Source organism: Armatimonadota bacterium (assembly GCA_031459715.1).
In the GTDB taxonomy this organism is placed as follows: domain Bacteria; phylum Sysuimicrobiota; class Sysuimicrobiia; order Sysuimicrobiales; family Humicultoraceae; genus Humicultor; species Humicultor tengchongensis.
In genome coordinates this window covers 1-112,773 of sequence record JAVKIA010000005.1, presented here as the reverse complement: position 1 = coordinate 112,773, position 112,773 = coordinate 1, and the positions used below count along the sequence as shown (strand labels likewise).

Genomic DNA, 112,773 nt, shown 5'->3' with positions numbered 1-112,773 from the left:
ATGGCCAGGACCTCGGGGCTGGGGAGCGTATGGCCCCCGATGCTTCCGATATCCGCCTTGATTACGCTGAGGGTAGTACGCATGGCCTCCCCCTCCTTTCGTCACCGTACCGGTAGGCAGAGAGGCTTACTTCGATTGTACCCCACGGTCAGGGAGCGCGGCCACCGCGCCCGGGCGGCTTGGGCCGCCGCGGGTAGCAGCGGCGCAGCTGCAGGGGCGCAGAGGAAATCCCCCGGGGAGGTCGAACAGACCGAAAGATGGCTGGACGACTGCGGGTCAGCCGCCTCCAGGTGGAGCGGGAGGGGGGACGCGTCCGGGTGGCCGTGGAGCTGGCGCGTGATGGCCGGACAGCGCAGGGCTCCGCGGAGGCCGCGGAGGGCGAGCAGGCGGCGCTCTTTGCCGCGGCGGCAGCTACGGTCTCCGCCCTCAACCGGCTCCTCCCCGAGCGATGGCGCCTGCGCTGTGAGGCGGCGGTGCTGCAGCCGGTGGCGCAGCGCGAGGCGGTGATCGTCCAGCTCCAGCTGCGCTCCGAGGAGGTGGAAGAACGGCTCGTCGGGAGTGCCGTGACCGACCGCATTCCCGAGGAGGCGGCGGTGCGCGCTGTGCTCAACGCAGCAGAACGTCGGATGACACCCCTGCTGGGATGAGGGGTGTGTGCGGTCCGCCCGCCGGCGGGTGGGTGGCCGCCCACGGAGGCAACGGTTGCACTCACCGATGCAGACGCGCGTGATCGCCCTGGTGAACCAGAAGGGCGGCTGCGGCAAGACCACTACGGCGGTGAACCTCAGCGCCTCCCTGGCGCTCTCGGGGCGGAAGACCCTTCTGGTGGATCTGGATCCGCAGGCCAACGCCACCATCAGTGTGGGCGTCGATCCCACCCGGTTGAGCAAAACCATCTATCACGTGTTGGTGCAGGGGGAAACAGACAACGGCCCCGCCGTCCGCCTGGAGGACGTGGTGCTGCAGACCAAGGTTCCGCTCCTGGACCTGGCTCCCTCTTCCATTGATCTGGCGGCGGCGGAGCTGGAGCTGGCCGCCCGCATCGGTCGGGAGAATGCCCTGCGCAAGCGCCTCAGCCCTCTGGCCCCCGCCTACCACTACGTGATCATCGACACTCCGCCGTCGCTGGGGCTGCTCACCCTGAACGCGCTGGTGGCCTGCGACGGAGTGATCATCCCCATCCAGACCCACTACTACGCCCTGGTGGGCATGCGCCAGCTCCTGCAGACCTTGCGGATGGTGCGGGAGGAGGTCGGCCACCAGGTGGAAATCCTCGGCGTGCTGCCCACCATGTACGACTCGCGCACCAACATCAGCAACGAGATCCTCCAGGGCATCCGCGAGCGCTTCGGCGACGCGGTCTTCCAGTCCACCATCAACTTCAACATCAAGCTGGTGGAGTCGTCGATGCAGGGTGTGCCGCTCTTCGTGACGCAGCCTGCCTCCCGCGGTGCCCAGGACTACATGAACCTGGCCAAGGAGGTCATGGCCCATGAAGAGCGAGCGCGAGGAGCTGCGGCGCGGCGTTAGGGAGATCCTGGACGGTGCCTCACAGGACCTGGAGTCGTTACTCTCCATCCCGGCGGCACCGCCGGCGGACCGGCCACGTACCCCCTCGACGGAGGCCCGCCCCGTGCTGCGGCTGGTACGTGATCCCGCCCCGCCCGTCCCGGCGGCGTCGGTTCCCCCGCCAATTCCGGAGGCCGTCCTACCGGAGATGCCCACGGCCCTGCCGCGGAAAGGGGTTTGCCAGGCCTACTTCCTGAACAAGCGGTGCTGGGAGGTGGCGGAGGCCTTCTGCAACACCGCCCTGCACGTCTGCATGACCCGGGAGTGCCCCATCTACCACCTGTACAGGGAGGAGATGGAGCGGCGCTTCGCCGCCAAGTTCGCCCACTTCTGGTAAAGGCGCGTCCCCTCTGCTATTCCTGGTCTTGTGGCAAAGCGCGCTGTCCCTCGGCGGGTCTTCATTGAGGCTCTGCCCCAGCACGTAGGGGAGACCGTGGAGCTGCGTGGCTGGCTGTACAACCGCCGCAGCAGCGGGGGGATCCACTTCCTCCTGGTACGGGACGGGAGCGGCATCGTGCAGGCGGTGGTCAACGCCCGGGAGGTCGACGCCGCCACTTTCGCCCGCGCCGACCACCTCCCCCAGGAATCCAGCCTGATCCTCAGCGGGACGGTACGCGCGGACCGGCGCGCCCCGGGCGGCGTCGAGGTGAACGTCGCCACCCTTACCGTGCTGCAGGAGGCCGCCCCCTACCCCATCACTCCCAAGGAGCACGGTGTGGAGTTCCTGATGGATCACCGCCACCTCTGGCTGCGCAGCCCCCGGCAGGGGGCCATCATGCGGGTGCGGGCCGAGGTGATCCGGGCCGCCACGGGCTACCTGGACGCGCAGGGGTTCCTCCGGGTGGACGCCCCCATCCTCACGCCCGCCGCGGTGGAGGGGACGACCACGCTATTCGAGACCGGGTACTTCGAGCTGGGGAAGGCCTTCCTCACCCAGTCGGGGCAGCTGTACAACGAGGCCGCGGCCATGGCCTTCGGCCGGGTCTACTGCTACGGGCCCACTTTCCGGGCGGAGAAGAGCAAGACGCGTCGCCACCTCACGGAGTTCTGGATGCTGGAGCCGGAGGTCGCATACCTGGACCTGGAGGGGCTGATGGTGCTGGCGGAGGAGCTGGTCAGCGCCATCGTCCGGCAGGTCCTGCAGACCCGACAACGGGAGCTGGAGCTGCTGCAACGCGACCTGGAGCCACTGCGCCGCGTCCAGCCACCGTTCCCGCGGATCTCCTACGACGAGGCCATAGATATCCTGGAGCGAGCCGGCAAGCCCGTGGCCTGGGGGGAGGACTTCGGTGGGGATGAGGAGACGGTGCTCTCTTCCCAGTTCGACCGGCCCGTCTTCGTGCACCGCTATCCGGCGGCGTGCAAGGCCTTCTACATGCAGCCGGACCCGCAGCGGCCGGAGGTGGTGCTGGCCGCAGATCTGCTGGCGCCCGAGGGCTACGGGGAGATCATCGGCGGCGGACAGCGCATCCACGACCCGGGGCTGCTGGAGCGCCGCCTGGAGGAGCACCGTCTGCCGCGCGACGTCTACCGCTGGTACCTCGACCTGCGCCGCTACGGCACGGTGCCCCACGCGGGGTTCGGGCTGGGCATCGAGCGCACCGTGGCCTGGATCTGCGGGCTGGAGCACATCCGGGAGGCTATCCCCTTTCCCCGGATGCTCACCCGGCTCTACCCGTAGGCGGGAGGGGCGCCGTCATGCGCTTGCCAGCGGCCGGCGCTGCATGGTATAGTGCGGTCGGTGCAAGGGCCCGGAGCCTCTCCGGGCAGCTCGTCGGGGGAGTGGGTCACGGCCCGCTCTTTTTTTTGGCAGGGGACCACAGTGCAGCGGCGGTTGGTGGTGGCCCAGGTGGAGGAGATCGCGGAGCCCATCGCCCGGCGGTTCGGGCTGGTGGTGGCGGACGTGGAGTTGCTGGGAGAAGGCGCCCGCAGCGTCCTGCGGGTGGTGGTGGAGCCGCCGCAGGAGGGCGCGCCGGGCGTGACCGTGGATGAGCTGGCCCGCCTCTCCGAGATGCTCTCCCGCCAGCTGGACCTGCGGGACCCGATTCCGCACGCTTACACCCTCGAGGTCAGCTCGCCTGGCCTGGACCGGCCGCTGAAGAAGGACCAGGACTTCACCCGCTTCGCCGGTCGCCAGGTCGAGGTGTGGACCATCGTCCCCGTGGAGAACCAGCGGCACTTCAAAGGCCGGCTGCTGGGTCTGGAAGGCGGGGTGGTTCGGCTGGCGGTAGGTGAACGCGAGGTGGGCCTGCCGCGCCACCAGGTGAGCCGGGCGCGGCTGGTCGTGGACGAGGAGACCCTGAAACGCGATCTGGCTGGAGGAGGCACGGCCGGAACATGAATGCGGAGCTGATTCGCGCCCTGCAGCAGCTGGAGGAGGAGAAGGGCATTGGCAAGGATGTGATGTTCGAGGCCCTGGAAGCCGCGCTGCTGTCGGCCTACAAGAAGAACTTCGGCGGCGCCGCCCAAAACGTGCGTATCGAGATCGACCGCACCACGGGCGACATGCGTGTCTACCAGGTGCGTACCGTGGTGCAGGAAGTGGTGGACCCGGCCAACGAAATCGCCCTGGCCGAGGTCCAGCAGTACGACCCCACTGCCGTGCCGGGAGACATGGTGGAGCTGGAGGTGACGCCCCGGGACTTCGGGCGAATCGCTGCCCAGACGGCCAAGCAGGTCTGGGTGCAGCGGTTGCGGGAGGCGGAGCGGGAGCTGGTCTATAAGGAGTTCCGCGACCGGGAGGGCGACATCGTCACCGGAAACGTGCACCGCATCGAGCGCAAAAACGTCTACCTGGACCTGGGCCGGATCGAAGCGGTGCTGCCGCCGCCAGAGCAGATCCCCCGGGAGTCCTACCGCCAGGGGGAACGGGTCAAGGCCTACGTGGTTGAGGTGCGTCAGGGGACACGGGGACCGCAGATCGTGGTCTCACGGACCCACCCCGGCCTGCTCAAGCGGCTCTTCGAACTGGAGGTTCCGGAGATCTACGAAGGCATTGTGGAGATCAAGGCCATCGCCCGCGAGGCCGGGGCTCGCAGCAAGATCGCCGTGGCCTCGAGGGACAAGAATGTGGACCCGGTGGGGGCCTGCGTCGGCCCCAAGGGCTCGCGGGTGCAGGCCGTGGTGGATGAGCTGCGTGGCGAGAAGATCGACATCATTCCCTGGAACGCCGACGCCGCCCTCTTCGTGGCCGCAGCGCTCAGCCCGGCCAAGGTAGTGCGGGTGGACATCAACGAGGAGACCAAGACCGCGCAGGTAATCGTCCCCGACCACCAGCTCTCCCTGGCCATCGGTCGGGAGGGGCAGAACGCCCGCCTGGCCGCCAAGCTTACCGGATGGCGCATCGACATAAAGAGCGAGACCCAGTTGAAGGAGCTGGAGGCGCAGAAGCTCTTCATCGACCTGCCACCGGAGGAACTGGGCGGGGAGGCGGCGACGGGGAAGGCGGCTGCGGCTGGTGAGCCTGCGGCCTCTTCGGCCGTCCCGGCGGAGGTCTCTGCCACCGGCGGGGACGGTGGCGTCGATGGCTCGACGCAGGAGGTGACCAGGCGGGCCGCCGGGTAGCGGCGGAAGGGCCGATGCCTCGAGTGCGCCGGGTGCCCCAGCGGATGTGCGTGGCCTGTCGGGAGACGCGGCCAAAACGGGAGATGGTGCGGGTCGTGCGCACGCCCGCCGGCGAGGTGCGGCTGGATCCCACGGGCAAGGCGGCGGGGCGGGGTGCCTACGTCGACCCGCGCGAGGCCTGCGTGGAGCTGGCCCTGCGCGAGCGGCGCCTGCAGCAGGCCCTGGAGGTAGAACTCCCGGCGCACATCGGCGAGGAGCTGCGGGCGCTGCTGCAGCGGCCGGTGCCACCCGCGCCCAAGGTCATTCGCCTGCCCGCGGGCAGGGCGAGGGGATAGGGGATGCGCGTTTACGAGCTGGCCAAGGAACTGGGCCTGAGCACCAAGGAAATCATGGCGTTGCTGAGCCGGATGAAGGTTCCGGCCAAGAGCCACTCTTCCTCCCTGGACGAGGCCACGGTGCGCCGGGTGCGTGAGCAGGCGGCGGCCGCTCGGGAGGCCCCCCCGGCCACCCCTCTGCGGGCCGATGCAAAGACGCCGACGGGGGAGCGGATCATCTCCATCCGGAAGATTGCCCCCCCGCCGCCCGCCGAGGCTCCCGCCATGCCCCCCGCACCGGCTCAGGCAGTCCCCCCCGCGCAGGCCGCGGGGGAGGTGGTCGTGGAGCCGGCAGCACAGCCGGCCCAGGCGCCACCGGCGGCATCTGCGCCCTCGGCTCCTCCTGCTCCCGCGCTCCCGGCCTCTCCGCCGCCCGCTGCTCCGGTCCCGCCACCGCCGGCCGCTGCGGCCCCACCGTCTCCCACGGCACTACGGGCGCCGGTTAAACCGGCAGAGACCGCTCCGCCCATTCGCATCGCTCCGGTCAAGCCGCCGTCGCGCGAGGCGGTGCGGGAGGTGCGGGAGGCAGCTCCGCCCGAGGAGATTTCCCAGATCTTTGAGCCGACCGACCGCGAGGCACCGCCGGTCGTGCCTCCTCTACGGCCGGTCAAGCCACCAGAGCCCAAGCGCCCGGAGCGGCGCCTGCCACCCCCTCCGCCTCCGCGCCGCTTCCACGCCGAGCGGAGGACCCGTCGTGCTGAACCCAGGCCGGCGGAGGCGGCAGAGCCCACCGCAGTCCTCCCCACGGAGATCGCTCTGGCCGGCGCGGTGGCCGTGGGCGACCTGGCCTCCCGTCTGGGAGTGGGGGTGGGCGATGTGGTGCGCAAGCTGTTGGAGTTCGGCATCCTGGCTGGAGTGAACCAGGTGTTGAGCGAGGATGTGGCCCTCCGCATTGCGGAGGCGTTCGGCGTGGCCGTGCGCAAGCCGGACGTCGCCCAGGAGGTGGTGCCGCGCAGGGTGGCCCCGGCCAGGGAGGGAGCCATCCCCCGCGCTCCGGTCGTCACCGTGATGGGACACGTGGACCACGGCAAGACCACCTTGCTGGATGCCCTGCGAGCCACCGCGGTGGCGGCGCAGGAGATTGGCGGCATCACCCAGCACATCGGTGCGTCCACGGTGCAGGTGGACGGCCGGCGCATCGTCTTCATCGACACCCCCGGCCACGAGGCGTTCACCGCGCTTAGGGCCCGCGGCGCGCAGGTGACCGACATCACCGTGCTGGTGGTGGCCGCAGACGACGGGGTTATGCCGCAGACCGTCGAGGCGGTGAACCACGCGCGGGCCGCCGGCGTGCCCATCATCGTGGCCATCAACAAGGTGGACCTTCCCCAGGCGAACCCTGACCGGGTGAGACAGCAGCTTTCCGACCTGGGGCTGGTCCCCGAGCAGTGGGGTGGGGATACCGTCACGGTGGAGGTCTCCGCCCGCCAGGGAACGGGGTTGAAAGAGCTCCTGGAGATGATCCTCCTGGTGGCCGAGCTGCACGATCTGCGGGCGAACCCCGAGGGGCCAGCGCGCGGGGTGGTGCTGGAGACCCGGCTGGACCGGGGCCGTGGGCCGGTGGCCACCGTCCTGGTTCAGGAGGGCACCATGCGCATCGGCGACGTGGTGGTCGCAGGTGAGACCTGGGGGAGGGTGCGCGCGCTCCTGGACGAGCGCGGGCAGCGCGTGGGCAGCGCCGGGCCGGCGACGCCGGTGGAGGTCCTGGGGCTGGAGTCCCTGCCCGGCGCGGGCGACGTCCTGGAGGTGGTGCGCGACGAGAAGCTCGCCCGGGCCATGGTGACGGAGCGGCTGGAACGGCGGCGCGCCGCCGAGACCGGACCGCGCCCCGCCGCGCTGGAGGAACAGCCCGGGGAAGAGGTGCGCGAACTCCGCCTGATCCTCAAGGCGGACGTGCACGGCTCGGTGGAGGCGCTGCAGCAGGCGATCCGTCGCCTGGAGGCGCCCGGGGTCCGGCTGACCATCCTGCATGCCGCCGTGGGCCCCGTCACGGAGTCCGACGTGATGCTGGCGGCGGCCAGCCGGGCGCTGGTGGTGGGGTTCAACGTCCGCCCGGAGGCGGCGGTGCGGCGCATGGCCGAGCAGGAGCGCGTGGAGATTCGCCTCTACCGCGTCATCTACGACGTCCTGGACGATCTGGCTGCGGTGGTGCGCGGCCTGCGCCCTCCTCAGGCGTTGGAGGTGGTGCTGGGCCAGGCGGAGGTGCGGCAGACCTTCACCGTGCCCCGCGTTGGCACCGTGGCCGGGTGTTATGTGACCAGCGGCCGAATCCTGCGCGGAGCCGCCGCGCGCCTGCTACGGGAGGGGACGGTCATCTACCAGGGAGCGGTGGCCTCGCTGCGCCGCTTCAAGGAGGACGTCCGCGAGGTGGCGGAGGGATTCGAGTGCGGCATCGGCCTGGAGCGCTTCCAGGACATCAAGGTGGGCGACATTATCGAAGCCTACGAGATCCAGGAAGTCCCGGCGTGAGGCAGCCGGCCGGGCCGCCGGACTGGATGCGGTGATCGTCGGGGTGCTGCGCGTGGAGCTGCGCCTGGCGGATGCGCGCAGCCTGAAGGACAAGCGGCGCGTCGTCCAGAGCCTGCTGGAGCGGGCTCGCCGGGAGTACCGCGTGGCCGCCGCCGAGGTGGACCAGCAGGAGAGCTGGCGGCGGGCCACGCTGGGGTTTGCCTGTGTCAGTGATGCTGCGGAACACGCCTCCCGGATCCTCTCCCGGGTGACCGGTTTGATCGAGCGGGAGGCGAGGGTGGAACTGGTCGACTACGCTGTGGAGTTCCTCTGAGGGCCATGGGCCTGCGACGGGAGAAGCTCCAGGAGCTGCTCAAGGCGGAGGCGAGTGCCATCCTGCAACGGGAGCTGCGGGACCCGCGCATCGGCTTCGTCTCGGTCACCGAGGTGCAACTGTCTGCCGACCTGCGCCATGCCAAGATATTCGTCAGCGTCCTGGGCGACCAGGATGCAAAGCGACGGACCATGGAGGCGCTGGAGCGGGCGGCGGGCTACGTGCGGAGCGAGCTGGGGAGGCGCGTCTCCCTGCGGCACACGCCGGAGGTCCTCTTCCGGCTGGACGAGTCCATCGAGCGGGGGACTCGGGTGGTGGCCCTGCTGCGCCGGGTGGCCCGACAGGACGCGGCTGCAGGGCAGGCCCCGGGGGAGCCCGGTGGTTCCGCTGCGCCTGTCCAGGGGAAGCATGACCGGACCTCGCGCCCGGATCGCCGCGGCGCTCCATAGCAGCGCCCGGGTCCTCCTGGTCAGCCACGTCGCACCCGACGGGGATGCGCTGGGCTCGACCCTGGCCCTGGCGTTGGCCCTGGAAGCCCTGGGCAAGAGGGTGGTGGTGGCCAGCGAGGACGGCCTCCCGCCCGCCTTCGCCTTCCTCCCTGGGGCGGAGCGCATTGTCCACGAGCTCCCCCCGGATGCTGCCTTCGACGCGGCCGTCACCATCGAGTGCAGCACTCCACAGCGCTGCGGCCGGTTTGCGCCCGTGGTGCTGGCCACGCCACTGGTCATCGCCATCGATCATCACCAGAGCCATGTCTCCTACGGGCACCTCGAGGACTGGGACCCCGCCGCTGCCGCCGTTGCGGAGCAGGTTGCAGAGCTGATCGGGGAGCTGGGCGTGTCGCTGGATGTGGCCATGGCCACGGCCCTGCTGGCCGCCCTGGTCAGCGACACCGGTGCCTTCCGCTTCCCTACGGTGCACCCGGGGACGCTGCGTCTGGCGGCACGGTTGATGGACGCGGGGGCCCCGCTGGGGGAGATCGTCGCGGCGGTGTATGAGCGCCGCTCCCTGGCCTCCGCCCGCCTGCTGGGCTACGCGCTGCTGCGCACCGCTGTGGCGGCGGACGGAGCGCTGGCCTACAGCACCCTGAACGAGACGCTGATGCGCGCCGCGGGAGCAGGTCCAGACGACAGCGGGGGAATCGCGGGGACGTTGCGTACGCTGCAGGGGGTGCGGGTGGCCATTCTTTTTGAGGAGAGCGGGGGGGAAGTGCGGGTGAGCATCCGCGCGCGGGATGGCGCCCGGGCCCACGCCATCGCCGAGCGCTTTGGCGGGGGAGGCCACTGCGGGGCCGCCGGGTGCGTCCTGCCGGGCCCGCTGGCCGAGGCGGTTCCCAGGGTTCTGGCCGCCGCGGAAGCCGAGCTGCGGCGGGAGGGGGAGCCGGGGAGGCGTTAGCGTGGACGGGGTGCTCAACGTCCTGAAGCCCACGGGCATGACGTCGCACGATGTGGTCGACGCCGTCCGTCGACTGGTTGGACAGCGTCGTGTGGGGCATACCGGGACCCTCGACCCGGGAGCCGCCGGGGTTCTGGTGCTGGTGCTGGGGCGGGCCACGCGCATCGCCGAGTTCCTCACCGAGGCGGACAAGGCCTACCGCTTCGAGGTCACCTTCGGGGTGGCCACGGCAACAGGAGATGCCTTCGGCGAGGTGACCTCGACCGCGGATGCCTCCGGCCTGAGCGAGGAGGAGCTCGCCGACCTCCTGCCACAGTTCCTGGGGGAGATTGATCAGCTCCCTCCCATGACCTCCGCCGTTAAGGTGGGCGGCGTCCCCCTCTACCGACGTGCCCACCGCGGGGAGGCCGTGGCTGTCCGGCCGCGCCGGGTGCGCATCTCCCGTCTGCGACTGTTGCGGTTCTGGCCGGGGGCGCGTCCCCGGGCACTCCTGGAGGTGGAGTGCGGCAAGGGCACCTACGTGCGCGCCCTGGCACGGGACATCGGCGAGATGGCGGGGGTGGGGGCCTATGCCTCGTTCATGCTGCGCCTGCGGGTAGGGAGGTTCTCCCTGGGAGCCAGCCGCACACTGGAGGAGCTCTCCGGGCTGCAGGCGGAGGGTCGGCTGGAGGAGGCGCTCCTCTCCATGGACGACGCCCTGGCGGACTTGCCGGCGGTACAGCTCCTTCCGGCGCAGCGTCTCTCCGTGCTTGACGGGCTCCCCCTCCCGCTGTTCCGGGTGCCCAACTGGCAGCGCCTGCCGCGGGATGCGCCCATCAGGTTGCGGGATCAGAGCGGGTTGGTCGCCCTGGCCCGGGTGGAGGGCGGGAGCCTGCGGCCGTTCAAGGTGCTGCGCGGCCGCTAGTTTCGGATTCCCCATGGAGGTCTACCACGGACTGGACGCGGTTCCGCGCAGTGCCCGCCCCACCTACCTGGCGCTGGGGATGTTCGACGGAGTCCACCTGGGCCACCGGGCGGTCCTGGCCAGGACCCGAGAACTGGCTGCATCCGCAGGGGGGCGCCACCTGGCGCTGACCTTCGAACCGCATCCCCAGCGGGTCATCGCCCCGACGCCGGAGCCTGTCCTGCTCACGACCATCGAGGAGCGCCTGGAGCTGTTTGCCGCGGAGGGGATGGACGGCGCCGTGGTGGTCCGCTTCGACGAGGCCCTGCGCCAGACCCCGGCGGAGCGGTGGCTGGAGATGCTGGCCGGGATCGCTGCCGGAGGCGGGGTGGTCGTCAGTTCAAGCTATACCTTCGGGAGGGACCGCCAGGGGACCGTGGAACTGCTCTGGGCCCGGGGGGAGCGGCTGGGATTCGTTGTGGCTGTCGTGCCAGCGGTGCGCATCGGAGGGGTCCTGGTGAGCAGCACCCTGATCCGCCGCCTGGTGCGGGCGGGCAGGGCGGAGGAAGCCAGGGCGTTCCTGGGCCGGCCGTACGCGGTCCGCGGCCGGGTCGTGCGGGGAGGGGGACGGGGACGGGCACTTGGATTTCCCACGGCCAACCTGGCTGTCCACCCGGACAAGGTGCTACCGGGCAGGGGGATCTACGCCGCCCGGACGCGCGTAGGGAAGCAGGTGGTCCCTGCCGCTGTAAGCGTGGGCACCAGGCCCACTTTCGGCGAAGGAGACTTGGTGGTGGAGGCCTTTCTCCTGGATTTTGACGGCGACCTTTACGGGCGGGAGGTCGAACTCCTGTTCGAGAGACGCCTGCGGGACGAGGCGGCGTTCGGCGGCATCCCTGACCTGGTCCGTCAGATAGAAGCGGACGTGGCCCAGGTGCGCGCCTTTTTCCACACCCCGGACGCCTTGGGGCCGGAAGAGCCGGATCGCCTCGGATGACGGGGTTTTGCCGCGGCCGGGCGGCCTGTGCTACAATACGCGTGGCCCCGGCTGGGAGCGCCGACGCTCCGACGGCCTCTCGGCTGCGGGCGTTATGTATATTGCCGCCCCTGCCACCCCGCGGAGGCCAGGGACCCGGCGGGGGATCGGAGGAGCGCCCAGTGAGCCTCGACCGCGACAGGAAGCAGTCCATTCTCGCCGAGCACCGGCGTCACGAAGGGGACACCGGCTCCCCCGAGGTGCAGATCGCCCTGCTCACCCAGCGGATCACCCTGCTGAGCGAGCACCTGAAGGTGCACAAGAAGGACTTCCACTCCCGCCGCGGGCTCCTCAAGATGGTGGGCAAGCGCCGCAGGCTGCTCGCCTACCTGGAGCGCTCCGATCCGGAGCGCTACCGGCGTATCGTGGAGAAGCTGGGGCTGCGGGGATGAGGGTCCCCAGGCAAGAAATCGGACGCGCAGACGGTCGGGCGGGGGATCTCCCCGCTCCCGTCATGTCAGGGGCTATGCGCCCATCCGCAGGAGGTCATCGGTGAATGGTTGTGTCCATGCAACACCAGGTAGAGATTCAGGTCGGCGGCCGCAGCCTGTCCTTTGAAACCGGGCTGCTGGCCCGGCAGGCTGACGGCGCTGTGGTGATCCGCTACGGGGACAGCATGGTCCTGGTGACGGCCACCGCGTCGCCGCAACCTCGGGAGGGGATCGACTTCTTCCCCCTGACCTGCGACTACGAGGAGAAGATGTACGCGGCTGGCAAGATCCCCGGCGGCTTCTTCAAGCGCGAGGGGAGGCCCGGAGAGTCGGCGGTGCTCACCGCCCGGTTGATGGACCGTCCCATCCGGCCCCTCTTCCCCCAGGGCTTTCGCAACGACGTCCAGGTCATCGCCACCGTCCTGTCCACCGACCAGGAGAACGACCCGGCGATCCTGGCGGTCAACGGAGCCTCCGCTGCCCTCATGGTCGCCGGGCTGCCCTTCGAGGGGCCGGTGGGAGCGGTACGCGTGGGGCTGATCGACGGCCGGTTCGTGATCAACCCCACGCTGCGGCAGATCGAGGAGCAGAGCCGCCTGGACCTGGTGGTGGCGGGGACCGCGGACGCCATCATCATGGTGGAAGCCGGGGCCAAGGAGGTGCCCGAGGAACAGATCCTGGCTGCGTTCGACGTGGCCCATGCCGAGATCCGCCGCATTGTGGAGATCCAGCAGCGTCTGGTGGAGATGGTAGGCAAGCCGCGGCGCGAGGTCACCCTGGCTGCGGCGCCCGACCCAGCCCTGGAGGCGGCGGTGCGGGAGGCCGCTCTGCCGCTGATCGTCCAGGCTCTGGCCCACCCGGAGAAGCTGGCCCGGGAGGAGGCCCTGCGGGACGTACAGCAGACGGTGGCCGCCCAGCTCGCCGAGCGGTCACCGGAGTTGTTCGCGCAGCGGGCGGCGGAGGTGGGTGACCTGGTGTACGCCCTGACCAAGGCGGAGGTGCGGCGGCGGATCCTTGACGAGGGGCGGCGTCCCGACGGCCGGGGGCCCACCGACATCCGGCCCCTGACCATCCAGGTGGGCCTGCTGCCCCGGGCTCACGGGTCGGGGCTCTTCCAGCGGGGGCAGACCCAGGTGCTCACGGTGGCCACGCTGGGCACTGGTGAGGACGAGCAGCTGCTGGACAACCTGGGTATCATCGAGCGCAAACGCTTCATGCACCACTACTACTTCCCGCCCTTCTCCGTGGGCGAGGTCCGGCCGCTGCGCGGCCCGGGTCGGCGGGAAATCGGCCACGGCGCCCTGGCGGAGCGCGCGCTGGCCTGGGCCATCCCGCCGGAGGAGGCCTTCCCCTACACCATCCGCCTGGTCTCCGAGGTGCTGGAGTCCAACGGGTCCACCTCCATGGCCTCGGTCTGCGGCTCCACTCTGGCGCTGATGGACGCCGGGGTCCCCATCAAGGCCGCCGTTGCCGGGATCGCCATGGGGCTGGTCACCGATGCCTCCGGCCGTGCTGCCATCCTCACGGACATCCTGGGGATGGAGGACCAGATGGGCGACATGGATTTCAAGGTGGCCGGGACGCGGGACGGGGTGACGGCGCTGCAGATGGACATCAAGATCAAGGGGCTCTCCCGGGAGCTGCTGGCCCGGGCACTGGCGCAGGCGCGGCAGGCCCGCCTGTTCATCCTGGACCGGATGCTGGAGGTCATCCCCGCGCCGCGGACCACGCTCTCCCCCTACGCGCCGCGCATCCTGACCATCGAGATCAACCCGGAGAAGATCCGCGAGGTGATCGGCCCGGGCGGCAAGGTGATCAACCGGATCACTGCCGAAACCGGCGCCAAGATCGACATCGAGCAGGACGGCAAGGTGCACATCGCCTCGGTAGACGAGCAGGCGGCGCGCCGGGCGATGCAGATGATCGAGGAAATCGTGCGCGAGGTGCGCGTGGGCGAGATGTACCTGGGCCGGGTGACGCGGCTGATGAACTTCGGCGCCTTCGTGGAGGTCCTGCCCGGGAAGGAAGGCCTGGTGCACATCTCCGAGCTGGCCGACGGCCGGGTGGGTCGGGTGGAGGATGTGGTCAAGGTCGGAGACGAGCTGCTGGTCAAGGTCAAGGAGATCGACAACCTGGGGCGCATTAACCTGACCCGCCGGGGCGTGGGTAAGACCGCCGAGGGGGAACCCGCCGGCGAGCTGCAGCCGGCGGCGCCTCGGGGACGCGCGGGTGGGCCACGGCGCCGCCGGCGCGGGGACCGCAGCTCGGCCGGCGGCAGGCCACAAGGCTCTGGCGCCACGGGGAGACCGGGGGCACGGCCGGGCGGCGGGCGGGGGCCGGCTCCCGGCCGCAGCGATCAATCGGGCGGGGGCCCGCCCGGCGGCTAGGACGGAGGGCGCTCCCACGGCGGGGCTTCCCCGCGTGCAGGCCGCGCAGATGGGTGAGGCCATGGCTACGGTCGGCGAGGCGATCGAGCACACGGTGCTGTCCAACGGCATCCAGGTCCTCACGGAGCGGATGCCCCAGGTGCGCACGGCCGCCATGGGAATCTGGATCGGCGCCGGCTCCCGCTCCGAGGAGGACGCGGAGGCGGGCATCTCTCACTTCCTGGAGCACATGTTTTTCAAGGGTACGCACACCCGCACCGCGCTGGAGATCGCCCAGGCCGCCGACGCCATCGGGGCCCAACTGAACGCCTTCACCGACCGCGAGGCCACCGTGCTCTACGCCAAGGCGCTGGCGCCGCACCTGCCGCAGGTGTGTGAGCTGATGGCGGACATGCTGCTGCGTGCGGCGCTGGACCCGGAGGCGCTGGAGCGGGAGCGTCAGGTGATCCTGGAAGAGCTCAAGATGTACGAGGATTCGCCCGACGAGCTGGTGCAGGACCTCTTCGCCCAGACCATCTGGAACGGCCATCCCCTGGGGCGGCCGGTGATCGGCTACGTGGAGACGGTGCGCCGCCTGGCGCGGGAGGACTTCCTTTCCTACCGAGAGCGCCGCTACCGTCCTAACAACGTCCTGGTCGCCGTGGCCGGGGACGTCACCCACGCCCAGGTGGTGGAGATGGTGTCCGCCGCGCTGGGCGGGTGGGAGGGCGCGGCGCCGCCCCTGCCTCTGGAGCCGCCCGTGGCCCGGCCGGACATCGCCCTGCGCCCCAAGGAGACCGAGCAGGTGCACCTGACGCTGGGAGCGCGGGGCTTGCCGGCGGCCGACGACGGGCGGCACGTCCTGGCCATCCTGGACAACATTCTAGGCGGGGGAATGAGTAGCCGTCTCTTCCAGGAGATCCGGGAGAAGCGCGGCCTGGTCTACACCATCACCTCCTACCACACCGCCTACCGGGAGGGCGGCCTTCTGGTCATCTACGGGGCGATGAGCCCCTCCGCCGCGCCCGAGGTCACCACGCTCATCCTCCAGGAGATCGAGAAGATCAAAGACGGGATCTCTCCGGCGGAGCTCCAGAGGGCCAAGGAATCGTACAAGGGGGCGGTGATGCTCTCCCTGGAGTCGACCGGCAGCCGGATGTCCCGCCTGGCCCGCTCCCAGATCTACTACGGGCGGCAGATCTCCCTGGACGAGTTCCTGGCGCGTATCGACGCCGTCACAACCGAGCAGGTGCAGGCCATGGCCCAAGAGGTCCTGGTGCCCCAGCGCATGGCGATGGCGGCCATCGGCCCCTTCCGCAACGACGGCCGCCTGGCGGCCGCCCTGCAGGAGGCCTTCCGCGCTGAGAGCACCGCCACCACCTAAACCGTGGATCCGATCCGGGTGATTGTCAGCGGCGCGGCCGGCAGGATGGGCCGTGCGACGGTGCGCGCCCTGAGCGCACAGGCCGATCTGCGGGTGGTCGGCGCGCTGGGACGCTCTCGCGGCCTGGGTGAGGACGCCGGGGTGGTGGCGGGGATAGGAGCCCTGGGGGTAATCATCGGCGCCGACCCAGACCGCCTGCTGGCCGGAACGCCGGCGGACGTCCTGGTGGAGTTCGCGCCGGGAGAGAGTGCGGCCCTTCACGCCCGCGCCGCGGTGGCCCACGGTGTGCGGCCGGTGGTAGGGGCTACCGGGTTGCCACCGGAGGCCGTAGAGGACCTCACCGCCCTCTGCGCGCGCCACAGCCTGGGCGCGGTGATAGCGCCCAACTTCGCCCTGGGCGCCGTCCTGATGATGCATTTCAGCCAGAAGGCGGCCCGCCACTTCCCCCACGCGGAAGTGATCGAGCTGCATCACGACCGCAAGCGAGACGCCCCCTCGGGGACCGCCGCCAAGACCGCGCAGATGATCGCCCAGGCGCGCGGCGAGCCTCCCCCGCCCAAGGTGCAGGAGGAGGAGGCGGTGGTGGGATCCCGCGGAGGGACGGTGAGCGGGGTCCGGGTGCACAGCATCCGCCTTCCTGGCCTGATCGCCCACCAGGAGGTCATCTTCGGCGGAGCGGGACAACTCCTGACCATCCGCCACGACTCGTTCAGCGAGGAGTCCTTCATGCCCGGCCTGCTCCTGGCTGTCCGGCGGGTGATGGAGCTGCGCGGCCTGGTATACGGACTGGAGCACCTCCTCGACCTCTAGCCCTCCCGCGGATTCGCCAAGGAACGCGTCTGGGGCACAGCGAATCAATGCAGCTTGAGATCGGGAGAGAGACGGAGGCTTCGGAGATCGCACGGGCGCGCATCGTGGCAGCGGACGGGCTTCGCGTCGGGGTTGTCGGGGCCACGGGGATCGTCGGCCGGGAGATCATTCGGGTCCTGGGGCAGCGGAGGTTTCCGCTGGCGGGGCTGCGCCTCTTTGCCACAGCGCGCTCCGCCGGGCGGCGTCTGGTTGTCGGTGACACCGAGGTAGAGATCGAGGAGACCTCGGCGGAAGGGCTGTGCCAGCAGGACCTGGTGCTGTTCGCGGGAGGAGACGACGCCAGCCGGCATTTCGCCTGGACGGTGGCGGAGGCCGGGGGTGTGGTCGTCGACAACTCCTCCACCTGGCGCATGGACCCCCGGGTGCCGCTGGTCATCCCCGAGGTCAACGCACACACCCTGCGCACCCACCGGGGCGTGGTGGCTAATCCCAACTGCACCGCTACCGTGCTGGTGCTGGCCCTGCATCCCCTGCACCGGGCCGCGGGCGTGCGTCGCGCGGTGGTGGCCACCTACCAGTCGGCCTCGGGCGGAGGAGCGGACACAGTACGAGCGCTCCTGGAGCAGACACGGGCCCTCCTGGACGACCCGGAGGCGCTGGCAGCGGGCGACCTGGAGCGCATCGAGTCCCTGGCCGGCACGCGGAACCCACTGGCCTTCAACGTCACCCCGCAGTGGAAGTGGGGGCGGGACGGCTACACGGAGGAGGAGCTGAAGATCGTCGCCGAGACCCACAAGATCATGGAGGCGGACTTCCCCATTCTGCCCACCACGGTGCGCGTGCCCGTGCTGGTGGGCCACCTGGTGGCTGTGCACGTGGATCTGGAGCGCCCCCTGCCGCCGGAGGAGGCGCGCCGCATCCTGGCGGCGAGCCCGGGGGTGGTAGTGGTGGACGCTCCGCAGGAGGAGCGGTTCCCCACACCTCTGGCGACTGCCGGGGAGGATACCATCTCCGTGGGCCGGATCAGGCCCGACCCATTCAACCCCTCGGGACTGCTGCTGGTGGCGGCCGGGGATAACCTGCGCAAGGGGGCGGCGCTGAACGCGGTGCAAATCGCCGAGACGCTGCTGGAGCAGCGCCTCCTGCGGCGGGGCGCGGCAGCGTCGTAGCCCGCAGGGTACCAGTCCGATGGGCATCATCGTCCAGAAGTTCGGTGGGGTCCTGCTGGCCACGCCCGAGGGACGCCGCCAGGTGACCGCGGAGGTCATCGCCGCCCGCCAGGCGGGCCACCAGGTCGTGGTCGTCGCCTCGGCCATCGGACGGGAGGGCGACCCCTACTCCACCGACACCCTGCTCGGCCTGGTCCAGCGGGTAGATCCCGACGTCTCCCCCCGCACCCTGGACCTGCTTCTCTCCTGCGGGGAGATCATCTCCACGGCCCTGCTGGCCCACACCCTGGAACGGGCGGATGTCCCCGCGGTGGCCCTGACGGGATATCAGGCCGGCATCGAGACGACCGGCGAGTTCGGCGAGGCGCGCATCCTGAGGGTCAACCCGGCGGCGGTACGCCGCCACCTGGAGGCGGGGCGCACCGCGGTGGTTGCCGGCTTCCAGGGCATCACCGCAGATGGCGAGGTGACGACGCTGGGGCGGGGGGGCAGCGATACCACCGCGGTGGCCCTGGGAGCGGCGCTGGGCGCTGACCTGGTGGAGATCTACAAGGACGTGGACGGGGTGATGACCGCCGATCCCAAGGTGGTGCCCCAGGCCCGGGTGATCCGGGAGATCTCCTACGACGAGGTCTCCCAGATGGCGGCGCTCGGTGCCAGGATCATCCACCCGCGCGCTGCGGACATCGGCCGGGCGCACGGCGTACGCGTGGTGATCAAACAACTCGGCTCGACGACAGGAGGGACACTGTTGGTGCGCGGACCGGAACTGGGCGTTCCCATCAGCGACGGGCGCCCCGTCATCGCCCTGGCCCACCTCCCCGACGTGGTGCAGCTGCGGCTGCAGCGGCGGCCGGGGGAGACGCAGGATCAGCCGTTGCGCGCCCTGCAGCGGTTGGCCGCGGAGGGCATCAGCATCGACCTGATCACCCTGATGCCGGATGTCCTGGCCTTCACGGTGAAGGAGGAGGTGTACGAGCGCGCCGCCGGCCTGCTGCGCGGGGAAGGGTACGAGGTGACCATCACCCGGCCCTGCGCCAAGGTCTCCATCATCGGCGCGGGCATGCGGGGGGTGCCGGGGGTGATGGCCCGGGTGCTGCGGGCCCTGCAGCGGGCCGAGGCGGAGGTGCTGCAGACTGCGGACTCACACACCACCATCTCCTGCCTGGTGCGGCGGGAGCAGATGGAGCGGGCGCTGCGGGCGCTGCACGACGAGTTCGGGCTGGGCGAGCAGGTGACCTCCGAGCAGGAGGCGCCGGGCTGAGCCCGGGTGGGGAGGGAGAGAGATGGCGCAGTTCGGGCACGTGATCACGGCCATGGCCACTCCCTTTGACCGGGAGGGCCGGGTGGACTACGAGCGGGCCGCCGAGCTGGCCCGCCGCCTGACAGATCATGGGTCGGAGAGCCTGGTGGTGGCGGGAACCACGGGGGAGTCGCCGACTCTCTCCGACCAGGAGAAGGTGGAGCTGTTCCGCACGGTCAAACAGGCCGTGGGGGAACGGGCGAAGGTGATCGCCGGAACCGGCACCTACGACACCGCCCACTCCATCCACCTCTCCCGGGAGGCAGAGCGGGCCGGGGCAGATGGCCTGCTGCTGGTCAACCCCTACTATAACCGGCCCTCGCAAGAGGGGCTCTACGCCCACTTCCGCACGGTCGCCGAGTCCACGGCACTGCCGGTTATCCTCTACAACATCCCCGGGCGCACGGGGGTGAACTGCCTTCCGGAGACGGTGGCCCGTCTGGCCCAGGTCCCCAACATTGTGGCGATCAAGGAGGCCAGCGGCAGCCTGGACCAGGCCTCCGAGGTGCGCAAGCGCACCCCGCCCCACTTCCTCCTCTACTCGGGGGACGACAGCCTCACCCTGCCCATGCTGGCGGTGGGCGGGGTGGGGGTGGTCAGCGTGGCCAGCCACCTAGTGGGAGAGGAGATCGGCCAGATGATCCGCGCCTTCCTCGCCGGAGAAGTGCGCCGGGCACTGGAGATCCACCTGCGGCTGTGGCCGCTCTTTAAGGTACTCTTCATCACCACCAATCCCGTGCCGCTCAAGGCCGCGTTGCGCCTGGCCGGATTCGACGTGGGCGCCCCGCGGCTGCCTCTGGTGGAGGCAACGCCCAGGGAGCAGGAGCAGATCCGGGGCGTGCTGCAGGACCTGGCCCTGTTGCCGGTGGCTGCCTGAGCGTACCTGGGGCAGGCTGATGGGTGCGTCCGCAGCCCCCGGGGCCAGCAGGACCCGGGCGCGAGTGCAGGACCAGGCGCGGGCGCTGGCGGCCCTGCACCGGGAAATCCAGAACTGCGCCCGCTGTCCGCTGTGGCGCACCCGGACCAACGCCGTCCCCGGCGAGGGACCAGCAGGGGCCGAGGTCATGATCGTGGGCGAAGCCCCCGGGCGGCAGGAGGACGCGGAGGGCCGGCCCTTCGTCGGTGCCGCCGGGAGGGTGCTTGACGGCCTGCTGGAGGCAGCGGGCCTGCAGCGGGAGGAAGTTTACATCACCAACGTGGTCAAGTCGCACCCCACCGACCGCCGCGGCGGGCCCAACCGCGCGCCCCGGCGCAGCGAGGTCGCCGCTTGCCTCCCCTGGCTGCGGCAGCAGCTGGCCATCATCCGGCCGCGGCTGGTGGTAACGCTGGGGACGCATGCGCTGCAGGCCTTCCGGCCCGGGGAAAAGATCGCCCGGGTGCACGGCCGGCCGTTTCAGGCAGAAGGATTCACCATCCTGCCGCTGTACCATCCCGCGGTAGCGCTCTACGGGTTGCGGCCGGAAGTGCTGCGGCGGGACATCCGCCAGGTCCGCCGCCTCCTGGCTCTCAAGGCTGCGGAGGAGACAACGGCCAACAGGTAGGCTCCTGCGGTCTCCACCACCGCCGGGTGCAGGGAGTGGCTCAGGCCCGGCGAATGCCCTACAATCGAACGTGGTTTCGCCTGGAGCCGGACCCTCCGCCGGAGCAGCCGATGATGCAGATGATCATCCTCGGGATCGTCCAGGGCCTCACCGAGTTCCTGCCGGTCAGCAGTTCCGCCCACCTGGTCTTCACCGAGCACTTTCTGGGGATCCCGCGGCCCGGCGTGCTCCTGGAAGCGGTGCTGCACCTGGGCACGGCACTGGCGGCCGCCGTCCTCTTCTGGCCCGACCTGCAGCGGATCTGGCGGGCGTTCCTGGGGCGGGGTCCAGCGGGTGCCGCAGGCAGCGCCGCCGCGTCCCCGCAGGGACAGCCGCGGCACACAGGTGGGGCGGGCCCTGGGGCGGGCCGGCAGAGGGAGCGGGATCCGTACCTGCGGGTGGGCTGGCTGCTCCTCCTGGCCACGGCCATCACCGGGGTCATCGGCCTGGCCTTCGCCGGGCCGCTTGAGCGCATGTTCCACTCGGTCCGCGGCACGGCGATCCAGCTCCTTCTCACCGGGGTGATACTGGCGCTGGCCCGGGAGCGCGGCGGACTGGCGATGTCCCAGATGACGATCCGAACCGCGGCCGCCGTGGGCTTGGCCCAGGGGATCTCCATCGTGCCGGGGATCTCCCGCTCCGGAATCACCATCGCGGTTGCCATGTGGACGGGGCTGACCCGAGAGGAGGCGGCCCGCTTCTCCTTTCTGGCGGCCATCCCGGCGATCTCTGCTGCCGGCCTGTTCTCCCTGCGGGACTTCCCCGCCGCCGCCGGGCTGGGATACACCCCGGGCCAGCTGGTGGTGGGCTTTGCCGTCTCCGCCGTCTTTGGGGCTGCAGCCATACGCTGGCTGCTCCAGGTCGTCCGGCGTGGCCGTCTGGCGGCCTTCGCCGCTTACTGCTGGGCGGTGGGACTGGCCGTCCTCCTGAGCACCTTCCGCTGAGGCCGCAAATGGCGAAGCGTCGCAGAAGGGCTCCCCCTCGCCGCGCCGGCACCGGGCTGCTGCTGTTGGTTGGGGCTCTGATCCTTGCCCTCAGCTTCCTTCCCCGGGCCACCGGCGTCGCCCTCCTGCTGGGCCGGTGGCAGCGGCTCATTCTGGGGCAGGCCGCGGCAGCGCTGCCCGTCGCGCTGCTTCTGGGAGGGATGGCGCTTGTGGCCGCTCGCGGGCGGGTGCGCGTCACCCCTCGGGCGCAGGGGCTGCTGCTCGCCGGCTTGGCCGCCGCCGCCGCTGCTCACGGCCGGGTGCCCCCTGGCTCGGAGTTCGCAGCGGGGCGCGCGGGGCAGGGGACGGGGCTGCTGGGTGCGGCCCTGGTGTGGGCGGGGCGCGCCCTGGTGGGCGTTGCCGGGACCTGGGCGCTGGTCGTGCTGCTGGCCGGAGTTGCCCTCCTGCGGTTCTTCCAGGTGTCCCCGGCCCGGCTGGTTGAAGTGCTCTTCAGGGCGGCAGAGGGAGGGGCGCGCGCGCTGCGCCGCGGCGGACGGCGGGCCGTCCGAATGGGGTGGGCGACTATCCGCGACGCCGCCGCATCCGCCGCCTCCACAGGCCGCCGGGCGTTCACTAGGGCTGGCCACGGGCTGGTCCACGCCCGAAAGGGTGTCTCCCGCTGGCTACAGGCCTCCCGGCCGGCACTGAGGGAAGCAGCCCCTGCTCCTGCGTCTCCTCCTCTTCTGGAAGCCGGAGGTCCACCGGCTGCATCCACCGGACCGCTCCCGCAGGAGGCGCCCGTCGCCCCTGCGCCCGTGCCCGCCGGAGTGGCCGCCGGGGGCGGAGAGGAGGCGCAGACCCCGCCGACGGCGCGGCGGAGACGCGCCAGGGAACGGGTGGTCCAGGAGTCACTGCTGCCCGAGCCGGCGGCCAGCTACGAGCTGCCGCCACTGGCGCTGCTGGGCGAGCTGCCCAGGAGTGCCCGCGGCCAGCGCGCCGACCCCGCAGAGACGGCGCGGGCACTGGAGCAGACGCTGGCCAGTTTTCTCGTGGAGGCAAAGGTCGTGCACTGGGAGCAGGGGCCGGTGGTCACACGCTTCGAGGTGCAGCCGGCGCCGGGGGTGAAAGTGCAGCGCATCGCCAGCCTGACCAGCGACATCGCCCTGCACCTGGCGGCCCCCAGCGTGCGCATCGAGGCGCCCATCCCGGGCAAGTCTGCGGTGGGCATCGAGGTCCCCAACCAGAAGAGCAGCCTGGTGCACATCAAGGAGATCCTCTCCTCTCCGGTCTTCCAGACGGCCAAGGGATCGCTGGTCATGGCGCTGGGCAAGGACCTCGCCGGTCACCCCATCGTGGCCGACCTGACGGAGATGCCGCACCTGCTCATCGCCGGAGCGACCGGCTCGGGCAAGTCCGTGGCCCTCAACGCCATCATCGCCAGCTTCCTCTTTCGCTATACTCCGCACCACGTACGCTTTGTTATGATCGACCCCAAGCGGATCGAGATGACCAACTACAACGAGGTCCCGCACCTCCTGGTCCCCGTGGTAACCAACCCGCGGGCCGCCGCCGGGGCGCTGCGGGAGATGCTGCGGGTCATGGAGGAGCGGTTCACCCGCTTCGCCGAGGCCGGGGTGCGCAACATCCAGGCCTACAACGCCCTGGGCGACGTGGCCCCACTCCCCTTCATCGTTATCGTCATCGACGAGCTGGCCGATCTGATGATGGTAGCCCCGGCGGACTTTGAAGACGTGATCGTCCGCCTGGCGCAGATGACGCGGGCCACCGGCATCCACCTGGTGGTGGCCACGCAGCGTCCCTCCGTGGACGTGATCACCGGGCTGATCAAAGCCAACATCCCCTCGCGCATCGCCTTTGCGGTGAGCAGCCAGGTGGACAGCCGCACCATCATCGACGGCCCGGGGGCGGAGAAGCTGCTGGGCCGGGGAGACATGCTCTTCCTGCCCATGGGGGCGGCGCGTCCCGTGCGCGCCCAGGGCTCCTTCATCGCCGACGCCGAGATCCAGGCTCTGGTGGACTGGTGGCGCGGACAGGGCCGGCCCGTCTTCGACCAGACCCTGGTGACGGCGGGGCAGATGGGCGCGGCGGGGGAGGGGAGAGCGGATGATGCACGCCTGGCAGAGGCTGCGCGCCTCGTGGTCCGCGCAGGCTACGGCTCGGTCTCCCTGCTGCAGCGGAAGATGCGCATCGGCTACGTCACCGCGGCACGGCTGATCGACGAGCTGGAGACGCGCGGCATCGTAGGGCCGGCCCGGGGGAGCAGCCCGCGCGAGGTGCTGGTGGGCCTGGAGGCGCTGGAGCGCCTCCTGCGGGACCACTCCCCCGCCCCTGAACCTCCGTAGCGACGCGCCGGCGCGACATCGCCCCCCGGCATCTCGAATACCCCCGCAGCAGGCCGGGGGAGGCGGTCACTCCCGAACATAAGGTCGGCCGATGGTGCGGGGAAAGCGGCGCTGGCCGATGACCAGGGCAACCACCACCAGGGTGGTCACGTACGGCACCATGCTGACGAAGTAGAACGGGATCCGCTCCTTGACCCCGGGGGTGACGGCGACAGCGTAGGAGAACCCCTCGGCGAAGCCGAAGAGGAAGGCTGCGCCCAGGGCCAGGAGCGGCTCCAGGCCGGCAAAGACCACGCAGGCCAGGGCGATGAAGCCCCGGCCGGCGGAGATCTCTTTCACCACTCCTCCAAACCAGGCCAGGGGGAGGAAGGCCCCGCCCGCACCGCACAGCGCCCCGCCCAGCGTACTGGTGAGCAGCCGCAGCCGGTCCACCCGCAGGCCGGCCACATCCACCGCCTCCGGCTTCTCCCCCACGGCCAGGATGCGAAACCCAAGCACCGTGCGGTGCAGGAGGAGGTGGGCCAGGACAGCGACGGCCACGGCGGCGATGGTCACCGGGCTGATGCCGCCAATCGGCGTCCGCAGGCGGGGCACCATCAACTCCTCCGGAAAGAGGTGGATTCCGGGGAAGGCCCACAGGCTGATCAGCAAGAAGGGGCCGAAGCCCAGGGCGAAGATGTTGAGACCCATGCCAGCGATGATCTGGTCTGCCCGACCGTAGACGCTGACCAGCCCCAGAACCAGCCCAATGACCGCGCCGGTGACCAGCCCTCCCAGCAACCCAGCCGTGCCGCTGCCGAAGATCTCCGCCGCCCACACCCCGGTGATGGCGCTGATCAGGAGGATGCCCTCCAGTCCGATGTTCACCACCCCTGCCTTCTCGTTAAGGCATTCGCCGACGGCGGCCAGCGCCAGCGGGGTCATGGCCAGCAGGCCCGCCTCCAGCAGCGAGAGAGGGTTCAGCCCCAGGCGCTGCAGGGCGGAGGCAAAGAAGGCCACGGCACCCGCGCCCAGAAGCGTGGCAATCAGGCGCCCCCGCGCGCTCACCGTCCCAGCCTCCGCCGGACGATCGCCCAGAGCTCAGGGACGGCCAGGGTGAGGACGATCAGCCCGTTGATGGCGCGGACGAGCTCTGAGAGGACGCCGGCGTGGTACTCCATGAAGCGGCCCCCGTGCGCCAGCGCGCCGAAGAGGAAGGCGGCGAGGATGCCGCCCAGAGGGTGGCTGCGGCCGACCAGGGCGACGCCGATGCCGTCGAAACCCAGAGTGGTCACGTTGCCCAGCGTGGCGTAGAGAGACCAGGCGGGGGGCCGGCCGATGATCTGGCTGGCCCCGGCCAGCCCCGCGGCGAGGCCGCCCATGCCGAAGCTAAGAAGCATGGCCCGACCGGCGTGGACGCCGGCGTAGCGCGCGGCCTCCGGGTTCTCGCCGGCCAGACGGAGTTCGTAGCCGGCCCGCGTCCCCCAGAGGTACAGGTAGACCACCAGGCAAAAGGCCACCGCCACGAAGATGACGGCCGTCAGCGTGGACTCGGCGAAGAGAACTGGATAACGGGCGGTGGGGAGGGCGGGGCGTGTAGAGTCGGCGCGTCCCGCCCCGGTGAGAAAGTAGATGACCAGGTACGTGGACAGGTGGAAGGCGATCCAGTTGCACATGATGGTGGAGATAACCTCGTGGACGCCCCGCCAGATCTTGAGCAGGGCTGGGGGCAGCGCCCATAGCGCCCCGCACAGCATGGCCACCAGCGTAGCTGTGGCCACGTGCAGAAGCGGCGGCAGTGGGAAGGTCCCGGCGATAAAGGTGGCGCCCACCGCACCCAGGTACATCTGCCCTTCCGCCCCGATGTTGAAAAGCCCCGCCCGAACCCCCACCGCAAAGGTCAAGCCGGTGAGCATCAGCGGGGTGGCGAAGGCCAGCGTCTCCAGCACGTCCTCCAGACTGCCGAAGGCGCCCACGAACAGGGCCTGGTAAGCCCGCAGCGGGTTGTTGCCGAAGACGAGCATCAGCAGGCCACCAGCCACCAGGCCGACGGCAATGGTGGCCAGCGATTCCACCAGTGGTCGGGGAAGGCGGAGGCGGGCGCTCACTGGCGGCCCCGCGGGACGACGCCTCCCATCATCAGGCCGATCTCTTCCCGGCTGAACTCCTCCGCCGTCCCCGTGCCGATGAACGCCCCCTCGTACATGACGGCGATGCGGTCGCTGAGCTCCAGGATCTCGTCCAGGTCGGCCGAGACCAGGAGGACGCCCTTTCCCTGGTCCCGCATCTGCACCAGCAGCTCCCGGATGTACACGGTGGAGGCGATGTCCAGGCCGCGGGTGGGGTGCATGGCCACCACCAGCACCGGCTGCTTGCTAAGCTCACGGCCCACCAGCAGCCGCTGCTGGTTGCCTCCGCTCAGGCTGCGTACCGCGGCGCGGATCCCGGGGGCGATCACGTTGAACCGCTCCACCAGTTGCCGGGCGTAGGCCAGGATACGGGTCCAGTGCAGCCGGCCCATAGGGCGGAGGAAGACGGGTTCCGCCTGCCGGCTGAGGATGGCGTTCTCGGCCAGGTCGAAGTTGAGGGCAAGGCCGAAGCGGGCCTTGTCCTCCGGGATGTGGCAGACCCCCTGCCGGTAGAGGGCCAGGGGGTGGAGGTGCGCCACGCGGGTGCCGTTCAGCACCAGCTCGCCTCCGGCCGGCGGCCGCAGGCCGGTGAGGGCCTGCACCAGCTCGCTCTGTCCGTTGCCCTCCACCCCGGCGATGCCGAAGATCTCTCCCGCCCGCACCTCGAAGCCGAGCCCCCGCACCGCCACTCCTCCCTGGTCGTTGAGCACACGCAGGTCCCGCACGGCAAGCACCGGCTCCCCTGCGGGCCGGGCGGAGCGGCTGACCCGGGGGACGATCTTCCGGCCCACCATCAGCTCCGCCAGGTCCTCCGCGGACGCCCCCTCCGCCGGGACTTCCCCCGCTACCTGCCCGGCGCGCAGGACAACGATACGGTCGGAGATCTCCAGCACCTCCCGCAGCTTGTGCGTGATGAAGACGATGGTGGTGCCGCCGGCCTTCAGCCGCCCGAGAAAGTCGAAGAGATCGCCGACCTCGGTGGGCGTCAGGGCGGAGGTGGGTTCATCCAGGATCAGTACCGAGGTGCCGCGGTAGAGGACCTTGAGAATCTCCACGCGCTGCTGTACCCCGATGGGCAGAGATTCCACCGGGACGTCCAGGGGGACCGCAAGACCGGTCTGGGCCAGCAGCTGGGAGACCCGCTGCTGCGCCACCTGCACCCGCAGCGGGGCCAGGGGGGCGGCCTCCTCCTGTCCCAGGACGATGTTCTGCAGGGCCGTATACGGCGGGACCAGGGTGAAGGTCTGGTGCACCATGCCGATGCCGGCTCGCAGGGCGTCGTCGGGGTTGCGAAACTGCACGGTCCGCCCCTGGACCACCAGCTCCCCCCGCGTGGGCCGCAGCAGCCCTGAGAGGATCTTCATCAGGGTGGTCTTGCCCGCCCCGTTCTCGCCCAGCAGACCGACGATCTCCCCCCGGCGCAGGTGGAAGTCCACGCCCCGCAGGGCGACCGTCCCATCAGCGTAGACCTTGTGGATGCCGCGCATCTCAACGTGCAGCTGCGAGTGCATCCGGATCACCGCCCGTCCCCACGCGCCCCTGCCTGGCCCGCCTCCGGTGGCGCGCCCATTGCGCCCTGGCGAGTGGCGGGAGGCGCAATTAAACGGGCAGGCCGGCCTCTCCGGCCCGTGGTGGCCCGATCCGCCGACCTGCCCCAGGCGGTCACGCCGTGACCGGCCTAGCCCAGCTCCTTACGCCACTTCTCGATGTCCGGCTTGGTGATCACCAGGGGGACGACCGCCTTGCCCTCCCGGATCGCCCGCTCCAGCTCGGCCATCGCGCTCCAGATCCACGGCGGCTGCGCGTCCCGCATGGCCTTGACCCGGGCGCGAATCTCTGCCGGGGGAGCGGGGAGGACCTTCTTCCCCGTTAGCTTCTGGGCGTTTTCCCCCATCTTGACGAACTCTTCCAGGTCCGCCAGCGTGCTCACGGAGATTCCCTCCGCCAGGGCCCCAGCCACCCGCGTGCCGATGCCCAGGACCAGGACGCCGTTGTTCTGCTTCACCAGATCGCGGAACCTCCCGTCCCGCACCCACTTGGTGGTGAAGTAGACGCCCTTGTCCACCCGCTTCATCATGCTGGCGATGACGAAGCCGGGGTTGATCCAGTCCTGGTTGGCGTCCACACCGATCCAGAAGGGCGGCCCCATCTTCAGGCCCCGGGCCCTGGCCAGCTCTTGCACGGCCTGGTTGATTCCCAGTCCCAGGGGGCCGGCGATGTTGTAGACGGCGACCGCATCCTTGGCGTACATGGCCTTGGCCGCCGCGTAGCCCTTGGGAATGTCGCTGAAGGTCCCGGTGTAGGTCCACAGGACGAACCCGGTGTTGTACTTAAAGGCCTTCCCCGGCTGGTGCTTGGCCAGCCACTCGGTTCCCCAGCGGGCCCCCCACTTGTAGCCGATCTCGAACTTCCAGAGAACGGGGATTTCGATACCGAAGACGCCGCCGATGTAGGGCTTGTTGTACTGCGCCGCAAGCAGGGCTCCCAGTGCCCCCACCAGCGCGCTCCCCTTATGCTCCTCGTAGACCACGTCCATCAGGTTGGCAAGGGGGTACTGGGCGGCGTACTTGCTCTTGACGATGGACTGGGCGAAGGTGTCGATGCCCACGAAGTTCTTGTCGGGGAACTTGCGCGCCACCTCCGCCAGGGCGTCACTGAGCAGAAAGCCTACCCCGACCACCAGTTGCACGTCAGGATCCCGCGCCGCCGTGGTCAGGTTAGGAACGTAGTCTGCCTCAACCTTGCTCACCACTTCCACCATGCGCACGCCGAAGTCCCGCTCGGCGTCCTCCCCGCCCTTGAAAGCCATGTCGTTGAAGCTGAGGTCGCCGCGCCCTCCTACGTCGGAGACCACGGCGATCTTGAAGGCCCTGGGGGCTGCGGGGGCCGAGGATTGCGCGAAGGGCTGAAGCAACAGGGCCGCGACTACCGTGACCAGGACCGGAACCCACTGTCGAGTACGCATAGAGCCCCTCCTCGTTGTGGCCATTCAGACTTACTGCGCCGCTGCCTGGAGATCTGCAGGTAGCATTCCCTGCCGGCGCATGGCGCTCCTGCCGCGGGGGCGGGGGTAACAGCAGACAGCGCGGTGGTGATGGCGGCCTCGGCCGAGGGCTGTCCCGGATTTTGCCTGTTGCGGGAGGGATTGTGTGAGTCAATACGAATCAATATGTGTCAACATACATGGCTTGAAGCCATGGTCGTGTGGGTTGAGGAAGAAGCCTATCTCACCGCGCAGGAGGTCTGCGCCCTCCTCGGGGTCAAGCCGCAGACGCTCTACGCCTATGTCAGCCGCGGCGTCTTGCGCAGCTACCGTCGGGGGAGACGACGGCAGCGGCTATACCAGCTGCGGGAGGTGGAATCGCTGCTGCGGCTGCGGCCAGCACGCGGCGGGTGGCCACGCGCGATCCTTCCCCGGGCGGAGGAGTGGGTAGGGGATCGTTGAGGCCACGGGCCGGCGCGCATGGAGTCTACCGCGCGGGATTTGCCCGGGGTGGAGTGAGGAATCTCCGCGGGGCGGACGGTTTCGTGCCCGGGGTGCTGGTGGCCGGCGGCGCCAACGTCGATGTGAAGGTGCAGGCTGGCGGGCCGATCGGAGAGGGGATCTCTACCCCAGGACGGGTGCGCGTGGTGCCGGGAGGGGTGGCGCGGAACGTGGCTGAGGTGCTGGCGCGGCTTGGGGCGCGGGTGCAATTGGCGTCCGTGGTCGGCGCCGACGCCTGGGGTGCCTGGCTGATCGCCCGCACCGCCGCCGCCGGGGTGGATGTCTCGGCGGTCGTCTGCAGGCGGGGACGGACCGGCATCTACGTGACCGTGGAGGGGTGTGGCGTCGCCGACACCGGCGTCGTGGAAGCCGCCCCACCATCGGTCTGGCGTCACCTCCCCCTGGAGGATGCCGACCTGGTGGTCCTGGACGCAAACCCCGCTCCGAGGGTGCTGCGGGATCTGGCCCGGCGGGCGCGTCGCCTGGCCCTGGTGGGGACCTCCCCGGCAAAGGTCGTCCGTCTGAGGTCGCTGTTGCCGCGCACATGGCTGCTCTGCCTAACCGAGGCCGAAGCGTGCGCCCTTCTTGGAGCAGGTGCGGGGCACCCGCGGGAGGCGGCGGACTTGGCTCGTGCGGTGCAGGTGGAGGGGCCGCAGGCCGTGCTGATCACCCTGGGGCAGGGGGGACTGGGCCTGCTGAGGGATGACTGGACCATGACGCCGGCCTACCCGGCACGGGTGGTGAATGCCACGGGAGCCGGCGACACGGCGGCGGGGGTCGTCCTCTTCGGCCTGCTCACCGGCTGGACACCCCGTCGCCTCCTCCCGCGCGCGGCGCTGGCCGCGGCCCTGACGGTGAGGATATGGGGGAATGTGCACCCGGGAGTGGGAACTGTACTTGTCGGAGCGAGACGAGGTTCTGGAGGGAGGCGGGCATGATGGTGCACAGCCCGTTTGACGTCAGTGACGAGATCCAGGTGGCGCTGGGCCTGGGGGGCGCGGTGGTAGCCCTGGAGTCCGCGGTGATCACCCACGGTCTCCCCGCCCCGGCCAACCTGGAGGCGGCCGTACGCGTGGAGCGCGCCGTCCGGGCCCACGGGGCGGTTCCGGCAATGGTGGCGCTCATCGGCGGGCGCGTGCGCGTGGGGTTGAGGCAGGACGACCTGGCCCATCTGGCGGTGCACGGGGTGGTCAAGGTGGGGCGGCGCGACCTGGCCGTGGCCATGGCCCGGCAGGCCAGCGGCGGGACGACGGTATCTGCCACGCTGGCGGTGGCCCACGCCCTGGGCCTGCGCGTGCAGGCTACCGGCGGGATCGGCGGGGTGCACGCGGGCGCGGCGCACACCTGGGACGTCTCTGCCGATCTGGACGAGCTCAGCCGCCGTCCCCTGGTCCTGGTGTGCTCGGGCGCCAAGGCTATCTGCGACATCGCCGCTACCCTCGAGGCGTTGGAGACCCGGGGGGTGACGGTGCTCGGCTACCGCACCACCCGCTTTCCGTCGTTCTATGTCGCCGACAGTGGTCACCCGGTGCCCTGGTCGGCGGATTCGGTGGACGAGATCGCTGCCATCGCCCGGGCCAGGGAGCGCCTGGGGGAGACGAGCGCCCTGCTGGTGGCCAATCCTCCGCCGGCCCCGTGGGCGCTGCCGGCGGAGGAGGTGGCCGATGCCGTGGCCCGGGCGACGGCCCGGGCGGAGGCCGAGGGCATCCGCGGCGGAGAGCTCACTCCCTACCTGCTGCATGAGGTGGACCGTCTGACCGGGGGGCGCGCTGTCGAAGCCAACCTGGCCCTCCTGGAGGCCAACGCGGCACTGGCGGCAGAGATCGCCGTGGCGTTGACAGAGGAAAGGCTTCCCGCGTAGGCAAACACTAGGGCGTGCAGGCTCCTTCAGGATTTGGAGAGACCTTCCGCCGCGCGCGCGAGGCGCGCCGCCTCTCGCTGGCCGATGCCGAGCGGATAACCAAGATCCGCGCGGCGTACCTGGCCGCGCTGGAGGAGGAGCGCCTGAACATCCTGCCCCCTCCGCCGTACAGCAAGGGCTTCGTTCGTGCCTACGCCCGGCTGCTGGGGCTGGATGCGGAGCGCCTGCTGGCCGAGGTCTCCGGACGGCTTCCTCCGCCTTCCCCGGATCTGACCGGCCCCGGGGAGGTCCCGCTGGAGCCCGCGCGGCCCATGCCTCGATGGCGCCGTGTCGCTGCGCTGCTGCTGTGGGCAGCCCTGCTCTTTGGTCTCTACGCCGCCTACGTGGGCTACACGCAGCTGCGGGAGTTCTCCCGGCCGGTGCCCACCGCAGGACCGGAACCCTCTCCGCTCCAGGCGTCTCCTGTTCCGGCCACCGTCCCACCGTCGCCGGCTCCCGTGAAGAGCCCGCCTCCGCCCGCCGCCGGCATCACCCTGGTGCTGTCCACAACCGGGAGGTCCTGGCTCAGGGTCGCCGCCGACGGGCAGCGGGTCTTTCAGGGCATTCTCGAGGCGGGCGAGACCCGCACCTGGAGCGCGATGCGTGACCTCTCCGTCCGCATCGGCAATGCCGCCGCCGTTCAGCTCTCCGTAAACGGACGACCGCTGGGGCCACTGGGGCGGCCCGGGCAGGTGGTGGAGCTGCGCTTCCCCCGTCCCCCTGAGGAGCCCTGACCGTGCGCGCGGAGGTCATCTCCGTGGGGACGGAGCTGCTGCTGGGGCAGGTCACCGACACCAACGCCGTACGCCTGGCGCAGGTGCTGGCGGAAGCCGGCGTCGACCTGTTCTTCAAGCAGACGGTGGGCGACAACCTCTCCCGCATCCAGGAGGCGGTGCGCCTGGCCCTCTCCCGTGCCGACCTGGTGCTGATGACCGGCGGCCTAGGGCCGACCGAAGACGACCTGACGGTGGAGGCGGTGGCCGGCGCGCTGGGGCTGCCTCTATACCGGGAAGAGTCGGTGGCGGAGCAGATCCGCGCGTTCTTCGCCGCGCGCCACCGAGCAGCCCCCGCCTCGGTGTACAAACAGGCGCTGGTCCCTGCGGGCGCGCAGGTGATCCCCAACCGCCGCGGCACAGCGCCCGGAGTGGTCATCTCCCATGCCGGCACCACGGTGGTCATCATGCCGGGGGTGCCGGCAGAGATGGAAGGCATGGTGCAGGACTTTCTCATCCCCTGGCTGCGGGTCCGCACGGGAGGGGTGGTCATCCGTTCCCGTGTGCTGAAGGTAACGGGGCTGGGGGAGTCCGCGGTGGAGGAGCAGATCCGCGACCTCCTGCACATGGAGACCCCCACAATTGCGCCCTACGCCAAGCTGGGCGAAGTGCACCTGCGGCTCACCGCCAAGGGACCCCCCGACAAGGTGCAGCGTGCGCTGGCCGCCGGGGAGGCCGCGGTGCGGGCGCGCCTGGGCGATCTGGTCTTCGCCGCCGACGGCGAGTCGCTGGAAGAGGTCACCGGCCGCCTGCTGCTGGAGACGGGGAAGACCCTGGCGGTGGCCGAGTCGTGCACCGGAGGGTTGATCGGCGACCGCCTGACCGACGTCCCGGGGAGTTCCGCCTACTTCCTCCACGCGGTGGTGGCCTACAGCAATGCGGCGAAGGTGGCGCTCCTGGGGGTGGCGCCCGACCTGCTGGAGCGCCACGGGGCAGTGAGCGCGCCGGTGGCCCTGGCCATGGCTCGCGGGGTACAGCAGCAGGCTGGCAGCGACCTCGCCCTGGGCATAACGGGGATTGCCGGGCCGACGGGAGGCAGTGCGCAAAAGCCGGTGGGCCTCGTTTACTGCGCCCTGGTCGATCGGGAGCAGGAGACGGTGCAGGAGTGGCGCTTTGGAGCGGAGGCGGGCCGTCGCGGCATCAAGTACCTGGCCAGCCAGGCCGCCCTGAACCTGCTGCGGCTCCACCTGTTGCGATAGCGCATGCGGCAGCAAAGGACGAAAGGTCTTCGGCACCGCATCTTCATCGCCGTGGAGCTGGCCGCGGACCTGCGGGAGCGGATCGACGCGCTGGAGCGGGACCTGGAGCGGGCCGGAGCGCGGCTGCGGTGGATCTCCCCGGAGAACCTCCACTTTACGGTGCGCTTCCTCGGTGAGATCACACCTGCACAGCTGGCCCAGGTCAGGCTGGCCACGCGAGAGGCGGCGGCCGCAGCACAGCCTTTCCGCCTCACCCTCCATGGCATCGGCGCCTTTCCCTCCCTGCAGCGGCCGCAGGTGGTCTGGGTCGGGGTGCGAGAGGGGAGCGAGGCACTCGCCGCCCTCTCGTCGCGTCTGGACGCAACCCTGGCGCGCCACCACTTCCCCCCCGAACAGCGACCCTTCGTAGCCCACCTCACCCTGGCACGCGTCCGCGACCGCCGGGTGTGGGGAGACCTGGTGCGGGCGGTAAGCGGCTTCCGCGAGGCCGCTGTGGGTACCCAGGAGGTGCGCTTCCTCGCCGTCATGGAGAGTCACCTCCGTCCCGGGGGCGCCAGGTACACCCGGGTGGAGGAGGTTCCGCTGGGGCCGGCCTTGAACTCTCCAGGGGTGGACCGCAAGATATAGGGGAGGAACACGGCCGAGGGCGCAGGACCTGGTAGTGTCCTGATACCAAGGTTAACACTGGAGCTATCGGCGGTCCGGGGACGTTTTGCGGGGTTGACAGGCGAACATTTGTTTGGTAACGTGGCGCCACCGGAGCGGGGGGAGGCAGAGCAATGAATGAGCGCCAGCGGGCTCTGGAACTTGCACTGACCCAGATCGAGAAGCAGTTCGGCAAGGGGTCAATCATGAAACTGGGGGAGGCCTCGGCGAAGCTGCAGGTCGAGGTCATCCCCACAGGATCGGTGGCGCTGGATGCGGCCCTGGGGGTGGGCGGCGTCCCCCGCGGCCGGGTGGTGGAGGTCTATGGACCGGAGGCCTCCGGCAAGACCACCCTGGGATACCACATCATCGCGGAGGCGCAGCGCGAGGGCGGGGTGGCGGCCTTCATCGACGCGGAGCACGCGCTGGACCCCAACTATGCCCGGGCGGTGGGGGTAGACGTAGACAGCCTGCTCCTCTCCCAGCCCGACAGCGGCGAGCAGGCGCTGGAGATCGCAGAGATGCTGGTGCGCAGCGGTGCCGTGGACGTCATCGTCATCGACTCCGTGGCCGCCCTCGTCCCCCGGGCGGAGCTGGAGGGCGAGATGGGCGATGCCCATGTGGGGCTGCAGGCCCGGCTGATGTCCCAGGCCCTGCGCAAGCTCGTGGGCACCATCAGCAAGTCCCGCACCACGGTCATCTTCATCAACCAGATCCGGGAAAAGATCGGCGTGATGTGGGGGTCGCCGGAGACCACCACCGGGGGGCGGGCATTGAAGTTTTACGCCTCAGTGCGCATGGAGATCCGGCGTACCGAGAACATCAAGAGCGGGGAAGAGGTCAAGGGCATGCGGGCGCGGATCAAGGTAGTGAAGAACAAGCTGGCCCCTCCGTTCCGCGATGCCGAGGTAGACATCTTCTACGGCAAGGGCATCTCCCGGGCCGGGAGCCTGCTGGATACCGCGCACGCCCTCAACCTGATCACCCGGAGCGGGACCTGGTTCGCCTACGGCGACATCCGCCTGGGGCAGGGTCGGGACAACGCGCGCGACTTCCTGGAGAACAACCCGGAGCTGGCGCGGGAGATCGAGGCGCGGGTGCGGGAGAGTCTGGGCCTGCCACGGCGGCCCCCGCGCGAGGCGGGAGACGGCCGGCGGGAAGAGGTTCCCGTCAGGCCGGAGGTCAAGCGGGAGGTCGTCGCGGCCAAGGAGGCGGCAGTCAGGGCCAAGGCGTAGATGCCACTCGTCGCGCGCATCCGGCCGGCCGGCCGGCAAGGGGTTCTACGTGCGGTTATCCTGGCCGACGGACGGCGCTTCCTCCTGGAGGCAGATCAGGTGGCCGCCGCGGGACTCTTCCCGGAGATGGCGGTCGACGAGGGATTGCTGGTCCGCCTCGCCGTCCTTGAGGAGCGGGTGCGCGCCCGCCGGGCGGCCCTGCTTCTGTTGCGATACCGCCCGCGCAGCCGGGCCGAAGTCGCCACCCGCCTGAGGCAGCGGGGGTTTTCCCCATCGGCCATCGACGGCGTCGTCGCCGAGCTGGCTGCGCAAGGCCTGCTGGATGACGCCCGCTTCGCCCGGGCCTGGGCGGAGCACCGGGCCCTGGGCCAGAGCGGACCAGCACGGGCGCGGGCGGAGTTGCGCCGTAAAGGCGTTGATCCAACCGTCGCCGACGAGGCCGTGCGAGAGGTCTTTGCGGCTCAGGAGGCTGATCTGGCGGCGGCCCTCGCGGAGCGCCACCTCCGCCGCCTGAGCGGCCTGCCGGTGGAGGTGCGCCTGCGCCGCCTTGCCGGCCTGCTGCGCCGCCGCGGGTTCTCCGGAGGCGTGATCACCCTCCTGTTGCGCCGCCATGGCGGGAACAGGATCGAGATTTCAGGAGAGCTATCGGACTGATGCAGGAGGAGGCACCCGGCCGCTACTCCCCGGGCGCCCAGCTGGCGCTGGAGCTTGGAGCCGCGCCCGGAGACGATGGACCGGGCACCGACGCCGTCGACCGCATCCTCGAGGGGTTAAGCGAGGAGCAGCGGGCAGCCGTGACGCACGAGGAAGGCCCCCTGCTCATCGTGGCCGGTGCGGGGACGGGGAAGACCGCGGTGATTACGCGCCGCATCGCTTGGCTGATCGCCACCAGGCGCGCCCGCCCCGACGAGATCCTGGCCCTGACCTTCACCGACAAGGCGGCGGCCGAGATGGAGGAGCGGGTGGACCTGCTGGTGCCCTACGGGTACACCGACATCACCATCTGCACCTTCCACGCCTTCGGCGACCGCATCCTGCGGGAACATGCCCTGGAGCTGGGGCTGACGCCAGACTTTCGCGTCCTCTCGCGCGCGGAGCAGGTGATCTTCCTGAAGGAGCGGCTCTTCGACCTGCCGCTGGACTACTACCGCCCGCTGGGCGATCCCACGCGGTACGTGGAGGCCCTGATCGCCCTCTTCAGCCGGGCCAAGGACGAGGACGTCAGCCCCGAGGAGTACCGGGCCTATGCTGAGGGCTTGGCCGCCGCCAGCAGGGCGGAGCCCGAGAACGCGGAGCTGCGCGACGCCGCGGCCCAGCAGGCCGAACTGGCCCAGGCGTACCAGACCTACCAGGCCTTGCTGGCGAAGCACGGCCTGGTCGATTTCGGCGACCAGATCGTCCTCCCGCTGCGCCTTTTCCGGCAGCGGTCGGCCATTCTCCGGCAGTACCAGGAACGGTTCAGGTACATCCTGGTGGACGAGTTCCAGGACACCAACTACGCGCAGTTCCAGCTGGTGCAGCTGCTGGCGGCGGGGCACGGAAACATCACCGTGGTGGGGGACGACGATCAGTCCATCTTCAAGTTCCGAGGCGCCTCCATCAGCAACATCCTGGGCTTCACCGCCGCCTACCCTTACGCCAGGCTCATCGTCCTCACCCGGAACTACCGATCACCCCAGTCGGTGCTGGACGCGGCCTACCGGCTCATCCGGCACAACGACCCTGACCGACTGGAGGTGCGTAACCGCATCGACAAGCGCCTCCTGTCCGTAAACGGCAGCGGTCCGCAGGTGACCCACCTGCACTTCGACACCCTGAGCAGCGAGGCGGACGGTGTGGCCGGGATCATCGCCGAGCGGGTGGCCTCCGGCGCGTACCGCTACCGGGACTTCGCCATTCTCGTGCGCAGCAACAGCGACGCCGATCCGTTCCTCCGCGCCCTGAACATGCGTGCCCTGCCCTACCGCTTCACCGGGAGCCGCGGCCTGTACAACCGGGAAGAGATCCGCCTGGCCATCGCCTTCCTCCGTGCCCTGGCCAACCCGCAGGACAACTTGAGCCTGTACTACCTGGGGGTCTCACCCCTGTACCTGCTGGACCCCACCGATCTGGCCAAGGCGCTGGCCTACGCCCACCGGAAAAATCGGACGCTGGAGTACGTCTTCCGCAGGCTGCAGCACCATCCCGACCTGGCGGAGGAGCTCTCCGCAGAGACCCGCGCCGCCCTGAGCCGTCTGCTGGACGACCTGGAGGAGATGCGCCGCCTGATGACGGACCACTCCACCGGGCGGGTGCTCTACACCTACTTGGTCAGCCGTACCGGGTACATCCGGCGTCTGGCCACCTCCGGCCGGCCTGGCGACGAGGCCCAGGTGCAGAACCTGGCCCGCTTCTTCGACATCGTGGCCCGCTACGGGGAGATCGCCGCCTACGACCGCGTCCCGGAGTTTGTCCGCCATCTGGACGACCTGATCGCCGCGGGCGACGACCCTCCCGTGGCCGAGGCCGACCCTGAGGCCGACGCGGTCAGCGTGCTCACCGTGCACAAGGCGAAGGGCCTGGAGTTCCCGGTGGTCTTCATCGTCTCCTGCGTCTCCCAGCGGTTCCCCACGCAGAACCGGGGCGAGCCCATCCCGCTGCCCGACCCTCTGGTCAAGGACCTGCTGCCCTCCGGCGACTTTCACCTGCAGGAGGAACGGCGCCTGTTCTACGTGGGGATGACCCGGGCCCGGCAGGAGCTCTTTCTCACCAGCGCCCGCGACTATGGCGGGGCGCGGCCGCGCAAGGTGAGCCGGTTCGTCCTGGAAGCGCTGGACCGGCCAGCGCCCGACGGGGCCCAGTTCCGCGCCTCCGCGGTGGAGACGATCCACCGGCACGCGCCACCGGCAGAGGGGCAGCAAACGCTGTCCGGGGTGGCCCCGCAGGACCAGCCCGTCGTCCTCTCGTTTCGCCAGGTGGACGACTACGCCACCTGCCCCCTGAAGTACAAGTACACCCATATCCTGCGCGTCCCTCTGCTGCGCGACCACCGCGTGGTCTACGGCACCGCCATTCACGAGGCGGTGCGGGAGTACAACCGGCGGCGGGCGCGTGGTCAACCCGTCACCTACGGCGACCTGCTGGCCACCTTCGAGCGGGCCTGGGTGAACGAGGGGTTCATCAGCCGAGAGCACGAGGACCAGCGGATGGAGGAAGGCCGGCAGGTCCTGCGGCAGTTCCTGGACTTCCAGGACCACCTGGGGCTGCGCCCTGCCTTCGTCGAGGCGCCGTTCTCCTTCCAGGTGGGGATGACCCGGGTGAAGGGCCGCTGGGACCGCGTTGACCTGCGGGGCGGTGAGCCGGTAGTCATCGACTTCAAGACCAGCGACGTGCGCCGCCAGGCGGAGGCCGACCGGCGGGCGCGGGAGAGTCTGCAGTTGGCGGTGTACGCCCTGGCCTACCGGGAGGTCTACGGGCAGCTGCCAGCGCGCCTGGAGCTGCACTTCCTCGGCCCGCACCAGGTGCTGGTGGGGACAGCGCACCCGGAGGAAGGGATGCTGGACGACGCCCGGGAGGTGATCGAGCACGTGGCCCGGGGCCTGCGCGCGCAGCACTTCATCGCCACGCCGGACTACTACCGGGCCTGCCGCTACTGCGCCTTCAACTCCATCTGCCCCTACACGGCTACGGGAGACCCGGTCCTCCCGGAGCCGGCCTGAGGAGGCGGTCGGTGATCTCCCTGCTGCACACCGCAGACGTCCACCTGGGGATGGGGTTCCCCGGTCTGGGAGCGCACGGACGGGAGCACCGCGAGCAGCTGCGGCGGACCTTCGCCCGCATCGTGGATCTGGCGCTGCAGCAGCGGGTCGACCTGCTGCTTGTCGCCGGCGACCTGTTCGACTCCCAGCGGCAAAGCGAGGCCACGCTGGCCTTCGTCCGAGAGCAGTTCCTCCGGCTGCGGGACGGCGGCATCCGCGTGGTCCTGCTGGCCGGCAACCACGACCCCCTGGGAGAGGAGAGCGTGTGGAGCCGGGCGCGGTTTGAGGCCACCTGCGACAACGTGACGCTCTTTGGGGCACAGCCGCAGACCCTGATCCTCCCGGACCTGGACCTGACCGTGATCGGCCAGTCGGTGGGACCCGATGGGCCGCAGCCTCTGCGCGGCTGGCCACAGGAGCGGACCACGCAGTTCGCCGTGGGCCTGGCGCATGGCAGCGCCTACCGCGAGGGCGTGGTGGAGGCGGGAACAATCCACCCCGCGGACGTGCGGCGGCTCGGACTGGACTACCTCGCTCTCGGCGACTGGCACTCCACCCAGGCGGTCACCGGACCGCCCACTCCCGCCTGGTATGCGGGCGCACCCGAGTTCCTGGCCATGGATCAGGAGGCGGGGCAGGTCCTGCTGGTGACCATCCCCCAACCTGGCCAGGCACAGGTGCGCCCGGTGCGCGTGGGCCGCCGGAGCTACCGGCGGGTGGAGGTGGACATCACCGGCCTGGACCCCGATCGGGTGCGTGCAGCAGCTATGGGCGCGGCTGGACCGGACGTGGTGCTGGACGTGGTGCTGACGGGGATGGCGCCACCCCATCGACTACCCCAGGTGCGGGATCTGGAGGAGGCCCTGCAGGAGGCGTGCTTTCGCGCCCGGGTGCGCAACCAGGTCACGGTCTGGCTGGAAGAGGAGGCCCTGGAGGCCTTCCCCGAGCGCACCCTGGTCGGACGGTACATCCGGCTGATGCGGGAGCGGGCCGCGACCGCGCCACCGCAGGAGCGGCCGATCCTGGAAGAGGCGCTACAGGTAGGGGTGGCGATGCTGCTTGGCGCCGAGGAGCCGTAGTGCGCCTGCTGGCGCTGCACATCCACCACTTCCGCCGGTTCCAGGAAGCTGTCTACGTCTTCGACCCCCGCCTCAACGTCCTGGTGGGGCCCAATGAGGCGGGGAAGTCCACGGTGCGCCAGGCCATCCTCACGGCCTTCTTCGTCAATCCGGCGACCACGGCCAGGCGGGTGGAGAGCTGGCGCCCCTGGGGCAGCGAGAGCCTGGGAGCCATCACCCTGGAGTTCGAGGCAGAGGGGAGGCGTTTTGAGCTGCGCAAGGACTTCGAGCACCGCCGCGCGCAGCTGCGGGATCTGCACCAGGGGCGGACCTGGGAGGGAGCGCGGGCGCAGGAACGGATGCTGCAGGCCCTGGGCCTCTCCACGGAGGCGCTGTACCGGTCCACAGCGATGGTGGAGCAGGCGGAGATTGCAAGCTTGCGGGTCGGGGCTGCCGACATCGGGGCCCGCCTCTCCCGCGTCGTCCAGGCCGGCCCCGGAGATGCGGAGGCGGGTGCCGTGCTCAGGCGGCTGGAGAGGGAGCTCACCGAGCTGGAGCGGGGGCTGGACCGGCCGGTGAAGAACCCGGGGGTGATCCGCCGCCTGCAGGAGGAGGTGGAAGGGCTCCAGGCGCAGCAGGCCGAGCTGCAGCGGCGCATCACCCGCCTCGACGCGCAGCGGGAGGAGCTTAAGCGGCTCCGCGGCGAGGCCGAGGCGGCCGCGCGGGAGCTGCGGGACCGGGAGGCCTTGCTGCAGGCGAACCGCGACGTCATGGCCCTGCAGGCGCAGCTCGATCCGCTCCGCGCCCGGGAGGGTGCCCTGGCGGAACGGGTCGCGGCCATTGAGAAAGGCTACCTCCGCCTCCAGGAGCTGGGGCGTGACCTGGAGATCCTGCAAAGCCGCGGCGTCCCCGATGACTCCTCCATCGCCCGGCTGCACACGGCCGCAGGCGCCGTACAGAGCCAGCGGCAGGAGGTGCAGCGGCGGCAGGTGGAGCTGCGGGCCGCGCAGGAGGCTATGGACGCGCTGGCATCAACGCCGGCTGTGCCGCGGGGTGTCGGGGTGCTGCCAGGCCTCCTGCTACTGGCGGGAGCTGTGGCGGCGGCACTGGGGGCGGCACGGGTCTTCACGGTCCCGGTGGCGGTCCTTCTGGTGGCCATCCTGGCGGGGGGAGCGGCGCTCCTTGGTGTCGCCCGCCAGCGCAGGGCGGGGGAGCTGCGCCGGGAACGGGAGGCCGCGGCCGCACGCGTGGAGGAGGTGGAGCGGGGGCTGCGCGCGGCCCGACACACCCTGGCAGAACAGGAGGAGACGCTGCGCACCGTCCTGGCGGCCACAGGGAGCGCTACGCCCGAGCAGGCGGAGCAGCGGCAGGCACAGATGCGCCAGCTCTTCCAGGAGCAGGCGGCGGTGCGCACCATGGTAGAGGCGCTTCTGGGCGGCCGGACGCTGGAGGACCTGCGGGAAGAGCTCGGCCGGGTGCGCGCGGACATTGCCGGGCGGGAGGTCGTTCTGCAGCGGCCCGAAGTGGCGGCCAAGCGGCTCGGCCCCCTGCAGGTACAGCAGCTCGAGCACCAGGTGAGCGACCTGACCCGGCGGGTGCACGCGCTGCAGGCGCGGCGAGAGCACCTGGAGCGGGAAGCGGCAGAAGGGACACCGGACTACGAGGGGCTAATGGTGGTCGAGGAGCAGCTGGCGGAGCGCCGGGAGGCGCTGGAGGCGGCGCGGCGCAGGGCCCGCGTCTGGCGGGCGGCGAAGGACGGGCTGCAGACGGCGCGCCAGCAGGCTCTCATCCCGGCGAGGCGGCTGGTGGAGGAGCGGGCGGGGGAGTACCTCAGCCTGCTCACGCTGGGGGCCTACGACAGAGTGCGGATCGAGGAGCCTCCGCTGCGGGTGTGGGTCTGGGTGCCTCAGGCAGGCGCCTGGCTGGAGCCGGCCGAGCCCTCTCTGTCACGGGGGACTGCGGACCAGGCCTACCTGGCCGTGCGCCTGGCTCTGGTTGAGGTGCTCGCGGAGGGCAGCCATCCCCCGCTGCTCCTGGATGACCCGTTCGGGACATTCGACCAGGACCGGCTGCGGGCGGCGATGGCTCTGCTGCGGCGGATCAGCGAGTCCCACCAGGTACTGCTCTTCACCTGCCGGCAGGAGTATGAGCCTTTTGCCGACCGGGTCATCGCCGTTGCGGAGGAGGCGCCACCACAATTGCCCGGTCCCCTCTGGCAGCCGCCCCCGCCAGCCCACTGAGGCACGCGGGGAAGGGGCCATATGGCCATTCCTTGACGCCTAAATCCCACGAGGACTAGAATACTAAGAAGCGCTCTGCGCTCATTTCCGCTCGATCGGCAGGTGATGCGCGCGGCGTTCTGAGCAGGTACAGCAGCCGTCGCCCGGTGCGGGCGGCGTCATAGGCCCGGGCACCCTGGCGGGTGCCCGGCGAGGAGGTGACCACCCATCGACCCCCTGGTCGTCGGCATCGTCATTGCGGTGGGTGCGGTCGCGTTCCTCCTTGGATTCCTCCTGCGTAAGAGCGTCGCCGAGGCGCGGATTCAGTCCGCCGAAGCTGCCGCCAAGAAGATTCTGGAGGAGGCGGCCCGCGAGGCTGAGGCCCGGAAGCGGGAGGCCCTGGTTGAGGCCAAGGACGAGGCGTTCCGAATCAAGCGCGAGGCCGAGCGCGAGATCCGCGAACAGCGGGCCGAGCTGCAGCGCCTCGAGCGGCGTCTGGTACAGCGTGAGGAGAACCTCGAGCGCAAGGGAGAGCTCCAGGAGAAGCGCGAGAGACTGATCGCCCAGAAAGAGCAGGAGGTCCAGAAGGCACGCGAAGAGGTCGAGGCGCTCCGCCAGCAGCAGCGGCAGGAACTGGAACGCATCAGCGGGCTGACCGCAGAACAGGCCCGCGAGCAGCTCCTGCGGCAGGTATCTGAGGAAGCCAAGAGCGACGCGGCCGCCCTGGTGAAGAAAATCGAGTCTGCGGCCCGCGAAGAGGCCGAGCGCAGGGCCCGGGAGATTGTGGCCCTGGCCGTGCAGCGGGTTGCCGCCGACCACACGGCCGAGGTGACCGTCTCCGTGGTCCCCCTGCCCAACGAGGAGATGAAGGGGCGGGTCATCGGCCGGGAGGGGCGGAACATCCGCGCCCTGGAGAGCCTCACCGGCGTGGACGTGATCATCGACGACACGCCGGAGGCCGTCACCCTCTCTTCCTTCGATCCGGTGCGCCGCGAGGTGGCCCGTCTGGCCCTGGAGAAGTTGATCGCCGACGGGCGTATCCACCCGGCTCGGATCGAGGAGATGGTGGAGAAGGCCCAGCGGGAGCTGGAGCAGCGCATCCGGGAGGAGGGGGAGCGGGCGGCCTTTGAGGCCGGCGTGCACGGCCTGCATCCCGAGGAGATCAAGCTGCTGGGGCGGTTGAAGTTCCGCCACTCCTACGGGCAGAACCTCCTGCAGCACTCCGTGGAGGTGGCGCTGCTGGCCGGGCTGCTGGCCACCTACCTGGATGCAGACCCCGTCCTGGCCCGCCGTGCCGGGTTGCTCCACGACATCGGCAAGGCCCTCACCCACGAGGTGGACGGCACGCACAGCACCATCGGGGTGGACGTCTGCCGCCGCTACCACGAGCCCCCGGAAGTGATCAACGCCATCGAGTACCACCACGGCGACGCCGAGCCCAGCCGGGTGGAGTCCATCCTGGTGGCCGCAGCCGACGCCATCTCCGCCAGCCGCCCCGGGGCCCGCAAGGAGACCGTGGAGATGTACATCAAGCGGCTGGAGAGCCTTGAACGCCTGGCCACCTCTTTCCCGGGGGTGGACAAGGCTTACGCCATCCAGGCGGGGAGGGAGATCCGCGTGCTGGTCAAGCCTCAGGAGGTGGACGATCTCTCCGCCGCCGCGCTGGCGCGGGACCTGGCCCGGAAGATCGAGAGCGACCTGGAGTACCCGGGCCAGATTAAGGTGACCGTGCTGCGCGAGACGCGGGCCATCGAGTACGCGCGGTAGGGCCGGGTGAGGATCCTGATGATCGGCGATGTCTGCGGCCGCCCGGGGCGGCGCATCCTCAAGGCGCTGCTCCCCGGATTGCGCCGTGAGTACGGCGCCGCCCTGGTCATCGCCAACGGGGAGAACGCCGCAGGGGGAGTGGGGATCACCAGGGAAACCGCCGAGGAGATCCTGGCTGCCGGCGTGGACGTCATCACCGGCGGAAACCACACCTGGCAGAAGCGTGAGGCCGTCCCCCTGCTGGATGCGCACCCCCGGCTGCTGCGGCCGGCCAACTACCCGCCGGGGGCGCCCGGGCGCGGTGCGCTCACCGTGGAGTGCCCCCAGGGTCCGGTGGCCGTCCTCAACCTGCAGGGGCGGGTCTTCATGGGGGAGCTGGACGACCCCTTCCGCGTGGGAGCCGAGTTGACGGAGGAGCTGCGCAAGACCACTCCGGTGATCATCGTGGACTTCCACGCGGAGGCCACCTCGGAGAAGGTGGCCCTGGGCTGGTACCTGGACGGCAGGGTGAGCGCCGTGCTGGGGACGCACACCCACGTGCAGACCGCCGATGAGCGCATCCTACCCCGAGGGACGGCCTTCATCACCGACGTGGGGATGACCGGGCCGCGGGACGGGGTCATCGGGATGGAGCGACGGGCCATCCTGGAGCACTTCCTGACCGGTTTGCCCACACGGTTTGGCGTGGCCCGCGGCGCGGTGCAGCTCTGCGGCGTGGCCCTGGAGGTCGATGCCGACGGCCGCGCGCAGAGCATCACCCGCATCCACCTCCTGCGCGACGAGGCCGGGGCGACGGGCGATGCGCATTGACCTGCACACCCACACCGTGGCCTCCGACGGCCTGCTCACCGCCACGCAGCTGGTCGGCCTGGCGCGGCGGTGGGGAGTGGGGATCCTGGCCGTGGCCGACCACGACTCCACGGAGAGCGTGGAGGAGGCGGTGCGGGCGGGGAGAGAGGTCGGGATCGAGGTAATCCCGGCGGTGGAGCTGAACACCGACGTCCCGCAGACAGAGGTGCACATCCTGGGCTACTTCATCGACCACCGGCTGGAATGGCTGCAGGCCCTGCTGCGGCGGCTTCGGGAGGGTCGGCTGCACCGGGCGCAGCGCATGGTGGAGAAACTGGCCGCTCTGGGTGCCCCCATCCGCCTGGAGCGGGTCCTGGCGCTGGCCGGCGGAGGGGCGGTGGGCCGGCCACACGTGGCCCGCGCCCTGGTGGAGGCGGGGCACGTCAGCGAGACCGCGGAGGCATTCGCCAGGTACATCGGGCGAAATGGCCCGGCATACGTGGAGCGGTTGAAGGTGGCCCCGGCGCAGGCGGTGGAGATCATCCGCCGCGCCGGGGGGGTGGCCGTGCTGGCCCACCCCGGCTGGCTGGGGGACGAGACCATGGTGGAGGAGCTACTGAGTGCAGGGCTGGAGGGAATCGAGGCCTACTATCCGGACCACACCCCGGCGATGGTGGAGCGCTACCTGCAGATCGCCCGCAGCCGCGGCCTGCTGGTGACCGGGGGGACGGACTTTCACGGCGGGGACCTGGCCACCCGCCTCCCTCCGGGCAGCCAGTACGTGCCCCCGGAGGCCGTCGACCGCCTGCGGGAGCGGGCCCGCGGACGGCGCCCCGCCGCGGATGCCCCCGCGCTGGAGCTGGCCGAGGAATAGGGCGGCTGCCGTGGCCGTCCCTCCCGACCCCCGGCTGCGCGAGCTCCCCTCCGTGGAGCGGGTGCTCCAGCAACTGGAGGCGGAGGGTCACCTCCACGGGATTCCCCGCCCGCTGGCCGCCCGGTACGTGCGCCGGGTGGTCGAGGACGCCCGCCGCCGCCTGTTAGACGGCAGCGCGCCGACCGGCTGGTCCCCCGCTTCCGTCTTCGAGGAAAGCAACCGAGTTGTGGCCTGGCACGCCCGGGGGCGCCTGACCCGCACCATCAACGCCACCGGCATCATCATCCACACCAACCTGGGGCGCGCCCCCTTGAGCGATGCCGCGCAGGAGGCGGTGCGCGCGGCGCTGGCCGGCTACACCCTCCTGGAGGTCGATCCGGAAACCGGCGACCGCGGCTGCCGTCAGGCGCACGTAGAGGGCCTGCTGGAGGTGGTCACGGGTGCCGAGGCCGGATATGTGGTGAACAACAACGCCGCCGCCGTCCTGCTGGGGCTGGCGGCTCTGGCGGCCGGCCGTCAGGTGGTCGTCTCCCGCGGGGAGCTGGTGGAGATCGGCGGGGCCTTCCGCATGCCGGATGTGATGGCGCAGAGCGGAGCCCGCCTGGTGGAGGTGGGGACGACCAACAAGACCTACCTCCACGACTACGAGCGAGCCATCAGTCCCGAGACCGCCCTGCTGCTGAAGGTGCACCGCAGCAACTTCGCCATGACCGGCTTCGTCCACGAGGTGGAGGTACGCGACCTGGTGGCCCTGGGCGTCGCCCGCGGCATCCCCGTAATGTACGACCTGGGCAGCGGCGCGCTGGTAGACCTGCGCACCCGAAACCTCCCGCCGGAGCCGACGGTCCAGGAGGCGGTAGCGGCAGGCTGCGCCCTGGTCACCTTCAGCGGCGACAAGCTGCTGGGTGGGCCGCAGGCGGGCGTCATGGTCGGCCGGGTGGACGCGGTGGACCGTTGCCGGCGCCACCCGCTGGCCCGCGCCGTGCGCATTGACCGGCTGGACCTGGCCGCTCTCGCGGCCACCCTGCGGCACTACCTCTCCCCGGAGGAGGCCTGGCAGGAGGTGCCAGTGTTGCGCATGCTGGCCGCAGATCCGCACGAGCTGACCGACCGCGCCCTGTGGCTGGCCCGCCGGCTGCGCAAGACCCTGGGCGACCGGGCTACCGTCACCTGCCTCTCAGCGGACGCCCAGGTAGGGGGAGGCGCGCTGCCCGGCGTGGCGCTACCTTCCGCCGCCGTCCTGGTCCAGCCCCGCGACGGCGCGGCGGACGCCTGGGCGTCCCGCCTGCGGCAGCGGCGCCCGCCGGTGATGGTGCGGATCCACGAAGGGGGGTTGCTGCTCAACCTGCGCACCATCCTGCCCGATGAGCTGCCCGACGTCGTCGAAGCCTTCCGGTGAGTCCGCAGCAGCTCGCCGCAACCTCCCCCGCGTACGTTCTGGGCACCGCCGGGCACATCGACCACGGGAAGAGCGCCCTGGTCAAGGCGCTCACCGGAATCGACCCCGACCGCCTGGAGGAGGAGAAGCGCCGCGGGATGACCATCGATCTGGGCTTCGCCCACCTGGACCTGCCCAGCGGGCGGCGGGTGGGCATCGTCGACGTCCCGGGGCACGAACGGCTGATCAAGAACATGCTGGCCGGCGCGGCCGGAATTGACGCAGTGCTGCTGGTGGTGGCGGCGGACGAAGGGGTGATGCCGCAGACCCGCGAGCACCTGGACATCCTGCGCCTGCTGGATGTGCGGCGGGGGCTGGTGGTGCTGAACAAAGTGGACCTGGTGGACGATCCGGCCTGGCTGCTCCTGGTGGAGGAGGACCTGGACCGCCTGACCGCGGGGTCCTTTCTGGAGGGTGCCCCGGTGGTGCCCGTCTCGGCCAGGACCGGGCAGGGCCTGGATCGGCTCGTGGTAGAGATCGACCGCCTGCTGGATACCGTCGCTCCCCGTCCCGCCGAGGGCCCGGTGCGCCTCCCGATCGACCGGGTCTTCACCATGCCTGGGTTCGGGACCGTGGTGACCGGGACGCTGTGGAGCGGTCGGGTCCGTCCCGGGGAGACGCTGGAGGTCCTGCCGGGCGGGCTGGCCGTCCGCGTGCGCCAGGTGGAGCGCCACGGGCAGCGGATGGCGGAGGTGGTGGCGGGGTCACGGGCGGCGCTGAACCTGGCGGGTGTAGAGCGCGGGGCGCTAGAGCGCGGCATGGTCCTGGCGACCCCGGGGACGCTGACCCCGGCTGTACAGCTCGACGCCCGCGTGCGCGTCTTGCCGGCCGCGCCGCCGCTGCCGCACCTGGTGCGTCTGCGCCTGTACCTGGGAACCGCGGAGGCCTTCTGCCGCCTGGCCCTGCTCGACCGGGAGAGACTGAGCCCGGGGGAGGAAGCACTGGTGCAGGTGCGCCTGGAGCGGCCCATCGTAGCCGCCCGCGGCGACCGGTTCGTCCTGCGCCGCACCTCTCCGGTGGCTACCCTGGGCGGCGGAGAGGTGATCACGGTCAACCCCCCGCGGCGGCGGCGCGGTGCGCAGGCCGTAGCAGAAGTCTCCGCGCTCTCCTCGGCCGACGCAGACACCCTGGTCCATGCCGCCATCGCCGCCCGGGGGGTGGTCGGTGCCGCTGCCCAGGAGCTGGCACCCACGCTGGCGCAGAACCCGGAAGCGGTGGCCCGGGCCGCGGCCCGCCTGGTGGCGCAAGGCAGGGTGATCCAGGTCCGTGAGCGCCTGTTCGATGCCGCAGCTGTAGATCGGGTAACCGCCCGCGTGCGGGAGTTACTGGTGGAGGCGCACCAGCAGATGCCCTGGCGTATGGGGGTGCCCCGCGAGGAGCTCAAAACTCGCGCCGCCCCCGGAGCCGACGACCGCCTCTTCGCCGCCGTCCTGGATCGCCTGCTGGCTGCGGGCACGGTAGCGGTCACCCGCGGCCTGGTCCACCTGGGGACGCACCGCCCGGTGTTTGCACCGGAGGAGGAGAGTCTGCGCCGGGCCATCCTGCACGCTCTGGGGGAGGGACGCTTCTCGCCCCCCACGCTCCAGGAAGTCGGTGCGCGGCTGGGCAGCGGGCCGGCCTTTGCCAGGATGGTGCAGTCGCTGCTGGAAGAGGGAGCGCTGGTGGAGGTGGCGCCCGGGATAGTCTTTGCGGCAGAGATCGTCGAGGAGGTTGCTCGCCGCGTGGTCGCCATGGCGCAGGCTACCGGAGAGGTGACGGTGGCCCAGGTGCGCGACGCGCTGGGAACCAGCCGGAAGTTTGCCCTCGCCCTCCTGGAGTACTTCGACGGCATCCGGCTGACCCGGAGATTGGGCGACCGCAGGATCCTGGGATCACCGCCGCCGCGGTAGGCCCGCCCGCAGGGACCGACAGCTATACCCGCCCACGGAGCCCGTACCAGCGCGGTGCTCGACTATCTCCCCTCGGCGGCCTGAACCGAGCCGGCCAGGACCCGCCACGTCACCGTCCACTGGGTGTTGGCCCCCTGGCAGGGACCCCGGCCCTGGGTCCCGATCGACACCTCTACCCGCGCGCCGGGGCCCAGCACGGGGAGCTGCACCATCTCGGTGCGCGTCACGGTGAACGGGACGACGGTAGGCGTAGGAGCAGGCTGCGGCGGCACCGTGGGAAGTGGAGCCAGGGGCTGCACCAAGTTGCGGCAGACTCCCCGCAGCGTCAGCTCCAGGGCGAGCCCGGTGATGCGCAGCGGGCTGCGGTTGGTCACAGCGACCGCGCTGCCTCCGGGACGCCCGGCTGCCGGAGGGAGGACCGCCACGTCGATCAACCGGTCCAGCATGCCGGCAAACTGCGCCACCTCCCCGACCTGCTGGGTCAGCTCGGCTAGTGCCCGGTGCGGCGGGTTCATCGTCCGCACCGTCACGGTAAACCTGGCCACTACCGTCGTCACGGGCACCCGCTCCTGGAAGCTGCCGGTCCGGCCGGGTCCCACCGGATTGGGGATGACGGCGGCGGAGACCTCCGCCAGGCGGCTGCCGTCTGCGCCCAGTAAGACGATCTCCACGAAGACGGCGATGGGAGCCCCGGAGTTCGCCACTGAGCCGGAGACAACGAAGGTCGAATCTTCCAGCCGACCGGTCACCTCCTGCAGGGTCACTCCAGCCGGGGCCTGAGGAGGCGCCGGTGTGGCTTCCCCGGCCGGGGCCCGCGCCGCCGCTCGGGAGAGCGGCTGGGCATGGAACACCTCGATCAGCGCCACGGCGCCGCCAATCAGGACGAAGCCCACACCGTCGAAGGGGTAGAGCAGCCGGACCACGCCATCGGACTGGGTGCGCACACTGCCAGGCGCCTGCTGGTATGCTGCCCGCACCGTCGCCTCGCCGTCGCCGACCCGCACGCCCTTCGCCGTAACGCAGACAGGGTGGCGGGTGGCCAGCCGGCGCACCACGCCGGAGATGGCGGTGACCTGGCTGACCACGCCGGGAAAGGTGTAGATGACCTCGCCCGACGCACCGGCAGTCCGCCCTGCGGGTGGGCCCAGCAGGCGCAGCATCTTCGCCTCGTCTATGCCCAGGCGTACGGCAGCGATGCCCTGTCCGTCCTGCACCAGGCATGCAGCTGGCCCGGCGGGCGCGGAGGGAGCGGCCGGGGCGAGGAGGGTCAGGGTGAGCGCAGCCAGGAGGAGCGTGACAGCAGGTCGCATCCAGGTCCTCCCCATGCGGGACGAACGGCGGCCCGCGCCAGCACAGCTACGCCCCTAGTATACCCGACTTCTGACCTCGCCCTCCGGTGCACGCAGTGGCAAAGCCGCCTACAATACAGGGCGGAGGGCAGCGTCCGCTGGTGCGGGCCCCGGTCTTCAAAACCGGTGGGAGGCTCAACGGGTCTCCGGTGGGTTCGATTCCCACGGCCCTCCGCCAGGACCTCTTCATCTGGTGGAGCGCCACCGTGACCACTGCCGACCGGTACATCCTGCGCGAGATCGGAGCACCCTTTCTGCTGGGGGTGGGCGCCTTCGTGGTGATGCTGGCCGGCGATGTGCTCTACGCGCTGGCCAGCCTGGTGGCCGCACGCCGGATTACCCTGGAGGTCCTGGCCAGGTTGCTAGCCTACAAGCTCCCGGCGATCCTGGTCATCACCTTTCCCGTCTCCACTCTCTTTGGCGCCCTGCTGGGGCTGGCCCGCCTGACGAAGGACCAGGAGCTGCAGGCCCTGCGACTGGCCGGCCTCAGCCTGACCCGAATCTTCGCCCCGGTCCTGGCCTTCGGCCTGGTGGCCGCCGTGGCCGCGTTCTTCACCAACGAGTACTTTGCGCCCTGGGCGAACCGGCAGGCCAACATGCTCCTCCGCCGGGCGGTGCTGGGCGACGCCCTGCCGCAGATCCGCCAGCAGGTCTTCTTCCGGGGTCCTGGCAATCGATTCTTCTACATTGAACGCACCGACCGGGACCAGACCCTGCACAACGTCATGGTCTACGAACCGGCAGGTGCACTTCCCCGGCTGATCACTGCGCGCCAGGCGACCTGGGGTGGGCGAGCACTGCGGCTGGCGGAAGGGGTCGTCCGGGAACTGGATGAACAGGGGTTCACGCGGTATGAAGCCCGGTTCGCCCGGATGGACATTGCGGTGGAGGTGGACAGCGAAGCCTTCCTGGCCGGGGAGAGGACGCCGGACGAGATGACCGCCCGCGAACTGCGCCGGTACCTGGCCGCCTTCGGCCACCAGGGGGCGGCGTCGGCCTCGGTCATGGAACTGCACCGCAAGTTCGCTGTTCCGCTGGCAGCCGTGGTCTTTGCGCTGCTGGCCGCGCCGCTCAGCGTGTACACCGCGCAGGGTGGCCGTTTTCTGGGTATGGGGCTGACCGTGATCGTCCTCTTCCTCTACTACGCCGTGATGTCCAGTGCCCGGGCGATGGGGGCTGCCGGGGCCGTCTCCCCCGCCCTCGCCGCCTGGCTGCCCAATCTCCTCTTTACGGCCGGCGGGCTGGCCATCTGGGCCCGCCAGGACCAGTGGGGCCGCCGCGCCCCCGTGCCATCCCGGGTGAGCAGCGTTGGCGCCTCTTCCTAGCCGCCCGGTCGCTTCCGTGATGCTGGCCGCAGCGCTGGCTGCGGGCGCCTTCATCGGGTGGCACCTGCGCCGCCCCCCGCCATCTGTGCTGACTCCTGCGCCGGCCGCCACGCCGCCCAGCGTGGCCATCAGGGAGGCCGCGCTCGTGCTCCGCCACCAGGGAGAGAAGCAGGCGGAGGTGAAGGCTGATCGGGTCGAGGTGAGTGCCGATGCTCGCGTCGCGCATTTCCGCGGCATCTCCCGGGCCACGCTCTACCGGGACGGTGCCCCGGTGCTGCGCCTTCGCGCGCGGGAGATCATCCTGGACCGCCGCACCCAGGACTTCACCGTCCTGGGCGACATTGAGATCACCTCCGCGCAGGGCGACAGGATGCTCGCGCCCGAAGCCCGCTGGAGCGCCGCGCGGCGCACGCTGACCTTCCCACGCGGCGTGGAGGTGAAGATCGGGGGACACCACCTGCGGGCCGACCGGCTAGTGGTGGACCTGGCCCTGGAAGCGCTGCAGCTCGAGGGCGACGTGGATGTGACCTTCACCCTGGAGGACTCCCTGCCCGAGCTGGGAGGCCCACGGTGAGGGCCCTCAGGTGGCTGCCCCTGGTGGTCCTGATGGCGGCTGCAGTGGCGGCCGGCACTGCGGGACAGCTTGGCGCGGAGGCTGCACCCGCGACCCCGGGTGAGCCGCAGACCGGGCGTCTCCAGGCCGACCGGATACGGTATGACGCGCGTGCCCGGGTCTTCATGGCCGAAGGGCACGTGCGCCTCACCGTCGGCGAGGTGGAGATCCGGGCGGGTCGGCTGCGGCTTGACCAGCGTGCTCAGGTGGCGACGGCTCAGGGGCAGGTGGTGGTGCAGCAACCCGGTGCCCGGCTGGCCGCCGAGGGCATCCGCTATGAGATCCGCTCCCGGACGGCAGAGGCCGAAGGTCACGTGGTGCTGGTGCAGGGGGACATGGTACTGCGCGCGGGTTGGGTGCGCTTCGCCCTGGAGACACGTGTGACCCAGGCTTCGGCCGGGGTCACGGTGACCCAGAAGGACCTGGAAGTCCGGGCCCCGGTGCTGACCCACGATGGCCGCACCGACCAGGTGACGGCAGAGGGCGGGGTGCGCCTGAGCCAGGCTGGCAGCATCCTGACGGGTGCGCGGCTGGCTGCCAACCTGCGTACCACGCGTGCGGAGATGAGCGGCGGGGCCCGCCTGGTCCGACCGGGGACGCCCCAGGCCGCCGCTCAGCCGCCGGTGGACGCCCTGGCCCGGGAAGAGACGACCATCACCGCCGAGCAGATGCGCTTCCGCTGGGACGTCCCCGAGGCCGAGGCCAGGGGAGACGTACGCGTACGCCAGCGTGATCGCGCAGCGCGTGCCGCCCGCGGGTGGTACTCGGAGGCGCAGGGGCGCCTTCTCCTGGAGGGAGACGTGGTGGTGGAGGGCCTGACCGGAGATCTGTTGCTGCCGGAAGGCGAACGGCCGGCAAGCGAGGAAGCGCGTCAGGTCCTGGCCGCACCGGCGCGGCTGGCCTGCCAGCGGCTCACCCTCTTTCTCCAGTCCCGCGACATGGAGGCCGAGGGGGAGGTGAAACTCACCCAGGGGGCGCGGCTGGCTACAGGCGACAGTGCCCGCTACACCCACCGCGATCGCCGCGTTACCGTCAGTGGGAACGTCTACCTGCAGGACGAGGACGGAAACAGCATCCGGGCGGATCAGGTGATCATCGCCCTGCGGGAAGAGACCTTCGAGGCCCTGGGGAACGTCCGGACGGAGTTCAAGGTGAGGCGGACGAAGTAACGCCTGGGCATCTGCGGAACCCTGTTGCCATATGGCATGGAAGCTGGCAGGAGTCCGCAGGTCATCTGTCGTAAGTTCTCGCAAGGCCAGACCTACCAGACAATCTCGCGCCAGTCCCCTCGCATCTCCGGCAGAAGGGGGTGAGAACCGCAACGTATGCATGCGTGATGGCGGAACAGGTCATCGAGGAGGTGATCGAGCTTGCGGAAGCGCTCCTCGGCAGTCCTGGTTCTGGCGATCGGCACGGCCCTGGCGGTCAGCGGGTGTGGCGTCACTGGAGCGCCCCCTGCGGCCGTCGCTCCGTTCTCAGTGCTGGTGATCCTGGGTAGCGGCAGCGGTGGCTTCAGCGGGCAGCCCGCCGCCGGGGTCGTCGTGACCGTCACGCCCGCCGGCGGTAGCGCAGTCTCGCAGACTACCGACGCCAGCGGCCGGGCGAACTTCTCCTCGTCCCCTTCTGGGGTGTACGACGTGAGTGCCGCACCGCCCTCGACCCTGCCCGCAGCCGCGCTGACCATCCGTGACCTGAATGTGGCCACCACAGGCAGGGACATCGTCCTCGTCCTGGTCCACCGTCTCCCCAGCGACCAGACCCCTCCGCGCACCATCTCCGGTCCGTTCACCGGGACGATCACAGGCACGCTTAAGCGCGCGGACGGCAGCCCGCAGGCCGGCCCCGACAACTGCAGCTCCTCATCGGCTTCCTGCCAGGTTCCCGGGAACGTGGGCATCGTCACCTATACCGGGCTTTTTGACGACATCACCAACGCCACCGGCGGCTTCACCATTAACCGGACCGGGATGTCCAACGAGCGGCCGGCCGTGACTGGATCGCTCTTCGGCGGCAACTGGGACGGCGTGGGAGGGCTGGGCAGCGGGGTGCTGGGAGCGACGCACCTCTACTTCACCCAGTACGCGTACGACCCGGCGGTGAACCTGATCGGTGGAACGCTGGCCTACGGCGACTTCCCGATGGCAAACGTCACCGGCAGCCTGCCCACAGTGCTGGACAGCGAGGGAAAGAGTTTCCTTGCGCCGTTTGACAGCGAGAGCACGGTGGGGTTTTCCCTCACCGACCTGTTTCTCTACCACGCCATCCACAGCCTGGACCTGTGGCTCGGGGAGGTCTACCACGACAGCACCGTGACGTCGGTGACCACCCCCATCCCCCAGATCTCGCTGGCCCAGAGCGTCTACTGGTACGGGCTCGGGTTCGCCGGGGCTCTGGACACCTCGACGTTTACCTTCACGGTGTTCGGTCTAACCACCACCTACCTGACCAGCGGGGCGACAGCCCTGAACGTCAGCTACCTGCCGCGCCCTGGTACACCCACGGTCGGTACGGGTAACCCGCCGGCGATCAGCTGGGCTGCCAGCTCCGGGGCCACCGTTTACGAGGTGGATGTCTTCGACGCGGGCGGGAACCTGGTCTACTACGCGGCCACGAGCTCCAGCCTCTCCGTGACCCTGCCCGCGGCGCTGCCGGCCGGCAGCTACAGCGTCATGGTCTTCGCCAACGACAGCCTCACGTCTGCCGACTATATCGGACGCGAGCGGCTGCGTCCGGCCCTGCGGGCGCGGGGAGGAGTGCTGCGGCCCGGTACCCTTCGCTTCCGGGCCGCTAGAGGGGACCGGGCGCAGCTAGTGCGCAGCGCTGCTCCGCTGCGCCAGGCCCTGCGGGCAGGTGGAGCGCTGCACCGCCCGCTTCTGGATCGGACGCCTTTCAGCAACAACGACGACCGCTGGTCACGGTCGGACATGATTGCCTTTACTCGGTGAGGGGAGGGGTGACCATGAGGATCCGGACTGCCACTGCCCGGCCCGTGCCGACGTCTCGCCTCCTCATTCCCGCCGCGCTGATCCTGGCCACCGCGTGCGGCTCCGTGATGAGCCCCTCCGGCACGCCGGGAGGAGGGACGCCGGGATTTCCCCCGGTCTCCAGCGCGCCGGCTGACCAGTACGTGGCCGGCCAGATTGTGGTGAAGTACCGCCCCGGCGCAAATCCCAGGGAGATCGGCTCGGCCAGGGCGCTTCGCCAGGCCACCGCCGCAGGGCGAGGCGGAGGCTTCACCTTTGTGCTGGTGGAGGTACCGCCGGGAAGGGAAGCGGAGTACATCGCTCAGTACGCGGCGCAGCCGGGCGTAGAATACGCGGAGTTAAACCTGCGCCGCTGGCGGGTCGACGGCGAGACCGCGCAGGTGGCTGGCTCTGGGAGCACCGTACCTGCCCTTGCCCCCAGCGGAGCGATCAGCCCTACCGACCCCAAGCTCAGCGAGTTCCACTCGGCCTTCCAGGTCACGCGTCTGGACGGCACGCTCGTGCCTGCCTCTGAGGCCACCTGGCAGTGGGACATGCACCGCATCGGCGCACCCGTGGCCTGGAGTTCCGTGGACGGGAGCGGGGTGAAGGTGGCCATCACCGACGAAGGTGTGGACTGCACCCATCCCCAGCTTGCCGGAAAGTGCCTCCCCGGCTGGGACGCTGTGGACAACCTGGCCATCCCGGCGGGCGCCAACTCTGACACAGGCGGACACGGGACCCACGTCACCGGGACGGTGGCTGCCAAGGCGGACGGCGTAGACATGGTGGGCGTGGCTCCCGGCGCCCAGGTCATTCCCATCCGGCTGCTCGGTCCCCAGGGTGGGACTACGATGATGGTGGTCAACGGGATGCTTAAAGCCGTCGAGCTGGGGTGCCGGGTGTTCAACGCCTCCTGGGGCGGTCTGGTGGGATCGCGCGCGGAGGTAGACGCCATCGAGTTCGCCATTGCCAACAACTGCGTGCCCGTCTTCGCCGCCGGCAATAGCTTCTCTCCGACGAATGCCCCCGCCTACCCGGCGGCGTTTGCCACGACGATCCCCGGAATGATCGCAGTCGCCTCCTCCACACCGACCAACCGGGTCTCCACCTTCTCCTCCGCCGGCCCCTACGTGACCATCGCCGCCCCGGGCGAGCCCATCTACTCCCTGTTTCCCGCTGCCCAGGGGAGCAACGGGTTCATCAGGGGCACCTCCATGGCCGCGCCGCATGTCACCGGGGCGGTGGCCCTCATGCTGGAACGCAATCCCGGCCTTACCCCTCAGCAGGTCAGGACCATCCTCCAGAACACGGCTAAGGCGCCCTGCTCCGGGTATGCCCGGCCGGACTACAGCGGGAGCCGGTGCGCCTCACCCACGGTCTACGCGCCGGGTGCCGGCTCCTACGGCTGGGGGCTGCTCGACGCCGGTGCTGCGGTCAACGCTGCGGCCAGTCCGTAGAGGCGGGTCGCGGGCCGGGAGGGAGTGCAACCCTGCTCCGCCCGGCCCGCCGAACCTGCCGCTGTCCACCGGCGTTTCTAGGGATAGAGGGAGGCGCCGATGGTGCCAGCCCAGAGGCACCCCAAGCATTGCATGCGATTCTTGGGGACATCGTCTCCTGTTGAACCATGTTCCCCGGGCAGGCGGTTGGCCATCCGGGTGGCAGGAGCGGCACTTCTGGCTCTGACGGTGGCCTGTTCAGAGTCGGTGGTGTGGGGGAGCGGTGCGACCGGACCTGCGGGTCCCCAGCGGGTGGTGGTCATTCCCCGCCAGTACCGTGTCTGGTTCGTCCCCACCGCCTCACCCTCCGCTGCGGCTGCGGTGCTGCTCGGGCTCGGCCTGCACATTGTGCGGGCGGATGAGGCGGGGCGCGTCTACGTCATTCGCATTCCCCAGGGCGTGGAGGAGGCGAAGGTCCTGAGGAGCCTGCGGCAGTCCCACCTGGTGCTCTGCGTGGCCCCCGATGTGGTAGTGGTCCAGGCCAGGAAACCGGTGGGGCCGCCTCCTCCAAAGCATCCCCAGCCCTGAACGCTCTGCTTCGGTCTGGAGGCCGGCGGGATCAACGAGGGGCGGCAGGAGAGGGAAAGGGTCAGGCGAAATTCCCAACTCACGACTCGCCGTCCTCTGCGTCCTCCCTTGCGTCCCCGCCGCGCATTCGCCGCTGCCGTCGCGGTCCTCCTGGCCGTCACCATCCCCTCGCCCGCAACCGGCGCCTCCGGCGGCGCTCAGGAGGCCCCGGTGACTCCGGGGGACGAGGTTCCGGTACGGATCCGCGCCGAGACCTTCCGCTACGACCGGCGCACCCGCGTCCTGGTTGCCACGGGAAACGTCATCCTCGCCTTCGAGGGGGTGACCATCCACGCCGATGCGCTGGTGGCCAACCTGGAGACCGGTGAGGTGACGGCGGAGGGCCGCGTCCGGCTGCGCGCGGGCTCCCAGGAGGCCAGCGCGGACCTCCTGACCTACAACCTGCGCACCCGCCTTGGCGTTTTGCACCAGGCGCGGACGGAGGTGACTAGCCCCCTGGTGCTGGGACGAGTCTACCTACGGGCGCAGCGGCTGGAGGGGGTGCTGGACCGCACGGTGTCGATCCGCCAAGGCTTCGTCACCACCTGCGATCCGGACGATCCGTTGGTTCACCTGACCGCGGAGGAGATCGCCGTCTTCCTCAACGACAAGGTGGTCGGGCGCCGCGTGTCCCTGTGGGTGGCCGGACGCCGCATTCTCACCCTGCCCTCCTTCATCATCTTCCTGCGGGAGCGCCAGGAGAGCCGCCTCTTTCCTGTTGTCGGCTACAGCCCGGCCGAGGGCTGGTTCGTCAAGACCCGCTACAGCTACTTCCTCAACGACCAGCACTGGGGGTTCCTCCTGGCCGACTACATGGAGCGGCTGGGCGCCGGCCTGGGCGTCGACCACTTCTACCGCCTTGCCGGCGAGCGGGGGCAGGGGAATGCGCTTCTCTACCGCCTGGCCAACCGGCAGCTCGAGGAGGTAGACTGGCGCGCCATCCTCACTCACCGGCAGGAGCTGTCGCCTGCGCTCCACCTGGGCCTCTTTGCCGACTACAGCCTCCGGGCGCCGACGGCCGCCCCCGCCGCCAGCGACCTCTACGCCGCCACCGACCTCAGCTACCGCACGGCGCGTGCGAGCACCTTTCTCTTTTCTACCCTCTCCAGCAGTTCATTCGGCCCGGTGTATAGCTTCACCAGCCACCTGGTGCACAGCCAGACGCTCTCTCCCGGCCTGAGCGGGGATGCCATCGTGAGGTTCTCGCGGACCGCAGGGCCCTCCGGGATCGATGATGAGCTGGTGCCCAGACTCGTCCTGCGACACTTCAGGCCCGGATTCTCTGCCACTCTGGTGGCGGAAACGAGCTGGGACCTGGACGGCGATGCCTTCCCCGGGGACCAGCGCTACATCCTGGAGCGCCTGCCTGAGCTGACGTTCGCTCTCTCTCCCTTCCGCCTGGGGCGATCGCCTTTCGTCCTGCAGGTCGAAGGGGGGGTGGGGCGCTTCCGGGAGCACACTGTCGCCCCGCCCGCTGTCACCGACGCCAGTCGGGCCGACGCCCTGCTTACCTTAAGCGGGCCGGTGACGATTGCAGGGGGCACGCTGCAGCTCCACGCCTTCGGCCGGGGGAGCTGGTATACCAGTGGGGAAGGCCGCTTCTTTACAGGCAGTCGGGTTGACTACGTGCGCCCGCTCACCCCGCTACTGGAGTTCCGGACCGCCTACACCACTCAGGCCGTGACCGGGAGCAGCCCCTTCCTCTTCGATCAGATCGCTGGCGTGTTCAGCTTCGCCGAAGCCAGCCTGACCTACCGGACGCCGGGCCTGTTCGCCCGGGCGTCCCTGACCTATGATGCCCTGGCGCAGCGGCTCGGCAACCTGGTGGCGCAGGCGGTGGCCATCCCCAGGCCGGGCTGGACCGTGGCGCTGGCAGCGAGCTACAGCCCAACCGCCGGACGGCTGGAGCGGGTTGAGGCCAACCTCGACCTGCGCCTCAGCCCCGAGTGGCACCTCCGCTACCTGGGGTTCTACAACGCGTCCACCAATCAGGTCGTGCACGACCGGCTCTCGGTCACCCGCATCTTCTGCGACTGTCTGGCCGTGGGGCTGACCTATTTGGGCGCGCGCCAGGAGCTCTGGCTGGAAGCCTGGCTCACCGCCATCCCCTGGGGGCGGGGAAGGATCGGCCTTGGACAGACCGGCCTCCTCTTCGACCAGTCGTTCCCCTTCACCGGGGCGCCGTAGGAGCAGGCCTGTGGCCTCCGGGCGCGGTAAAGGGGGTAGAAGGCGCCCGGGGAGGAACCGGCCAGGGAGGTCGGAAAGGGGGAGGTAGCCATGATGGGCCGGGTAGCACCATCCGTCGGGGTCACCATTAGCGTCGTTCTCCTGGCCCTGCTGGTCTCCCCCGTGCCGGGAGACGCACAGGCAGGGCCGCAGGTTGTCATCACGGTGGTCTTTGCCGGGCCTATTCGCCCCTCGGGGGGCTCCTACTATATCCCCTTCACCGTCGACGAGAGCATCCTGCGCGGCCCGCAGCCCGACAGCACCAACTGGACACACTACGTCCTGCTGCGTGGGGGGCGCTTCTTCTTCGGACGCGTTCCCTCCGTCCCCTACCGCCCGTTCGGCTTCGAGGCGATTCGCCCGCCAGAACCGTTCTTCTTCGGGGAGCTCCTCCCCGACGGGCGGACCATCCGGGCGCGGGTGCCCCTGGGCAGCCTGCAGACAGATACGGTGCCGCCGAGCCGGGTGAAGGTGAACGTGGTCACCGTGGACGACAACCAGCATCCTCTGGATGCCCTGGGGCCTGGCGCCCGGGATATCTTCGGGTTCGTCACGCTGGAGGTGCCACGGGACACCTTTGTGACGTTCACCGACCCGGTCGGCGACGCCCCTTTGCCGTCGTTCGACATCGTCTCCGGCGACATCCGGCTGGCCGTCCCCTGAGCCCCCGATCCCTCGGGCCAAGACCCGACTGCAGCATCCAGGGCTGGAGCACGTCCGGGAAATGTGGCCTGGTACGGGCCGGGGCCCCCGCAAATTGGGGAGGCGAATTTCTGGGTGGTTAGCGCCGGCGCTCCGCGAACAGGCGGCGCTGGTCGTCCAGGTTCACCGTGCGCAACATCTGGGGGAGGAAGTCTGCCAGGGGGAGCGAGTCACGCTCGTAGCGGGCGAGCTCCTCGGCGAAGTGATCCACCAGGATGAGACCTCGGTCATAGTGGCGACGGAGGAAGGCGGAGCGCTGGTCGGCGGGAACCCCCAGGCGGGCGGTGACCGCGGCGACGAGGCTCTCCCGGATGACCGTGGGCCAATCCCGATAGCCGTGACGCTGGGCAGTCTCCCGCACCAGGTCGTAGAGGACACCGGTCCGCTGCACCTCCAGTTCGGCCTCGGGCCGGGGCTGGCCGAGGACCAGCCGCACGGTGAGCGCCGCCAGGGGGAGGGGGTCGACCTTCCCGGGGGCGCCTAGGACGAAGACGGCCGTCCCGTCCAGACGCACCAGGTATTCGCGGCCGGGCACATCAAGTAGGTTGGGCACGAGGAGGATGCGTTCGCGCGGGACGTCACCTGCTCGCAGGTAGTCCAGCGTACGCCCCATCAACGTCAGCCCCTCGGCGGCCAGGGCGGATGCGGCCTGGGTGTGGGCTTCCGCCTGGGCTTTCCAGAGGTCGGCCACGCCCGCGGCCCGGTAGAAGTCGGCAAGCACCCGGCCGAAGCCATCAAGGCCCTCGGGGGCGCGCTGCTCGGCGAAGCCAGGCGGCGGACCGAGGGTCAGGACGTAGCGCACGTACGCCTCCAGGGGCTGCTGGTGCTCATCCCGGTAGCGGCGCACCGGTTCCACCACCTTAAGGGCCAGCTCCCCCAGCTTCTCCCGCACGGCCTGACGCGCCGCACCCGACTCCTTGAGCCCTTCGTCGTACCCCGCGGCGTTCAGTGCGGCGAAGAGGGTGAAGAGGCGCTCGTCGCTGCGCACCTCCACGCGGTCCCGCAGCCGCGCCTGCCCGGTGCCGGCACGGGCCGCGGGGGGACCGGCGGTGAACGACCAGGTGAACGTGGCCAGCGCGTTCCCCGCCTGGTCACGCCCGGTGACGGTGATGGTGTACTTGGTGCCCGGATTGAAGGGGTCTTGCGGGCGGACGCTGACCGTGCGCCCGTCGGCCGACCACTGGGCGGGGGTGAAGGTGACTGCCGGGTCGGAGGTCAGGGTGACCGTGCGCGGGTTCATGGTCTTGCTGAAGGTGACGGAGATCTGGGCGTCCGCAGGAACGGTGGCGTCGCGCTCGGGCACGGTGGCGGTGACGGTGGGCGCGGTGGTGTCGGCGCCGGGGGCAAGAGGGGGAAGACCGGTCAGGGTGCCGCAGGCCGGCAGCGTCAGGACCAGCAGGAGCGGAAAGAGCAAGCGATATCCCATGGCGGATGGCACGTCTTGGCGCTGGCTATGTTCTGAACAGGGGCCTCCAACTCCTCCAGCCTGTGCTGCAGGACCACATCCGCTCCGGGCTTCGAACAGCCTGCCATCCCCGCTCTGAGTCCGCGTTTGCTCAATTCGGCATGCCGGATATGGAGCGGGAGCCAGCCGACAGCGACTGGCTGCCCGAGGGTCTTTCCAACTTGAGAGGTGAGTCAGCGACGGACTCCAAGACCGGGACCGCCTTGCTTTGTGATAACCATGCCGCCTCCGTTGGGAGCGCAATCGGTCACCTTAATCGAGCCGCCGTTCATGTTCCCCGCGAAGATCCCCGTACGTGTGGCCCCGTCGTCACCGCCTAGCGCGGAAAGAGGGATGTTGAACGTCAGGGTGTTTCCGGAGACAGCTACACTGGCTTCCCCCACGGGGCTAAGCGTGGTGTCCACGATAGTGTAGTTTCCGTTGGCGAGGCGGCCAGGTCCCTCCCAGGAGACCAGGAAGAAATCGCCACCGGGCATGGAAAAGCCCAATGCCCCACATCCGTAAGACAGCCCGGTCGCAGGGTTCTCGTCCGTGTCAATGGCGAGTTCGGGGACCATCTGGGTACCCGCTGCATCACCGGTACCTCCCGGAGGAGGAAGTACGACAGGCTGGGCAAACGTGACTTCCACCTGGAGGGTATCGTAGGAACCGAAGGGGGAATTGTCTATGCGCCTGGTGACCATGGTGAGGGCGTCATATACAGTGGGCGGTGCCCCTGCTGCCGTATCACCAGCGGGATCGGCAAATCTGCTGACAATCGTGGCCAGTTGCGCCACACCTGCCGCACCGCACGCAGTAACCACAAGCACGGCAGCGAGAATGAGTACCACGGGTCTGACGCGCACTTCTCTCACCTCCCGGAGAGGATCTTCGCACAACATACGCCGCCAGTTCGTGGCGCCCAAGGAAATTCCTGCTTCGTGGGCTCAAGGAAATTCCCGCCCGCCGAACTCGACGCTGCCCTACCGCGGGTACTGGGAGTCTAGCTAGCAGGCTCTGTTCCGGATTGAGAGGATTTCCCCTCAGCCAGGCTGAATACAGGCTCATCTCTGGCGGTGCTTAAGCACGGCCGCGGACTCGTTTCCGGGGAACTACCTTCTCGCCGGGGCGGAGGAGCTGAAGGAGACGATCCCTTGAGAACCATGTCAGCCTGCCAGTATCCCCTAATCGCGACACCGCAGAGGTGCGGGGGCCCCCCGCCGCGTTGTGCTACCCTGTTGGTTACCCTGGCCCTCACGGTCTCCGCCTGCGGGAGCAGCGGCGTAGGGCCGGCGCCCGGTGGATTGACAGGCGCGGTGTCGGGCACAGTCACGGTGTCAGCCTCGCGCACCGCCTCGACCACCGCCTTGCCGGGCACCTTGCTGCTCCCTCTACGTCCGCGCGGAGCGCGGCCCGTGCACGTCCCAGACCGGTTGATGGTGAAGTTCCGTCCGGGGATCGGCGCCTCCGCCTCAGCCAGGGTGCACGCGCAGGCGAAGGCGGTCGTGGTGGGCACGATCGACCGGCTGGACGTGCAGGTCGTCCGCCTGGGGCCCGGCGCTTCCGCGGCCGAGGCCATGGCCGCCTACCGGGCATCAGGCCTGGTGGAGTACGTGGAGCAGGATGCGTATGTGTACGCTGCAGCGACTCCTAACGACCCGATGTACACGGCGCAATGGCACTTTCCCCTGATCAACCTGCCGCTGGCGTGGGAGACGACGACGGGCGGAGTGACCATCGTGGCGGTGCTGGATACAGGGATCAGGTTTGACCACCCCGATCTGGCAGGGGTCACCGTGCCTGGCTTCGACTTCTTCGCGGATCCAGACGACGCCGATCCCACGGACCCGGGGTGTCCCACGGTCGACCCCACGGACTTCAGTCACGGGACCCACGTCTCCGGCACCATTGGTGCGCTGACGAACAACGCGGTCGGCGTGGCCGGGGTGACCTGGGGCGGGGCGGCCGCCACGATGGTCATGCCCATCCGCATTCTGGGCGAGGACCCAAGCCTCTCCGCCTGTGGCGTGGGCTCCTACGCCGACCTGGCCGCAGCAATCACGTACGCCGCAGATCACGGGGCCAAAGTGATCAGCATGAGCCTGGCCGGCGCGGTGGACAGCACCACCGTGGACAATGCCATCTCCTACGCGCGTGCCCGCGGCGTCACTCTGGTGGCGGCGGCTGGGAACGGTTCCTGCGGACCGGTGAGCTATCCCGCGCGCAACGCTCAGGTCATCGCCGTAGCGGCCACAGGAAATGGAAGCCCGCCCGCTCGTGCCTCCTACTCGAACTGCGGCCCGGAGCTGGACATCGCCGCTCCGGGTGGAGACGGCGGCTGGTTCGTCCTCAGCACGAGCTGGCGGCCGTACGATGGCTTCGCCAACGCGTACGTGGGCTTCCAGGGTACCTCCATGGCTACCCCGCACGTCGCCGGGGTCATCGCCCTCATGATCTCACGGGGGTGGGTCGGCCCCGCCGCCATTCAGGCCAGGCTGGAGGGCACAGCCACCGACCTGGGGGCTTCGGGGAAGGACGCGGAGTTCGGTTCCGGGCTGGTGGACGCGTCTGCAGCGATCGGGGGCGCCGCAGCGTCCACACGGATGCGGGCATTCTCGGGGGTCATCGACGGAACGACAATCAGGCGGCAGAGCGACGGCGTGGAGGTGGCGGGCAGCGGCGCGTTCCTGATCACTAGTGCGCAGGCGGGGACCAAGACGGTCTTCGTCTGGCAGGACTTCAACGCCGACGGGACCGTGGACGCCGACGACTTCTTCGGCCAGACCCCGGGTGTCGTCATCAGTCCCGGGGCAACGACGTCGGGAGTCTCCGTCACCGTCCAGCGCTACTCCGGTCCGACTCTCACCGTAAACTGATCAGGCATCACGATGGGTAACAAAGCATTCCTGCATGACCTCCGAAGGTTCGCAGGAATTCCTGGTTGCGCGCAGGCCTGGCGGACTCAGATGCGCAGGTCAATAATGGCGGAGACCCCCACCCCCACCACGCGGCGCAGGCTCTTCCAGGGCTCCAGGCCGTCCACCGGAATCAGAGCCCTGATCTGCCAGACCCCGGCGAAGTTAGCATCCAGAGCGGCAACGGCCTGAACCCTGTTCACCGCGTTCTTCGGGCCCGCCACCTGCGCGGCGCCGATGGTCGCCCGGCCGGGGGCGCCCACCCCGATGGATATGCTGAGGATGGGCACCACCTTGGTGGTGGCCTTCGTCTCAGCATCCTTCGAGAGCAGCAGGCGGTTGATGAAGTCGTTGATCTGCGGGGCGAACATCCTGACGGCCGCGCCGATGCCCACCGTCTTGATGATGCCAGTGATGTCCTGGGCGTAGGCGCCGGCAGCGCCGCCCAGCAGCAGCGCGGCCGCCAGCAGGGCGACAAGCTTGGTGCGGGGCACGAGCATCCCTCCTTTGTCGGTCCGTCGCACGCGAGCAGTCCAGCCGCTATAAAGTACGCAGACCGCCGGTCCGGGGTTCCGCCCGGCGCGTAGGCCGTACAGACCCGGCCACGGCGCAAGGAGGCTCCCTCTGGAGGTTCCAGGGAAGGGGCCGGCTTTCCCTGCCGGGTGGTCCCGGCCTATGCGTTCTCGGGGTGCCCTAGCCCGGGTACCACTTCCGCAGCCAGCCGCGCAGCATGGTCACCTCCTGGGCTTCCACGCGGGCGATCTCTCCGGCCATGGCCCGGAGCTCCGGGCGGTGCCCCTTCGCCGCGGCCAGGCGGGAGAGGGCGACGCTGCGTTCCAGCTGCCCGGCCATCATGGGGATGTACGACCGCTCCAGGGCCGCACCCTTGAGGCCGCGCAGCTTCTTCACTGCAGAGGTAGCCACCCCGGCATAGCGCTGTCCCGGCGAGGCGCCGGCCTCGCGCAGCCATACCAGCATCTGCCGTACCTGGGTGTTCTTTCGCTCGACCACGCGCTGGTTCCACTTGAGGAGCTCGGCGTGGTCGGCGTTCAGGGTGGCCGCCAGCGCCATCTCCACCGCCTCCTCGTGCACGGGGATGAGGGCCCGCATGTAGGCGAGGTCGAACGCCGGGCCGCTCAGAGCGGCCAGTGCGGCCAGGGTGGGATCAGGAGCGGAGGAGGGAGCTGCGGAGACGGGAAGCGAGAGGGCAAGCAGGAGGAGGGCAAGCGTCATGCGCATGGTGACACCTCGAGGCAGGATCTGTGGAGCGTCCGGGGGCGCTCCGTGGGCTATATGCCCAATTCCGGGCAGGATTCCCCCTGCGGTGATACGAAGAGACCGGGCAGCCGGCGAGGTTTGATATGTGGCAATGAGCCTGCACGATCTCACCCCCATGATGCGCCAGTACCACCAGTTGAAGGCTCGCCTGCCGGGGACGCTGCTGCTGTTCCGCCTGGGCGACTTCTACGAGCTCTTCTACGACGACGCCAAGACCGCGGCGCGAGAGCTGGAGATCGTCCTCACCTCGCGGGAGGTGGGGAAGGGGAGGCGCATCCCCATGTGCGGCGTTCCCTACCATGCAGCCATGGGCTACGTGGCCCGTCTGGTGGAGCGAGGCTACCGGGTGGCCCTGTGCGACCAGGTGGAAGACCCCCGGCGGGCGAAGGGACTGGTCCGCCGCGAGGTGACCCGGATCATCACTCCGGGCACGGTGATGGACGAGAGCCTCCTCCCGCCCCGGGCCAGCATCTACCTGGCCGCGCTCGCTGGCCACGGCGAGCGCTGGGGTCTGGCTGCGGCCGACCTCTCCACCGGCGAATTCCTGGTGACCGAGGTCCCTTCCGCGCAGTGGCCTCGCCTGCGCGAGGAGATCGCGCGGCTGGAGCCACGGGAGATCCTGGTCTCCGCCGGGGCAGCCGAGGCGCTGCGTACCACCCTGGCCCCAGCGCACCTCACCCCGCTGGAGGAGTGGCGCTGGGATCCGGCCACCGCAGGCCGCATCCTGCAGGAGCACTTCCGCGTGCACAGCCTGGAGGGGTTCGGCTGCGCCACCCTCCCGGCGGCCACCACCGCTGCCGGCGTCCTGCTGCACTACCTGCAGCAGACGCAGCTCAGTCCCCTGGAGCACCTGCGCGGCCTGCGCACCTACACGCTCGACGACTACCTGGTGCTGGACGAGGGGACCCGGCGGCACCTGGAGATCCTGCGCAACCAGCGCGACGGTGGAGTGCGCCACACCCTGCTGGAGGTGCTGGACCGCACGGTCACCACCATGGGCGGGCGGCTGCTGCGGAGCTGGCTGACACAGCCACTGCGGGAGGAGGCCGCCATCGGTGCGCGGCTGGACGCGGTCCAGGAGCTGCTGCAGCAGCCAGCGCTGCGGTCCGCCGTGCGCGACGCGCTGAAGGCCATCGCTGACCTGCCGCGTCTGGTGGGACGGATCGGCCACGGCTCTGCCGGTCCGCGGGACCTAGTTACCCTGCGGCTCTCCCTGGAGCGCCTCCCTGCGCTGCGGGCCACGCTGGCTGAGGCGACCGCGCCGCGGCTCCGCCATCTGGCCGGAGAGGTGGAGGATCACGCCGCCGCGGCCGCTCTAGTCGCCCGGGCCATTGTTGATGACCCCCCGGCGTCCCGCCAGGGCGGCGTCATCCGTGACGGGTACGACGCCGACCTGGACAGCCTGCGCCGCGCGGCGCGGGAGGGGAAGCGCTGGATCGCCGACCTGGAGGCGGTGGAGCGGGCGCGCACGGGGATCAAGTCCTTGCGGGTTGGCTACAACAAGGTCTTCGGCTACTACATCGAGGTGAGCAAGCCCAACCTGCGCCTGGTGCCACCCGACTACGTCCGCAAGCAGACTCTGACCGCCGCCGAGCGGTTCATCACCGCGGAGATGAAAGAGCGGGAGGCCCAGATCCTGGGGGCGGAGGGGCGCATGGCCGAGGTGGAGGCCCGCCTGGTGGCGGAGGTGCGCCAGGAGGTTGCCGCCCACGCCCCGGCCATTCAGCGCACCGCTGCCGCGCTGGCGGAGTGGGACGTCCTGGCCGCCCTGGCGGAGGTGGCGGCGGTGCGGGGCTACACGCGGCCGGTGTTGACCACCGCCCCGGTGCTGCGGGTCCGCGCCGGGCGTCATCCCGTGGTGGAGGCGGCACTGCCGGCCGGAGCGTTTGTGCCCAACGACCTGGAAATGGACGTCGACCAGCGGGCCATCCTCATCGTCACTGGCCCCAACATGGCCGGCAAGAGTGTCTACTGCCGGCAGGCGGCGCTGCTCACCATCATGGCGCAGATCGGGTCCTTCGTCCCCGCGGAGGAGGCGGTGGTGGGGATCACCGACCGCATCTTCACCCGCGTGGGCGCCACCGACGACACGGCGCTGGGCCGCAGCACTTTCCTGGTGGAGATGCAGGAGACGGCGCAGATCCTGCACAACGCCACTCGGGCGAGCCTGGTCATCCTGGACGAGGTGGGGCGCGGCACCAGCACCTACGATGGGATGAGCATCGCCTGGGCGGTAGTGCAGTACCTGCACGACCAGATCGGCGCCCGTACCCTCTTCGCCACCCACTTTCACGAGCTGACCGAGCTGGCCGCCCTGCTGCCGCGGGTGCACAACGTCAACGTCCTGGTGCGGGAGGAAGGGGAGGAGGTGGTCTTCCTGCACCGGGTGGTGGCGGGGGCGGCCGACCGATCCTACGGCATCCACGTGGCCCGCCTGGCCGGCATCCCCCCTCCGGTGATCGAGCAGGCGCGGCGCGTGCTGGCCCACCTGGAGGCGGCGGTGGGGCCCGGCGCGGAGGGCGTGGCTGCGCCCCTGCCCGGGAGGGCGCGGGGCGCGCGGCAAATTCCGCTGCCGCTTGAGGTCCCTTCGCCGGTGGAGCAGGAGCTGCTGGCCCTGGCCGTGGAGACCCTCACTCCTCTGGAAGCGCTCAACCGGCTGAGCGAGCTGCGCGAGCGGGTGCGCGCCGCGCGAGGAGGCCCCCAGAGGCTGCGGGAGAAGCGCCTGCAGTGAGCCGGATCCGTGTGCTGGACCGGGCCGTCGCCGAACGGATCGCCGCGGGGGAGGTGGTGGAGCGGCCAGCGGCGGTGGTGAAGGAGCTGGTCGAGAACAGCCTGGATGCCGGGGCGCGGGTCGTCACCGTGGAGGTGGAAGGGGCCGGTCTGCGCCTGATCCGCGTGAGCGACGACGGCTGCGGCATGGACCCCCAGGACGCTCCGCTGGCGGTGCAGCGCTTTGCCACCAGCAAGATCGCCCACGTGGCAGACCTGGAGCGGGTGGCCACCTACGGTTTTCGGGGAGAGGCGCTGCCGAGCATCGCCGCGGTCAGCCGGCTGGAGCTGGTGACTCGTCCGCCCACCGCCGACCTTGGGACCCGGGTGGTGGTCGTCGGAGGTCGTCCTCCGGTCGTGAGCGCAGCGGGGACTGCCCCCGGCACCGTGGTCACGGTTACAGAACTCTTCGCCAACACCCCGGCGCGACGCAAGTTCCTCAAGTCGCCAGGGCGAGAGTTCGCCCTGATCGCCGACGCGGTGCAGCGCCTGGCTCTGGCCGCTCCCGCGGTGACCTTCCGGCTGCGGCACGACGGCCGAGAGATCCTGGTCTACCCCGCCGCCACCCAGCAGGAGCGGCTGGCTCAGGTCCTGGGACGGGACCTGGCCGCCGCCATGCTGCCGCTGCGGGGTGGGGGAGGGGAGATGGCCGTCGGGGGCTGGGTGGTCCGACCCGAGCGCGCCCGCCCGGGGCGGCAGGTTGACTACCTGTACGTGGGCTGCCGGCCGGTACACAGCCGCATGCTCTCCCGGGCGATCGTGCAAGGGTACGCCGAGCTGATGCCCGCGGGACGGTTCCCCACCGCCGTCGTCTTCTTGTGGCTTGATCCATCCCTGGTGGACGTGAACGTCCATCCGCGCAAGCTGGAGGTCCGCTTCAACGACGAGCACCGCATATTCGCCGCAGTCGTCCGCGCGGTGCGGGAGGCGCTGCGCCAGCCTCAGGGCCTGCGGGCCACCCCTGCGGTACGGGCAGCCCCGTCCGGCCTCCCCCCGGCAGTGGTGGGGGAGGCGTGGTCCAACGCGGGCCCCGGGTCGCCCCCCCGGGCTGTGTCGCCTGGCGCAGGGACACGCGCTGTGGCCGAGATGCAGCCGCTCTACCCCCAACCTGCCGGCCGCCTGCCTCCGCTGCGCCCTGTGGGTCAGATGCTGGCCACGTACCTGCTGGCGGAGGCCTCAGACGGCCTGGTGCTTGTCGATCAGCATGCCGCGCACGAGCGCGTGCTGTACGAACGACTGCTGCGCGAGGCCAGCGCTGGAAGCGCCGCCCAGCTCCTGGCCGTCCCCGTGCCGGTCGACCTGACCGCCGCGGAGATGGCCGTGCTGGACGAATTCCTTCCGGCGGCGGCTGCCCTGGGCTTCCTCCTGGAGCCCTTCGGGGAGACCACCATCCTGGTGCGCGGCACTCCGGCCGCCCTCACCCGGGGTGCCCCAGAAGATCTGGTGCGCCGGGCCCTGGGGGCGATGGTCGACCTGCGGCGTGGTGACGAGGTGCTCCGCCACCTGGCCATCGCCACCGCCTGCCATACCGCGGTGCGCGCCGGCGATCCGATGACGCCGGAGGAGATGGAGGCGCTATTGCGAGATCTGGCCGCGACCGAGGACCCCTTCACCTGCTTCCACGGCCGCCCCACCATGGTCTGGGTCTCCCGCCAGACCCTGGAGCACTGGTTCCTGAGGCGGTAAGGGAGAACGGTGGAGGGGACAGGGGAAGCGTTGCTTGTGGTTATCTGTGGGGCGACGGCGACGGGAAAGACCGCCGTCGCCGCCGCCCTGGCGGCAGAGGTTGGCGGCGAGATCGTCGCGGCCGACTCGCGAACCGTCTACCGCGGCATGGACATTGGCACGGCCAAGCCGCCGCCCGGGCTCCGCGCCGCGGTGCCGCACCACCTGCTGGATGTCGCTGAGCCCACCGAGGTCTTCACGCTAGCGCAGTACCAGCGGATGGCCACGTCCGCCATCACCGACATCCTCCGCCGGGGTCGCCTGCCGCTCCTGGTGGGCGGCACCGGCCTGTACATCCGTGCGGTGGTGGACGGGCTGCAGATCCCGCGTGTGCCGCCGGACTGGGCGTTTCGCCGCCAGGCCGAGGCGCAGGAGCAGGCCGCACCCGGGATCCTCTACGCCCGCCTGCAGCGGCTCGACCCGCTGGCCGCGCAGCGAATCCACCCGCACAACCTGCGCCGCGTCATCCGGGCACTGGAGGTCATCGCCGCAACCGGCCGCCCCGTCTCTGAGCAGCAGGAGGCGCAGCCGGGACCGTGGCGCGTGCTCATCGCCGGCCTGTGGGTGCCGCGGCCGCTCCTTTACCGGCGGATCGATCACCGTGTGGACGAGCAACTGGCACAGGGGCTGGTGAGGGAGGTGGAGGAGCTGCTGGCCCGCGGCGTGCCCCCGCAGGCACCGGCCATGCAGGGGTTGGGCTACAAGGAGATCATCCCCTACCTGCAGGGCCGCAGCACCCTGGCCGAGGCGGTGGCGGCGCTGAAGCGCAACACCCGCCGGTTTGCCCGGAGGCAGGAGAGCTGGTTTCGCCGTGACCCCCGCATCCGCTGGATCGACGCGGGAGAAGCCGCGCCTGAGACAGTGGCGTCCACTATCCGTGCTATGCTAGCGGAGGAGTGATGCAGGCGGAGCGACTGAGCAGGATCGGCGCCTACCTCTTCGCTGATCTGGACCGCAAACAAGAGGAGCTTCAGGCCCGGGGCGTTGACGTGATCAACCTGGGCATCGGCGACCCCGATCTGCCCACGCCAGAGCACATCGTGGAGGCCCTCGCCCGCGCGGCCCGGGATCCCCGGTCGCACCGCTATCCGCCGTATCCGGGCATCCGCGACTTCAGGGAAGCGGCGGCGGAGTGGTACCGGCGGCGCTTCGGCGTCCGCCTGGATCCGGAGCGGGAAGTCCTGGCGCTCATCGGATCCAAAGAGGGGCTGGCCCACCTGCCCTGGGCCGTGCTGAATCCGGGGCAGGCGGCCCTCGTCCCCGACCCCGGGTATCCGGTCTACAGGGCGGCGACCATCCTGGCAGAAGGGGAGCCCGTCGCCGTTCCCCTCCAGCCGGAGCGGGGGTACCTGCCGGACCTGGCCGCGGTTCCGGACCAGGTCGCCCGTCGGGCCCGCCTGCTGTTCCTCAACTACCCCAACAACCCCACGGCGGCCACGGCAGCGCCTGGCTTCTTCGATGAGGTGGTGCGGTTTGCCCGGGACCGCGGCATATTCGTCGCCCACGACAACTCCTACTCAGAGATCGCCTACGACGGGTACCGGCCGCCCAGCTTCCTCCAGGCGGACGGCGCCAAGGAGGTGGGGGTAGAGTTTCACTCCCTCTCCAAGACCTACTGCATGACCGGATGGCGCCTGGGGTTCGCGGTGGGACATCCTGAGCTGATCGACGCGTTGAGCCGGATCAAGACCAACGTCGACTCGGGGGTCTTCCGGGCGGTGCAGGAGGCGGGGATCGCCGCGCTGCTGGGTCCGCAGGAGCCCGTGCAGGAGCGGCTGGAGGTCTTCCGGCGCCGCCGCGACCGGGTGGTGGAAGCGCTGGATGCCCTGGGCTGGAACCCGCCTAGGCCGCGGGCAACATTCTACCTCTGGTTTCAGGCCCCGGGCGGGCGGAGTGGAACGGCCTTCGCCGCGGAGGTGCTCGAACGCACCGGTGTTGTCCTCACCCCTGGAGTGGGGTATGGTCGGCAGGGCGAGCGGTATGTCCGGCTGTCGCTGACCACGCCGGACGCCCGCCTGGAGGAGGCACTCGACCGCCTGCGTGCGGCCTTTGGAGGTGGGTAGCCGATCCCGCAGATCTGGGGGCTACCTCGAGCCGTCGACCCTGCGCATCGGCAGATGCTGCAGGCCTTGCTGCGTCGGCGCGTCCCCCAGGACCGCATCGCCGCCCCCGACCTCCTGCACACTCTGGCCCACCTGGCCCACGCCCTGAAAAGCGAGGTGGGGGTCTACGTGGACCGCCACGGAACAGTGCGGGAGGTGGTGGTCAGCCGCAGGTGGCAGGAGCTGCTGCCCTCACTGACCGCCCGGGCCTCCTCCTCACGCCTTGTGGGACTGCGCTACATCGCCGCCCGCCCCGAGGCGGAGCGGGCTCCGGGTGAGGGCGACGGGCGACACGTGGTCGAGGCGCGCCTCGACCTGGCGGCGGTCGTGGACTCGCGCAAGGGCAGGCCCGGGGAAGGGTGGCTGGTCATGATGGTCCCCGGCCCCGACGGGGCTGAGCCGCAGACGACCGTCGAGGGGCCCTACGCGCCGGAGGTTCTGGTTCACCTGGAGGTGGCGCCGCGGATCAAGATGGTGGAGGGCGTCCTGCGGCGCAGCCCTACTGTGGCCACGGCGGTGACGCGCCCGGAGCGGGCGATCCTGGTCGGGCTTTCCCTGTCCGACGCAGCGCCTCCGGGTCAGGTGCCCCACCCACCCACCAGCGCCTCGCTGGAGGAACTCGCCAGGCTGGCGCAGACAGCCGGTGCCGAGGTCTGCGCCAGCCTGGTCCAGGCACGATCCAGGCCGGACGCGGCCACCTTCATCGGGCGGGGAAAGGCGGGGGAGCTACTGCGGCTGTGCGAGGAACACGACGCCGACCTGGTCATCTTCGACGAGGAGCTCTCCCCCGCGCAGCAGCGCAACCTGGAGCGAGAGCTGGGGCGCAAGGTCGTGGACCGCACCGCGCTGGTGCTGGACATCTTCGCCCGGAGGGCGCAGACGCGGGAAGGGCGGCTGCAGGTGGAGCTGGCACAGCTCACCTACCTCCTGCCCCGGCTGACCGGACGCGGAGTCTGGCTCTCCCGCCTGGGAGGGGGTATTGGTACCCGTGGCCCTGGAGAGACCAAGCTGGAGGTGGATCGGCGGCGCATCCGGCAGCGCATCACCGACCTGCGCCGGGAGCTGCACGAGGTAGCCCGGCACCGCACCCGGCAGCGGGACTCGCGGCGACGCACCGGCTATCCCGTGGTCGCCATCACCGGCTACACCAACGCCGGCAAGTCCACCCTGCTCAACGCCCTCACCCACGCCGGGGTGCTGGTGGAGGACAGGCTCTTTGCCACTTTGGATCCCACCGTGCGGAAGGTCACCTTGCCCAACCGCCAGACGGTGTTACTGGTGGACACCGTCGGCTTCATCCACAAACTGCCGACGCATCTGGTGGCAGCCTTCCGGGCGACACTGGAGGAGGCCGTCGACGCCGACCTGCTTGTCCACGTGGTGGACGTGGCCGACCCGCAGTGGCCCCACCAGATGGCGGTGGTGAACCGCATCCTGGCTGACCTGGGAGCGGGGGACCGGCCGCAGGTCGTGGCCTTCAACAAGATCGACCGCCTGCCCGCGGCGGCGCGCCGGGCCCTGGCCCGGGCGCATCCCGACGCGGTGCTGATCTCCGCCCAATATAGCCTTGGGCTGCTCAACCTGTTGCGGCGGATAGCCCAGCGGCTGCCGCAGCGCCTGGTACGCCTGCGGATGGCCGTGCCCTACGCGCAGGCTGGCACCCTGGCGCAAATCTACGCCCAGGGCCGCATCCTGCAGCAGCGGTACGCGGAGGAGGGGGTCGAAGTGGAAGCGGAAGTTCCCCCGGCGCTGGCCGCGCGCCTTCGCGGGCCGCAGTGACCCCTCTGGTGTGGTGAGCGACGCATCCGCCGCACGCGTGCGGCTGCGCCAGCGCCTCACCACGGGGGTGATCCTCGTGGCCGTGGGTGTCTACGACGGCCTCTCCGCGCGGCTGGCCGAGGACGCCGGGTTCGAGGCGGTCTACGCCAGCGGTGGCGCCATCGCCCGTAGCGCCGGGCTGCCCGACCTGGGCCTGCTGACCCTGAGCGAGATGGTGGAGCGGGTACGGCAGATCACGCAGGCCGTGGCCGTCCCGGTCATCGCCGACGCCAACACCGGTTACGGCAGCGCCCTCAACGTCCGCCGCACCGTCCGCCTCTACGAGGACGCTGGCGTGGCCGCGCTGCACCTGGAGGACCAGGTGACGCCTAAGCGCTGCGGGCACTACCAGGGGCAGGAAGTGATCCCGGCGGAGGAGATGGTGGGGAAGATCCGCGCAGCGGTGGAGGCGCGGCGCGACCCCGGCCTGGTGATCATCGCCCGCACCGATGCTCGGTTGGCGGTGAGCCTGGAGGAGGCGCTGCGGCGGGCACGGCTCTACGCAGGGGCCGGCGCCGACGTGCTGTTCGTGGAAGCGCCGCGGACGCGGGAGGAGGTGGCAGCCATCAGAGAGGCGGTGCAGGTGCCCCTTCTGTACAACCTGACCTACAGCGGGAAGAGCCCCCTGCTTTCGCCTGAGGAGCTGCGGGCAATGGGCTACCAGATCGTTATCTTCCCCGCCGACCTCCAGCTGGGGGCCATCCGCGGCATGCAGCAGGTCCTGGCCAGTCTGCGCCGCGGGGGGCTCACCCCCGGGGAGCTGCGGGTGTCCTTCCAGGACCGCGATGCCGTCGTCCGCCTGGCGGAGTGGCTGGCGCTGGAAGAGCGGTACAGCAGTCGCCGGGATTCCATCTGACCGTGAGGGCCAGGGATGCACTCCGGCCGCAACCCTGATGTCATCGTCGTCGGTGCGGGCAACGCCGCGCTGGCCGCCGCCATCGCCGCCCGGGAGGCGGGGGCGACGGTACTGGTCCTGGAGAAGGCCCCTCCGGAACTGCGGGGCGGCAATACCCGCTTCAGCGGAGGGGTCTTCCGCTTTGCCTACTCCGGCCTGGAAGATATCCTGCCCCTGCTGTCCCGCCGAGCCAGGTCTTCGGTGTCCGCCACGGGGGGGCGGTGGCGCTTTCCGCCGGGCGTCGTACTCCAGACGCGCGGCGCCGGGGTGGGGCTCTCCGCTGCGCTGTTTCGAATCGCCGAGCGCCTGGGGGTGGAGGTGGCCTACGCCATCAGGGCGGTGGGCTTGCGCCTGGACGGGTCCGGGGGCGTGCGGGGGTGAGCGTGCGCGGTCCCGCCGGACCCGCCGACCTGGAGGCTCCCGCCGTGATCCTGGCCTGCGGCGGCTTCGAAGCCAACCCGGAGATGCGCGCGCGTTACCTGGGCCCCGGATGGGACACCGTCATCGTCCGCGGCACCGCCTCTAGCACCGGGGAAATGCTGGATGCCGTGCTGCGGATCGGGGGGCAGCCCCACGGCCACTGGAGCGGCTGCCACGCCACTCCAGTGGATGCCGCCGCACCGCGGGTGGGTGACCTGCGGCTCACCGACAGGACCAACCGGCTCTCCTACCCGTACGGGATCATGGTGAACACTGAGGGACGACGTTTCGTGGACGAAGGGGAGGACTTCTCGCCCTACACCTACGCCAGAATCGGGCGGGCCATCCTGGCCCAGCCCCAAAACCGGGCCTGGCAGATCTTCGACCAGCAGACCGTCGACCTGCTGGAGGAGCGGTACGCCACCGGTCGCCCGGTCCGGGCAGAGACGTTAGCGGAGCTGGCTGAGGCCATGGGGGTGCCCCGGGCGGCCCTGGAGGAGACAGTGGCCACTTTCAACGCTGCAGCCCGAGCCGGAAGGTTCGACCCCACCGCGCGGGACGGCAGGAGCACGACGGGTCTTCGGCCTCCCAAGTCCAACTGGGCCCTGCCGCTGGAGTCTCCACCTTTCGTGGCCTACCCCGTCACCTGCGGGATCACTTTTACCTATGGCGGCCTGCGCGTGGACGAGCAGGCGCGGGTGCTGGATACGGAGAATAAACTCATTTTAGGGCTGTACGCCACTGGGGAGATTACGGGCGGTTTCTTCTGCTTCAACTACCCGGCCGGCGCCGGCCTGATGCGCGGCGCGGTCTTTGGCCGGATGGCCGGCGAGGAGAGTGCGCGGCTGGCCGTCTCACGCCGTCACACCTGAGGCCCGCGCCTGCTGGCGGAGCGCAGCAGGAAAGGGGAGGGAAGCATGCAGCGGCGTATTCCTGCAGTCGTCATGCGTGGGGGCACGAGTCGGGCGGTCTTCTTCCACCGGCACCACCTGCCCGAGGACCCCGCGCTGCGCGACAGAGTCATCCTGGCCATCTTCGGCGGGGGGGACCCCTACGGCCGCCAGGTCGACGGGCTGGGCGGCGCGGTCTCCACCACCAGCAAGGCCGCCATAATCAGCCCCCCGTCCGTACCGGACGCGGATGTGGATTACACCTTCGGGCAGGTCTCGGTGACTGCGCCACTGGTGGACTATGGAGGCAACTGCGGGAACATCTCCTCAGCCGTGGGCCCCTTCGCCATTGAGGAGGGACTCGTCCGTGCCACCGACCCGGTGACCACGGTGCGCATCTGGCAGGTGAACACGCGGAAACGCATTATCGCCCGCGTGCCCACCTCGGGTGGTCTGCCGCAGGTAGAAGGCGACTACGCCATCGATGGCGTGCCAGGGACAGGGGCAATGATCCTGCTGGAGTTCCTCGACCCCGGCGGATCCATGACCGGGCGGCTCCTGCCCACCGGCAATCCCACCGACGTGCTGGAGGTGGAGGGGATAGGCCGGCTCACCGTCTCCCTGGTGGACGCCGCCAACCCGGTGGTCTTCGTCCATCCCGGGGACCTGGGCCTGGAGGGGCTGGAGATGCCGGAGCGGGTGGACGGAGACCCCGCACTCCTGGCCAAGATCGAGGCGATCCGCGCTCACGCCGCGGTGCGCATAGGTCTGGCCCGCACCCCCGCGGAGGCTACCGCGCGCAGTCCCGGGGTGCCCAAGCTGGCCTTCACCGCTCCGCCGGCCTCCTACACCTCGACCCGGGGGAGCCCCGTGGACGGCGCGGCCGTGGACGTGGTGGGGCGGATTATGTCCATGGGACGCCTGCACCGCTCCTACGCCCTCACCGGCGCCATCTGCACCGCCGCAGCGGCGCAGGTGGAGGGTACGCTGGTGCACGCCGTGGCCCGCCCCGGCCCCTCGGGGGAGCGCACGCTGCGCATTGGCCATCCTGCTGGAATCATCGAGGTGGGGGTACAGGTGGTGCGGCGGGACGGGGAGTGGCACGTGGAGAAGGTGTTGACGCGGCGCACCGCCCGCCGTCTGATGGAGGGAATGGCACTGGTGCCAGCATCGGTGTGGCCGCTGACGGCTCCGGCCGCCGCGGCCGCCGTGAGGGGGTGAGGGAAGTGCAGCGAGCCGCGCTGGCTGTGGTCGTCGGCCTGCTGCTCGTCGCCGGGGGAACCCCGGTACAGGGGCAGGTGCCCTACTACGCCGGCAAGACCATCGAGATCATCGTGCCGTTCGGCGCCGGGGGCGGGACGGACATCGAGACCAGGTTCCTGGCGCCGTTCTTCGAGAAGCACATCGCCGGGAACCCGAAGATCGTGGTGACCAACCGGCCCGGAGGTGGGAGTATCCTGGGGGCCAACTTCTACGCGGCCAACGCCAAACCCGACGGGTTCCAGATCTTCGCCAGCAGCGGGTCCACCGTGATCCCGTTCCTTCTGGGCGTGCCGCAGGTGCAGTACGACTACAGGAAGTGGAGGCTGGTGAAGGTGAACGGGGTGGGAGGCGTGGCCTACGTCTCACCGGCCACGGGCATCCGCCGACCGGAGGACGTGCTGAACCCGGCCCGACCGCTGGTCTACGGCGGCATCAGCGCCACCGGCCTGGACCTGTCCATGCTCCTGGCCTTCGAGCTGCTGGGGATCAACGTGCGCAGCGTCCTGGGCTTCGAGGGCCGCGGTCCTGCCCGTCTGGCCTTCGAGCGCGGTGAGACCAATATCGACTACCAGACCACGCCGGCCTACCTCTCCCAGGTCGTTCCTCTGATCCGGGAAGGCAAGGCCCGCCCGTTGTTCTCCTTTGGCTTCACCAACGAGAAGGGGCAACTGGTGCGCGACCCCGCGGCCCCCGACCTGCCGACCATCTACGAGTTCTACCAGCAAGTGCACAAGCGCAAGCCGGACGGGCTGCTGCGCTGGAAGGCGCTACAGGCGCTGCTGGTGCCGGCTTTCTCCTTCCAGAAGACCCTGTGGGTGCCTCAGGGCACGCCGCCGGAAGCGCTGAACGCGCTGTGGGAGGCGGTGGACAAGATGAATGCGGATCCGGAGTTCCGGGAGAAGAGCAAGAACATCCTGGAGGGCTACACCCTGTTCCGCGGCGACAAGATGGAAGGGGCGCTGCTGCGGTCCCTTACCGTGACCCTGGACGTGCGGAAGTTCATCCTGGACCTGCTGCGGACGAAGTACAACGTCGCCATCTGAGAAGCAGCCGGACGGCCGGCTGAGCGACGGGGCGGGCGCCGATGGGGCAGGCCTTGCAGGCCGGGCTGGAGCTCTTTCTGATCCCCACGCGGCTGGGGATGATGCTCCTGGGCGTCCTGGCCGGACTGGTCGTGGGCATACTGCCCGGCATGGGGGGCATTGTGGCCGTGGCCGTGCTGCTGCCCTTCGTGGTCAAGCTGGACGCGGTGGCCGCGCTGGCCATGGTCACCGGCGCGCTGGCGGTGGTCCACACCTCGGACACCATCACCTCGGTGCTGATCGGAGCACCGGGATCGGCGGCGTCGGTGCCCAGCGTACTCGAAGGGCATCCCCTGGCCAAACAGGGGCAGGCCGCGCGGGCGCTGGCTGCCGCCTACCTCTCCTCGCTGGCGGGCGGGCTTATCGGCGCCCTGGGCCTGACGCTCTCCATCCCCATCGCCCGCCCCCTGGTGCTCTCCTTTGGCTCCCCGGAGCTGTTCATGCTCACGGTGCTGGGGATCTCCTTCGCCGGCAGCCTCCTGGGGAAAGAGCCGCGCCGGGGAATCATCGCCGGCCTGCTGGGGCTGCTGCTAGGTACGGTGGGCCCCACGCCGGCGGCGGCTCAGGTGCGGTTCGACTTCGGCCAGGTCTACCTGATGGACGGCTTGGACCTGGCCATCGTCGCCCTGGGCGTCTTCGGCATCGCCGAGGTCATCGCCCTGCTGGCCCGAGGCGGGGCTATCGCCGAACGGGTAGACCTGGGGCGGGGCTGGCTGGAGGGGGCGCGCGACGTCCTGCGCCACCGCTGGCTGGTCCTGCGCGGGGCGCTCATCGGGATGTGGGCCGGGGTCCTGCCGGCCATCGGCGCCACGGCGGGGACCTGGATGGCCTACGGGCACGTGGTGGCGGCCAGCCGGGATCGGGATCGCTTCGGCCGGGGAGACATCCGCGGCATCATCGCCCCCGAAGCGGCCAACAACGCGGTGGAGGCCGGCGACCTGGTCCCCACCTTGCTTTTCAGCGTCCCGGGCAGTGCGCCGGCGGCCATGATCATGGGGTCGCTGCTGGCCTACGGGGTGGTCCCCGGGCCACGCATCGTCACCGATCATCTGGATCTCATCTACGTTATCGTCTGGACGTTTGCCGCAGCCAACGTGATCGGGGCGGCCCTGATGTTCCTGGCCAGCCCGGCGCTGGCCCGGCTGACTTACATCCCGTTCACGCGGGTGGCCCCCGCCATCATCCTGATGATGGCCCTGGCCGCCTACCAGGAGACGCAGCACTACGGCGACCTGCTGACGCTGCTGGCGCTGGGGGTCCTGGGGTACGGGATGAAAGCCGCGGGATGGCCGCGGGCGCCGCTGCTCATCGGCTTCGTCCTCTCCGGACCCCTGGAGCGGTACTTCTGGCTGACGGTGAACCTCTTCCCCGACCCGCGCGCCTGGTTGCTCCGCCCGGCCGTAGTGGTCATCGGGTTGCTGGTGATCTCACCGTTCGCCTGGAGCGGGCTGCGGGCGCTGCGCGAGCGGACGCGGCGGCGGGAGCAGGCAGTCGCCCGCTGGACTCCGGGGGTAGGGACGGTGGTCAGCATGGGGCTCCTTGGCGTATTCGCCTATGCCTGGACGACCTCCCGCGGGTTCCTGCCCGGAGCGGCGCTGATGCCGCTAAGCGTGGCCAGCGCGGGAACGGTGCTGGCCCTGGCCCAGGTGATCCAGGAAGTCCGCGGGCGCAGCCTGCCCGCCGAAGAGGAGGACGACGTCGCCCTCTCCGGTCCGGCGACCTCCCGTGCGCTCATTTATCTGGGAGGCATCGCAGTCTACACCGCGCTGATCTGGGTGGTAGGGATCCGCCTGGCCACGGCCGGGTGGATCCTGCTGTTCATGCGGCGAATTGGCCGCATGGCCTGGCCGCTGGCGGTGCTGTACACGGCGGGCGTGCTGGTGGGGCTGGAGATACTGGCCCGGTTGCTGGGGATCCGTCTGCCTGCCGGGGTCCTGGGCCCCTTCGGCTGAGGATGCCAGGCAGTCCGGTCTCGCCGGAAGCTGCCGGCTACGAAGCCATCCGCCGGATCAGCCCGACCACCTTGCCCTCGATGATCACGTCTCGGGTGAGGATTGGCTCCAGGGCAGGGTTTTCCGGCTGCAGCCGGATGTAGCCGTCCTCCCGGAAGAAGCGCTTGACCGTCGCCTCGTCTTCAAGGCGTGCCACGACAATATCCCCGTTGTGGGCGGTGGGCTGACGACGCACGATGACGTAGTCACCGTCGTAGATGCCTGCGCCCACCATGCTGTCCCCGCGCACGCGGAGGATAAAGGTCTCGGCGCCGCGGACGAACTCCGCCGGCAGGGGGAAGTAGTCCTCGATGTTCTCCTGGGCGAGCAGGGGGCTGCCGGCGGCCACACGGCCGACCACGGGCAGGGGGATGACCTTCTTCGGCGGGGCCGCCCGCTCGTCGCGCAGCACCTCCAGCGCGCGGGGCTTGCTCGGATCGCGGTGCAGGTAGCCTTTCTTCTCCAGCGCGGCCAGGTGGCTGTGCACGGTGGAGCTGCTGGTCAGCCCCAGCGCGCGGCCAATCTCGCGCACCGACGGAGGGTACCCGTGTGTCTCCGCGAAGCGCTGGATGAAGGTGAGGATCTCGGCCTGTCGGCGCGTCAGTCCCCGGCCCATGTGCGCTCCTCCTTACACGAGGTCTCCACCGGGAGGCGAACCGGATTATAGCACGGGGCAATGAGGTAAGGCAAACATCTGTTCGCACTTTGGACCGATGAACTCGGCCCGGACCGAGATCATGTCGTACAATGCCCATTATGCGACTTGAAGGAAACCGCGCCCTGGAGCGGGAATTCTCCCCGCACGCATGGAGCCCCGCCGGGCCCCCGCCAAGTTCCCTCCCCTCCTCCAGGAGTGGGCCGACGACCTGGCCGCGCGCAACCAGCGCCCGCGGACCATCCAGGGGTACCTCAGTGACCTCGCTCAGTTCGCCGAGTGGCTCCGTCATCGTCCCCTGGAGGCGGTCCGTGCGCAGGACCTGCGCCGCTTCAGCCACGCCATGCAGCGGGCCGGTCTCCGCCCCCGCACCCGGGCTCGCCGCCTGGTGGCCCTACGCCAGTTCTACGCCTACCTGGTGAGAACCGGCCGCCTTGGGGCAAGCCCCCTGGAGCACCTGGAGCTCCCCAGGATCAGCCGGGCCACCGTGCCCGGCTTCCTCCGGCCGGCGGAGGTGGGACGGCTACGCGCTGTCATCCCCGATACCCCCCGGGGGAGGCGGGACCGGGCGCTGGTTGAGCTGGGCCTCTCCTCGCTGCGCGTCTCGGAAGTGGTGGGCCTGCAGCTGGACGACCTCTTCCTCGACCGGGGGCAGGTGCGGATCACCGGCAAAGGTGGCGGCCAGTACCTCCAGCCGGTGACGGCCACGGCCGTCCGTGCCCTGGAGCGGTGGCTGGCCGTCCGCCCCCGCTGGGCGTCGTCGTTCGTCTTCATCTCCCTCCCCCCTCGCGGCAGCCGCGGCCTGACCTACGAGTCCGCGGAGCGGATCCTGCGGGCCTACCTGAGGGCGGCGGGCATCACCCGGCCGCTGTCGTTCCACGCCCTGCGGCACACGGTGGGGGTCGCCCTGGCCGACCGGGGAGTGCCGCTGGAGTACATCCAGGACCTCCTGCGCCACGCCGACCCGCGGACGACCCGGATCTACACCTCCGTGGCTCCGGAACGGCTGCAGGAGGTGCTCCACCGGGAACTCCACTTCCCCGACCCGTCCGGCTGAGAAGGGTACCTCATGGGGACCGAAGAGCTGGTAGAAGTTCGCAGGCCGCCTTCCGTCGCAGTCGCGCCGGTCCCCGCTCAAGGGGACGGCAGCAGCTCCACCTCCTCTCCTCGCGCCATAACCTCGCTAGCGCCCGCCCTCCCCCATACGACCACGGTGAGGAGGTCGTAGCGGGGGATCACGCGCCGTACCTGGCCTTCCAGCGGCGGATCACGCAGCACCCGCACGCGGTGCCCCGGGGCCAGGGGCTGCCCGTGCCGGTCGTACACCATCATGGCGGTACTACCCGGATCAGTCGCTGGGCTCAGTGAGGAACCCGCTCGATGACCACGGCGATGCCCTGCCCCACCCCGATGCACATGGTGGCCAGCCCTAACCGTGCCCCCCGCCGCTCCAGTTCATACAGCAGGGTGGTCATGATTCGCGCCCCGCTGCAGCCCAGGGGATGCCCCAGCGCAATGGCCCCACCATTGGGGTTGAGCCGCTCCGGGGGGATGTTGAGCTCTCGCATGCAGGCCAGCACCTGCGCGGCAAAAGCCTCGTTCAGCTCGATCACGTCCAGGTCCTGAATGGACAGGCCCGCCCGTGCCAGGACCTTGCGCGTGGCGGGGACCGGACCCAGACCCATGGTGGAGGGGTCCACGCCCGCCACAGCCGAAGCGACCACACGCGCCCTGGGTCTGGACCCGCGGGCCGCCGCTGCCTCCGCCGACATGAGCAGGATGCCTGCAGCCCCGTCATTGATTCCCGAGGCGTTCCCCGCGGTGACCGTCCCGTGCTGCTTGAATGCTGGAGGGAGCGCCGCCAGGCGCTCCAGGGTGGTATCCGGGCGCGGCGGCTCGTCCGTGTCTACGATGAGCGGCTCGCCCCCTGGCCCCGGGACCACCACCGGGACGATCTCCTCCCGGAAGCGTCCCTCGGCGATGGCCCGCGCGGCCCGGCGCTGGCTCTCCAGGGCGAAGGCGTCCTGCTCCTGCCGGGTAATGCCATACCGCTCAGCCACCACCTCGGCAGTCTCCCCCATGCTCAGCGGCGGGTAGGCCTGAGCCAGCTTCGGGTTGACGAAGCGCCAGCCGATGGTGCTGTCGTGGAGCTCCACCCGGCCCCGCGGAAAAGCCCGGTCAGGCTTGGCCATGACCAGGGGCGCGCGGGTCATCGACTCCACACCGCCGGCGATGAAGACTTCTCCCTCCCCCGCCCGGATAGCGTGTGCAGCGGCGACCACCGCCTGCAGCCCCGAGCCGCACAGCCGGTTCACCGTCTGCCCGGCCACGTCCACCGGCAGACCTGCCAGGAGCACAGCCATGCGGGCCACGTTGCGGTTGTCCTCGCCGGCCTGATTGCTGCAGCCGAAGATGACGTCCTCGATCTTCCCTGGATCCAGGCGGTTGCGGCGCACCAGCGCCTGGATGACAACTGCGGCCAGGTCGTCGGGGCGCACGTCCCGAAGTACCCCGCCGTACCGGCCGATGGGAGTGCGGACGGCATCCACAATGACCGGCTCCGGCATCTCAGGCTCCGGTAAACTGCGGCGGCCGCTTCTCCCCAAAGGCCGCCACACCCTCACGGTGGTCGGCGGTGGCCCCGGCCACCTCCTGCAGGTAGGCCTCATAGGCCAGCGCATCCTCCAGCGGGGCGTGCAAGGCGTGGCGCAGGGCCCGCTTGGTCAACCCATAGGCTCTGGTGGGCCCGGCAGCCAGACGCCGCGCCACCTCCAGGGTGGTCGCCATCAGCTCCTCCGCCGGCACTACCCGGTTGACCAGGCCCAGGCGCAGCGCCTCCTGCGCGTCCACCGGATCTGCCAGGTAGGCCATTTCGAAAGCCTTGCCCAGGCTCACCAGGCGGGGCAGGAAGTAGGTGCTCCCGGAATCGGGAACCAGCCCGACCCGGGCGAAGATCTGGATGAACGAGGCCTGCTCCGAGGCGAACCGCAGGTCGCAGGCCAGGGCCAGGCTGCAGCCGGCGCCTGCGGCCACCCCGTTGACCGCGGCCAGTACCGGCTTCTCCACCGTGGCCAGCCGCAGGATCACCGGGTTGTAGCGGCGCCGCAACAACTCCAGGTACGATGGCTCCGCCGTCGGGGGGCGCTCCCTCAGGTCCTGTCCAGAGCAGAACCCGCGCCCGGCCCCCGTGAGGACGATGCAGCGCACCTCGGCCTCCCGGGCGGCGTAGTCCAGGCCCTCCTGCAGCTCGCGGGCCAGCTGCTCATTGACCGCGTTCAGGACTTCCGGTCGGTTAAGGGTCAGGGTGAGCACCCCTGCCTCCTCCGCCAGCAGCACCGTGTTCAGCGCAGGGGCTGGCATCCTCCCGCCTCCTTTCACCTTGCCCGGCGACATGCCCGGGCGGGTTTATCGCCCGCGGAACTGGGCGGGGCGTCGGGCCAGGAAGGCACGCACGCCCTCTTCCTTATCCTCCGTAGCGAAGAGCAGGTAGAAGCACTTGCGCTCGTAGTCCAGTCCTCCCTCCAGGGAGGTGTCGAACGCCTTGAGCACCGCCTGCTTAGCCAGCCGCACGGCCAGCGGCGGACGGGAGGCGATCTCCCGGGCCAGGGCCCGGGCCTCCGACAGCACCAACTCATCGGGGACCACGCGTGTCACCAGCCCCATGGCCTCCGCTTCCCGCGCCGTCATCTGCCGCCCGGTGAGGATCAGCTCCATCGCCCGGTACTTGCCCACGGTACGGGTCAACCGCTGGGTTCCTCCGGCCCCCGGGATCAGCCCCAGGTTGATCTCCGGCTGGCCGAAGCGCGCTGATTCCCCGGCGATGATGATGTCGCAGAGCATGGCCAGCTCGTTGCCGCCGCCCAGGGCGAACCCGGTGACCGCAGCCACCAGCGGCGCGGCCACCTTGCGGATGCGCTCCCACTGCTGGAAGCGGTACGCCTGCAGCATATCTACCACCGAGGCCTCGGCGAATTCGCGAATGTCCGCGCCCGCAGCAAAGGCCCGGGGGCTGCCGGTGAGCACCAGGCAGCGGACCTCGGGGTCCCGGTCCAGGTCCTCCAGCACGGCGACCAGCTCATCCATCAGCGCCCGGTTGAGGGCGTTCAGCACCTCGGGGCGGTTCAGCTGCACCACGGCGACGGCCTCTTCGCGGGTGACCAGCAGGTGTTGCGGCGTCATCAGGCCCTCCTTTCGTCTCCAGGCATCCGCCGCGGCTACACCGGAGCCGGCCGCGGTGGCCGCGGTCTTCGGGCAGACGGGAAAACGGCGCCGCTCCCAACGGGGCGCGGCCGTCCCTCTCCTTCGGCAGGCCCGCAGCGCAGCCCTACTGGCGGACGATGATGGTCTCGAAGCCGACCGCGCGCAGCCGCTCCGCCAGGCGCTCGGCGTTCTCCCGCTCGGCGAAGGCTCCGACGAAGACCTTGAACAGCTCCCCGCTGGGCAGGAGGTAGGCGTCGAATCCGGCAGCCCGCAGCTGGTTCACCCGCTCCTGCGCGTTTTCCCGCTTGAGGAACGCGCCCGCCTGCACGCGGAAGAGAAGGGGCGCGGCGGGCGTCACCGCCGGACGGGGTGCCGGTGTTGTGGTTGCGGCAACCGTGGGGAGGGGCGTGGGTGCTGGCGTAGGCAGCGGGGCAGGCGTGGGCAGCAGCGGGGTGGATGCGGCCGGTGGCGGTGGCGCGGGGGACGGCGGCAGCACAGCCCGTGTAGGGGGCGCCGGTGAGGGCGCCGCGGCAGGCTGTTGGGCGATGCCGGGTTGCTTCAGGAAGATCTCTCCGATAGCGTAGCCCAGCACCAGGGAGACAACGAACAGACCGATCAGGGCCAGGGTGACGACGAGTGGACTGGCGCGCACCGGATCCCTCCGCGACGAAGAACGCCCCGCCTGCGCAGTTTCGGGGAGCGACGCCTTTTTCCTGCCGGATCAGCCCTCGGCCAGGCTGGCCAGGTAGCGCGCCAGTGTCTCCCGTCGCCGCTGCAGCTCCTCCTGCCGCCGCCGCTCTCCCTCCACCACCTCCGCTGCCGCCCGGCGGAGGAAGCCGGCGCTCTGCAGGCGCGCCTCCACCCTGCCCAGGTCCTGCTGCACTCGCTCCAGCTCTCGGGCCAGGCGGTGCCGGACGCGTCCGGCCTCCGCCTGGCCCACGGAGAGGAGGACCTCGACGCCGTCCACGGCTGCGGCGGCCGCCCGCGCCGGGGGAGAAGCTCCCGGAGGAGGGAAGGCCAGCCCGCCCGCCCGGGCCAGAGTGCGGATATAGGGGGCGAAAGCCTCCAGCTCGGCACGCCTGCCGTCGTCCGCCACCCGCAGCAGCGGCGCCACGGAGGCCCCGGGTGGCAGCCCCATGTCCGCGCGCAGCGACCGGATGGCGCGGATGACTTGGATCAGCCGCTCCACAGTCTGTTCGGCCGAGGCATCCAGCCACTGCGCCGGAGGCTGCGGCCAGGGAGCAAGCATGATGCTCTCCCCCTCGTGAGGCAGCAGCTGCCAGATCTCCTCGGTGATATGCGGCATGATGGGATGCAGCAGGCGCAGTGCCCCCTCCAGGACCCGCCACAGTGTCCACTGCACCTGCTCCCGCCGCCCGGAGCCGGCCTGGGAAAGGTCCACCTTGGCCAGCTCCACGTACCAGTCGGCGTAGGTCGACCAGAGGAAGTCATAGATCGCCTTCGCCGCCTTGTCGAACTCAAAGCGCTCCAGGTGCTCGGTCACCTCGCCGGCGGTGCGGGCGAAGCGGCTGAGGATCCACCGGTCAATGAGCCCCAGGGCCTCCCGTGGCGGCGGTGCCGCCGGGACGAAGCCCTCCAGGTTCAGGCGGACGAAGCGGGCGATGTTCCAGATCTTGTTGTTGAAGTTGCGCACGTCCTCCAGCATCTTCTCGCTGAAGCGCAGATCCTGCTGCTGCGAGCAGCGCACCACCAGGGCAAAGCGCAGGGCATCCGCCCCGTATCCCCGCTGGTCCATCATCTCCATGGGGTCGATGCCCGTGCCCATAGACTTGCTCATCCGCCGCCCCTCCAGCGTCAGCACCGTGGGGTGGATGTAGACGTCGGTGAAGGGGACCTCCCCCAGGAACTCCAGGCCGAACATGATCATACGGGCCACCCAGAGGAAGATGATGCTGCGGTCCGTCACCAGCACGTTCCCCGGGTAGAAATAGCGCAGCTCAGGGGTCTCCGCCGGCCAGCCCAGGGTGGCGAAGGGCCAGAGGGCGGAGCTGAACCAGGTGTCCAGGATCTGCTCCTCCTGCATCAGCGTGACCCCGCCGCAACGCGGGCAGCGGTCGGGACGCTGACGCGCCACCACCACCTCGCCGCAGTCCCTGCAGTGCCAGGCCGGGATCTGGTGCCCCCACCACAGCCGCCGGGAGATGTTCCAGTCGCGGATACCCTCCATCCAGTCCAGGTAGACCTTCGTCCAGCGCTCCGGGTGGAAGCGCACCTTCCCCTCGCGCACCGCGCGGACGGCTGGTGCGGCCAGGTCGGCCATACGCACAAACCACTGGTCGGTGATGTAGGGCTCGAGCACGGTCTTGCAGCGCTCGCAGATGGCCACCGCGGTAGTGTAGGGCTCTTCCCGCACCACCAGCCCCCGGGCCCGCAGCTCTGCGGCTACCGCCTGGCGGGCGGCGAAGCGGTCCAGACCGGCGAACCTCCCCGCCTCCGTGTTCATCCGGCCGTGCTCGTCCAGCACCACCGGCGCGGGCAGACCGTGGGCGGCTCCGATCTCGTTGTCCAGGGGGTCGTGGCCGGGCGTGATCTTGACAGCGCCGCTGCCGAACTGCGCATCCACCCGCGGGTCGGCGATAACAGGGACGACCCGCTGCACGATGGGCACCACCACCTGCCGCCCCACCAGGTCGCGGTAACGGCCATCCTCCGGGTGGACGGCCACCGCCACGTCCGCCAGAATCGTCTCCGGCCGCTGCGTGGCGATTACGATGCCGTCGCTACCGTCGGCGCCGGGATAGCGCACGTAGTAGAGGGTACTGGCCACCTCCTGGTACTCCACCTCCAGGTCGGAGACGCTGGTCAGGTCGTGGGGGCACCAGTTGATCATCCGCTGGCCGTAGTACACGTACCCCCGGGCGTGGAGGCGGAGGAAAGCCTCGGTCACCGCGTCGGCGTAGCCCGGATCCAGGGTAAAGGTGACGCGGTCCCAGTCGCAGGAGAACCCCATGCGCTTCAACTGGCTGTAGATAATGCCCCCGTACTTCTCCTTCCACGCCCAGGTGAACTCCAGAAACTTCTCCCGTCCCAGGTCGAAACGCGTCTTCCCCTCCCGGGCCAGTTCCCGCTCGATGACCACATGGGTGCCGATACTGGCGTGATCGGTGCCGGGCATCCACATGCTGTTCCAGCCCTGCATGCGCCGCCAGCGGATGAGCACATCCTGCAGCGTGTTGTTCAGGGCGTGACCGATGTGCAGGTCGCCAGTAATGTTGGGCAGGGGCATCATGATGACGAACGGCCGACGCTGTGGGTCCACGGGCGCGTGGAAGTAGCCCCGGGCCAGCCACGTCTGGTACCAGTGCTGCTCCACGCGGCGCGGGTCATAGGTCGTTGGAATCCGCTCTGGGTCTGCCGCCACGGCCTTCTACACTCCCTTCGGAAAGACGAAGGCTGCCTCACCCAAGGGCGAAGCAGCGCTCCGCGGTACCACCCTGGTTGCCGGTCCGGTAGACCGACAACTCCTCCTCGCGTTCTCGGGCGAACCCGGCGGGCCTGCGCCGCATCCTGGTGCGGCATGTGCCCGCGGCTCTGGGGCGACGTTCGGACAGCCCGCCGGGGGAGCTTTCACCTCTCCGGCCCCCCTCGCTCCCCCGCCGCACGCCACGCCTCCGCTTCAGTGCCGCGGGGATCGGCCGGGCCTTGCCCTACTCCTCCCCGTCCTCGCCTCGCCCGCATTATCCGGGCCGCCCGATGCGCTGTCAAGGCGCGTCAGGTCGGCTCCCCGGACTCTCCCTCTGGCAGCGCCGCTGTGGCATCCAGCCGCAGACTGGCCAGGTGCTCACGCATCGCCGCCTCCGCCCGCCCCCCGTCCCGTGTCCGGATTGCCGCGGTGAGCTTGGCCAGCTCGCGGAATGAGCGGGTGGCCCTTCCCTTCTGCCGCAAGGCCTGCCGCTCCACCGACGCCAGCTGGGCACGGATCGTCTCGATGGCCCGCTCCAGTCGCCCGTTCAGCGCCGTGCGGGCAATGGTGACGTGGAACTCACTGGCGATCTCGCTGAGGCGAGGGACATTGTTCTGCCGCAGCGCGACCCCGTACTCCTTGATCAGGCTGTTCAGGTGCGCCAGGAACGCTCCGCTGGCCCGCTCGGCAGTGCGCCGCGCAGCCATCCCCTCCAGGCCTTCCAGCATCTCGTAGAGCTCGTCCACATCGGCTCGGCCGAGGCGCGGGACGACCACGCCCTTCCCGGGGACAGCACGGACAAGACCCTCCGCCTCCAGGCGGCGCAGTGCGTCGCGGATGGGGGTTCGGCTGATCTGCCAGGCGCGGGCCAGCTCCAGTTCGTTGAGCCGCTCGCCCGGGGCGAGCTGGCCCTTGAGGATGGCCTCGCGTATCAGGCGGTAGGCGGCTGCACCCACCGGCTCCCGCCGCGGCGGAGGTCCCCAGTTTGCCGGGCCTTGTGCGTGCATGACCAGCCCTCCTCGAGCGGTCCGCGTGTCGAAAGTATACCATACTCTGCATGCTGAACTCAGTCAACACCGTCTACACAATTCTTCGTAAAGGCGCGTTTAATGCCCTTCAAAGCTTGATAAAGGTATCTCCAGGATGATAAAGTGCCTACTGGAACTTGAACTGAGAAAGCCTTGGAGGTGAGGGATGACCTACATCATTGCGGAGCCCTGTATCGGGACCAAGGACCGCTCCTGCGTTGAAGTCTGCCCGGTAGACTGCATCTACGAGTACGTGGAGGAGATCGGAGGGTACGTGGTTCCTGATCCCTCCACCGGGGCCGGCCCGGACAAAAAGGTCATTCCCCGGGGGGAGGCCGTGCACATTCCCCCGGAGAGCTTCCCCAAGGAGGCTCTGACCGCCCAGCTCTTCATCCACCCGGAGGAGTGCATCGACTGCGGAGCCTGCGAGTCGGTCTGCCCGGTAACGGCCATCTTTGCCGAGGCGGACGTCCCCGACCAGTGGAAGAAGTATGTGACCATGCAATACGAGGCCTTCGGACTGCAGCCGAAGTAGGCGGAAGCTGTCACAGCTCAGGTAGAACCGGGAGGGGGCACCTCAAGGTGCCCCCTCCCCCGGCTGCCTGTGTTCGTAGGGTATCCTAGCTGACCGGCGGGGCCTCCGGCTGCTTGGGCAGGGGCTGCGGCGGCCGCGGCGGGAGGTAGGCCGGCGGCGGCACCGGGGCTGCCGGCGCGGGGTGGGCCACCGCCTCCACCGCCGGGCCCAGGGCCTCTGCCAGCACCTCGTCCATGTGCTCCACCAGGACGAAGCGCAACCGCCGCCGTACGTTTTCGGGGATTTCGTGCAGGTCTTTCTCGTTGTCCCGCGGCAGGATCACCGTGCGCATCCCTGCGCGATGCGCTGCCAGGACCTTCTCCTTCACCCCGCCGATGGGCAGGACCCGCCCCCGGAGAGTGATCTCTCCCGTCATGGCCACGTCACGCCGCACCGGCCGGCCGGTGAGCGCCGAAGCCAGGGCGGTGGCCATGGTGATGCCGGCGGACGGGCCGTCCTTGGGTTCCGCCCCCGCGGGGACGTGAATGTGCACGTCCAGCTTCTGGTAGAAGTCCTCAGGCAGGCCCAGCCGCCTGGCCCGCGAGCGGACGTAGGAGAGCGCGGCCTGCGCAGATTCCTTCATCACGTCGCCCAGCTGCCCGGTGAGGATCAGTTCCCCGTCGCCGGGCATCAGCGTCGCCTCCACGCTGCGGATGTCCCCGCCCATCTCGGTGTAGATGAGCGCCGTGGCCGCCCCCACCTCATCCTCCTTCTCCGCGACGCCGAAGCGGAAGCGCGGCGGACCCAGGAACCGGTGCAGGTTGGCCGTGGTCACCTTAAGGGGCTTCCCGGCACCCCGGGCCACATCGGTAGCCACCTTGCGGCAGATGGTGCCGATCTCCCGCTCCAGGTTGCGCACGCCCGCCTCCCGCGTATACTCTCGGGCGATGCGGCGTAGCCCCTCCTCGGTGAACTGCACATGCTCCTCTTGCAGGCCGTTGGCCTTGCGCTGCTTGGGGATGAGGAACTGCTCGGCGATTTTGATCTTCTCCTCCTCCGTGTACCCCGCGAAGCGGATGATCTCCATGCGGTCGCGCAGCGCCGGCGGGATGGTCTCCAGGATGTTCCCCGTGGCAATGAACATAACCTCGCTGAGGTCGAAGGCCACCTCCAGGTAGTGGTCGCTGAAGGCGTGGTTCTGCTCGGGGTCCAGCGCTTCCAGCAGCGCCGCTGACGGGTCGCCCCGGAAGTCCACCCCCAGCTTGTCTATCTCGTCCAGCATGAAGACGGGATTCTTGCTGCCGGCCTGTTTCATCCCCTGGATGATCCGCCCCGGCAGCGCCCCCACGTAGGTGCGGCGGTGGCCCCGGATCTCCGCCTCGTCACGCACTCCACCCAGCGAGATGCGCACGAACTTCCGCCCCAGGGCGCGGGCGATGGACCTGCCCACGGATGTCTTACCCACCCCTGGCGGGCCGATGAAGCAGAGGATGGGCCCCTTGGACTGAGGGGCCAGCTTCCGCACCGCCAGATACTCGATGACGCGCTCCTTGACCTTGTCCAGCCCGTAGTGGTCCTCATCCAGGATGCGTCGGGCCTCGTCGATGTCCAGCCGGTCTTCGGTACGCACCGACCAGGGGATGGCCAGGATCCAGTCCAGGTACGTGCGCACCACCACGGCCTCCGCCACCATGGGCGGCATCTTCTCCAGCCGGCCGAGCTCCTCCAGCGCCTTGTCCCTGACGTGGTCGGGGAGCTTGGCCGCCTCGATCTTCTTGCGGTACTCCGCCACCTCCGCCTGGCGCTCGTCGGCCTCCCCCAGCTCGTGCTGGATGGCCTTCATCTGCTCCTTGAGGAAGTACTCCCGCTGCGACTTCTCCATCTGCTTGCGCACCCGGTTCTGGATCTTCCGTTCCAGCTCCAGGATGCTGATCTCGCGGGAGAGGACCTGCCCCAGCGTCTCCAGCCGCTCCTGCACCCCGGCCTCCAGAAGCCGCTGCCGCTCCTCCAGCTTGAGGTTCAGGTACTGCGTCACCACGTCAGCCAGACGGCCGGGCTCCTCCACCTGCATCACCGCCACGAATTGCTCCGGGGGAATGGCCCGGGAGAGGCGGGCGAAGCGCTCGAACTGGGAAGTCAGCCCGCGCATCAGCGCCTCCAGCTCCAGGCTCTTCTCCGGCGGGTCGGCGCGTGCGGTGTAGCGGACGGCAAAGAAGGGATCCTCCTGCAGGTACTCCTGGATCTCCGCGCGGACCACGCCCTCCACGATGACCTGGAGGACGCCGTCCGGCTGCTTGCCCACCTGCAGGATGCGGCAGACGGTGCCGGTGCGGTAGATGTCCTCCGGTCCGGGGTGGTCCAGGTCGTCCTGCTTCTGCGCGGCCAGGATGATCAGCCGCGGCTCGCCGGCCAGAGCCGCCTCCAGGGCGCGTAGCGACTTGGGCCGGCCCACCCCCAGGCCCTGCACCTGGTGCGGGAAGATGACGGTACCCTTGAGGGGCAACAGCGGCAGGATCTCCTTCATCGCCGCAGGATCAATCACCTGTGGTTCGCTCATCGGTCCTCCCGTTCGGGCCGGCGGGCCGCACTTCCCTGGAAAAACGCCCGCCGGGGAATGTTCCCCTGAATGAAAACGGGGACCATATCGCCCCCGGCCCCCGGACTCCGCCTTTCAGTTCAGATTATAGCATTCGCCCCCGGCGGCAGGACAGGGCCTCACCACCCTGTCCCGGCTGCCCGGCGATGGCCTGACCGGGAGCAGGGCCGCCCCCACCGCCGGATGGGGCCCCCCGCGCTCAGGAGGCTGGCTTCTCCTTGGCCAGGCGCTTGAGATCCGCTGCCGTGAGCAGGACCGGTTCGCTGCGCTGCAGGACGGCCTCCTCGGTGACCACGCAGCGGCGCACATCGCTACGGGAGGGAATCTCGTACATGATGTTCAGCATGATCTCCTCGATGATGGTCCGCAGGCCGCGGGCGCCGGTGTTCCGGGCCATCGCCTCCCGGGCGATGGCCCGCAGCGCCTCCTCGGTGAAGATCAGCTCCACCCCATCCATCTCCAGAATCTTCTGGTACTGCCGCACCAGCGCGTTGCGGGGCTCCACCAGAATGCGTACCAGGTCCCGCTCATCCAGCGGATCCAGGGGCACGATGATGGGTAGCCGGCCCACAAACTCGGGGATCATGCCGTACTTGAGCAGGTCCTGGGGCATGATGTGGCTGAGAATCTCCCCCAGCCGCTTCTTGCTGCGCGGCTCCACCTGCGCCCCGAACCCGATGCTGGTCTGCCGCGTGCGGCTCTCGATGATCCGTTCCAGCCCGTCGAAGGCGCCGCCGCAGATGAAGAGGATGTTGGTGGTGTCAATCTGGATGAACTCCTGGTGGGGGTGCTTCCGCCCTCCCTGGGGTGGGACGTTGGCCACCGTCCCTTCCAGGATCTTCAGCAGAGCCTGCTGTACCCCCTCGCCGGAGACGTCCCGGGTGATGGAGGGGTTCTCGCTCTTCCTGGCGATCTTGTCCACCTCATCGATGTAGATGATGCCCCGCTCCGCCTTCTTGATGTCGTAGTCGGCCATCTGGATGAGGCGCAGCAGGATGTTCTCCACATCCTCCCCCACGTAGCCCGCCTCGGTAAGGGAGGTGGCGTCGGCGATGGCAAACGGGACGTCCAGGATCTTGGCCAGGGTCTGAGCCAGCAGCGTCTTCCCGCAGCCGGTGGGGCCGATGAGCAGGATGTTGGACTTCTGCAGTTCCACGTCCGAGGGGCGCCGTGACCCGCTGCGCTTGTAGTGGTTGTAGACGGCCACGGCCAGGGCCTTCTTCGCCCGCTCCTGCCCCACCACGTACTGGCAAAGGACGTCGTAGATCTCCTTGGGCTTGGGGGTAGCACGGGGGGCAGCCACCTCGTCGCCGGCCAGCTCCTCCTCCACGATCTCGTTGCACAGCTCGACACACTCGTCGCAGATGTACACGCCGGGGCCGGCCACCAGCTTACGCACCTGCTCCTGGGGCTTCCCACAGAAGGAGCACTTCAGCCGGTCGCGCTCGTCGCCGAAGCGAAACATGCTCACGGGGCGGCCACTTTCACCTTGCGCTCGCGGGGGGCGAAGATCTCGTCGATCAACCCGTAGTCCTTGGCTTCCGGCGGGGTCATCCAGAAGTTGCGGTCGGCATCCCGCTCGATGCGCTCCAGGGGCTGGCCGCTGTAGCGAGCCAGCAGCTCGTACATCTGGCCGCGGTCCCGCAGGAACTGTCGCGTCTGGATCTCGATGTCCGCGGTGGTGCCCTGCGCTCCGCCCCAGGGCTGGTGGATCATGATGCGGGCATAGGGCAGGGCATAGCGCTTCCCCTTGGTCCCTCCGGCCAGGATGAGCGCCGCCCCGCTGGCCGCCAGACCGACGCAGATGGTGGAGATGTCTGGCCGCACATACTGCATGGTGTCGTGAATGGCCAGCGAGGCGTAGAGGTCCCCCCCGGGGCTGTTGATGTATAGGGAGATGTCCTTGTCCGGATCCTCCCCCTCCAGGTACAGGAGCTGGGCGACGACCAGGTTGGCCACGTCGTCGTCGATGGGCCCGCCCAGGAAGACGATCCGCTCCTTGAGCAGGCGGGAGTAGATGTCATAGCCCCGCTCACCGCGGGGCGTGCTCTCGATGACGTATGGGATCAGCGGCATCGGTGCTCACCCTCCCCGCGTCTCGGCCGGCTCCCCGGGTGGAGTCGCTGCAGGGCTGGCCCGGACCTCCCCTGCCGAGGCGAGGCTGACGAGGAACTGGACGGTCTTGCGGCGGCGGAGGGTCCTGGTCAGCGCGCTGCGGCGCGACTCATCCCCCAGCCACTGGCGCACCCGCGCCACCTCCTGCTGCAAACTCTGCGCAAGGTTCTCTGCCTCACGGGTGATTTCCTCCTCCGTGGGGGCGATGTCCTCGCGCCGCGCGATCTCGTCCAGCACCAGTTGCGTGCGCAGCCGCTCTTCGGCCACGGTCTCGTACTCCCGGCGCAGCTCCTCCACACTCTTCTCGGCCGCGCGGAGGTAGGTTTCCAGGGTCAGCCCGCGCCGGGCCAGCGTCTCCTCCAGGTCGGCCAGCAGGTGCTCCACTTCGTGCGCCACCAGCGAGCGGGGGAGGTCCACCGTGGCCCCGGCTGTCACGGCGCGCAGCACCGCGTTGCGGTACTCCTCATCGGCACGTGCCGCCGCTTCCGCCTGCAGGCGGTCCCTCAGCTGCGCCCGCAGCGCCGCCACCGACTCTGCACCCACCTGGCGGGCGAAGCCGTCGTCCACCGCCGGGAGCTCCCGCCGCTTCACATCCAGCGCCACCACGGTGATCTGCTCCCCCCCATCCCCCAGGGCAATGGTGCGCTCTTCGCCCCGCCGCAGCCCCTCCAGACCCTCCTCCAGGGACGCCGGATACAGGCCCCCGCCGATTTCCACCAGGACCTCCTTCCCAGCAGCCAACCGGGGAAGACCCGGTGCGGCCTGCAGGACTTGCAGCAACACGAAGTCGCCGCGAGCCGCTGCTGCGTCCGCCACGGACACCAGCGCGGCCTGGCGCACCCTCAGGTCCTCGATCCGCGCCTCCACCTCGGCGTCGGTGACCGCAGGCTCCTTCCGGGGCAGGCGCACCTCCCGGTAGGCGCCGGGGTCCACCTCCGGGACCACGTCCACGGTGGCCACGAAGCGCAGAGGGGCGTTCTCCTGCACCGGATCGGTTTGCACGTCGATCTGCGGCTGGCCGATAGGTGCCAGGCCTGCTTCCTTCAGGGCGCGGGCGTATCCCTCGGGGAGGAGGAGCTTCAGGGTCTCGTCCATCAGGCTCTCCCGCCCCACGTAACGCTCCAGGAGCGTCCGCGGCGCCTTACCGCGGCGGAAACCGGGTACCGTCACCCGCTGGGCCAGACGACGGTGGGCAGCCGCTACCGCCCGGGCGACGTCCTCCGGCGGAAGCTCCACCTGCAGCACCGCGCGACTCCCCGGTTCGCGCCGCCACTCCACCTTCATCCTCTCTCCCCACCTGCCTTCCGGGCGGCGTGCAAGAAGGCGGCCCGGGCCCACGCCCCCGGCCGCCCAGAACCTCTGGTGCGGGCGGAGGGACTCGAACCCCCACCGGCTCGCGCCGACCAGATCCTAAGTCTGGCGCCTATGCCAGTTCGGCTACGCCCGCGCCCCCGCAGGACGCCACACCGCCACAGCACGGCCGCCAAAGGACGATGACCAGCGCCGCAGAGCACTGGCCATCGACTCTGGAGGGCCGTGAGGGACTCGAACCCCCAACACGAGGCTTAAGAGGCCCCTGCTCTACCTGTTGAGCTAACGGCCCCCGTGCCAAGTGTTCATTATACCGGACAGGGACGGGGTGTCCAGGAGTCCGGCCGGATCCGTCAGCCCACCACGACGTGCTCGTCGACGAACAGGGTCCCCGTCTCTCCGGCAAAGGCATCCAGATCCTCCACCACCGCCCGCGCCGCCTCCGCCCGCACGTCCGCGTCGAAGTCCTCCCGCGACGCCCAGGTCAGTTCCGCCACGCCGTCAAACAGAGGCGTCTGGCCCCGCGGCGCCCGCGTCACCAGGTGTATAACGTAGCCGGTGAGGTGGGAGTAGGTGCGCCGCGCCAGGTCCGCGTGCGGTCCCATCCAGTAGGCGCGGAACTCCTCCGCGCTCATCTCCGCCTTCCTGCGTGCCCAGACCAGGATCTTGACCATAATTCAACCTTCTTCCCCGACGTGCACAGCCCCTGCCGCAGCATGAAGAGGCGGTCGGGGTTCATCTGGCCGCGGAAGGTGTCGCCGTCGGTCAGGCCACAGTGCCGCTGCAGCGGAGGCTGCCAGGGCGTCGCTGAGGGAGTCTGCCACAGCACGGCCCTCAGGGAATGCTCCTCCCCGGCCCCGAAGTCTCTCCCTGGAGACGACGGCATTCCGGGCAGGACCCGGAGCGACAGGGGAGGGCGAGTCATGCGTATCCTCAAGGAACGTATCCTGCGCGAAGGACGCAACCTGGGCGGGGGGATCCTGAAGGTCGACGGGTTCATCAACCACCAGGTCGATCCCGGACTGATGGACGCCTGTGGCCGCGAGCTGGCCCGCCGCTTTGCCGGCGTGGGCGCCACCAAGGTGCTCACCGCGGAGATCTCGGGCATCGCCCCTGCCCTGACCACCGCGCTGCACCTGCGTCTGCCCTGTGTCTACGCCCGCAAGTCCCGTCCCATCACCATGCCGGATCAGGTCTTCCTGACCCTGACACCCTCGCACACCAGGGGGCGCACCGTGGAACTGATCGTCTCACCCGAATACCTCTCCCGCGGCGAACGGGTCCTCATTGTCGACGACTTCCTGGCCACCGGGCAGACCATCCTGGGCCTGGCCCGCCTGGCGGAAGCGGCGGGATCTACCGTGGTGGGGATCGGCGCTGTTATCGAGAAGACGTTCGAAGGTGGGCGGGCACTTCTGGCCCGGCTGGGCGTGCCCATCGAAGCCCTGGCGCAGGTGACGGACATGCGCGCCGGCCGCATCGTCCTGGCGGACTAGGAGTGGCCCGCCAGCAACTCACTACCGGCATGGAAGAGACATGAGCAACAGCAAGGTAGTGGATCAGTTCTTGTGCGCATCCTCATGGCGCGCCCGGAGGGAGTCGAACCCCCGCCCTGCAGATTCGAAGTCTGCCGCTCTCTCCAGCTGAGCTACGGGCGCACCTGCTGGGACTATTCTAGCACGCGGGGCTAGTTGGCCACCGGGTAGCCTACGTTGCGCAGGGCCTGGCGCAGTCGCTCCTCGCTGACCAGCGACGGATCAAAGACTACATCTACCGTCTTCTTTTGCGCATCGGCCTCCGCAGCCGTCACGCCGGCCAGGCTCCGCAGCGCTTCGGTCACGGTGCGCACACACCCCTCGCAGTGTATCCGCGGGACGCTGAACGTTCGCTTCATGATGCCACCTCCCTCGAGCACTTCTGCTGAACCACGGGCCCGTGCACGGCTGCCGGTGTCCCGTGGCCGGATTCCCTCAGGTCCCCTGCAGCGCCGGCTTGAAGAGGCGCAGGCGCAGGCTGTTGCTCACCACGGTCACCGAACTGAAGCTCATGGCCAGGGCGGCGAAGACCGGGTTGAGCAGCACGCCGGTAAAGGGGTAGAGCGCCCCCGCAGCCACGGGAATGAGGGCCACATTGTAGACGAACGCCCAGAAGAGGTTTTGCCGGATCGCCCGCACGGTCTGCCGGCTGAGGGCGATGGCCGCACGCACGCCGCGCAGGTCACCCCCCACCAGCACCACGTCGGCTGACTCCATGGCCACATCGGTGCCGGCGCCGATGGCGATGCCCACATCCGCCTGGGCCAGTGCCGGAGCGTCGTTGATCCCGTCCCCCACCATGGCCACCACCCGCCCTTCCTGCTGCAGGCTGCGCACGGTGGCCGCCTTCTGCTCCGGCCGCACCTCGGCTAGCACGCGGTCGATCCCCGCCTGGCGGGCAATGGCCTCCGCCGTGGCGCGCACGTCTCCGGTGAGCATGACCACCTCCAGGCCCAGGTGGCGCAGGGCGGCGACGACCTCCGCCGACTCCGGCTTGAGCGTGTCGGCCACGGCGATGAGCCCGGCGGGTACCCCGTCCACCACCAGGAACATGGGCGTCTTGCCATCCCCGGCCAGCGCCGCGGCCTGCGCCTCCAGCCCGTCCGGCCGCACCCCCTGCCGCTCCAGCAGGCGCCGGTTGCCGGCGATCACCCTCCGCCCCTCCACCTGGGCCACGATCCCCTGGCCGGGGAGTGCGTCGAAGTCGTCGGGCTCGGGAATCTCCAGACCCGCCGCCCTGGCCCGGCTGATTATGGCCTCGCCCAGGGGATGCTCGGAGCCGCGCTCCGCCGCGGCGGCCAGGCGGAGGACCTCCTCCTGGGTGAATCCGTTGGCCGGCAGCACGTCCGTCACCGCGGGCTGGCCGCGGGTCAGAGTGCCCGTCTTGTCCAGCACCACCGTCTCCACCTGGCGCAGCCGCTCCAGGGCTTCCGCGTTGCGGATGAGCACCCCCTCCTCCGCCCCTCGCCCGATCCCCACCATGATGGCGGTGGGCGTGGCCAGCCCCATGGCACAGGGGCAGGCGATGATCAGCACGGAGACAAAGGCCAGCAGCGCGTAGGTCAGGCGCGGCTGCGGTCCAAGCAGCAGCCAGGTGGCGGCCGTGGCCACGGCGATGGCGATCACCGCCGGGACAAAGAAGGCGGCGATCCGGTCCACCAGGCGCTGGATCGGGGCCTTGGAGCCCTGGGCCTCCTCCACCAGCCGGATGATCTGGGCCAGCGCCGTCTCCCGGCCGACGCGCGTGGCGCGGAAGCGGAAGGAACCGGTCTTGTTCAGGGTGGCCCCGATGACCTCGTCGCCTTCCCCCTTCTCCACGGGCATGGACTCCCCCGTGAGCATGGACTCGTCCACGGTGGAGTGCCCGCTGAGGACCACCCCGTCTACCGGGATCTTCTCCCCGGGACGGACCACCACCACATCCCCCACCTGCACCTCGTCCACGGGGACGTCCACCTCCTGGCCGTCGCGCAGCACCCGCGCCGTGCGCGGACGCAGACCCACTAACCGGCGGATGGCTTCAGAGGTCCGCCCCTTGGCTCGCGCCTCCAGGAAGCGGCCCAGAAGGATGAAGGCAATGATGATAGAGGCGGTCTCGTAGTAGACGTTTGGCTGTAGGCCACCGGCGATGAAGACCTGGGGAAAGAAGGTGGCGACGACGCTGTAGCCGAAGGCCGCCGAGGTCCCTACGGCAATCAGCGTGTTCATGTCGGTGGTCCCGTGCCGCGCCGCCGCCCAGGCCCCGCGGTAGAAGCGCCGCCCTGCCCAGAACTGCACAGGGAGCGCCAGCAGCAGCTGCACCCGCCAGTCCGTGAGGATGGCCGGCACCCAGACGCCGCGCACCCCCATGTGGTGCAGACTGCCCCAGAGGATAGGGACGCTGAGCAGCGCGGCGACCAGAAACTGGGCGCCCAGGGCGCGCATCTCGCGCTGGCGACGCTGCTGCTCCCCGTCCGCGGCGGGCCCGGCCACCTCTCCGGGCTCGTACCCGGCGCTACGGATGGCCCGACGCAGGTCCTCCACCGAGACCAGGTGGGGGATGAAGTCCACGACCACCTGTTCCGCGGCCAGGTTGACCGTCGCTGCCCGCACCCCCTCCACCCCCAGCAGCGCCCGTTCCAGCTTCTCCCCGGAGGGGACCAGCTCCAGCCCCCGCACGGGAACGACCGCCCGCTCCACCGGCACCGCGTAGCCAGTTTCTTCCACGGCCCGGATCAGGTCTTCCAGACGCAACGCCTGCGCGTCGAAGACGATGGAAGCACGCTCCGCGGCCAGATTCACCGTGGCCGCGCGCACCCCCGGCGTGCGACGCAGCCCGCTCTCCACTGTGGCCACGCAGCTGGCGCAGGTCATCCCCTGCACAGGAAGGTCGATCCGCCTGCTGGCCGGTGTCGGGATCCGCAATGATCCTGCGGGGGTCTTTGTGATCCGCGACTGCTCCGAGGTCTCCATGATCTGCGGCCGGTCCACCCGAGGCGCCATAGCCGTGGGCTACAGCTTGCTGGACGTCTCGAAGACGTCCAGGATCTCCCGGATCACCCGGCGCCGCTCCCGCTCGTCCCCCGACTGCATCGCCCGGGTGACGCACTGCTCCAGGTGGTCCCCCAGCAGCATGGCATTGACGCGGTCCAGCGCCCGCTGGATGGCCAGGGTTTGCCGCACGATGTCGATGCAGTATGCACCGTCGCTGACCATTCGTTCCACGCCTTCCAGGTGGCCGGCGATGCTGCGCAGGCGCGTCAGCACCTTCCGCCGCTCCTCTGGACTGCCGTGCATGATGCGCATCTCCGGGGCATCCCGCATGGTATCCCTCCCCCCCCGGGGGGGCTCGGCCCATCCTAATCCAGCGAGGCGGGCAGCGTCAAGCCGCGCCGGGAACCCCCGGGCGCGGGTCTAGCCAAAGGGGGAATCGGGCAGAATGTGGGTGAAGAGCATAGGGAACATCCCGCGATAAAGGCACCCCGCCCGCGAGGGCGGTCCGCAAAGCCACGGGACTGGCACCGCCAGTCAGCCGGGTTGCCGAACGGGAGGGCCTGGACGCCTTCCCACCGCGGAAGGCGTTTCTTTTGGCACGCGGGAGCGCGGAGGCGCACGTGGTGGACGCGCTCGTCACCTGGGAGTTCTGGGCCGGAGTCCTCCTGGCCGGGATCTTCGCCCTGGCCGCCCTCCTCCGGTGGATCCTGTTGGGCGACGGCTGCTCTCCGACACAGCTCTCCCCAATCGACTCGCCCCTCCCCTTCCAGCAGTCGCCACCGACCCACGCGCAGTCCGCAGCGGCCGTCGCCCAGCACCTACCCGCGCCCGACCGCACCTCCTTCCCCACCACCCCGGCCTCAACCCCGGCCGGCTGATCCCGCGCCCCCACCCGCGTGCGGCCGGAGGCGTGGAACATTCTTGCTGGCCCGTACGCTATGATGGGCGAAGCGAGCCCGGAGGGAGGAGAGCGTCCATGGCCAGGACGGTGGTCGTCTACACGCAACCAGGCTGACTGTTCTGCGGTAAGGTGAAGGAGTTCCTTCACCAGCAGGGCGTGGCCTTCACCGAAAGGGACGTCACAAAGGATGATGACGCCCTGGAGGAGGTCATGCGCCTGGGATTCGCCGCCACCCCGGTCACGGTCATCGATGGCGTGCCGGTGGTGGGCTTCAACAAAGCAAAGCTGCAAGAGCTGCTGGGCACGTAGGACCGGCAGGGAGGGATGGCGCTCACCTGGGAGGATGTGCAGCAGATCCTGAAGCAGGCCAGGACCATTGCGGTGGTGGGCCTGTCCGACAGACCGCACCGGGACAGCTACCAGGTGGCCGCCTACCTGCAGCAGCAGGGCTACCGCATCATCCCCGTCAATCCCCGGGTGAAGGAGGTCCTGGGCGAGAAGGCCTACCCCAACCTGCGAGAGGTCCCTGAGCCCGTGGATGTGGTGCAGATCTTCCGTCGCTCCGAGGAGGTCCCTCCGGTTGTGGAGGACGCCATTGCCATCGGGGCCAGGGTGGTGTGGATGCAGTCGGGCATCGTGAACGAGGAAGCGGCCGCCCGCGCCGCCGCCGCGGGACTGCGGGTGGTCATGAACGCCTGCATGCGCTCGGCGCACCGGACGCTGCGAGCGGCCGGGCGGCTGTGAGCCTTTTCAGTAGACGCGCTCCCGCGGCGGGAACCTGGTGATCACCACGGGCTTGAACCGGACCCGGTAGTCACCAGTAGCCGTGCGCACGAGCAGCGTGTGCTTCAGCCAGGCCGCATCGTCCCGCCGGGGGAAGTCCTCCCGGTAGTGCACGCCCCGGCTCTCCTCTCGTGTCAGCGCGGCTACGGTGGTCGCCTCGGCCACGTCCAGCAGGCAACCCACCTCCCAGGCCTCCTGCAGCTGCTGGTTGAAGACCTGGCCGGAATCCTGCAGGGCCACCCTGACGTAGCGGTCTTGCAGCCCGCGGATGGCATCCAGGGCGCGGCGCAGGCCGGCGGCGGTGCGGAAGACGGAGACGTGCTCCTGCATCACCACCTGCAGCTCGTGGCGCAGGCGCGCCGCCGACTCGGGGCCACGGCGCCCGCGCAGCACCTCCAGGGGTGCGGCGGCGTCGCGCGCGGCCCGCTGGGGGGTCGCAGGGACGCCCGCCTCCCGGGCGTAGCGGGCCATGTCCCGGCCAGCGCGGCGGCCGAACACCAGGATGTCGATCAGGGAGTTAGTCCCCAGGCGGTTGGCGCCGTGCACGGAGACACAGGCGCACTCCCCCGCCGCATAGAGGCCAGGGAGCACGGTGTTCTGCTCGTCCTGGACGACGCGACCCCAGAGGTCCGTGGGAATTCCGCCCACGGCGTAGTGCGCCGTGGGGTGCACCGGGATCAGGTCCCGCCCCGGGTCCAGGCCCAGGTAGGTTCGGACCAGCTCAACCACCTCGGGCAGCCGGACCCGCCGCACCTGCTCCGGCAGGTGACGGAAGTCCAGGAAAACGCAGTCGCCCTGTGGGCCCCCGCCACGGCCGGCAGCGATCTCCCGGTAGATGGCGCGGGAGACGATGTCGCGCGGGGCCAGCTCCATCATGCCGGGAGCATACCGTTCCATGAACCGCTCCCCGGCGGCGTTGCGCAGGTAGACTCCCTCCCCCCGGGCGGCCTCGGAAAGGAGGATCCCCAGGCGGTGGATGCCCGTGGGGTGGAACTGAAAGAATTCCATGTCTTCCAGGGGGATGCCCCGGCGCCAGGCGATGGCCGCACCATCTCCGGTGAGGGAAAGGGCGTTGGTGGTGAGCCGGTAGATCCGCCCCCACCCTCCTGTGGCCAGCAGGACCGCGGCCGCGGTGAACAGGTGCACCTGGCCCGTGCGCAGCTCCCAGGCCACGACCCCGCGGCAGGCGCCCTCCTCGATGATCAGGTCCACTACCTGGAACTCGTCGAAGAAGCGCACCCCGTGGCGCAGGCATTGCTGGTAGAGGGTATGCAAGATCATCTGGCCCGTCCGGTCAGCAGCGAAGCAGGTGCGGGCCAGGGGGGCTTCCCCGAAGTTCCGGGTGTGTCCGCCCGCGCGCACGCGCTGCTCAATGCGCCCATCTGGCGCGCGGTCGAAGGGAAGCCCCAGCCGCTCCAGCTCGTAAACGGCATCCACGGCCTCAGTGCAGAGGATCTCCACGGCGTCCTGATCGGCCAGGTAGTCGCCCCCCTTGACCGTGTCGAACATGTGCCACTCCGGCCGGTCCTCCTCGGCATGCCCCAGCGCTGCGCCGATACCCCCCTGCGCAGCGCCGGTGTGGGAGCGCAGGGGATGGAGTTTGCTCACTACGGCCACATCCAGGTCCGGGTGGCGGGCCAGCTCCAGGGCCGCGTAGAGCCCGGCGCCCCCGCCCCCCACCACGACCGCATCGAGCCTGTGGACGATCACCTCGCCCGTCGACACGCTGCCCCTGCTACCGCTGGCGGTGGCGAAAGCGCTGCTGGGCGGCGGCCACCGTGCGCCGGGCCACCTGGACACCCGCCCAGCCTGTGATTTCGGTGGCCTTCTCCTCCAGCGTCTTGTACACCTGGAAGAAGTGCTCGATCTCCCTGAGGAAGTGCGGCGCCAGATGGGCCAGGTCGGTCACCTCACTGAACCGGGGGTCCCCCACCGGAACGGCCAGGATCTTCTCGTCGCGCCCTTTCTCGTCGTGCATGTCCAGCACGCCCACCGGGCGCACGGGGACGATGCAGCCGGGAAAGGATGGTTCGTGGGTGACGATGAGGACGTCCAGATGGTCCTCATCCTCGGCCAGCGTCTCCGGGATGAACCCGTAGTCAGCCGGGTAGTGCAGCGGCGAGTAGAGCACCCGGTCCAGGCGGAGGCGTCCGCTGGCGGCGTCGTACTCGTACTTGTTGCGGCTGCCCTTGGGGATCTCGATCAAGGCGTCAACGACCATCGGTGGCTCCACGGTGATTCCTCCTCGGCCAGCCCCCGGGACGTCCCGCGGCAGGCTTCCTCCCCAGGGAGAGCGTACAGCCGCCGCCCGGACGGAGGCGGGGGCACCAGTCAGATTGTACGCCCCGGGAGGAGAGCTCCGCAGGAGGGCGGGCGCGCAGGTGACCGCCAGAGGAGGATCTGTCACACTGCCGACAGGCGCAGCCTGAGGGAAGGCGTTCCCTCTTGCCGCCACCTGAGGTATCATGGCTGTGAAGACAACTGGATAATCATACCATCCGGGGGAGCTCGGGGAACCGGGCTGAGAGTGCGCCTAGTCGGCGCAGACCCTTTGGACCCGATCCAGGTAATGCTGGCGTGGGGAGTGGATGTCTGGAGCATCGCCGGCCTGTATCGGGCCGGCGTTTGCGCTTCTCCGGGCGGGGGAGGTGACGGGATGCAGACGCGCAAGCTGGTGCTGGGGGCGTTCTTCGCGGCGCTCCCGGTGGTCCTCTCATTCGTCCCCGGCGCGATTCCGGTAGCCGGCGCAAAGTTGCTGCCCTGGCAGCACATGACCAACGTCCTCGCCGGCGTCCTGCTGGGTCCCTGGTATGCCGCGCTGGCGGCGACGGTGGCGGCGATCCTGCGGAACCTCTTCGGCGTGGGGACGCTGCTGGCGTTCCCGGGAGGGATCCCCGGGGCCCTGGTCGTGGGATTCGGCTACAAGTACCTGCGGCGGGACTGGGCCGGGCTGCTGGAGCCCCTGGGCACCGGGCCGGTGGGCGCCACTATCGGCGCTCTGGTTGTGGCACCCGCGTTGATGGATCGCGCTATTCCGCTTCTGACCCTGCAGTACCTGTTCCTGGCCAGCTCAATCCCCGGCGCCCTGGTCGGTTTCCTCCTGCTGAAAGTCCTGCAACGTCTGCACGTCCCACTGGTGGTTCAGCCAGGAGCCCGCTGATGGCCGTCCAGGCGCTGACCCGCCTGCGCATCCAGGCACCGCCGGAGTGGGGCATCGAGCCGGTTCCGGCCCAGCAGCGGTACCTGGGGTACCTGGACTACTTCGCCCTGTGGTCCAGCCTGGGAGTGGGGCTGCTGGTCCTGCTGGCCGGAACGCTGCTGGTGCCCGGGCTGGGGCTGGTCCAGGCGCTGGCCGCCATCGTCATCGGCACGGTGGTGGGCAACCTGCTGCTGGCGCTGGCGGGCGTGGTCGGCAGCGAGACGGCTGTGCCCACCATGGTGCTACTGCGTCCCGCCTTGGGCATCCGCGGCTCCTATCTCCCCACGCTGCTGAACATCGTACAGCTGATCGGCTGGGGCTCCTTTGAGATCTTCATTATGTCGCAGGCCGCCAACGGCATCTCCACCACGCTGTTCGGCTACGACAACGTGCTCCTGTGGGTCCTGGTGGTTGCCGCCTTCTGCACCCTGCTCGCCTGGGGCGGCCCCCTGGTGGTGGTGCGCCGCTGGCTGGAGCGGTTTGCCATCTGGCTCGTGTACGCTACCACCATCTACCTGACCTGGTACCTGCTCACACATCACGACGTCCGCGCCTTGCTGGCTAAGCCCGGCGATGGGACCCTGCCCTTCTGGCTGGCGGTGGACCTGGTGGTGGCGATGCCCGTCTCCTGGCTCCCGCTGGTGGCGGACTACAACCGCTTTGCCCGCCGCAGCACTCCAGCGTTCTGGGGAACCTTCGCCGGTTACCTGGTAGCCAACGTGTGGTTCTACGCGCTGGGAGTACTCTTCGTCCTGGCCCTCCAGACCACCGACCTGATCCCGGCCATCATCAGCCTGGCCGGCGGGTGGCTGGCCCTACTACTGCTACTGGTGGACGAGACGGACAATGGCTTCGCCGACATCTACTCCACCGCCGTCAGCATCCAGAACCTCTTCCCGCGGGCGCGGCAGCGCTGGCTGGCTGTGGTTGTGGGCGCAGTCTGCGCGCTTGTCGCCGCCAAGGTCAACATCGTCCAGTACGAAGCCTTCCTGTTCCTGATCGGCGCCTTCTTCGTGCCGCTCTTTGGTGTGCTGGCCGCAGACTACTTCGTCCTGCGCCGCCGGCGCTACGACCTGGAGGCCCTGTACCGGTCGGCCGGGCCGTACTGGTACCGGGGAGGCGTCAACTGGAAGGCGGTGGCCGCGTGGCTGGCCGGCTTCCTCGCCTACCAGTGGATCGTGCCTACCGAGCTCCCCGGGTGGAAGGCGCTGCTGCGGGGCTCCGCCGCGGCGTTGTCCCTCCCCTTCCCCCTGAGCGCCCGCTTTCCCTGGCTGGGGGCTTCCGTACCCAGCTTCATCGTCGCCGCCGCGCTGTACCTGGCGGTGGCCGCTATCGGGAGGAAGGCCCCCAGGGCTGCGCCGACACACGGGTAGCGTGGGCGGGCGGCGGAGGGGCGGCACCGTGGGGCGAGAGGACACAGAGGCGGCGGAAGCGGGCGCCAGACTGTTGGCCGAGCTGTGGCGGCGTCGGCCGCTGGTGCACCACCTGGCCAACTTCGTCACCATGGGCGACGTGGCTGCTGTCACCCGCGCCGTGGGTGCCTCGCCTATCATGGCCATAGCACCGGACGAGGTCTCAGAGATCGTGGATCGGGCGGACGCGCTGGTGGTGAACCTGGGTACCCCCACTGCGGAGCGGCTGGCTGCCATCGAGCGCGCCGTGGACGCAGCCTGCCGGCGGGCGATTCCCGTAATCATCGACCCGGTGGGGGCCGGGGTGTCGGCGTTGCGCACCCAGGCCGCCCGCAGAGTCGTAGCCGCCGCTGCACGGCCGCTGGTCCGGGCCAACCCGGCCGAGGCGGCGGCTCTGGCCGGCCGGAAGGCCACCCTGCGCGGGGTCGAGACGGAAGACAGACCAGAGCTCGAGGAGGTAGTGGGAATCGCCGCCTCTCTGGCCGCCCGCGGTGCCATAGTGGCGGTCACCGGGGCAAGAGATGTGATTACCGACGGGAGCCGGGTGCTTGTTGTCGATAACGGGCACCCCTGGCTGGCGGCGGTGGTCGGCGCGGGGTGCATGGCTACTGCGGTCGCAGGGTGCTTTGCGGCGGCGGCCGGCCAGGGGGAGTTGGTGACCGCGGCGGCCGCCGGTCTGGCCTGCTTCGGGCTGGCCGCCGAGCGGGCCGCAGCCAGGAGCTACGGACCGGGGACGATGAAGCCGCATCTGGTAGACGCGCTCTTCGCCATGACCCCGGAGGAGCTGCAGGCAGGCATCCGGTGGACGGAACTCCCTCCTCCGTAAAAGTGTATGCGGCCTGTCGACCTGGCTGTCTATGTGATCACCGACCGACGCCTGGCCCGGGGCCGCAGCCACGAGGAGATTGCGGCGGCCGCCGTCGCCGGGGGCGCCACGGTGGTGCAGCTCAGGGACAAGGAGTTGACCACGCGCCAGATGGTGGAGACCGCCGTCAGGATGCTGGCGCTGGTGCGCCCGGCGGGCGTCCCGCTGGTGATTAACGACCGCGTGGATGTGGTCCTGGCTGCAGATGCGGACGGCGTGCACGTGGGCCCGGACGACCTCACGGTGGAGGCGGCGCGGCGGATTCTAGGTCCGGACCGAATCGTAGGGGCCTCAGCAGGGACAGTTGAAGAGGCCGTGCAGGCAGAACGTGAGGGTGCCGACTACCTGGGCGTGGGCAGCGTATTTGAGACAGCCTCCAAGGCCGATGCTGGCCCTCCCATAGGCATCGAGGGGTTGAGCCGGATCGTGCAGGCGGTGCGCCTGCCGGTGGTGGCCATCGGCGGCATCACCCTTGCCAACGCAGCGGAGGCCATCCGGGCTGGAGCGACCGGCGTGGCGGTGATCTCGGCGGTAGTAGCCGCTGCGGATATCGCTGCGGCTACTAGGTCCCTGGTGGAGGTGGTGCGTGCAGCCCGAGGATGACCTGCAGGTGCAGGATGTGGGCGAGGCCGGGGTGCTGGAGGCTATCGGGCGGATCGTGGCGCGCCCGGACCCGGAGGTGCTGGTAGGGATGGGCGACGACGCGGCCGTTCTTTGGCCCCGCACGGGCCGGCACGTGGTGGCCACAACCGACATCCAGGTGGAGGGGGTGCACTTCCGCTCCGACCTGGCCGGCCCCGGGGACGTGGGGTGGAGGGCGCTTGCGGTCAACCTCAGCGACGTCGCCGCCATGGGCGGCATTCCCCGGCACGCACTGGTCTCCCTGACGGTGCCCCCAACTCTCTCCCTGCGCTGGATCGAGGATTTCTACCGTGGGCTGGAGGAGCTGGGCGCTCTCTTCGGCGTGACCGTCGTCGGCGGAAACCTCGCCGCCATCCTGGGGCCGATCATCGCCGACGTGACGGTACTTGGAGAGGTGGAGGCGGACCTCCTCCTCAGGCGGGTCGGCGCCCGGGCAGGGGACCTTCTGGTGGTCACCGGCACCCTGGGGGCTTCAGCGGCCGCCCTCCTGGCCTGGGAGCACCGCCTGACACTTCCGGAGGGTGAGCGGCTCCTGGCCGCGCACCGTCGCCCGATGCCCCGCGTGCACGAAGGGAGGGCGGCCGCGCGTTCGCGGTGGGCGAGGGCGATGATCGACCTCTCCGACGGGCTGTCCACCGACCTGTTGCGGCTGTGCGATGCCAACCACCTGGGGGTGCGCCTGGAGGGCGCCGCCGTGCCGGTGGATCCCGCGCTGGGTGATGTGGCTTCCCGCCTTAACCTCACGCCTCTGGACCTGGCGCTGTGCGGCGGGGAAGACTACGAGCTGCTCATGGCCGCCGACCGGCAGCACGCCGAGGAGCTAGCGCAGCTCATCCGGGAGGAGACAGGCACCGCCGCCACCGTCATCGGAGAGATGGTCCCCCCCGACGAAGGGCGCGTCGTGCAGCGGGAGGGGCGCCATCTCCCCCTGGAGCCCCTGGGGTGGGACCACTTTCGCCCCAGTACCACACCCAAGCCGGTGCAGCGGCTCTCATGAGGAGGCGCACGTGAGGATTCCCCGGGCTATGACCATCGCCGGATCCGACTCTGGCGGCGGAGCGGGCATCCAGGCCGACCTGAAGACCTTCGCCGCGCTGGGCGTCTTCGGCACCACCGCCCTGACTGCCCTCACCGCGCAAAACACCCGTGCGGTGACCGCGGTGCTGGAGGTGGCGCCCGATTTTGTGGGAGCGCAGATCGACGCCGTCGTGGGCGACATCGGGGTGGACGCAGCCAAGACCGGCATGCTGGCCAACGCCGCCATCATCGAGGTGGTGGCGCAGAAGGTCCAGGAGCATGATCTGCGCAGGCTGGTGGTGGACCCGGTGATGGTGGCCAAGAGCGGGGCGCCCCTGCTGCGTCCGGATGCGGTGGAGGCCCTGCGCCGGCTGCTCCTGCCGCTGGCCCTGGTTGTCACCCCCAACCTGCCCGAGGCTGCGGCCCTGGCCGGGCGGCCGGTGCGCACATCCGCAGAGATGGAGGAGGCAGCACGGGCCATTGTGGCCCTGGGGCCTCGCGCGGTAGTGGTGAAGGGGGGACACCTGCAGGCGGGCGAAGAGGCAGTGGACCTGTTCTACGACGGTCGGGAGGTGCGCCTGTTCGCTGCCCCGCGGGTCCACACCAGGCACACCCACGGCACCGGCTGCATCTTCTCCGCCGCCATCGCCGCCGGGCTGGCAAAGGGCCTGGAGCCTCCCGAGGCCGTGGCGCAGGCGAAACGCTTCGTCACCGCCGCCATCCAGGGCGGGCTGCCGCTGGGGGGCGGACACGGTCCGGCCGATCCCATGGCTGCGCTGGGACGCGGAGATTAGGCTTCCGGAGTCACGGTGAGACCAGAGAGGGGGACGGTTCATGAAGACACGTGAGGTCGCGGTCGGGGGGTTGCTGACGGCGCTGGCCCTGCTCATTCCCTTCGCCTTCCGGGGGACTCCGCTGCAGCTCTTCATCCCCACCCTGCAGTATTCGGCCACCTTTGCCTCCCACGTGCCCTCCATGCTGGCCATGCTGGTCAGTCCGGCGGTGGCGGCGATGGTGGGCCTGGGCGCCACCATCGGGTTCACCATCACCCTGAACCCGGTCATCGGGGCCCGGGCCTTCACCCACGCCATCTGGGGCGTGGTGGGCGCCGTGATGATCCGGCGGGGGGCGCGATTCTGGGCGGCCCTGGCGGTCGCCCTCCCCATTCACGCCATCGGTGAGGGAGTGGCGGTGTGGGCGCTGGGTCCCGGCCTGCAGGCTGGCGCCTTCGTGGCTGCAGGCACGGTGGTCCACCACCTCATCGACTCGGCGATCAGCCTGGCCCTGTTCCGGCTGGTGCTACCCGTGCTGGTGCAGCGCGAGCGGCCCGCCTGAGCTCCGCGCGCCCCACACCCCGCGGCACTTCCGCCACATCCCACCGCGCAGGGGGTTCCGCAGGTGTGGCGCGCGGATCGGGAGGCGGCCCGGGCGACCACGCCGTCCTGCTGTTGCGCCTGGGAGCCGACCTGACGGCCTGGGAGGCCGATCGCCGCTGGGGCGCCCTGCTAAACGTCCTAGCGGTCCTGGTGTTCGTGGCCAATACCGGTGTAGGCGTGCAGACCCGCAGGTCATCCACCTAGCGCCGCCATCTCACCTACAGATACATAGACCGCCTCCTATTCGCGATCCGGCTCAGGCAGAACCGGAGGGACCGGCATCAGCGCGCAATCGAGAAGAGATGACGCCTGGGCCACCCCTGGCGAAAGTGTTCGCCGCCTTCTTCGGCACCCTTCGCTTGGCGGGTAGATGCTAGTTGAGCTACGGGTCTGACAAACCGTTAAACTGGTCGGGCCGGGCGGACTTGAACCGCCGACCTCCTGAACCCCATTCAGGCGCGCTACCAGGCTGCGCTACGGCCCGACATCCGGCGCCAGTATAGCACCAGAGGTTCGGGACGGGAAGGCAATGCACTGGCTCAGTAGTTCCAGAATGCGTTCCCTCCTTTCTTGCTGGGTTCACCAGCGGGGGACTTACTCCTGAGGCATCTGGTACTGAAGTGCCTGGCGGGGCCATCGTCGCGAGGTCGCGGCACCCAGCGTAGCCGCCCTTCGGTCTGGACGATGATCGGCGTGTCGGACGCGTAGATCAGCTACGACCCCCAGGCCGGTGTGGTTCGGGTTCTGAGCCCCCGGGTTTATGGCCACGCGCACGAGCCGGGCGCGGGCCGGAGCGCAGGCCGCGAAGCGGCTCGCCGCAGCCCTACCGCAGCACCTCCACCTTCTCCCAGGCGGGTACCTGCCTGCCGAGGACGAAGGAGACGAGACGCCCCCCGCCGCGATCGGTCCGGCGCAGCGCGGCCGCGACCGCGGCGTCCTGGCCCGGTGCCAGACGCGCCGTCTCCCGCCTCCCACTCCTCGTAGAGGCTGTCGGCGAAGAGCTCGCCCCCGCACGGCGGCCTCGACCAGACGCTCGCGGCGCGCGAAGCCCTGCGTTTCCGCCGCTCGCTGCGCCGCCCGGCGGAAGCGATCCAGGTCGATCTCCAAGCAGTCCGGGCGCAGCGTCACGGTGGGACCCGCAGTCACCACGAGCAAAGCCGTCCGGCCAGCGAAGGCCACACGCTGCCGTCGGGCGACAGAGCGGCGTTGTGCGGAAAGTTGGTCTTCAGCAGATCCTCAATCTCAACGGGACGGCGAGATATGGTACGCCTCCGGCATGCGAACGTGAATGGAGGAAGCATTGACACGTCACTTCGCGCCGAACCCTGGTATGCCCTCGGGGCC

General features: G+C 70.0%; 100 protein-coding genes, 5 tRNA genes, 1 pseudogene and 2 riboswitches. Of the genes and pseudogenes, 74 read left to right on the top strand and 32 right to left on the bottom strand.

What is annotated here, in order from left to right; genetic code table 11:
- A partial coding sequence (locus QN152_03810) for a fructose 1,6-bisphosphatase (GenBank protein ID MDR7538640.1) occupies nt 1–83 on the bottom strand: 83 nt, incomplete at its 3' end.
- Between the two features lie 174 nt (nt 84–257).
- Between QN152_03810 and QN152_03805 the strand changes: the two genes are divergently transcribed.
- The 23 genes from QN152_03805 to QN152_03695 all read left to right on the top strand — a co-directional run bounded on the left by QN152_03805 (nt 258) and on the right by QN152_03695 (nt 23,932).
- Nucleotides 258–647 carry a hypothetical protein gene (locus QN152_03805; GenBank protein MDR7538639.1) on the top strand — a complete coding sequence of 130 codons (390 nt, stop codon included), beginning with the start codon at nt 258–260 and terminating at the stop codon, nt 645–647.
- A gap of 67 nt (nt 648–714) precedes the next feature.
- Nucleotides 715–1,530, top strand: coding sequence for a ParA family protein (locus QN152_03800; GenBank protein MDR7538638.1), 816 nt, complete (start codon nt 715–717; stop codon nt 1,528–1,530).
- Nucleotides 1,493–1,906, top strand: a complete 414-nt coding sequence (locus QN152_03795) for a hypothetical protein (protein MDR7538637.1) — start codon at nt 1,493–1,495, stop codon at nt 1,904–1,906. The genes QN152_03800 and QN152_03795 overlap by 38 nt, the downstream gene beginning before the upstream one ends.
- A gap of 63 nt (nt 1,907–1,969) precedes the next feature.
- Complete coding sequence (gene asnS / locus QN152_03790) at nt 1,970–3,250, top strand: asparagine--tRNA ligase (GenBank protein MDR7538636.1); 1,281 nt, start codon at nt 1,970–1,972, stop codon at nt 3,248–3,250.
- Nucleotides 3,251–3,391: 141 nt separating this feature from the next.
- On the top strand, nt 3,392–3,910 hold the full coding sequence (rimP, locus tag QN152_03785; GenBank protein MDR7538635.1) for a ribosome maturation factor RimP: 519 nt from the start codon (nt 3,392–3,394) through the stop codon (nt 3,908–3,910).
- A complete protein-coding gene (nusA, locus tag QN152_03780) occupies nt 3,907–5,133 on the top strand; it encodes a transcription termination factor NusA (protein ID MDR7538634.1) in 1,227 nt (408 codons plus the stop codon). Before rimP ends, nusA begins: the two co-directional genes overlap by 4 nt.
- A 14-nt stretch (nt 5,134–5,147) precedes the next feature.
- On the top strand, nt 5,148–5,468 hold the full coding sequence (locus QN152_03775; protein MDR7538633.1) for a YlxR family protein: 321 nt from the start codon (nt 5,148–5,150) through the stop codon (nt 5,466–5,468).
- Between the two features lie 3 nt (nt 5,469–5,471).
- On the top strand, nt 5,472–7,976 hold the full coding sequence (infB, locus tag QN152_03770; protein ID MDR7538632.1) for a translation initiation factor IF-2: 2,505 nt from the start codon (nt 5,472–5,474) through the stop codon (nt 7,974–7,976).
- A gap of 31 nt (nt 7,977–8,007) precedes the next feature.
- Nucleotides 8,008–8,289: a DUF503 domain-containing protein gene (locus QN152_03765; protein ID MDR7538631.1), complete on the top strand. Its 282-nt coding sequence runs from the start codon at nt 8,008–8,010 to the stop codon at nt 8,287–8,289.
- Between the two features lie 5 nt (nt 8,290–8,294).
- Complete coding sequence (gene rbfA / locus QN152_03760; GenBank protein ID MDR7538630.1) at nt 8,295–8,738, top strand: 30S ribosome-binding factor RbfA; 444 nt, start codon at nt 8,295–8,297, stop codon at nt 8,736–8,738.
- Nucleotides 8,698–9,684: a DHHA1 domain-containing protein gene (locus tag QN152_03755; protein ID MDR7538629.1), complete on the top strand. Its 987-nt coding sequence runs from the start codon at nt 8,698–8,700 to the stop codon at nt 9,682–9,684. Before rbfA ends, QN152_03755 begins: the two co-directional genes overlap by 41 nt.
- 1 nt (nt 9,685) lies before the next feature.
- Complete coding sequence (gene truB / locus QN152_03750; protein ID MDR7538628.1) at nt 9,686–10,588, top strand: tRNA pseudouridine(55) synthase TruB; 903 nt, start codon at nt 9,686–9,688, stop codon at nt 10,586–10,588.
- A gap of 13 nt (nt 10,589–10,601) precedes the next feature.
- Nucleotides 10,602–11,564 carry a riboflavin biosynthesis protein RibF gene (gene ribF / locus QN152_03745; GenBank protein MDR7538627.1) on the top strand — a complete coding sequence of 321 codons (963 nt, stop codon included), beginning with the start codon at nt 10,602–10,604 and terminating at the stop codon, nt 11,562–11,564.
- A gap of 161 nt (nt 11,565–11,725) precedes the next feature.
- A complete protein-coding gene (gene rpsO, locus QN152_03740; GenBank protein ID MDR7538626.1) occupies nt 11,726–11,995 on the top strand; it encodes a 30S ribosomal protein S15 in 270 nt (89 codons plus the stop codon).
- 110 nt (nt 11,996–12,105) lie between these two features.
- On the top strand, nt 12,106–14,421 hold the full coding sequence (pnp, locus tag QN152_03735) for a polyribonucleotide nucleotidyltransferase (GenBank protein ID MDR7538625.1): 2,316 nt from the start codon (nt 12,106–12,108) through the stop codon (nt 14,419–14,421).
- 49 nt (nt 14,422–14,470) lie between these two features.
- Nucleotides 14,471–15,784: a pitrilysin family protein gene (locus QN152_03730; protein ID MDR7538624.1), complete on the top strand. Its 1,314-nt coding sequence runs from the start codon at nt 14,471–14,473 to the stop codon at nt 15,782–15,784.
- 3 nt (nt 15,785–15,787) lie between these two features.
- Nucleotides 15,788–16,594, top strand: coding sequence for a 4-hydroxy-tetrahydrodipicolinate reductase (gene dapB, locus QN152_03725; GenBank protein ID MDR7538623.1), 807 nt, complete (start codon nt 15,788–15,790; stop codon nt 16,592–16,594).
- A 47-nt stretch (nt 16,595–16,641) separates the two neighbouring features.
- On the top strand, nt 16,642–17,763 hold the full coding sequence (locus QN152_03720) for an aspartate-semialdehyde dehydrogenase (GenBank protein MDR7538622.1): 1,122 nt from the start codon (nt 16,642–16,644) through the stop codon (nt 17,761–17,763).
- 19 nt (nt 17,764–17,782) lie between these two features.
- A complete protein-coding gene (dapG, locus tag QN152_03715; protein MDR7538621.1) occupies nt 17,783–19,027 on the top strand; it encodes an aspartate kinase in 1,245 nt (414 codons plus the stop codon).
- Nucleotides 19,028–19,049: 22 nt separating this feature from the next.
- Nucleotides 19,050–19,943, top strand: a complete 894-nt coding sequence (gene dapA, locus QN152_03710; GenBank protein ID MDR7538620.1) for a 4-hydroxy-tetrahydrodipicolinate synthase — start codon at nt 19,050–19,052, stop codon at nt 19,941–19,943.
- A gap of 19 nt (nt 19,944–19,962) precedes the next feature.
- On the top strand, nt 19,963–20,607 hold the full coding sequence (locus tag QN152_03705; protein ID MDR7538619.1) for a uracil-DNA glycosylase: 645 nt from the start codon (nt 19,963–19,965) through the stop codon (nt 20,605–20,607).
- Nucleotides 20,608–20,717: 110 nt separating this feature from the next.
- Nucleotides 20,718–21,590: an undecaprenyl-diphosphate phosphatase gene (locus tag QN152_03700; protein ID MDR7538618.1), complete on the top strand. Its 873-nt coding sequence runs from the start codon at nt 20,718–20,720 to the stop codon at nt 21,588–21,590.
- Between the two features lie 8 nt (nt 21,591–21,598).
- A complete protein-coding gene (locus QN152_03695) occupies nt 21,599–23,932 on the top strand; it encodes a DNA translocase FtsK (protein ID MDR7538617.1) in 2,334 nt (777 codons plus the stop codon).
- Nucleotides 23,933–23,998: 66 nt separating this feature from the next.
- Here QN152_03695 and QN152_03690 read toward each other — a convergent pair whose 3' ends face one another.
- The 4 genes from QN152_03690 to QN152_03675 all read right to left on the bottom strand — a co-directional run bounded on the left by QN152_03690 (nt 23,999) and on the right by QN152_03675 (nt 29,005).
- Entirely contained in the window at nt 23,999–24,979 is a 981-nt protein-coding gene (locus QN152_03690) for an ABC transporter permease (protein ID MDR7538616.1), read from the bottom strand.
- The gene (locus QN152_03685; GenBank protein MDR7538615.1) at nt 24,976–26,019 is read right to left on the bottom strand and encodes an ABC transporter permease; all 1,044 of its coding nucleotides are present in this window, start codon (nt 26,017–26,019) and stop codon (nt 24,976–24,978) included. The genes QN152_03690 and QN152_03685 overlap by 4 nt, the downstream gene beginning before the upstream one ends.
- Nucleotides 26,016–27,551: an ABC transporter ATP-binding protein gene (locus tag QN152_03680; protein ID MDR7538614.1), complete on the bottom strand. Its 1,536-nt coding sequence runs from the start codon at nt 27,549–27,551 to the stop codon at nt 26,016–26,018. Before QN152_03680 ends, QN152_03685 begins: the two co-directional genes overlap by 4 nt.
- 167 nt (nt 27,552–27,718) lie before the next feature.
- Nucleotides 27,719–29,005 (bottom strand): BMP family ABC transporter substrate-binding protein, encoded by a 1,287-nt coding sequence (locus QN152_03675; protein ID MDR7538613.1) that lies wholly within the window; start codon nt 29,003–29,005, stop codon nt 27,719–27,721.
- A 231-nt stretch (nt 29,006–29,236) separates the two neighbouring features.
- Here QN152_03675 and QN152_03670 point away from each other — a divergent pair, with 231 nt between their 5' ends.
- From QN152_03670 to selB, 16 genes are all read left to right on the top strand, one after another.
- Entirely contained in the window at nt 29,237–29,485 is a 249-nt protein-coding gene (locus QN152_03670; GenBank protein MDR7538612.1) for a helix-turn-helix domain-containing protein, read from the top strand.
- Between the two features lie 83 nt (nt 29,486–29,568).
- On the top strand, nt 29,569–30,462 hold the full coding sequence (locus tag QN152_03665) for a PfkB family carbohydrate kinase (protein ID MDR7538611.1): 894 nt from the start codon (nt 29,569–29,571) through the stop codon (nt 30,460–30,462).
- Nucleotides 30,459–31,385, top strand: coding sequence for a pseudouridine-5'-phosphate glycosidase (locus QN152_03660; protein MDR7538610.1), 927 nt, complete (start codon nt 30,459–30,461; stop codon nt 31,383–31,385). The genes QN152_03665 and QN152_03660 overlap by 4 nt, the downstream gene beginning before the upstream one ends.
- Before the next feature lie 14 nt (nt 31,386–31,399).
- Nucleotides 31,400–32,158 carry a DUF4115 domain-containing protein gene (locus QN152_03655; GenBank protein MDR7538609.1) on the top strand — a complete coding sequence of 253 codons (759 nt, stop codon included), beginning with the start codon at nt 31,400–31,402 and terminating at the stop codon, nt 32,156–32,158.
- 2 nt (nt 32,159–32,160) lie between these two features.
- The gene (locus tag QN152_03650; protein MDR7538608.1) at nt 32,161–33,396 is read left to right on the top strand and encodes a competence/damage-inducible protein A; all 1,236 of its coding nucleotides are present in this window, start codon (nt 32,161–32,163) and stop codon (nt 33,394–33,396) included.
- A gap of 3 nt (nt 33,397–33,399) precedes the next feature.
- Nucleotides 33,400–34,023: an RNA 2',3'-cyclic phosphodiesterase gene (gene thpR, locus QN152_03645; protein MDR7538607.1), complete on the top strand. Its 624-nt coding sequence runs from the start codon at nt 33,400–33,402 to the stop codon at nt 34,021–34,023.
- A gap of 152 nt (nt 34,024–34,175) precedes the next feature.
- Complete coding sequence (recA, locus tag QN152_03640; protein ID MDR7538606.1) at nt 34,176–35,276, top strand: recombinase RecA; 1,101 nt, start codon at nt 34,176–34,178, stop codon at nt 35,274–35,276.
- The gene (locus QN152_03635; GenBank protein ID MDR7538605.1) at nt 35,277–35,930 is read left to right on the top strand and encodes a RecX family transcriptional regulator; all 654 of its coding nucleotides are present in this window, start codon (nt 35,277–35,279) and stop codon (nt 35,928–35,930) included.
- A complete protein-coding gene (locus tag QN152_03630; protein ID MDR7538604.1) occupies nt 35,930–38,974 on the top strand; it encodes an ATP-dependent DNA helicase in 3,045 nt (1,014 codons plus the stop codon). The genes QN152_03635 and QN152_03630 overlap by 1 nt, the downstream gene beginning before the upstream one ends.
- 11 nt (nt 38,975–38,985) lie before the next feature.
- Nucleotides 38,986–40,092: a DNA repair exonuclease gene (locus QN152_03625; GenBank protein ID MDR7538603.1), complete on the top strand. Its 1,107-nt coding sequence runs from the start codon at nt 38,986–38,988 to the stop codon at nt 40,090–40,092.
- Entirely contained in the window at nt 40,092–42,311 is a 2,220-nt protein-coding gene (locus QN152_03620) for an AAA family ATPase (protein MDR7538602.1), read from the top strand. Before QN152_03625 ends, QN152_03620 begins: the two co-directional genes overlap by 1 nt.
- A gap of 240 nt (nt 42,312–42,551) precedes the next feature.
- Nucleotides 42,552–44,057, top strand: a complete 1,506-nt coding sequence (rny, locus tag QN152_03615) for a ribonuclease Y (GenBank protein MDR7538601.1) — start codon at nt 42,552–42,554, stop codon at nt 44,055–44,057.
- Nucleotides 44,058–44,063: 6 nt separating this feature from the next.
- Nucleotides 44,064–44,867 (top strand): TIGR00282 family metallophosphoesterase, encoded by an 804-nt coding sequence (locus tag QN152_03610; protein MDR7538600.1) that lies wholly within the window; start codon nt 44,064–44,066, stop codon nt 44,865–44,867.
- A complete protein-coding gene (locus QN152_03605; GenBank protein MDR7538599.1) occupies nt 44,857–45,720 on the top strand; it encodes a PHP domain-containing protein in 864 nt (287 codons plus the stop codon). Before QN152_03610 ends, QN152_03605 begins: the two co-directional genes overlap by 11 nt.
- Before the next feature lie 10 nt (nt 45,721–45,730).
- Nucleotides 45,731–47,119, top strand: coding sequence for an L-seryl-tRNA(Sec) selenium transferase (selA, locus tag QN152_03600; protein ID MDR7538598.1), 1,389 nt, complete (start codon nt 45,731–45,733; stop codon nt 47,117–47,119).
- The gene (selB, locus tag QN152_03595; protein ID MDR7538597.1) at nt 47,116–49,047 is read left to right on the top strand and encodes a selenocysteine-specific translation elongation factor; all 1,932 of its coding nucleotides are present in this window, start codon (nt 47,116–47,118) and stop codon (nt 49,045–49,047) included. The genes selA and selB overlap by 4 nt, the downstream gene beginning before the upstream one ends.
- Before the next feature lie 62 nt (nt 49,048–49,109).
- Here selB and QN152_03590 read toward each other — a convergent pair whose 3' ends face one another.
- Nucleotides 49,110–50,357, bottom strand: coding sequence for a hypothetical protein (locus QN152_03590; GenBank protein MDR7538596.1), 1,248 nt, complete (start codon nt 50,355–50,357; stop codon nt 49,110–49,112).
- A 122-nt stretch (nt 50,358–50,479) separates the two neighbouring features.
- Here QN152_03590 and QN152_03585 point away from each other — a divergent pair.
- The 9 genes from QN152_03585 to QN152_03545 all read left to right on the top strand — a co-directional run bounded on the left by QN152_03585 (nt 50,480) and on the right by QN152_03545 (nt 60,252).
- Nucleotides 50,480–50,574, top strand: a tRNA-Sec gene (locus QN152_03585).
- A 28-nt stretch (nt 50,575–50,602) separates the two neighbouring features.
- Nucleotides 50,603–51,721 (top strand): LptF/LptG family permease, encoded by a 1,119-nt coding sequence (locus tag QN152_03580; protein ID MDR7538595.1) that lies wholly within the window; start codon nt 50,603–50,605, stop codon nt 51,719–51,721.
- A 19-nt stretch (nt 51,722–51,740) separates the two neighbouring features.
- Entirely contained in the window at nt 51,741–52,295 is a 555-nt protein-coding gene (gene lptC, locus QN152_03575) for an LPS export ABC transporter periplasmic protein LptC (GenBank protein MDR7538594.1), read from the top strand.
- Nucleotides 52,292–53,503, top strand: a complete 1,212-nt coding sequence (locus QN152_03570) for an LptA/OstA family protein (protein ID MDR7538593.1) — start codon at nt 52,292–52,294, stop codon at nt 53,501–53,503. Before lptC ends, QN152_03570 begins: the two co-directional genes overlap by 4 nt.
- Before the next feature lie 201 nt (nt 53,504–53,704).
- Entirely contained in the window at nt 53,705–55,279 is a 1,575-nt protein-coding gene (locus QN152_03565; GenBank protein MDR7538592.1) for a hypothetical protein, read from the top strand.
- 14 nt (nt 55,280–55,293) lie between these two features.
- Nucleotides 55,294–56,757, top strand: a complete 1,464-nt coding sequence (locus QN152_03560) for a S8 family serine peptidase (protein ID MDR7538591.1) — start codon at nt 55,294–55,296, stop codon at nt 56,755–56,757.
- 186 nt (nt 56,758–56,943) lie between these two features.
- Nucleotides 56,944–57,324 carry a hypothetical protein gene (locus QN152_03555; GenBank protein ID MDR7538590.1) on the top strand — a complete coding sequence of 127 codons (381 nt, stop codon included), beginning with the start codon at nt 56,944–56,946 and terminating at the stop codon, nt 57,322–57,324.
- 210 nt (nt 57,325–57,534) lie between these two features.
- Nucleotides 57,535–59,550, top strand: a complete 2,016-nt coding sequence (locus QN152_03550; protein ID MDR7538589.1) for an LptA/OstA family protein — start codon at nt 57,535–57,537, stop codon at nt 59,548–59,550.
- A gap of 90 nt (nt 59,551–59,640) precedes the next feature.
- The gene (locus QN152_03545; protein ID MDR7538588.1) at nt 59,641–60,252 is read left to right on the top strand and encodes a hypothetical protein; all 612 of its coding nucleotides are present in this window, start codon (nt 59,641–59,643) and stop codon (nt 60,250–60,252) included.
- 118 nt (nt 60,253–60,370) lie between these two features.
- Here QN152_03545 and QN152_03540 read toward each other — a convergent pair whose 3' ends face one another.
- Nucleotides 60,371–61,717, bottom strand: coding sequence for an Ig-like domain-containing protein (locus tag QN152_03540; protein ID MDR7538587.1), 1,347 nt, complete (start codon nt 61,715–61,717; stop codon nt 60,371–60,373).
- A 212-nt stretch (nt 61,718–61,929) separates the two neighbouring features.
- Entirely contained in the window at nt 61,930–62,601 is a 672-nt protein-coding gene (locus tag QN152_03535) for a hypothetical protein (GenBank protein ID MDR7538586.1), read from the bottom strand.
- Nucleotides 62,602–63,150: 549 nt separating this feature from the next.
- On the opposite strand from QN152_03535, the gene QN152_03530 reads away from it, so the two are divergent.
- Entirely contained in the window at nt 63,151–64,611 is a 1,461-nt protein-coding gene (locus QN152_03530) for a S8 family serine peptidase (protein MDR7538585.1), read from the top strand.
- Between the two features lie 86 nt (nt 64,612–64,697).
- Here QN152_03530 and QN152_03525 read toward each other — a convergent pair whose 3' ends face one another.
- Both QN152_03525 and QN152_03520 read right to left on the bottom strand, forming a co-directional pair.
- Complete coding sequence (locus QN152_03525; GenBank protein ID MDR7538584.1) at nt 64,698–65,144, bottom strand: hypothetical protein; 447 nt, start codon at nt 65,142–65,144, stop codon at nt 64,698–64,700.
- Between the two features lie 199 nt (nt 65,145–65,343).
- Nucleotides 65,344–65,889 carry a DUF305 domain-containing protein gene (locus QN152_03520; protein ID MDR7538583.1) on the bottom strand — a complete coding sequence of 182 codons (546 nt, stop codon included), beginning with the start codon at nt 65,887–65,889 and terminating at the stop codon, nt 65,344–65,346.
- A gap of 136 nt (nt 65,890–66,025) precedes the next feature.
- Between QN152_03520 and mutS the strand changes: the two genes are divergently transcribed.
- The 11 genes and pseudogenes from mutS (at nt 66,026) to QN152_03465 (ending at nt 80,844) form a co-directional block, all read left to right on the top strand.
- Nucleotides 66,026–68,659, top strand: coding sequence for a DNA mismatch repair protein MutS (gene mutS, locus QN152_03515; GenBank protein MDR7538582.1), 2,634 nt, complete (start codon nt 66,026–66,028; stop codon nt 68,657–68,659).
- Nucleotides 68,656–70,383 (top strand): DNA mismatch repair endonuclease MutL, encoded by a 1,728-nt coding sequence (mutL, locus tag QN152_03510; protein MDR7538581.1) that lies wholly within the window; start codon nt 68,656–68,658, stop codon nt 70,381–70,383. Before mutS ends, mutL begins: the two co-directional genes overlap by 4 nt.
- A 9-nt stretch (nt 70,384–70,392) precedes the next feature.
- Nucleotides 70,393–71,322, top strand: a complete 930-nt coding sequence (miaA, locus tag QN152_03505) for a tRNA (adenosine(37)-N6)-dimethylallyltransferase MiaA (GenBank protein ID MDR7538580.1) — start codon at nt 70,393–70,395, stop codon at nt 71,320–71,322.
- The gene (locus QN152_03500; protein MDR7538579.1) at nt 71,319–72,485 is read left to right on the top strand and encodes an LL-diaminopimelate aminotransferase; all 1,167 of its coding nucleotides are present in this window, start codon (nt 71,319–71,321) and stop codon (nt 72,483–72,485) included. Before miaA ends, QN152_03500 begins: the two co-directional genes overlap by 4 nt.
- 54 nt (nt 72,486–72,539) lie before the next feature.
- On the top strand, nt 72,540–74,303 hold the full coding sequence (gene hflX, locus QN152_03495; GenBank protein ID MDR7538578.1) for a GTPase HflX: 1,764 nt from the start codon (nt 72,540–72,542) through the stop codon (nt 74,301–74,303).
- Between the two features lie 13 nt (nt 74,304–74,316).
- Nucleotides 74,317–75,198 (top strand): isocitrate lyase/PEP mutase family protein, encoded by an 882-nt coding sequence (locus QN152_03490; GenBank protein ID MDR7538577.1) that lies wholly within the window; start codon nt 74,317–74,319, stop codon nt 75,196–75,198.
- 15 nt (nt 75,199–75,213) lie between these two features.
- A pseudogene (locus QN152_03485) lies at nt 75,214–75,417 on the top strand (FAD-dependent oxidoreductase).
- 197 nt (nt 75,418–75,614) lie between these two features.
- A complete protein-coding gene (gene tcuA / locus QN152_03480; protein MDR7538576.1) occupies nt 75,615–76,529 on the top strand; it encodes an FAD-dependent tricarballylate dehydrogenase TcuA in 915 nt (304 codons plus the stop codon).
- A 45-nt stretch (nt 76,530–76,574) separates the two neighbouring features.
- The gene (locus QN152_03475) at nt 76,575–77,768 is read left to right on the top strand and encodes a PrpF domain-containing protein (GenBank protein ID MDR7538575.1); all 1,194 of its coding nucleotides are present in this window, start codon (nt 76,575–76,577) and stop codon (nt 77,766–77,768) included.
- Nucleotides 77,765–78,853 (top strand): tripartite tricarboxylate transporter substrate-binding protein, encoded by a 1,089-nt coding sequence (locus QN152_03470; GenBank protein MDR7538574.1) that lies wholly within the window; start codon nt 77,765–77,767, stop codon nt 78,851–78,853. Before QN152_03475 ends, QN152_03470 begins: the two co-directional genes overlap by 4 nt.
- Nucleotides 78,854–78,894: 41 nt before the next feature.
- Nucleotides 78,895–80,844 (top strand): tripartite tricarboxylate transporter permease, encoded by a 1,950-nt coding sequence (locus tag QN152_03465; GenBank protein ID MDR7538573.1) that lies wholly within the window; start codon nt 78,895–78,897, stop codon nt 80,842–80,844.
- Nucleotides 80,845–80,881: 37 nt separating this feature from the next.
- On the opposite strand, the gene lexA is transcribed toward QN152_03465, so the two are convergent.
- The gene (gene lexA / locus QN152_03460; protein MDR7538572.1) at nt 80,882–81,499 is read right to left on the bottom strand and encodes a transcriptional repressor LexA; all 618 of its coding nucleotides are present in this window, start codon (nt 81,497–81,499) and stop codon (nt 80,882–80,884) included.
- A 190-nt stretch (nt 81,500–81,689) separates the two neighbouring features.
- Between lexA and QN152_03455 the strand changes: the two genes are divergently transcribed.
- Nucleotides 81,690–82,595, top strand: coding sequence for a tyrosine-type recombinase/integrase (locus tag QN152_03455; protein ID MDR7538571.1), 906 nt, complete (start codon nt 81,690–81,692; stop codon nt 82,593–82,595).
- Between the two features lie 77 nt (nt 82,596–82,672).
- Here the strand turns inward: QN152_03455 and QN152_03450 are convergent, their stop codons facing one another.
- The 7 genes from QN152_03450 to QN152_03420 form a co-directional block, all read right to left on the bottom strand.
- Nucleotides 82,673–82,870: a hypothetical protein gene (locus QN152_03450; protein ID MDR7538570.1), complete on the bottom strand. Its 198-nt coding sequence runs from the start codon at nt 82,868–82,870 to the stop codon at nt 82,673–82,675.
- A gap of 29 nt (nt 82,871–82,899) precedes the next feature.
- The gene (locus QN152_03445; GenBank protein MDR7538569.1) at nt 82,900–84,105 is read right to left on the bottom strand and encodes an acetyl-CoA C-acyltransferase; all 1,206 of its coding nucleotides are present in this window, start codon (nt 84,103–84,105) and stop codon (nt 82,900–82,902) included.
- A gap of 1 nt (nt 84,106) precedes the next feature.
- A complete protein-coding gene (locus QN152_03440; protein MDR7538568.1) occupies nt 84,107–84,898 on the bottom strand; it encodes an enoyl-CoA hydratase-related protein in 792 nt (263 codons plus the stop codon).
- Nucleotides 84,899–84,943: 45 nt separating this feature from the next.
- Nucleotides 84,944–85,717 carry an enoyl-CoA hydratase-related protein gene (locus QN152_03435; GenBank protein MDR7538567.1) on the bottom strand — a complete coding sequence of 258 codons (774 nt, stop codon included), beginning with the start codon at nt 85,715–85,717 and terminating at the stop codon, nt 84,944–84,946.
- A 145-nt stretch (nt 85,718–85,862) separates the two neighbouring features.
- Entirely contained in the window at nt 85,863–86,390 is a 528-nt protein-coding gene (locus QN152_03430) for an SPOR domain-containing protein (protein ID MDR7538566.1), read from the bottom strand.
- Between the two features lie 69 nt (nt 86,391–86,459).
- Nucleotides 86,460–89,120, bottom strand: coding sequence for a valine--tRNA ligase (locus QN152_03425; protein MDR7538565.1), 2,661 nt, complete (start codon nt 89,118–89,120; stop codon nt 86,460–86,462).
- Between the two features lie 350 nt (nt 89,121–89,470).
- Nucleotides 89,471–90,169: a GntR family transcriptional regulator gene (locus QN152_03420; GenBank protein MDR7538564.1), complete on the bottom strand. Its 699-nt coding sequence runs from the start codon at nt 90,167–90,169 to the stop codon at nt 89,471–89,473.
- 187 nt (nt 90,170–90,356) lie between these two features.
- Here QN152_03420 and QN152_03415 point away from each other — a divergent pair, with 187 nt between their 5' ends.
- Nucleotides 90,357–90,725, top strand: coding sequence for a 4Fe-4S binding protein (locus QN152_03415; GenBank protein MDR7538563.1), 369 nt, complete (start codon nt 90,357–90,359; stop codon nt 90,723–90,725).
- 85 nt (nt 90,726–90,810) lie between these two features.
- Here the strand turns inward: QN152_03415 and lon are convergent, their stop codons facing one another.
- The 7 genes from lon to QN152_03380 form a co-directional block, all read right to left on the bottom strand.
- A complete protein-coding gene (gene lon, locus QN152_03410) occupies nt 90,811–93,261 on the bottom strand; it encodes an endopeptidase La (protein ID MDR7538562.1) in 2,451 nt (816 codons plus the stop codon).
- 238 nt (nt 93,262–93,499) lie between these two features.
- Entirely contained in the window at nt 93,500–94,765 is a 1,266-nt protein-coding gene (gene clpX / locus QN152_03405; protein ID MDR7538561.1) for an ATP-dependent Clp protease ATP-binding subunit ClpX, read from the bottom strand.
- Nucleotides 94,766–94,767: 2 nt separating this feature from the next.
- Nucleotides 94,768–95,370, bottom strand: a complete 603-nt coding sequence (locus tag QN152_03400; GenBank protein MDR7538560.1) for an ATP-dependent Clp protease proteolytic subunit — start codon at nt 95,368–95,370, stop codon at nt 94,768–94,770.
- Between the two features lie 12 nt (nt 95,371–95,382).
- Entirely contained in the window at nt 95,383–96,699 is a 1,317-nt protein-coding gene (tig, locus tag QN152_03395; protein MDR7538559.1) for a trigger factor, read from the bottom strand.
- Nucleotides 96,700–96,775: 76 nt separating this feature from the next.
- Nucleotides 96,776–96,862: transfer RNA gene (locus QN152_03390), tRNA-Leu, on the bottom strand.
- A gap of 80 nt (nt 96,863–96,942) precedes the next feature.
- Nucleotides 96,943–97,018, bottom strand: a tRNA-Lys gene (locus tag QN152_03385).
- A 61-nt stretch (nt 97,019–97,079) separates the two neighbouring features.
- Nucleotides 97,080–97,400: an EthD domain-containing protein gene (locus QN152_03380; protein MDR7538558.1), complete on the bottom strand. Its 321-nt coding sequence runs from the start codon at nt 97,398–97,400 to the stop codon at nt 97,080–97,082.
- Between the two features lie 249 nt (nt 97,401–97,649).
- Between QN152_03380 and xpt the strand changes: the two genes are divergently transcribed.
- Nucleotides 97,650–98,222, top strand: a complete 573-nt coding sequence (gene xpt, locus QN152_03375; GenBank protein MDR7538557.1) for a xanthine phosphoribosyltransferase — start codon at nt 97,650–97,652, stop codon at nt 98,220–98,222.
- A gap of 85 nt (nt 98,223–98,307) precedes the next feature.
- Here the strand turns inward: xpt and QN152_03370 are convergent.
- The 4 genes from QN152_03370 to QN152_03355 form a co-directional block, all read right to left on the bottom strand.
- Nucleotides 98,308–98,384 (bottom strand) — tRNA-Arg (locus QN152_03370).
- A 29-nt stretch (nt 98,385–98,413) separates the two neighbouring features.
- Nucleotides 98,414–98,620, bottom strand: a complete 207-nt coding sequence (locus tag QN152_03365) for a heavy-metal-associated domain-containing protein (protein ID MDR7538556.1) — start codon at nt 98,618–98,620, stop codon at nt 98,414–98,416.
- A 76-nt stretch (nt 98,621–98,696) separates the two neighbouring features.
- Entirely contained in the window at nt 98,697–101,213 is a 2,517-nt protein-coding gene (locus QN152_03360; GenBank protein ID MDR7538555.1) for a heavy metal translocating P-type ATPase, read from the bottom strand.
- Nucleotides 101,214–101,252: 39 nt separating this feature from the next.
- Nucleotides 101,253–101,564, bottom strand: a complete 312-nt coding sequence (locus QN152_03355) for a metal-sensitive transcriptional regulator (GenBank protein MDR7538554.1) — start codon at nt 101,562–101,564, stop codon at nt 101,253–101,255.
- Nucleotides 101,565–101,706: 142 nt separating this feature from the next.
- A riboswitch (cyclic di-GMP riboswitch) is annotated at nt 101,707–101,785 on the top strand.
- A gap of 69 nt (nt 101,786–101,854) precedes the next feature.
- Between QN152_03355 and QN152_03350 the strand changes: the two genes are divergently transcribed.
- The 3 genes from QN152_03350 to QN152_03340 all read left to right on the top strand — a co-directional run bounded on the left by QN152_03350 (nt 101,855) and on the right by QN152_03340 (nt 102,879).
- On the top strand, nt 101,855–102,112 hold the full coding sequence (locus tag QN152_03350; GenBank protein ID MDR7538553.1) for a hypothetical protein: 258 nt from the start codon (nt 101,855–101,857) through the stop codon (nt 102,110–102,112).
- A gap of 152 nt (nt 102,113–102,264) precedes the next feature.
- Nucleotides 102,265–102,444, top strand: coding sequence for a glutaredoxin family protein (locus QN152_03345; GenBank protein MDR7538552.1), 180 nt, complete (start codon nt 102,265–102,267; stop codon nt 102,442–102,444).
- Nucleotides 102,445–102,459: 15 nt separating this feature from the next.
- Nucleotides 102,460–102,879: a CoA-binding protein gene (locus tag QN152_03340; GenBank protein ID MDR7538551.1), complete on the top strand. Its 420-nt coding sequence runs from the start codon at nt 102,460–102,462 to the stop codon at nt 102,877–102,879.
- 6 nt (nt 102,880–102,885) lie between these two features.
- On the opposite strand, the gene sdhA is transcribed toward QN152_03340, so the two are convergent.
- Nucleotides 102,886–104,625: a succinate dehydrogenase flavoprotein subunit gene (gene sdhA, locus QN152_03335; protein ID MDR7538550.1), complete on the bottom strand. Its 1,740-nt coding sequence runs from the start codon at nt 104,623–104,625 to the stop codon at nt 102,886–102,888.
- A gap of 28 nt (nt 104,626–104,653) precedes the next feature.
- The gene (locus QN152_03330; protein ID MDR7538549.1) at nt 104,654–105,151 is read right to left on the bottom strand and encodes an inorganic diphosphatase; all 498 of its coding nucleotides are present in this window, start codon (nt 105,149–105,151) and stop codon (nt 104,654–104,656) included.
- Nucleotides 105,152–105,408: 257 nt separating this feature from the next.
- Nucleotides 105,409–105,521: riboswitch (TPP riboswitch) on the top strand.
- 53 nt (nt 105,522–105,574) lie between these two features.
- Here QN152_03330 and thiW point away from each other — a divergent pair.
- The 8 genes from thiW to QN152_03290 all read left to right on the top strand — a co-directional run bounded on the left by thiW (nt 105,575) and on the right by QN152_03290 (nt 111,633).
- On the top strand, nt 105,575–106,078 hold the full coding sequence (gene thiW / locus QN152_03325) for an energy coupling factor transporter S component ThiW (protein MDR7538548.1): 504 nt from the start codon (nt 105,575–105,577) through the stop codon (nt 106,076–106,078).
- Nucleotides 106,078–107,490: a putative hydroxymethylpyrimidine transporter CytX gene (gene cytX, locus QN152_03320; protein MDR7538547.1), complete on the top strand. Its 1,413-nt coding sequence runs from the start codon at nt 106,078–106,080 to the stop codon at nt 107,488–107,490. The genes thiW and cytX overlap by 1 nt, the downstream gene beginning before the upstream one ends.
- 28 nt (nt 107,491–107,518) lie before the next feature.
- Nucleotides 107,519–108,355 (top strand): hydroxyethylthiazole kinase, encoded by an 837-nt coding sequence (thiM, locus tag QN152_03315; protein ID MDR7538546.1) that lies wholly within the window; start codon nt 107,519–107,521, stop codon nt 108,353–108,355.
- 6 nt (nt 108,356–108,361) lie between these two features.
- On the top strand, nt 108,362–108,997 hold the full coding sequence (gene thiE / locus QN152_03310; protein ID MDR7538545.1) for a thiamine phosphate synthase: 636 nt from the start codon (nt 108,362–108,364) through the stop codon (nt 108,995–108,997).
- Nucleotides 108,981–110,033, top strand: coding sequence for a thiamine-phosphate kinase (gene thiL, locus QN152_03305; protein MDR7538544.1), 1,053 nt, complete (start codon nt 108,981–108,983; stop codon nt 110,031–110,033). The genes thiE and thiL overlap by 17 nt, the downstream gene beginning before the upstream one ends.
- Nucleotides 110,034–110,043: 10 nt before the next feature.
- The gene (gene thiD / locus QN152_03300) at nt 110,044–110,847 is read left to right on the top strand and encodes a bifunctional hydroxymethylpyrimidine kinase/phosphomethylpyrimidine kinase (GenBank protein ID MDR7538543.1); all 804 of its coding nucleotides are present in this window, start codon (nt 110,044–110,046) and stop codon (nt 110,845–110,847) included.
- Between the two features lie 40 nt (nt 110,848–110,887).
- Nucleotides 110,888–111,388, top strand: a complete 501-nt coding sequence (locus tag QN152_03295) for an ECF transporter S component (protein ID MDR7538542.1) — start codon at nt 110,888–110,890, stop codon at nt 111,386–111,388.
- A 65-nt stretch (nt 111,389–111,453) separates the two neighbouring features.
- Complete coding sequence (locus tag QN152_03290; protein ID MDR7538541.1) at nt 111,454–111,633, top strand: hypothetical protein; 180 nt, start codon at nt 111,454–111,456, stop codon at nt 111,631–111,633.
- A 203-nt stretch (nt 111,634–111,836) separates the two neighbouring features.
- Here QN152_03290 and QN152_03285 read toward each other — a convergent pair.
- Nucleotides 111,837–111,913 (bottom strand) — tRNA-Pro (locus tag QN152_03285).
- Between the last annotated feature and the right edge of the window lie 860 nt (nt 111,914–112,773).

Excerpts from the sequence above, each read along its gene's own strand:
- lptC (MDR7538594.1), top strand. The coding sequence starts at position 51,741 with ATGCTGGCCGCAGCGCTGGCTGCGGGCGCCTTCATCGGGTGGCACCTG.
- QN152_03435 (MDR7538567.1), bottom strand. The coding sequence starts at position 85,717 with ATGACGCCGCAACACCTGCTGGTCACCCGCGAAGAGGCCGTCGCCGTG.
- thpR (MDR7538607.1), top strand. The coding sequence starts at position 33,400 with ATGCGGCAGCAAAGGACGAAAGGTCTTCGGCACCGCATCTTCATCGCC.
- QN152_03795 (MDR7538637.1), top strand. The coding sequence starts at position 1,493 with ATGAAGAGCGAGCGCGAGGAGCTGCGGCGCGGCGTTAGGGAGATCCTG.
- QN152_03755 (MDR7538629.1), top strand. The coding sequence starts at position 8,698 with ATGACCGGACCTCGCGCCCGGATCGCCGCGGCGCTCCATAGCAGCGCC.
- QN152_03420 (MDR7538564.1), bottom strand. The coding sequence starts at position 90,169 with ATGCACGCACAAGGCCCGGCAAACTGGGGACCTCCGCCGCGGCGGGAG.
- QN152_03465 (MDR7538573.1), top strand. The coding sequence starts at position 78,895 with ATGGGGCAGGCCTTGCAGGCCGGGCTGGAGCTCTTTCTGATCCCCACG.
- thiE (MDR7538545.1), top strand. The coding sequence starts at position 108,362 with ATGCGGCCTGTCGACCTGGCTGTCTATGTGATCACCGACCGACGCCTG.
- QN152_03440 (MDR7538568.1), bottom strand. The coding sequence starts at position 84,898 with ATGCCAGCCCCTGCGCTGAACACGGTGCTGCTGGCGGAGGAGGCAGGG.
- rbfA (MDR7538630.1), top strand. The coding sequence starts at position 8,295 with ATGGGCCTGCGACGGGAGAAGCTCCAGGAGCTGCTCAAGGCGGAGGCG.
- QN152_03295 (MDR7538542.1), top strand. The coding sequence starts at position 110,888 with ATGAAGACACGTGAGGTCGCGGTCGGGGGGTTGCTGACGGCGCTGGCC.
- nusA (MDR7538634.1), top strand. The coding sequence starts at position 3,907 with ATGAATGCGGAGCTGATTCGCGCCCTGCAGCAGCTGGAGGAGGAGAAG.
- QN152_03590 (MDR7538596.1), bottom strand. The coding sequence starts at position 50,357 with ATGCGACCTGCTGTCACGCTCCTCCTGGCTGCGCTCACCCTGACCCTC.
- tig (MDR7538559.1), bottom strand. The coding sequence starts at position 96,699 with ATGAAGGTGGAGTGGCGGCGCGAACCGGGGAGTCGCGCGGTGCTGCAG.
- infB (MDR7538632.1), top strand. The coding sequence starts at position 5,472 with ATGCGCGTTTACGAGCTGGCCAAGGAACTGGGCCTGAGCACCAAGGAA.
- cytX (MDR7538547.1), top strand. The coding sequence starts at position 106,078 with ATGGCCGTCCAGGCGCTGACCCGCCTGCGCATCCAGGCACCGCCGGAG.
- QN152_03720 (MDR7538622.1), top strand. The coding sequence starts at position 16,642 with ATGCAGCTTGAGATCGGGAGAGAGACGGAGGCTTCGGAGATCGCACGG.
- QN152_03730 (MDR7538624.1), top strand. The coding sequence starts at position 14,471 with ATGGGTGAGGCCATGGCTACGGTCGGCGAGGCGATCGAGCACACGGTG.
- QN152_03635 (MDR7538605.1), top strand. The coding sequence starts at position 35,277 with ATGCCACTCGTCGCGCGCATCCGGCCGGCCGGCCGGCAAGGGGTTCTA.
- QN152_03660 (MDR7538610.1), top strand. The coding sequence starts at position 30,459 with ATGATGGTGCACAGCCCGTTTGACGTCAGTGACGAGATCCAGGTGGCG.
- QN152_03700 (MDR7538618.1), top strand. The coding sequence starts at position 20,718 with ATGATGCAGATGATCATCCTCGGGATCGTCCAGGGCCTCACCGAGTTC.
- QN152_03360 (MDR7538555.1), bottom strand. The coding sequence starts at position 101,213 with ATGGAGACCTCGGAGCAGTCGCGGATCACAAAGACCCCCGCAGGATCA.
- lexA (MDR7538572.1), bottom strand. The coding sequence starts at position 81,499 with ATGGGCCGGGGACTGACGCGCCGACAGGCCGAGATCCTCACCTTCATC.
- QN152_03365 (MDR7538556.1), bottom strand. The coding sequence starts at position 98,620 with ATGAAGCGAACGTTCAGCGTCCCGCGGATACACTGCGAGGGGTGTGTG.
- QN152_03540 (MDR7538587.1), bottom strand. The coding sequence starts at position 61,717 with ATGGGATATCGCTTGCTCTTTCCGCTCCTGCTGGTCCTGACGCTGCCG.
- QN152_03415 (MDR7538563.1), top strand. The coding sequence starts at position 90,357 with ATGACCTACATCATTGCGGAGCCCTGTATCGGGACCAAGGACCGCTCC.
- QN152_03545 (MDR7538588.1), top strand. The coding sequence starts at position 59,641 with ATGATGGGCCGGGTAGCACCATCCGTCGGGGTCACCATTAGCGTCGTT.
- QN152_03445 (MDR7538569.1), bottom strand. The coding sequence starts at position 84,105 with ATGCCGGAGCCGGTCATTGTGGATGCCGTCCGCACTCCCATCGGCCGG.
- QN152_03680 (MDR7538614.1), bottom strand. The coding sequence starts at position 27,551 with ATGCACTCGCAGCTGCACGTTGAGATGCGCGGCATCCACAAGGTCTAC.
- QN152_03800 (MDR7538638.1), top strand. The coding sequence starts at position 715 with ATGCAGACGCGCGTGATCGCCCTGGTGAACCAGAAGGGCGGCTGCGGC.
- QN152_03605 (MDR7538599.1), top strand. The coding sequence starts at position 44,857 with ATGCGCATTGACCTGCACACCCACACCGTGGCCTCCGACGGCCTGCTC.
- QN152_03705 (MDR7538619.1), top strand. The coding sequence starts at position 19,963 with ATGGGTGCGTCCGCAGCCCCCGGGGCCAGCAGGACCCGGGCGCGAGTG.
- QN152_03355 (MDR7538554.1), bottom strand. The coding sequence starts at position 101,564 with ATGCGGGATGCCCCGGAGATGCGCATCATGCACGGCAGTCCAGAGGAG.
- QN152_03670 (MDR7538612.1), top strand. The coding sequence starts at position 29,237 with ATGGTCGTGTGGGTTGAGGAAGAAGCCTATCTCACCGCGCAGGAGGTC.
- hflX (MDR7538578.1), top strand. The coding sequence starts at position 72,540 with ATGCTGCAGGCCTTGCTGCGTCGGCGCGTCCCCCAGGACCGCATCGCC.
- QN152_03775 (MDR7538633.1), top strand. The coding sequence starts at position 5,148 with ATGCCTCGAGTGCGCCGGGTGCCCCAGCGGATGTGCGTGGCCTGTCGG.
- QN152_03450 (MDR7538570.1), bottom strand. The coding sequence starts at position 82,870 with ATGATGGTGTACGACCGGCACGGGCAGCCCCTGGCCCCGGGGCACCGC.
- QN152_03520 (MDR7538583.1), bottom strand. The coding sequence starts at position 65,889 with ATGCGCATGACGCTTGCCCTCCTCCTGCTTGCCCTCTCGCTTCCCGTC.
- thiW (MDR7538548.1), top strand. The coding sequence starts at position 105,575 with ATGCAGACGCGCAAGCTGGTGCTGGGGGCGTTCTTCGCGGCGCTCCCG.
- recA (MDR7538606.1), top strand. The coding sequence starts at position 34,176 with ATGAATGAGCGCCAGCGGGCTCTGGAACTTGCACTGACCCAGATCGAG.
- dapA (MDR7538620.1), top strand. The coding sequence starts at position 19,050 with ATGGCGCAGTTCGGGCACGTGATCACGGCCATGGCCACTCCCTTTGAC.
- xpt (MDR7538557.1), top strand. The coding sequence starts at position 97,650 with ATGCGTATCCTCAAGGAACGTATCCTGCGCGAAGGACGCAACCTGGGC.
- QN152_03475 (MDR7538575.1), top strand. The coding sequence starts at position 76,575 with ATGCAGCGGCGTATTCCTGCAGTCGTCATGCGTGGGGGCACGAGTCGG.
- QN152_03560 (MDR7538591.1), top strand. The coding sequence starts at position 55,294 with ATGAGGATCCGGACTGCCACTGCCCGGCCCGTGCCGACGTCTCGCCTC.
- dapG (MDR7538621.1), top strand. The coding sequence starts at position 17,783 with ATGGGCATCATCGTCCAGAAGTTCGGTGGGGTCCTGCTGGCCACGCCC.
- QN152_03695 (MDR7538617.1), top strand. The coding sequence starts at position 21,599 with ATGGCGAAGCGTCGCAGAAGGGCTCCCCCTCGCCGCGCCGGCACCGGG.
- QN152_03805 (MDR7538639.1), top strand. The coding sequence starts at position 258 with ATGGCTGGACGACTGCGGGTCAGCCGCCTCCAGGTGGAGCGGGAGGGG.
- ribF (MDR7538627.1), top strand. The coding sequence starts at position 10,602 with ATGGAGGTCTACCACGGACTGGACGCGGTTCCGCGCAGTGCCCGCCCC.
- clpX (MDR7538561.1), bottom strand. The coding sequence starts at position 94,765 with ATGTTTCGCTTCGGCGACGAGCGCGACCGGCTGAAGTGCTCCTTCTGT.
- QN152_03380 (MDR7538558.1), bottom strand. The coding sequence starts at position 97,400 with ATGGTCAAGATCCTGGTCTGGGCACGCAGGAAGGCGGAGATGAGCGCG.
- QN152_03455 (MDR7538571.1), top strand. The coding sequence starts at position 81,690 with ATGGAGCCCCGCCGGGCCCCCGCCAAGTTCCCTCCCCTCCTCCAGGAG.
- lon (MDR7538562.1), bottom strand. The coding sequence starts at position 93,261 with ATGAGCGAACCACAGGTGATTGATCCTGCGGCGATGAAGGAGATCCTG.
- QN152_03630 (MDR7538604.1), top strand. The coding sequence starts at position 35,930 with ATGCAGGAGGAGGCACCCGGCCGCTACTCCCCGGGCGCCCAGCTGGCG.
- QN152_03340 (MDR7538551.1), top strand. The coding sequence starts at position 102,460 with ATGGCGCTCACCTGGGAGGATGTGCAGCAGATCCTGAAGCAGGCCAGG.
- QN152_03675 (MDR7538613.1), bottom strand. The coding sequence starts at position 29,005 with ATGCGTACTCGACAGTGGGTTCCGGTCCTGGTCACGGTAGTCGCGGCC.